Source organism: Candidatus Woesearchaeota archaeon (assembly GCA_016214075.1).
Taxonomy (GTDB): domain Archaea; phylum Nanobdellota; class Nanobdellia; order Woesearchaeales; family DSVV01; genus JACRPI01.
Window position 1 is genome coordinate 1 of the sequence record JACRPI010000043.1, and the last position, 115,343, is coordinate 115,343.

The window sequence follows — 115,343 nt, forward strand, 5'->3', positions numbered from 1 at the left end:
TCCGGTGAGGCGCATCACTTTACCACCAAAAAACAGAGAAATATTTCTCTAGAAAAACTTACCGCTATTCATCCCATACCTAAAGGACGTCCAGCTGCTACGCAGCTGAACTTATGGGATTTCTAGCGGATTTTCTTAAAAATTAAGACAAAAAGTAACAGGTCGCGTAGTTGATCCACACGATGAAAGTGCAGCGCTGTTGCCATTACTATTCACGTAACAAGTACTGGATGATTTATAATAATTGACACTTCCTGAAAGAGAAGGATTATGAATGGAAAAAGTAGGAGTGGAATCTCCAGCAGTTTCAAAGTAAACAGAGACTGGATATGTTGTTGCGTCATATGTTCCAGTGATCGTACAAACATTATACGAGGACGTTGTATAAGTTGATCCACTACTACTCCCCCCTGAGCATGCGCTTGTCAAATAAACAACTTTCCCTAATGCACCATTATAATTAATGATGACAGGATTAGTGAATGAAGTGCCATAAGAACCAACCTGAATTTCAGAGAGACTAGCAAGACCAGCAGGCCATGAAGAAACAGGTGAAGTCGTTGACGTAAGTGCGCCAGCATAATTTCCTGCGACATAAGCACCAATAGTAGCAGTAGGCGCATCAGTCGCAAGATTATCACAAATATCTTCTACAGTAATTGTTTCATCAGTGTTTGTCGTGGAATTACCCAAAGAATCTGCACCTGTAACAGAAACAGTATATGAACCAAGATCTGTGCCTAATGCATCAAATTCTCCAGAAACATAAGTAGAGCCTGAACTCAAACTCATAGATTCTGTAGTTCCATTAATAGTAACTTCTAATGAACTAGTATCAACAGAGCCACCGCAAGACCCTACAGTTATATCTGCGGAGATAGTATAAGTATTTGGGATGTTATTATTATAAATAGAAGATTCAGAAACAGTAACGCTAGAGACAGTAACCGCAGAACACGTCACTTCAAGAGAAGCGCTTGTATCTGTCGTGCTATTTCCTGCTGCGTCAGTTGCGGTTGCAGAAACGGTATATGTGCCTGCGCTCAACTCATCGCCACCTATTTCTCTGGAAACAAAACATTGAGTTGAAGAATCATAACTCAATGTTTCGACAAGAGTGTCAATAGTAGCTTCAACGCCGCCACCAAGTTCTGCGCCATCTGTTTCATCAGTGTTACAGACATAAACAAGGAAATCCTGTGTTCCATCATCAAGAATGGTGCTGGAACTTGAACCATCGACAAGCGTATAAACAGAGTCAATTGTTGGTGCAGTTCCGTCGGTGACAGTGAGAGTTACAGAATAACTATCTGTATTTCCAGAAGTATCAGTAACTATAACAGGGATTGTATAGGAATCTGCAGCAGTTGTAGAAGATGCAGTGAGCGTTGTAGAATAATCTGTACTGGAACTTGCGGTGAGAGAACCACTTCCAAATCCTGAATAAGAAACTGAAGAAATACCTGTTTCTTCGCTCACGACACAATCAAGTGTTGTTGATCCACTACTATTTGTAATGCTACTTGATCCAAGCGTACAAACAATCGCAGGATCAGAGGTATCAAGAAGAGTGAATGATGCGGTGCATGAACTACTAGTATTTCCTGCAGCGTCTGTTGCACTGAAATCAACAGAATATGTTCCTGCTGCAACGCCAGTTAAATCAACACTCTTCGTGTATGTAGATCCGCTGGATAAAGAGAGAGCATCTGAACCAAAGTCCGCAGTGTAAGAAACAGTGCTTACTCCTGTTTCATCTGTTGCAACTGCGGTGAATGTGCTATCAATAGAACCGCTATTGGAAGCAGTTGTTGCTGAGCAAGAAGAAACTGTTGGACCAACTCCATCAGTCACATCAACAGTTGTTGCTCCAGTTGTTTCATTTGTCCCATCTGAAATAACAAGATCAAGAGTATAAGAACTTGCTGGCCATGATGTTGGAGTGATTGCGGCAGTTTCATACGTACTATCGCCATCTGCGTCAGTCATGGTATATGCTGTTCCATCAAGAGTAACAGAAATAGCAGTAATTGCAGTCTCATCATAAACAGTTGTTGCAGAAACAACAAAGGAAGAACCATCATTGGAAACAGAAGAAGGACTTGCGGAAAGACTTGCGTATGTTGGCGCGGTCGCATCAGTAACTGTTGAAGAAACAGTTTGCGTTTGTGTATTGCCTGCTGCGTCTGTTGCAAGAATATCAATGGAATATGTTCCTGCTGCAACGCCACTGACAGGAATACTTGCTTCATATGTGCTTCCACTGGTATTCGTGAGCGCATCAGAACCAAGAGTGCTTGTGTAGGTAACAGGATTGGAAGATGCGAGTCCTGTCTCATCAGAGACAGTGCAGGAAATATCAATAGATGATGAACCATCATTCGCGGCGTTTGTTGCGCTGCAAGAAACTTCTGGAGCAAGTCCATCAGTAAGAGTCAATGCGGTGCTTCTATTTGCAGTGTATCCATCAGTATCTTCAGCAGTGCAAGAAACAGAGTAATCTTGCGCAACAAGAAAATCCGCAGTCTGAAATGTACCAGTAAATTGTGTTCCTGATTCATAAGAGAGAGGAACTTCAAGAGTGTCAATAGTGCAAGATGCAATCAAATCAGATTCAGCGTCCTGAAGATCTTCTGCGTCAAGGGTGATAGTGACATATTCAGTAGATGCGTTGGAAACAGTGGAAGGAGATAAAACAAGGTCATTAATGGTTAACCCAGTAATATTTTCAACAGAAACTGTTCCTGTTGCAGTGGATTCAAGTCCTGCGTAATCAAAAGCGTGAAGGATATATGTCGTGGAAGGCGCAGAAAGATTATCTCCTGTAAGATCAAGAGCATAAATGTCTGATCCTTGATACGCAAGAGGCAGCAAGACACCATTCTCATTTAATTCAACAAAAACAGATTCTACTCCTGTTCCAAGATCTGTTGCAGTTGCGTAAACACTCCAAGTTGTCAACGGACTGTTGTCTGTTTCTGTAGATGTTCCCGCGTCAGCGACTTCTGGTGCGATTGCGTCGGAAAGATAAAATAATGCAGAGTCTGACGTTGTAGTATTCTCATTTGTATCAGTTGCAGAAACAGTAAAAGAAAATTCTGTATATGTTTCTGTAGGAGTCAAAGAGAATGTTGATGGATCAATGGTTGTGGAGTAAACAGAATCTCCATCGCTATCAGAGAGTACATATTCTGTTCCTGCAATTGTTGCAAGGACACGTTCAATTCCTTTATTATCAGTAACAGTTGCTTCAAGAAGAATTGTAGAATCATTGCCTGTATATTGCGGTGTTGCAATGAGATCGGAAATCGATGGTGCTTCTATATCATTATCAATAATGGTAAATGGAACTTCGACTTCAGGTGAATAAAGGGTTATGCCATACTGTTCCTTGTTTTCTGGATCAATATAATAAAGTAATCCTTGAAAAACAGCGGTATGTTCGCCCTGATCAAAGTACCCTGCAGGATATTCTCTTGCAAAAGAAGCAGAATATTTATAGTTATCACTGGTTGTAAAATCTCCTTGAAGCTCAAGTTTCTCTGCACCTAAATCATCAACATTGACACGAAGTGCATATGCAAAACTATCATTATCAGAATCTTGGTTTTGCGCATTTGTAGCAAATGTAGCAGAAAAAGTAAGAAGATCGTCAAGAGTCATCTCTCCTGAAGAAGCAGTATCGACGGTGTCTAAAGAAACAACGGAGATAGTTGCGTCTTCAACAAGAATAACATCTGGGAATGGAGGGAGACATGCCTGTGAAAAAAAAGGAATAAGAGAGAGTGCACTAAATGTTAAAGGACTATAGCGTCGAACCATGTTATTCACCTGTATCTGCAGCAAGCAGTGTTATGGAGCTGTCAAGTGTATCTTTATTATCAAGAATTCCAAATCCCCCATAAACAGTAAGAGAATAGCGAAGATAGCCAGGAGTAAAAGAAGCAAGAGGTAATGCACCTGTTGCAAAAACTAAATCTTCACCATTTGATCGCTCAAGAACAATTCCTTCGATATGAAGACCATAAGGTTCTACTTGGTAGCCAGGAAGAGAAGAAACAATAGGAGGATCATAATCTGGAAATGTAAGAATAGGAACAGAGGGGCAGGTATTGTAAAGAGACACGGAAATAACAACAGAATCCGAAGTATACGCTTCTTCTGGAGAAGCATTGAGATTGTAAATAAAAGGATCATGACACTGATCTGAATCCACTTTCCATGTTGAACCACAACCTGAAGAACTAAGTGCTGCTGCAAGGACAAGTCCTGTTAATGAAGCGTTGGAAGACATCAAATAGGGGAAAGGAGAAGCATTTATAAAAGTTATCACAGGAAAGGGGTGCTTTCTGACACATGTAAAGAAAGGGAGAGAGCGTGATACACAACAACTAATTTGGGAGTATTGTAATGTAATCGCCTAATGTATCTTGCTTATCAAAAGTAAAAAAACCGCCATAAACAGTAACAGAGTAATCAATAAATAAGGGCACAGCAGAACTGCCGATAACAGCTTCGATAGGTAATGGTTGTGTTGCAAAAACTAAATTTTCATCATCTGTTCTTTCAAAAACAATGCCTTCAACATCCTGAATTTCTGACGGCTCGACTTCATAGCCAGGAAGAGAAGAAACACCATAATGTGGAAATGTGAGAACAGGAACAGAAGAACAGTTATTATAGACAGAAACAGACACAATAACAGAGTCGGTAATAGCGGCCTCAGCAGGAGAAGCAATAAGAGAGTAGATAAGGGGAGTAGTGCATGTACTTTCATCAAGTAAATTAGGGAAACACCCCGAAGTAGCAAGCGGAGTAGTAAGAAGAATTCCTGTAAGTGACATTGTGGAAACGCGAGTCATAAAAGAAGGGAAGAAGAAGGATTTTATAAAAATGATGATAGAAAACAGTTCAAACACACAAACCATAAATACGAGGAGAAGTCTAGACAACATATGAAACAATATGAGTATCTCGAGCATACAGCAGAAGCAAAGTTTGCGGCGTATGGAAAAACAATAGAAGAAGCATTCTCCAACGCGGCAATAGCAATGGAAAACATAATTGTCGAGACAGAAAAAGTCAAACCAAAAAATAAAAAAAAGATAACGATTGAAACAAAACATAAAAAAGCGTTATTATACGATTTTCTTCAAGAGTTATTAGTCTTATTCGATAGTGAGCGATTTGCGTTACATAAAGTAGAAGAACTAAAAATCCAGCAAAAAGGAAGTGATTATCATCTGCATGCAACTGTTTCCGGCGATGATGCAAAGCACTATGAAATGCATTCTGGAGTGAAGTCAGTCACCTACAATGAGATGGAAATTACAGAAGAGAAAGGGTTGTGGAAAGTAGTTGTTGTGCTTGACGTTTAATAATGAATTTCGAAACGTTTAAAAATTCTGAGTGGACTCTCTTATTTCTAATTCTTACGAGGAAAAAATAATGACATTAATAGATGTGCTGAACAACGCATGCCAAGCAGTAGGAGTTCCTGAAACAGAAATCAGAAAAGGATATGTAAGTCATAGAGAACAAGAAGGCATCACATATCCAAATGTGCTTCGAATGGGAAGAGCGTGGAAGAGCCCCCCAACAGAAAGAAAAATTTCTGAAGATAAAATAGGAACAAGCAATCTTGGTCTTCCTCCAGTAATTGCAACACTGATGCAAGAATTACGGGAAAGAAGTGTCGATCCAACAAATCCAGAACATGTACAAAAATTTCAGAGAGGAATTGCGCAAGTCACGCAACTCGTCACTCCATTACTTCTCACAGATATACTACAAAGAAAATATAGTCTTACAAATCCAGCAAAGGTGGACTGTGAGATAGAATATGCAGGCGGAACAATAACACTCCCCTATGAAGAAGCGCTTGCAAGAAGAATAAAAGGAATCAAAACAAGAAAAGATCAAGTGACCACAGTAAGCGGTTATCATTCTCGAGCAACTGTTGCAGATCTCAATGTAGAAAGCATAGTGATGACAGCAAAAGTTCCCATGGATTGGATTCCAAGAGAACAGAGACCATTACGCGTTGCGTTTTTAGCAATTCATAGAGGAGGAATTCTTCCCTCGCTTGTTGCTGCGGATCTCGCAGAAGAAATGGGATGTGAAGCATATATTATAGGTGTTGATGCAAAAAGAAGAAGTGAAGGAGGAGCGCATAGTGGAAGAGTCGTTGGCATTGATCTCAAAAAACCTGACGGGTATCATTCATCGTCCTATTCCCAATTGATTGCAAATGCGTATGTGTTTCCTGCAAATTATGAAAAACCTGATGTGCTTGTTGTTGTCGATCCCATGCTTGCGACAGGAGGAAGCAGCAAAGAAGCAATTAATGGTTGTTTAGAAACGCTCAATCTCAAACCGAGTGATGTTTACTGTTCAAGTTTCTTTGCAGGAGGATATCGCGGATTGCAAACATTGCATGACGCAGGATTCAACGTACATATTGTTAGCCATGATCAATTGCCTTTAACCAAAGAAGATTACATAAAACCAGGTCTTGGTGACGCAGGAGATAAAATGAGTGGCATTGTCAATGGACAAGATGTGAAAGATTGCTATATGTTGTTAAAGGGTATGGAACATCTTATCGAGAAAAGAGCGTTGTCAATGAATTGGCTTGAATCATATACGCAACAAATGACAGGAAGAAGGATTGCTGCGTAGAATGAGAATATTCTCGGCAAAGTATATAAACAATTCTTCATTTTTTGCATGAATGGACGAGCAACAAAAAGAAAAACCAAAAATCCAGCTAAAAAAAATATCAGACAATGAATGGGAAATTCCAAAGCAAGGAAAAATGAATGTTCCTGTCAGAATTTTCGCGTCAGAAAAACTGCTCAAACTTATTGAGAATGACAAATCACTTGAGCAAGGAATGCATGTTGCGTGCTTGCCAAACATTCAAAAATACAGTTACATGATGCCAGACGCGCATCAGGGATACGGTATGTCTGTTGGGGGTGTCGCTGCGTTTCCTGTTGAAGATGGAATTATTAGTCCAGGAATGACAGGTTTCGACATTAATTGCGGCGTCAGATTATTAGCGACACCATTAAACAAAGAACAAGTAGAACCAAAAATAAAAGAACTTCTTGATGCGCTCTTCAAAAATGTTCCAAGCGGTGTGGGCAGGGATTCACAAATTCATTTGAAAAGAGAAGAGCTTGATCGTGTCTTGAAAGAAGGAGCAAAATGGACAGTGGAAAATGATTACGCGTTTCCTGAAGATCTTGAAGTCACAGAAAGTAATGGTTGTCTTGAATTAGCGGATCCAAACACAGTATCAAACAACGCAAAAGAAAGAGGCAAAAATCAGCTCGGCACACTAGGCGCAGGAAATCATTTTCTTGAAGTACAATTTGTAGATCATATTCATAATAAAGAAGCGGCAAAAAAAATGGGGATCACCGAGAAAGGGCAAATCTGCGTGATGATTCATTGCGGCAGTCGAGGACTCGGACATCAAGTGTGTTCTGACTACTTAAGAAAATTTGAAGATGCGTTTCCAGAGATTGCAAACAGTTTACCAGATAGAGATTTAATTTACGCGCCAGCAGACACTCCGCTTGCAAAACAATATTTTGGCGCGATGTGCGCTGCTGCGAATTTCGCGTGGGCAAATAGACAAATAATTGTGCATGGAGTAAGAAAAGCGTTCAAGAGTGTCTTTGATGTTCCACCAAGAAGTATCACACAAGTGTATGATGTTGCGCACAACATTATCAAGCGTGAAAAATATGATATTGATGGCAAAGAAAAAGAGTTATACATTCATCGAAAAGGCGCGACGCGCGCGTTTGGTCCAAACAATGCAGAAATTTGCGCGAAGTATAGAGACATTGGCCAGCCAATTTTGATCCCGGGATCTATGGGAACGGCGTCGTTTGTTTTGATTGGCACAGAAACATCCGCAGAAAAAAGTTTTGCGTCAACTGCGCATGGCGCGGGAAGAGTCATGTCAAGGCATGAAGCGAATCGCAGATATACTGGAGAAGGAACAAAGAAAGAATTAGAAGCGCAGCATATTTTTGTCAAAGCAGCGTCGTGGAAAGGAATTTCTGAAGAAGCGCCAGGCGCGTATAAAGATGTTGATGAAGTCGTGCAAGTCAGCCATGACGCGGGGATTGGGAATATTGTTGTACGATTAAAGCCGCTTGGTGTTGTGAAAGGGTAAACCAAAACAATCACCTTTTTAAAACCCAAATGCCTCCTCTTTTTCAGGGATAACAATGAGTAGAATACTTGATTTTCTGGTTGGAGTAAACATCATCGGCGCAATATTGTGCCTCACGTACGGTTTGTTATTTTTAAGCGAAAATAATGCAGTATGGGGAACATTCTTGTTTGTTGTGGGAATATTCATCCTTGCGTTCTTGTGTTTTGTATTCTTGAGAAATAATGATGATGAGTAAGGAAAAAAATAATAGAGCACAATTATATATTTTTAATTTTTTGTTCTGTACAGCATAAGTCCACAGGTAGTTTTCAAGCCTATGCGCGACGGGCGTTGCCACTCCAGAAGCATTTCCTGTTGAAGACCAAGTTCTTCAAGAAGTTGAGGGTGATGGTATGGCTCTTCTGCAGTGTCATTGAGGAATATCGCAGAAGGTTTTGCGTACAAAGAAAAGAGCTCAAGTTGCGATGGAAGTTCTGGACCCCAGGTATAACTAAAGAAAACATCAACAGTGGATAAAGAAATACCCAATCTTTTGTAAGGGTCTGGTTTTGTCGAGACAGGATGAAAAACGCGATCTTTTTTAGCATCCTCATAAGAAAAAGGAAAAATTGTACCTCCTCCATCTCCTGGAAGAAGTTGCCAGAACATATCTTCATGAGCTAAAGCAACAGCTGATCTAGATGCTCGACGTTCAATATATTTTTGAGGATAATAGCTACCCTGAACAACAGAACAACGTGTTGTTTCAGGAAGTTCATCATGCAATTTTTTGAGGCTGATCATTCTCCACGCAGAATCAACAAAATCCTGATGAAATTCAATGCCATACGAATGAAATCCTTCGCGCGCTGCTCGAAAAACAATTTCCCCTTTTCCTGCGCCAAGATCAAGAAAAACTGGAGCGGAAGGAACTAAACCACGATTAATGCATTTTTGCAATCCACAAGAAAGGGTGTTTGAAGCGTAAGGATAATAACCGTTGTTTAACTCGTTGGAAATCATAAACAATCACAAATTCAAAATCGTTCCTTCTTTGCCTACATTAATGACTTTTGTAGGACCAACCATTTCTTCGATTCCTTCTGCTTCGTGCACGTGGCTACAGAGTAAAAAGTCTGGTTTCATTGCTTCAACAGCTTTCTTGACGCCAGAACTTCCCGGGATAAAAGTAGAGAATTTTTCCATCGCGGTTTCACTCGGATGGACGTGCGTGACCATGATTTTTTTCGGCAAATATTTAATTCTGTCAAATCCTTTTTGCAATAAATCTTGAATTTCTTTTTCTTGGAGCATAGTCACTGGACCAACGTTTGCGCCGCCGCAGCCAAAAATACCAACATCATCGTAGCGGACACTATAGCCATGGATATTTTTGATCCCATACATCGAAACAAGAAAATCCGCTGTCGCGAAGCTATCGTGATTCCCAGGAACAAACAATACTTTTTTCTTTTTCTTGACAAAAGGACCCATCATGCCATCTGAACCCTGATCAAAATGCGTGATATCTCCTGTAATGATGACTAAATCAACCTGTTCTTTTTCTGCCTTTTCTGCAAGACGCTGTGCCAATGTTCTGTCACCATGCAAGTCTCCTGCTGCTAAGATTCTCATGGAAAAGGTGAATGGAGGAGGGTTTATAAAGTTTACCCAAGTTACTATGAAAAAGGGGTAAAATTTAAAAGAATGGTGGATATCCAATATTACATGAAAGAATAATAAATACAGTTGCAAGGCACTATCAACAATGAGACAAACCTATACCAAACAATTTTTACAAAAGATCTTGTACCAATACCAAGACAAAGGAGAGATTGTAAAGTATTTTCTGTTTACTTCTGGGTTTGAGAACTCAAATTATTATGTCAAGACAGAGCAAGGAGAATACGTCATAAAAATATTCGATGGCATAGGCATGAAGAAAGAAAACATTCTTTTTGAAATAGAACTGATGATATTTTGCGCAAAAAGCGCGTGTAAAGTGCCGAGAGTATTCGAAACAGAAAACAAAAGTTGGCATGCGGAAGAGCAAAGAAAGATAGCGATCTTAATGGAATACATTCCCGCGGAAAACTGCTTCAAAAAAACAATTTCAGATAAAGTAATTGCGCAAGTGGGAGAAGAAGCAGGAAAGATGGACAATGTGCTGAGAAAATTTAATGGAAGCATTGCCCCAAGAAAAAACTATGAATGGGATATGCAGCATTTTCTTGCGTTAGAAAAAGCAATTTCTCTGTTGCCAAAATATGTTGATAAAGAAATAATGAGAACTATTTTTAAGAATTTTCAAAAAATAAAGCCACAATTTGACGCGCTGCCAAAAACAATTATTCACAACGACATTGCTGCGCATAACATTCTTGTGAAAGAGAATGAACTCAAAGCAATTATAGACTTTAGTGATGCAGCAGCAAGCTGCTGTATCCAGAACATCGCGGTATTTCTTTGTCAGTCGGTGTTGAGCTATAACTGGGCGCCAGAACAAGCAACCATTTTTTTGCGCGCATATGAGAGATATAATCCAATAACAAAAGAAGAGCGTTTGCTGCTTTATGATCTTGTTTGTGCAAGGTACGCGACAATAATTGTAGAGTTTAACAGATGGAATAAAATGTATGGTGAAGATCCACAGAGAACAGAGTATATCAAAGATAATTATGAATTTCTGCAAAAATTTTCTGAGATAGGAAAAGGAAAATTTAAGGAAATGATCTTATAAAAAGAGTAAAAACATTATAAATCAAAGTATATTTCTCAGCAAAAGGTGAACAAAAATGCCAGAAATATTCAAGTTTCCAATACCAGAAGCGTATGTTGAAAGAAATGCAAAGGGAGGAATTACTGTTTCTCTTGTCTATCCGAACGAAGATCAACGCGCATATTCTAACGAAAGAAAGTTAAGTAACGCTGATGCAGTTGCGTTTGGGATTGATTGCTTAACACGATTGAATAAAGGGGAACAAGCAGCGATTGGAACATACCTACATCCTTCACGTCCAACGTCAGGCGGAATTATAGATCTCTTCAGTGATGGAAGTTTCTTAACGCATCGAAGAGATACAGGAACAAAAGTGCATCCTTTATACAATGGCATTCCCTCAGGATTTCCAGCATGCAGAGAACATTTTGAAGATATTAATCTCCTCCAAAGAACTGAAGGAGCAGAAGAAAGTATTTTGTTTGAAAGAAATGGAAACGGCATTTATGTTCCAAAAGATGACGTCAGCGATGCAGTGACAAGAAAAAGATTAGAACTTCTAGGATTAGAAAAGAAAATAATCCCCGCAGAAGTAGAATATCTTGCAGGTCCAGACGTTTTAGAAATATATAACGATCAGGATGAACTCCTTTCCAAAACAGAAGGATGTATTTATCTTTCATGGGAAATAGAAACAAATGTCGCGATTGCGGCAGTGCGCTATTGGAAAGATGTTGATCCAAGAGAAGTTGCAGCTATTGACGCAGAAGGATTTATGAGAGAAGGAAGGTTTGTGCATTTAGGAAGAGAAAAATTCCACATGAAACCTGGGGAAGTTGCAGACGTTGCGTTTGGTCAGGAAATTCCTATGCCAAGAAAATACCAATTAAGAAGGGATGGCAATTTAGGATACGCGCAAGGAGTTCCTGCGCAAGAAGGAGAAGTGTATCGCTTCAAACCAGATGATGGACTACGAAGAATGCTCGATCACCTTGGAATTTCTGGATGGAAAGGAAATTGGATAGAACACGAAATTGCAGAGGCAGAAAAACAATATGCAATATTAACAGGGAAATAATAAAATGATCAAACTCATTATTTTCGACATTGGAGGAATCCTCATACAAGAACCTTCAAGTACAGTAATGTACAAAAACATCGCACAATTTCTTGGTATTTCTGAAGAAGAATATAATGAAGCAAGAAAACCATATTGGCGTCTTGCGACAACAGGAGAACTTTCTTTGAAACAACTCTATGAAAAAGTGTTGAAAAAATTAAACAAGAATATGAAAGCAGAAGATGTTGTCAAAAAACATTTGGAAGAATATGGAGTAATTGAAAAAGTAAGAAATCCTGAAATTATCAGAATCATTGAAGATCTGAAAATCAACTATGAAGTTGTTGCGCTCACAAATACAGAGCAGGAGATGGGCGAGTATAACCGAGAACATGGTTTATTTCAATTCTTTGAAAAAGCATTTCTCTCAACAGAACTGCACATGAAAAAACCAGATGCAGTTATTTTCCAGAAAGTGTTGGATGAATGCAATGTCACCGCAGACGAAGCGTTGTTTATTGACGACAAAGAAGAAAATACAGAAGGAGCGCGAGAGTTGGGCATTCCTTGCATTCTTTACGAAAATCCAAAGCAATTGAAGAAGATGTTGGAGATTATGTTATAATTCCCCTTACAAGTAAAAATATGAGATGTAAGGGGAAAGATTTAAATAGTACTCTTCCTTTCTAAAAAATATGGTTTACATTCATGTCAAGAAGGTAGGCAATAAGCAGTATTATACCCTTCGAGTGTCCTATAGAAATAACAATGGAAATGTCCTCACAAAAGATCTTGAAAATTTAGGAACAGACATTAGTAAGATTAGTATTGAGATGCTTGAGAAAAAATATAAAAAAGAAGTGCGTGAATCGTATAGGGGACTCCAACGCTTTTTGGAATCAGAGTATTACATCAATAAAGCGAGAAAAACAAAGTTTAAACAAAATAATTTTTTTACTAAAGAACAGCGAGAGGAAATAGAGGCAACCAATTTTCATTTTCACCGTAAATTCTCTTCATTAGATAAGCTTACAAAAAAAGAAATTTTTGAAATGTTTCTTATTAAATTTGCTGTCAGTAGCACATCTATTGAGGGGAATACAATCACCTTATCAGAAGCGCGCCGGTTATTTCAGGAGAATATCCTTCCAAAAAATAAAACACTACGTGAAGTCTATGATTTACAAAACACGAAAACAGTATTTTTTGATTTATTGGAAAGAAAACCTGATGTCACAGCAGAGGTGATAGCAAAGGTTCATGATGCACTTCTACAAAATATTGACCTGCGTCTTGGTTATAGAAATCATGATATCCGTATTCTTGGAGAACCATTTTCACCTACTCCAGCACGATATGTGAAAGATGATATAAAATTATTGATAGAATGGTACAGAAAGCAGCGAAAGAACATGCATCCTCTTGCACTAGCTATCTTTTTTCATCACAAATTTGAGAATATTCATCCATTTTCTGATGGAAATGGACGTACTGGAAGAATGATAATGAATTTAATTTTAATAAAAGAAAATTATGCCCCCTTTATCATTCTTGCAACACAAAGAAAAGAATATTTAGCGGCAATGAATGAGGCGGATCAGGCAATAAAAAAAGATTTGTTTTCAATAGATATGAAAGATTATTCTAAATTGTTTACTTTTTGTACAGAACAGTATACAAAAACGTATTGGAATACATTTCTTGTTTAATTACAAATTTAGTTATTTTCTGATTCCCCTTACACACAAAAATAATGTTGTAAGGGGAAAGCAATTGAAAAAGATGTTGGAAATTATTCTTTAAAGAAAAAAGCGCCGGAAGGGACTCGAACCCCCGAATAACCGCTCTGCAGGCGGTCGCCTTAGCCGCTTGGCTACCGGCGCAATAACTGAAATGTCAGTCAAGTGCAGAGACTTATAAATTTTCTGAAATCAAGAAACAGAGAAAACACGTATCAAATGCTTAAAGAGTCGCCAAGCATCAGAAAAGAATCTTCAAATTCTATTGAGAAAGGATAAAATTATTTGCTTACTAGAGGAATAGCAGTTATAATTTCACCTAACTTTGCTTTAGTCACTGCAGGAAGTTCCTGTCTTTGGGCAGCTTCAACAATATCAAAAGAACCAGACGCAGGGTAAAACTTAACAAGACCTGATTCAACAACAGGAGAAATAAGTTCGTAAATATAGCGCGCAGCAGTAAAATCAAAACCATTAGGATTTCCCAAATTAACATCCATTGCGTAAAGATCATACCCTCCTGGGCGAGTAGCGTGTCTTTCCATAAGTCCCGCTGCAGTATCGACACAATCAATAGTAGTGTATCCTCTTCTTGAAAGCAAGGAAGAATACCCTGACATAAGATCTTCATTTGCATGAAACGCTAAAAGTGCAGAGAGTCCTTCTTCAGTCATAAAGGTAGGATAAAAAACAACGCTTTAATAGTTTGTGACAGAAAAGCATGATATAACAATACTAACTAAAAAGAAAGACGCACCAATATCATTAAAGAGTCGCCAAGCATCAGAAAAAGTATTTCTAAATGCAAAGCATTTAGTAATCCTTTGTGCAAAGCCCAAAGTATCTTCAAATATTTTTATTTTATAAAAAACAGAAGAAAATATTTTATTGTGAAGAGGAAATATTAGAAAAGAATGAAAACGGGCCTGATGGGATTTGAACCCACGACCTCCTGCTTGCTTCACTGGTTTAGAAGGCAGATGCGCTATCCAGGCTGCGCTACAGGCCCATATTTTCTTTGAGCAGTTATGTTTTATTTAAAGGTAATGGAGAAAAATTATTTCGCAACGCGATCTAATAACATTTTTCCAGTATGCCTTCCTTTTGCAGTGCGCATTTTCAGAGCAGGAAGATCACCAGTACCATCGGTAAAATAAGAAGGAACATGAAGAAGGTCAGATTTTACACTATCCCATACTTCAAGGATCGCGCGAGAGGAATTATGACGAACCCCTGAACTAGGATCCAACAAGAATCGAATACCATGTCGTTTAAAGAACAAAGTGGTATCTGCACGATAATCGCCATCAATAACAAACGCTTGGACAACATTAATCTCTGCTGCTCTTCGTTCTAAAGCAGACCGTAAATAAGCAGCTTCTTTGTATCCAGGAACATCATGCGTAAATACTGTTTCAAGAACATGATAGATCAGTTCAGCTCGAGCATCATCATGAACGCCAGAAAGTTTTCCTTCTTCTGGAAATTCCCACCAGCGAAGATGTCTTTCTTGAGATGTATCAAACATTCTTGGTTCCTCACGCAAGCGTGCATGATACGCGTCAGCAAGAAGAAGTAAACCTAAAGAAGATTTTCCATAGGAATCCGGAACTGCGGGATAAACATCTTCCAATCTTCTTGCGCGAACAAAAACGCGAAGAGCAGGAGGATCAGAAAAACGCTGCCGTAACAAAGCAACTTTATCTTCCCGTTCTTGCGAACGAAAGGGAGAAAACTCTTCATCAAGTGCGCACAACGCAAGTTCTGCAAGATTATCTGCATGACGATAAATTCCCTGAGGAAGAGAAGCGCCAGCCAAAGAAGCGCGATATGCTTCTGCAACAAATTCTTGCGGCATGTGAAAGAGTGCTCTGTATGCACCAGGAGTGCAGATATGTTTCAAAAGAAAGTCTGGCGCGTCTTCGCGAATACGAACAGCATCCCAATTAGGAGGAAAAGTAACGCGATCTAAAGGAGCAGACGAAGCAGGTTCGTAACAGAAATAAAGTGCTTTGAGAACAGCAGATGCGAATCCTTTTGAGCCAACCTGAAAATGAGCAAGAGTTTCAGGATACGTATGCGCTGCTCTATACTCAAGAACGTGTTGAACATATCGAGGAGTTAAGTCAGGCATGAAAGCCTGTGTTTGCCGTCGCTTTATATAGATTACGACTTGAAACATTTTTAAAAACAAAGCAACTTCTTCATAATATGGCAAAATTCATTGGCGAAGAAAACGAAGGACGCATCACGGAGATCATGCACAGGTTATTTGGAGACACAGAAGCGGATAGATTTCTTTGGAATGAAATAAAAAGGTATGTTCCAGAACTAAGTAAAGCAGATGAAGAAGAAATTCGTGCGTTCGTAAAAACACAACGAGATTTTTATCTTGAAGGAGTTCTCCCAGAATTTGGAATACCACTCGCGTTTCTCAATCCGACATTTATTGATGATGTGAATGCTGTACGAATGCAAGAGACTGGACTCGAAGTCTACACCAGAGGCGCAGTAAAAGAAAATGGGTATAGAATGCAGCTCCGAATTAATCCAGATGGAAGAGTGTCTGCAAATACAAGACAATTTACTCCTTTTGATCTGCGCATGTTCCCAGAACTTGCAGACACTATCGAACAGCTTCCTGTAATGATAGGAGACGCAGAGCTCATTAGTAGATGGTATAAACATCATGATGGTTTTGGAAGAGTACAAGAAAGAATTCCCAATCAAAAATATTGGCCAAGCAGAAAAACAGGACGAGTGGAAGATGAATTTCTTGCAGCATATCTCGCAGACCAAACATTGTTTAGAGAGGGAGCAGTAAAAAAAGATCTTGAATTGACCCTCGCGTTCCACGGCATGCTTGCAATCGCAGATCCAACAACATGGGATGTACCACGAGAGCGACAGATCGCAGAACCTCTTTGCCAGCTTCCTGTAGATTATAGAAGGATAGATGAAATTCTTGATAGGCTTGGAGAATATATGGAGAGAAGAAATCTCAATGCACGAGTTGTCGAGAGAAAAGTATTGACAAAAAAAGAGCAGCTTCGTGCGTATGTTGAAGAACAGAGAAGACAAGAGTTAGAAGGGGCGGTCGTGGTCAGGACAGCGTGGAATCCAGAAGGAAGACGTTCATTTCATTTCGCAAAAACAATCAAGATAAAGAATTATGAGACAGTGGATTGCATTGTTCTTGGATTATACACAGAAGGGTGGGATAAAGAAACGCCGCTTAGAGAACAAGCAGTCACAGGAGCATTGCTGGGATTATACGACGAGCGAAGTGAGCAGTATGTTCCTGCGTTCAAAGTAAATCTTGATCCAGAAGGACCACAGATTAAAACAGCAGGACAAAAAGAGCGATTAGTCGCGCTGCGTCAAAATCTCGTTGAACTCGCAAAAGAACGGCAAGGGACAGAAGATGTGGTTACTGTAGTGGACATATATCGTGTTCAAGGAAGAATCCTCATCAACAGAGTCCTCAAAGGGAAAAATTTGGAAACAGAAGTAGAACAATTATTGGAGAATATGCCTGTTGGAAAAGATGTAATTGGATTATTTGATTTGTATAAAGCAGACCAGGACACGTATGAGCAGCACAAAAAAGGAACAAAAAAAGCAGATACCAAAACAGACAAATGTATTCAGCAATATAAAGGAGTATTCGCAGCCTTGAAAGAGTTAGAAGAACAAGATAAAAAAGGATACAAAGAGTTTGCGCAATATTTCAGTAAGGCAAAAGAAGTGAAAGCAACGTCGCAAAAACTGAAACGACCGCAAGTCCTTTTTGACACGAACCAGCCAGTGATTGTCGAAGCAAATGTGTTTCAAGTGCGCTATGGGGAAGTACCGTACGCGGCAGGATTCCATTCATGGTTTTGTAATAGCTTCTACGTCAATAATGCGTTTGCGGATCATATTCGATTTGATAAATCCACAACAACAGATTATGGGACAATAATAGAGATCGCGAGAAAACACACAGGAAAGAAGAAGAGAATACTGAGAAAAGACTAAATTTTGTAATCCTACAACACGCACCAGCACTTCTCTAAATCGAAAGACAACATAATACTCGCACAAGCACTGCAACACACGCGCCTGCAACGCACTGATTCGCCAAACAACTCTTAAGTATCTTCAATTATGTTTGATGTATAATTATTTCAAAATAGACTAAATAATGCATTGAGCGAGAGTATAGTAATTGAAAGCAACTAAAAGATGTCAAAACATTGAAAAATGGAGAATGAGTCCTAGACAATATGGATCTCCTTCAAAGAGTAAAAGTATATTTTGGAATTTCTCAAGTAGAAGTTTATTGTCAAGAGTGTGGAACAGATATTACAGGAAAAAACAGTGTAGTAGAAACAAGAGAATTTCGTAACAAAAGTACTGAAGTAAAAACATACTGCCCTGGAACGACGGGAAGAACGAGTTTTGCAGAAGTATTAGAAGAAGAGATTACTGTGGTGATGGAAGACACATACAATGGGAAACAAGTCCAGCGTGCAATCGCAACAGGAGAAATTACGCATTATAGTAAGTTAGAACAAAAAGCGCTTGAATAACACAGACGCACCGCTCGCAGGGCATCCCAATCGCAGCAAGCTGCGGGGTATTGCCCGCTCGCAATTCGGTGCGTCTGTGGAATTGTGAAATTGGGTCACAGCAAACTGTGGGGTATTATTTCGAGCTATGCTCGTAATACTACGAACCTTCGGTTCGAAGTAAACCCAAATTTCACAATAATTTAAAAGAACAACCTTTATAAACAACCTGTCATTCTCAAAGGATAAAGAGGACAAATCCGATGATTACCGTCGGGTGTATGTGAGGATCATGGTCACATACAATCAAACAACAAGCCTGAAAAGATGCTTTTTCAGTACAGATTGAATATGTTCAACTGTTTCTAAGAAAGGAATCAAGAATAGGTTTTTTCAATAAGAACCAAATCACACAGGCTAGGGTTTGCTATCAAAATATAAAAATTCAAAAAAGGAATAAAAAATGCCAAAAGCACACAATCCAAGACACGGAAGCATGCAGGTCTGGCCGCGAAAGCGCGCAAACAGACCGTATCCAAATATTGGATCCTGGAAAGTTACCGCGGATTTGAAAGAGACAAACCTCTTGGGTTTTGCAGGATACAAAGCAGGAATGACGCATGTCATGATTGTGGACAACAGAGCAAAATCACCTTCTAAAGGACAAGAAATTGCGGTGCCAGTCACTGTTATCGAATGCCCGCCAATAAAAATCGCGTCAGCGCGTTTCTACAAAGACACATTAAAAGGATTCCAAGTAGTTAAAGAACTTCGCTTCAAAGCAGAAAAAGAATTAAAAAGAAAATTACCTGTTATCAAAAACAGTAAAGAAGCAGAGTTAGAAAGTATCAAACCTGAAGAATACACAGACATCCGAATAAACGTTTACACGCAGCCAAAACTTGTTGGTTTCAAGAAAAAACCTGAACTCTTTGAAATGGCTTTGAGTGGTTCAGTTGCGGACAAGCTTGCGTATATTAAAAACAACGTCGGCAAAGAAATTAAAGCGTCACAAATTTTCAAAGCAGGACAAATAGTTGATACAATCGCAGTCACAAGAGGAAAAGGGTTCCAAGGTCCAGTAAAAAGATTTGGTGTTTCGATAAGACGACACAAGTCAGAAAAAACAAAAAGAGGACCTGGATCACTTGGTGGTTGGATTGCGCAAGCACACTTCATGTATAGAGTTGCGCATGCGGGGCAAATGGGCTACCACAATAGAACAGAATATAACAAATGGATTATCAAAATTTCCGACAAAGCAGAAGAAGTCAACCCAAAAGGAGGATTTCTCCACTATGGAAATGTCAAAAATGAATATCTCTTAGTGAAAGGATCTGTACAGGGACCAGCAAAGCGATTAATCCGCTTCAATTTCCCGAAGAGACCAAATCATTTTAATCCGAAGGATGCGCCAAGCGTAACCTACACAAGTTTAGAATCAAAACAATAAACAGAAACAATTGATGTGAAACCATGAAAATTTCAGTATACTCATTGCAAAAAACAGAAGTAAGCAAGAAAGATCTTCCTGCGTGCTTTCAGGCAGAAGTACGCCCAGATGTAGTGAAGAAAGCAGTACTTGCAATCAGAGCAAATAAGAGACAACCATACGGCGCGGATCCAACTGCGGGTATGAAACAGGTTTCAAAAGTTTCGAGAAGAAGACGAGATTATCAAACATCGTATGGTCACGGCATTTCACGATCACCACGAAAAGTCCTTGGAAGACGAGGAACACGATTTATTTGGGCAGGAGCAATCGCGGCAGGAACAGTCGGTGGAAAAGCAGCGCATCCTCCAAAAGTAGAAAAGAACTGGGATCAGAAAATAAACAAGAATGAAAACAGAATCGCGATCAAATCAGGATTAACAGCAGCAATGAAAAAAGACCTTGTGAGTGAACAAGGACATGTGCTTCCTGAACATTATCCATTCCTTGTAGAAACAAAGTTTGAAGATCTTGCAAAAACAAAAGATGTTGTTGCAGCGTTGGAAAAACTTGGACTCACAGAAGAACTCAGCCGAGCAAGCAGAAAAAAGATGAGAACAGGAAGAAGTAAAATGCGCGGAAGAAGTTACAAGAAAGCAAAAGGACCATTAATTGTTGTTTCAGGAGCATGCAAAGCGCAAAAAGCTGCTGGCGGAATTCCAGGAGTGGACGTTGTGAATGTCAAATACCTCAACGCGGAAATATTGGCACCAAGCATCAAACCAGGACGATTAACTATATTTACAGAAGCTGCAATTGAAAAAATTGCGAAAGATAATTTATACGCATAAAAAAATAAAGAAGAGAATAAAAAACAAAAAAAATAACGTGAAAACATGGAAACGCTGATAAGGTATCCACTTGCGACAGAAAAAGCGATTCGTATGATCGAATCCGAAAATACAATGACGTTTGAAGTAGAAAGAAAAGCAAGAAAGGAAGATATCAAGAAACAAGTCGAAACATTATACAAAGTTAAAGTCACAAAAGTAAACACAATGATCACGCCAAGGGGAACAAAGCGAGCGTATGTCAAGCTCGGAATGGACACTCCTGCGATTGATGTTGCGACACAACTAGGATTAATTTAATGAGGAACAAAAATGGGTAAGCGATTAACAGTACAACGACGCGGAAAGGGCTCACCAGTATTCCTAAGCCCCAGCCATAAATACGTCGGAAAAGCAAGCCATGTTTCCATGAAAACAGCAGGAAAAGGAAAGGTCACAAACCTTCTCCATTGTGCTGGTCATACAGCTCCTTTAATGACAGTCAAATGGGATAATGGAGAAGAACAGTTAACCATTGCTCCTGAAGGAGTTCGCGTCAATCAAACAATTGAATGCGGCACAGAAAATACAGAAACAGGCGCAACACTTGCACTCAAAAATATTCCAGAAGGAACATTAGTGTATAACATTGAAGGAATTCCAGGAGATGGCGGAAAATTCGCGCGCAGCGGCGGCGTTTTCGCGAAAGTCCTTGCGCGACAAGGAACAAGTATCAGTATCATGCTTCCATCAAAAAAAGAAAAAATGTTCAATGAAAACTGCAGAGCGTCAGTCGGCATTGTTGCTGGCGGCGGAAGAATGGAAAAACCATTGTTAAAAGCAGGAACACGATATTTCAAATCCAGAGCAAGCGCGGCGCTTTGGCCAGTTGTTTCGGGACAATCACAGAACGCAGTAGAACACCCACATGGTGGTGCTCGTTCCAGCAAGAAGAACAAGCCAGACATTGCGAGACGATTCGCTCCACCTGGCGCAAAGATTGGTAAGATCAGACCACGAAGAACAGGTCGTAAGAGCAGATAAATAGAGGAAGTGAAGATCACATGGCATTAAAAGAATTCAAGTACAGAGGAAAAACAATCGACGAGTTAAAGAAGATGAGTTTGAAAGAAGTAGCGCTCTTGCTTCCTTCCCGAGAACGAAGAAAAATAAATGCGGGATTCACAGAACAGGAAAAAATATTCCTTGAAAAACTACAATCAAAACAAAAGAAAGTAAAAACACACTGCAGAGATATGATTGTTCTTCCAGTAATGGTTGGAAGAACTGTTGGAATTCATGCAGGAAAAGAATTCAAAGATGTTGAAATTATAGCGGATATGATTGGACACAGACTTGGAGAATTTGCGTTAACGAGAAGCCGTGTTGCGCACAACGCGCCAGGTATCGGAGCAACCAAATCCAGTGCGTCATTATCTGTCAAATAAAAATAACTAATAATGAAAAAAGAAAAATAATCAAGGCGATACACAATGGGATTAAAATACGCGTTCAGCGCATACAACAAGGAGTTAATGGCACGAGCTGTTGGCAGAGATTTATCTATCTCTAAAAAACAGAGTGTCGAAATCTGCAAGTGGATTCGTTATAAATCAACAAGCAGAGCGAAAAGAATCCTTGAAGATGCGATCAAGATGGAACGAGCGATTCCATACACGCGCTTTAACTGGAACGTTGGTCACAGGCCAGGAATGGGTCCTGGGCGATATCCAATCAAAGCATCAACAGAAATTTTGGCGTTAATAAAATCAGCTGAAGCAAACGCGCAGCTCAAAGGATTAAACACAGGAAATTTACATATTGTGCATATTAACGCGCAAAAAGCGCCAACTCCGCATCATTATGGACGACAGAGGGGCACAAAAATGAAGCGCACGCACATTGAAGTAGTGTTGCAGGAAAGAGCAGAAAAGAAAACTGAAGAAAAAGCAAAATCAAAAACGCAGAAACAAGAAAAACAAAAAGAAGAGAAACAGACAAAAGAAGCGAAAGAAAGTAAAAAAGAATAATCAAAAAGGGAATGACGCATGGGCTACAAAAAAATAGTTGAACAAAAAATCAAAGAATTCCAAATTCAGGAATTCATCGGCACAAATTTGAAACAGGTTGGTCTCAGCAGTTCAAAGTTGCAGATGACTCCGCTTGGAGAAAAGATTGTCGTCAACGCAGCGCGGCCTGGATTAATCGTCGGAAAAAAAGGACAGAGCATCAAACGCTTAACAAATCAGCTCAAGAAAAAGTTCAACTTAGAAAATCCACAAATTGAAATCAATGAAATTGAAAATCCTAACCTCGATGCGCAAATCATTGCGGAAAGAATCTCCACATCAATGGAACGATTCGGCTCACAGCGATTTAAAGCAATCGGACACAAAGTATTGGAAGATGTCATGAATGCTGGTGCATTGGGAATTGAAGTGGTCGTGTCAGGAAAAGTTCCAAGCGCGCGAGCAAAACGATGGCGCTTTTATCAGGGCTACTTGAAAAAAAGCGGCGACATTGCAATAAGTGGAGTTAGAAAAGCGTACAGCACAGCGGAATTAAAATCAGGAACAGTAGGAATCCAAGTGCGCATTATGCCACCAATTGAATTACCAGATCGTATCAAAATTCGAACTCCTGAAGAAACTGAACAAAGAGAAGCAGGAAAACAGGAAGCAAAAGAAGAAAAGCACGAAGAGAAGAAAAAAACAAAAAAACGCGCGAAGAAAAAAGAAAGTGAAAAAACAGCAGAAACAAAAGAAGAAAAAACTGAAGTAAAAGAAGAAGCTGCTGAAGAAAAGCCTGAATGATAATTACAAAATAAAAACAACGTGAAAAAAATGAAAGCAACAGACCTGCAAAAACTGACAGTAAAAGAGTTGAAAGAAAAACTCAGTGAAATGCAGAACCAACTCATCAAAGAGCGAGCGCAAGCTGCTCGAGGAACACAATCAAAGAATCCAATGATAATTAAAAATACACGAAAAGTAATTGCGCGAATAATGCAATTGCTTGCAACAAAAAAAGACGTGGAGGTTGTTAAAAAAGCATGAGCAAAATCTGCAACACGTGTGGCCTACCTGAAGACCTTTGCGTTTGTGAAACAATCGCGAAAGAAAGTCAGAAAATCACCATTTACATTGAACGAAAAAAATTCGGAAAAAAGTATACAGTGGTTCAAGGTATAGACACAAAAGAGATTGACATCAAAGACATCGCGAAAGCGTTGAAGTCAAAACTTGCGTGTGGCGGAACAGCAAAAGGAGGCGTCATTGAACTCCAAGGAGAGCATATCCAACGAGTCATGAGTTACCTTGTAGAGCTGGGCTTTGCGCCAGAAACAATCAGAATCGGCGATGAACGCCGAAGATAAAAATGAATGCTGATTTGATCGGTGCAACAATTGAAGTGGTGCATGCGAACAACAAAACATTGATTGGGAAGAAAGGAAAAGTGTTGGATGAAACAAAAAACACGATTACCATAAACACAAAAGAAAAAAAACAAAAAATACTGAAAACACACATCACATTCAAAATTCACAAAGACAAAAAATTTGAGGAAAAAATAATCGAAGGAAAAACGATCACAAAAAGACCGTATGAACGAATAAGGGGATAATCATGACAGAAAATCAAAAAACAAGAAATATCGGCATTGATGTCAAAGCGCCTGCGACAGCATGTGTGAATGACAAGAACTGTCCGTTCCATGGAGAACGAGTAGTTCGGGGTCGAACACTTGTTGGAAAGATTAGCAGCGCAAAAGTAAAGCGAAACGCAACAATGGAAATTGAACGAAGAGTTCCTCTCCCAAAATACGAACGTTTCGAGAAAAGACGAACAAAAATCATGGTTCATAATCCTGAATGCATTAGTGCAAAAGAAGGAGATACAGTCAAAGTTATGGAAACACGAAAAATCAGTAAGATGAAATGCTTCGTGATAGTAGAGAAACAATAATACCTACGTGAAACAAAATGAAAGGACTTAAAGCAAAAATCACCCGTGCGCTTCCATTCTCCTCGAGATTGGATGTTGTGGATAACAGCGGAGCAAAGATTGTTCGTATTTACACAGTCTACAAGATCAAAACAAAGAAAGGAAGACGAGCATCAGCAGGAGTAAGCGATCTCATCAACACAAACGTCATCAAAGGAAAGCCTGAGATGAAAAAGAAGAGTGTACTTGCTGTTGTTATCAGACAGAAAAAAGAATTCAGAAGACGCGATGGAACGCGAGTACAATTTGAAGACAACGCGGCAGTTGTTGTGAAAGATAATAAAGGAAACCCACAGGGAACATTGATCAAAGGACCTGTCGCGAAAGAAGTTTGTGAACGATGGCCTGCGATCGCGAAGATCGCGACAATTATAGTCTAAAATAATGAAATAAAAGGAAAAACAAAAAGGACGAAAAAAATGAAACAAGAATGGTCAGCACAGTGGAAGGCAAGTGTACAGCCACGAAAACAAAGAAAGTACCGTGTTAACGCGCCGCTCCACATGAAAAGAACATTTATGCACGCGCATCTTGCGAAAGATTTGCGTAAAAAGTACGCAAGACGACAAATTTCCTTGCGAAAAGACGACAAAGTAAAAATCATGAATGGCGACTTCAAAGGAAAAGAAGGAAAAGTCAGCGAAATTGACATGAAATCAGGTCGTGTATTTGTCGAAGGAATTGACCGAGTGAAAAAAGACGGATCAAAAGCGCGAATCCCATTACAAGTATCAAATCTCATGATTACTGCTCTTGGAAAAGAAGACAAGAGAATCAAAAAACAAGAAGCAAAGAAAGCAGAAAAGAAAACTGAAGAAAAATCAAAAGCAAAAAAACAATAAGCTCACTGAGGGAATAGCATGAAACGACATTTAAAACGATTGGCAGCACCTGCAAAATGGAATATCGAACGAAGAAGTACAAAGTTCGTTGCGCGCCCAATGCCAAGCGGCCATAGTTTAGACATGTGCCTTCCATTAAACATTTTCATGAAAGAAATCGCAGGATACGCAAAGACAACAAAAGAAGTCAAAACAATCTTGCAGAATAAAAATGTCCTCATCAATGGACGAAGAAGAAAAGATCATAGAGCAGCAGCAGGTTTCCTTGATATTATAGAAATGGATAGCATGGAACACGTCCGTGTTATTTTAGACGCGCGAGGAAAAATAAGCTATGTCAAAGTTCCAGCAAAAGAAGCGAATCTCAAAGTAAGCAAAATTATTGGAAAGAGCGCGGTAAAAGGAAACAAATTACAGATCAACATGAACGACGGGTACAATTTCCTCCTTACAGGAAAAGAAAAATACCATGTTGGAGACTCACTTGTTATTGATGTAAAAACAGGAAAAATTGTTGAGCATCTTCCGTTTGACAAACACATGACAGTATTGCTTGTCGAAGGAAAACAGATCGGTCACACAGGAAAGATCACTGATGTTGACAAAGAAACAGTTACTATCAAATTGCAGAATGGTGCAGAATACAAAACAAAGAAAAGCTGTGCGTTTGTTGTAGGAAAAGAACATCCTGCAGTCACCGTGCAAAAACAGGAATAAAAAGAATAGGGTAAGACCATGAATATCATGAAAACAATCAAAATTGAAAAAATGACTTTGAATGTCGGTGCAGGAAAAGATCCAAAGAAATTAGAAAAAGGAGTCCTCTTGCTCAAGCATATCACAGGCATTGATCCAGTCAAAACAGTTACAGAGAAAAGAATCCCAACATGGGGATTGCGTCCTGGATTACCTATTGGATGTAAAATCACCATCCGAGACAAAGAACTTATTCAAAAATTATTACCTGGCTTTTTGAAAGCAAAGGGAAGTAATTTAATGGAATCACAGTTTGACGAAAACGGAAACGTTGCGTTTGGTATTCACGAATACATTGACATCCCTGGAATCCAGTACAGTCCTGAAGTAGGAATTATGGGTTTCCAAGTATGCATCACGCTAACACGTCCTGGCTTTAGAGTGAAAACACGAAAGATCCAGAAACGAAAAATCAAAAAGAGCCACAAAATTTCCAAACCGGAAGCAATGGAATTCATGAAAAAAGAATTCAACGTTGGCACAAAAACAGCGGAATAAAAAGGAATGAGGGACGCACATGACATATAGCAGTTTCAAAAAAGCATTCAAACAACTCAAAGCAAAACCAAACAGACTCTTGAAATTCATTAAACATAATGCTCCTAAAGAAAGAAAAACTGGACAAGAGCGATTGCGATGCAGACGCTGCTTGCGAACAGGAGCGCATATCAGCAAGTATGGCTTGAATCTGTGCAGACACTGCTTTAGAGACATTGCACCAAAAATAGGATTCAAAAAATTCCACTAAAAAAAAGAAGCAAAAAGCAAGACAGAGGAGAAAAAAATGACATTAAATGATCCATTGGCAAACGTGTTTTCCAACATCATGAATTGTGAAAAGATCGGAAAAGGCGAAGTAACAATCAAGCCAGCGTCAAAATTAATAAAACAAATGTTAACCTTGTTGCAGGACAAACGCTATGTTGGCGCGACAGAAGAAATCAAAGACGGAAAAGGAAACATGCTCAATATCAAATTGCTTGGTGCAATCAACAACTGTGGGGTTATTAAACCACGATACGCAGTTCAATTGGACAATTACACAAAATATGAAAAGCGATATTTGCCTGCGAAAGGATTTGGAATCCTTATTGTCTCCACGACAAAAGGAATCATGGATCATGAAAGCGCAAAAGAACAGAAGCTCGGGGGAAGATTAGTGGCATACTGCTACTAATTATCAATAACATGAAAGCACTCAATTATGTTGAAGAAATGGAAATTCCAGCAGGAACGAACGCAAAGTTCGAGGGAAGTATCCTTGTTATTTCAAAAGGAAAAGCAATGATCAAGCGCGAATTTCACGATCCTCGATTACAATTAAAAGTAGAAGGAAATAAAATAGTGCTTGAAGCGCCAAGAGTAACACGAAAAGAAAAAATGCAGATTGGAACATTTATTGCGCACATCAAAAATATGCTCAAGGGAGTTAATGAACCGTATGTGTACAAACTTCGCATCTGTTCAGGTCACTTCCCGATGAATATTGCAGTAACAGGAAAGGCAATTACAGTAAAAAATTTCGTTGGAGAAAAAATCCCACGAGTCTTGACATTCAAAGAAGGCGTTGAAGTAAAGATAGAAGGGCAGGATATTATTGTTTCAAGCCCTGACAAAGAGCTTGCGGGAATGACTGCTGGCGCGATTGAATTAATTTGCAGAAGACCTGGATTTGATCCGCGAATCTTCCAGCAAGGAATTTACATTATTGAAAAGTGCGGAAAAATAATGGGCGCGTAAAAAGCGCATAACGAGAAACAAAAATGGCAGACATCAAAAAATTATTGGCAATCAAGAAGATGAAGAAAGTGCAGAAGCCTGCATTTTTAAGAAGAAACTTCAAGAAAAACAAGCGAGCGCGAGTCACAGGAGAATGGCGTGCACCAAAAGGATTGCACAACAAACTTCGAAGAAGACGCCGTGGCATTGGACAATGGGTTATGCCTGGGTACAGAATGCCAGTCGCGGTTCGTGGCATGACAAGAGAAGGATTACTCCCTACAGTTGTTGAAAATCTTGAACAAATGAAAGCGCTTGACGCAGCAAAACAAATTGCGATTATCAAAGCAAGCGCTGGGAAGAAAAGCAGAATAGAAATGGTCAAAGAAGCAGTAAAGAAAAAAGCGCACATTCAAAATATCAAAGACGCTGCAGCATATCTGAAACAAATTGAAGAAGAAATGACGCAGAGAAAAAAAGCAAAGAAAGAACACAAGAAAGTCGAAACAAAACCTGCTGAGAAAAAAACAGAAAAGAAAGAAGAAAAAGCAGAGAAAAAAGAAGAAGCGGTAAAAGAACAAAAAGAGCAGGAAAAAAAGGAACAAGAAAAAGTCCTAACAAAAAGAGAATAAACCAATAAGATAATAAACAACCTATGAACGCGTGATACTATGGAACTCAAAGTACAAAAACGATTGGCAGCGAATGTGTTGGGATGCTCACCAAAACGAGTCTCATTCAATCCTGAACAGCTTGCGGAAATAAAAGAAGGAATTACAAAAGGAGATATCCGATCATTAGTCAAACAAGGCGTTATTAGTGCAGTCCAGAAAAAAGGAATTTCACGAGGACGCGCAAAAGAACGTCAGAAACAGAGAGAAAAAGGACGCCAGCGTGGCCATGGTTCCCGAAAAGGAAGCAAGAACGCTCGACTTTCCTTGAAAAGACAATGGATAAACAGAGTTCGCTTGCAGCGTGACTTCCTCAAATCATTGCGAGACAAACAAATTATTGGAACAACAATGTATCACACTCTATATATGAAAGCGAAAGGTGGATTTTTCAGAAGCCTTCGCCACTTGAAATTATATATGACAGAAAACAAATTGTTCGAGAAACAAGCAAAATAGAAAAGCAAAAATAAAGCGTGAAAAATATGTCAACAACAACAAGAACCATTCCTTACAGACGAAGAAGAGAAGATAAGACGAACTACAAGAAGCGCATTAAGCTCTTAATTGGAGAAAAACCTCGTCTTGTCATTCGAAAATCGTTGAAGAACATGGTTATTCAATTAGTTTCATTTGATGCGAAGGGAGACAAAGTAATTACCTCTGCAAACACAAAAGAACTCAAAAAATACAACTGGACATTCACAGGCGGAAATCTTCCAAGCGCGTATTTGATTGGATTGCTTGTAGGAAAGAAAGCAGTGCAACAGAAACACGAAGAAGCAATTGTTGATTTAGGATTACAAAGTCCAATTAAAGGATCACGATTATATGCTGCGTTGAAAGGCGCGGTTGACGCAGGAATGAGTATTCCGCATGACAAAGAAACATTCCCGAGCGATGGTCGAATTAAGGGAGAACACATCGCGAAGCATGAAAAAGAAGCGAAATTTAAAGAGATGACAAAGGCATTCGAAGAGTGCAAGCAAAAAATTATGAAAGGATGATTATGATGGCAAGAAAAGCAAAAAAAGAAGAGACACAAGCACCGGAAACAAAAGAAGAAGCTGCTTCAGTTCCAGAAGTTATTATCAAAGAAAAAACACCAAGTACTGGTGTTGAACAAGAAAACATTGTCACAGAAAAGGATATCAAAGAAGTAGAAAAAGAAAGAAAGCCACTGCAAAAATCAAATACAGAAGCGTGGGTTCCAAAAACAGAAATTGGAAAGAAAGTAAAAACAGGAGAAATAACAAATATTGATGAGATCCTTGATGCAGGGAAAAAAATACTTGAATTTCAAATGGTTGATGTGCTTTTCCCAGCATTAGAGAGTGATCTTTTAATGATTGGACAATCAAAAGGAAAGTTCGGTGGCGGGAAGCGACGAGCATTCCGACAAACACAGAAAAAGACAAAAGAAGGGAACAAACCAAAATTCACCACCTGCGCGGTCATTGGAAACAGAGACGGATATGTAGGTATGGGGTATGGAAAAGCAAAAGAAACAGTTCCTGCTCGTGAAAAAGCGTTTAAAAATGCAAAATTAAATTTATTCAAAATTAGACGAGGATGTGGATCATGGGAGTGCAACTGTAAAACCTCGCACTCTGTTCCATACAGAGTAACTGCAAAGTGCGGATCTGTTGAAGTAACGCTTATCCCTGCGCCAAAAGGTACTGGTCTTGCGATTGAAAAAGAATGCGCGAAAATATTGCAGCTTGCGGGAATCAAGGATGTCTGGTCTAAAATCCTTGGTCAGACAAATACAAAAATAAACACAATTAAAGCGTGTGAAATGGCATTAAAGAATTTGATGACGACAAGAATCGATTATGACACAAAACAAAAATTAAGTTTCACTGACGGAAAAACCGCGCGTGAAGCACCAAGTGAATAAACATGGCTGAAACAAAAAAAGCTCCAAAAGCAGAGAAAAAAGCTGCACCACAATCCAATGAAGGAAAGATTGTCGTCGTTCGTGTTCGCGGACGAATCCGATTACTCACAAAAATCAAAGATACATTAGATATGATAAGATTGTACAAGAAAAATTACTGTGTCCTTTTAGAAAATACTCCTGCTAACAAAGGAATGGTACAAAAAGCAAAAGATTTTGTCACTTGGGGTATTGCTGAGGACAAGCTTGTCGAAGAACTCTTTGAGAAAAGAGGAAGACTTTACAATGGTCCATTAACAGACAGCAAAAAGAAAATTGAGTATAAAGGACGATATGTTGAGTATAATGGAAAAAAATATAGCAAATTTTTCGCGTTAAATCCACCACGTGGAGGATTCGGAAGAAAAGGAATCAAACGAACCTTCGCAGCGTCTGGTGCAGTAGGAGACAGAGGAAAAGAAATTAATGACTTTGTCCGAAAAATGATATAGAAAAATAAAAAAATGAAATTCAAAGGTTGAAAATATGGTAAAACGAAAAAAGAACAGCAGACAACGCGGATCCAAAACCCATAGCTGGGGCGCAATGAAGAAGCACAGAGGCGCAGGAAATAGAGGAGGACGCGGAAATGCAGGAACAGGAAAGAGATCTGACTGTAAAAAACCGTCTGTCTGGGCTATCCCTAATTTTTATGGAAAGAATGGATTCACTCCTATTGCACGAAAAGAAGTCTGTGCATGCAACATAGAATCACTAGAACGAAATCACCACAAACTACTTAAAGAAGGAATAATCAAAGACGAGAAAGGAGTATATACTGTTGATTTGCAGCAGCTTGGAATAGACAAGCTTTTAAGTAAAGGACAACCAACAAAAAAATGGAGCATTACTGCAAAATATGCGTCAGCAAATGCAGTAGAGAAAATTAAAGAAAAAGGCGGAAATGTTGTCTGCACTGAAAGTGGTTCAGAAGCTGCGGAAGAGAGTCAATAAGTGTATTCTCAAAATGTGTGCATCTGCACAAAAAGAGGATAATCAATGGCGCTAAAAGATATTCTTTTGAATTTGCCTGAAGTAGCAGGTCCAACACAAAAAAAATTAGGGTTTCAGGAAAAACTCAAGTGGACATTATTAATTCTGGTTTTATTTTTCATTATGGGAATTATCCCTTTATTTGGTCTCGGCGATAACGCGCTTGCGCAGTTTGAATATTTATCAATTATCTTAGGTGCGGAATTTGGCTCAATTATTTCATTAGGGATTGGCCCACTGGTCACGGCATCCATCGTGTTGCAATTATTGAATGGAGCGGGAATATTTTCCTTTGACACAAAAACACCAGACGGAAAAAAGATGTTCCAGGGAACACAAAAAGTAGTAGCAATATTCTTTATTATCTTTGAAGCGTTTATTTATGTTGCAATGGGAGGATTATCTCCGGGAGTTTATTTTAACACAGTCACCCAACAGTTTACTGCGCAGGGAATTGCTGGAACAACAATCGCGCTTTCTTCCGCAATGATTCTCACATTAAAATTACTTTTAATTCTTCAGCTCAGTCTTGGAGGCTTAATGATTATGTTTATGGACGAAATCATCAGCAAATGGGGATTTGGTTCCGGAATCAGTTTGTTTATCGTTGCTGGAGTTTCAAAATCATTAATGGTTCGAGCATTTAGCTGGAGTACAGGAGTTGCTGCAGGAGAATCACAATATGCGTCTGGAAAAGTGTTACAATTTTTTCAAGCATTATATAGTGGCGATCCGCAAACCGCAATGAGTGCAGCAGGAATAATTGCAACAACAGTTATTGTTTTCGCAATGGCTGTTTATTTACAGGGAATGAAAATTGAAATCCCGCTTTCTTTTGGAAGAATCAGAGGCCATGGAATTCGTTGGCCATTAAGCTTTGCGTACGCAAGCAACATTCCAGTTATCTTAATCAGCGCACTGCTCGCAAATCTACAACTCTGGGCTCGATTATTGCAAAACTGGGGATATCCACTTCTTGGACAAATGAGTCCGTCTGGCGCGCCACTTTCGGGGATTGTCGCATGGGTTGCAATACCAGGAGGAGCAAATGGGCTTGTCGGATTAATTCTCAGCCAGAAAACACTTTTCATTGGATGGCAAGTATATCTTCAGGCTTTAGTTTACATGACAATCATTATTGTTGGCTGTATTGTATTTTCCTATTTCTGGGTACAAACAGCGGGAATGGACGCGAAGAGTCAAGCAAAAAACATGATCAGTTCTGGTTTACAGATTCCTGGATTTAGAAAAGACGAACGCATTTTAGAGCGATTATTGGAAAGATATATTACTCCCCTCACTATTATGGGTGGCGCGGCAATCGGACTTTTAGCGTCAGTTGCGGACGTTCTCGGTGCATTAACGCAAGGAACATCACTTTTGCTGAGCGTCATGATTGTCTATAAGTTGTATGAAGAAATCGCGAAAGAGCATATGATGGACATGCATCCAGCATTAAGAAAAATGATGGAGTAAGGACAGATGGTTTTTGAGACAATTCTTCAATTAAACTCAACGCTTCTTGTGGTTGGTGTCGGAATTATTTTTTCTGTGATTATGGTCTTGCTCACGAAATACACAACAGATCAAGATCTTCTCAAGCGTCTTCGCGATGAAATGAAAGAGTTACAAGCAGAAATAAAAATGCTCAAAGATAATCCAAGTAAAGCAGGAGAAGTCAACAAACGCATGATGGACGCGCAAATGAAGATGATGATGCAATCCATGAAACCAATGCTTTTTAGCATGATTCCCGCATTCTTAATTTTGGGCTGGTTTAACGCGCATATTGCGTATATGCCTTTAGTAATCGAAGAAGAATTCAGCGTTGAATTAAATTTTTATGATGGCATTAGCGGAACAATAGAACCAATGACCCCAGAAGGAATCACGCTCATGAATGGAGAAGCATATACCATCAAAGATAACAAAGTACGGCTGGTTTATAAAGGGAATACGCCTGGTGAATATATGCTTCAATATACACTCAAGAATGACGCGGGAGAAGACCTGAAAACATGGGAACAACAAGTAATTATTACTGCGTCAGAAAATGAAAAAGAATATACAGGTCCGGCAGTAAAGATAAAAGATGACGCGATGCTCGAAACAATTGCGATAAGCAACAGTAAATTTACTCCATTAGGAAGTGTGAGTATTTTTGGCTGGCATCCTGGATGGTTAGCATTATACATTATCACATCTTTAATCTGCAGTCTTGGATTGCGGAAATGGCTCAACGTCTATTAGAGTAACATTTATAAATCACCCGTTTATCCAATATAATAGTAAATAACAAATCATAGAGGGAAAAACAATGGTAGCACCAAAATACAGATCAAGATCAAAACGACGAGTTTTCGTCCGCACACCAAGCGGAAAAACAGTTATACACTATAAAGATCGCGCTCCAAAAACAGGAACATGTCCTGTCACAGGAGAAAAATTAAAAGGAATGCCACGAGTGTTGCCTGCAAAGCAACAGAATATGGCAAAGTCCAAAAAGCGACCACAGCGACCGTTTGGTGGCGTTTTATCCAGCAAAGCAATGCGCCGTGTCGTTATTAGTGAAGCGCGAGCATTGTCACAGCTTGAATAAAATATTTTTATTTTCATAATCATGGAAGAATTCTAAGCAATTCTTCTCTTTCTGCGTTCGGCGACGAGCAGACATGAAGAAACATGAACAAAGAGAAAGGTGGAAAAAATGGCAGTATTTGAAGTAGGAAGAGTCTGCATGAAGATTGCAGGAAGAGACGCACGAAAAAAGTGTGTTGTTGTGGATATTCTTGATAACACGTATGTTATGATTGATGGCGAAACACGCCGAAGAAAATGCAACATTATGCATTTAGAACCATTGAATCTTGCTGTTGCGATAAAAGCAAACGCGAGCAATGAAGAAATAGTGAAAGCGTTGAAAGAAGAAGGTATTGTTTGTGATGTGAAGAAAGAATCAAAGAAACAACCGCAAGCAAGACCAAAGAAGCAGAAAGCGAAGAAGAAAACCGCTGCTCCAGCAAAGAAAGTAAAAGCTGAAGCAAAGCCTGCTGAGAAAAAAGAAGCAAAACCAAAAGCTGGCAAGAAGAAAGAATAATTTCTTTTTTATTTTTCTCTATTTATTTTGATTTCATTTTTTAGTAAATTAATATTTTTTTAAGAAATTTTATATAACATACTAATTCTCAGAGAATAATGATAGAAATAGACCCAAAAGACTATGAATATCTTTGGACAGATCACGAAGTCAATTTTATCTTCGTCTCTTGCTACTTATTTAAGAATTTTAAAGAAACTGATTTTGTGCTAATATATAAACCAGAGAAAAATGGAGTCGCGTTCTTCCTAGCAAAAGAAGCAAAGAAAGCATGCGCAGAATATGGAATCCAATTTTATGAAAAAGAGTTTGAAGAGTGGAAGAAAAAAGTCGAAACGCAAGTGAATGAAGGAAGAAAAATTATAAGAGAAACAAGAGAAGAAAGAAGGAAGATTCCTTCCATGAGTGACGTAATAATTAAGCAGAAGTTTTTGGAAAGAGTAAAGCTTTTTCAGGAGCTAGGAAACCTCTATTTTTACACAGAATTCTTCTTTTTAGAGAAAGTAGAGCAACAACTCAAACAAAAGAAAAAGAATGAAATACTGCAAAGAAATGTACTGGAAATGGGAGGAATAAAGTTAGAAGCGCGAGAAGTGCTCAATGAATTCTACAATTATGCAAGAACATTTCAGCCCTATATAGAAGAAATAGGAAAGAGAAAGAAGAGAAGCGATTTATCATGGTTAAGCTTTGAAGAAATAAGTGCAGTTATTGAAGGCAAAGAAGTTCCAATAACCCAAAGAGAAAAAGAAACGTGGATTCTCACAAAGAGGAATCAGTGGAAACTGATTCTCGGTAAAGAGGCAGAGAAGATGAAGGACAATTTTAACGCGTACTTCTTTTCAAAGACTGTAGAAAGCGTGAGTGGAATGATTGCGAATAAAGGAAAGTATACAGGAAGAGTAAAAATTCTAAGAACAATATTCAGCGATCGCATTCATGAAGAAATAAAGAAGGTAAAGAAAGGAGATATTTTAGTAGCGAACACAACGGGTCCAGAAGTGATGAGCGCGTGTGAACGAGCAGGAGCAATTGTGACTGATGAAGGAGGCATTACCAGCCACGCCGCAATTGTGTCACGCGAATTGGGTATTCCGTGCGTTGTAGGAACAAAGAATGCATCGCATATTTTCAAAGACGGTGATCTTGTTGAAGTTGATGCAAATACAGGAATAGTGAGAAGGATAAAAGAATAACTTACAACCGCTTCCCCACAATCTTCCATAATTCCGTCAAATTCAATTCAACTGCGGCAGTCGGCATCTCTAATCCAAACGCAGTCAAAACAGAAGGATGCAATTCTCCAACATACGCCACTTTAATCTCCTCAGAGCCATCTTTCACAATAACACGACCAACTCTACCAGGAAGGAAACAACCTAAAGAATCTTCAACAACTGTATATTCTACTTCAAGCATCCGCATAATATAATCAAGCGCTTGTCGAGCTTCTGTAAAACTCGCTTTCTGATGCGATAAAACAATGCCTAAACGAACAAATTCCTCTGCAAGCGCAGACTTGGAAAGATCTTTTTTAAACACAATCCCCGCTTCAAAAAACTGCTGCGGATAATCATATTGTTTGTTCTGTCGCAAAGTCTGCAATAAGCAGGGAAGTATCCACGAACGAAGCGAGTTATAATCCATACTGACTGGATCTAAAATCTCCAGAACATCATGAGGAACACCCATCTGCGTGGTCTGGACAGTTTTGTCAATCAAATGAAAGTTAGAAACTTCATACATCCCGCGACCAACAAGCACCATGCCAATTTTTTGTTTGAACACTTCAAAAGGATCTTCCTGTGCGATCGTCGCGACAGAAGGAATCACTTCCTCAATGTTTTCATAGCCATACCCAATGGCAATATCTTCCACAAGATCGCGAGGATGCAAGACATCTGCGCGATACGCTGGAATCAAAACAGATTTTCCTTTCATCCCATAACCCATTGCTTCGAGATATTTTTTCACGTCTGCTGGCTTCAGATCAAGCCCAATAATTTTGTTTGCGTAGTCAATGTCAAGATCCATGCATCGCGGGGTTAGATCTGGAGTGACAAATTTCTTTGTGCCATACATAATGTCAAGAGTATAAATTTCGCCACCCATATCCGCAAGCATGGTCACTAAAATATTGAGCGCAACAGAAACATTGGTAAAATCAATACCACTGCATTCAATAAAAACCTCGCGAGTATGAAGGTCAACTTTTCCAGTATCTTGTGAGTTTGTGAAAGGAAGCATGCACATAACATTATCATTCGCGTCGATAAAGAATGGATATTTTTTCCAACCTTCAGTCAAATGTTTGTACTCTTTTGCTTTCAGATGAGTCAATAACACTTCTGACGCGGGAAGGAGTTCATCAGAGCCAAGTGGTTTAAATTTGACTTTTTCAGGATCTTTCGCGATATAACTAATAGGGAAAGTAATATGCTCCAAAGGATAAATTCCATATGCGGATTTCTTGCGGCCACGGCCATGCGTTGTCGCGAGTTTTTCCTGCACTTGCATGATCTCGCGTATTTTCTCGTCAGTAAACGTGAGATTTTTAACAATCGCGCAAACAGTATATGGACGCATCGTCACAGAAGGATCAACAACAACTTTGAAGCCACTTTTTTTGACAGCATATTCAGTAAGTCCAGTTTGTACTCCTAAAAACGAACGCAGTGCTCGAGCAAACCCTTGTTCACTCAGCATGTCTGGTCTGTTTGGAAAAATTTCTACAACAACTTCTTTGTCATCAATACTTTCCAAATCTGTTCCTATCATTGCAATGCGATCTTTCAAATCTTCTGTAGAAAGTTTCTTGCCAAGAAGTGTGTCAAGAACCTTTCTATTGAGCGTGACGGTGGGCATTTATTTCACCCAAATTTTCATCTGTTGGAGTTGCTTCATGTCATTTTTGTAAAGATCGCGGACATCTGTTAAATGATAATATTCAGAGATAATGCGCTCAAGTCCAAGACCCCATGCAAGCACAGGAATATCATGACCAAGCAATGGAACAGTCACTTCTGGACGGAAAATACCTGCGCCGCCAAGTTCAACCCATTGATTCTTTTTTGGATGCCAGACTTCAACCTCAAGAGATGGTTCTGTATAAGGAAAATACGCAGGACGCAAGCGAACTTTTGGATACCCCATTTTTCCAAAGAATTGACGCAAATACGCTTTCAGGTTTTTGAGATTCGCGTCAGGATCAATAACAATACCATCGACTTGATGGAATTCAAATAAATGTTTCCAATCCAACGCTTCATTGCGAAACACGCGTCCAACATTAAAAAATTTCAATGGCAATCGTTTGTGCAGTGTTTTTGGATCTTGACCAAGCTCTGCAAGTTTGAGCGCGCTAAGAACAGTGGTATGCGTTCGCAAGAGTACTTTTTGTGCTTCTTCTTCTTTCCAGGCGGTCTGCCAACCAGTGCTTCCTGTTTTGCCGCCAGATTCATGAATCTCTTTGATTTTCGCGAAATCTTTAGGAAGTTTGCCAAGCGCGATCTTTTTCCCTGATGCATCTTTGATAAAAAAAGTGTCTTGCATTTGCCTGGCAGGATGATCCTGGGGAACAAAAAGCGAATCAAGATCCCAATATGAAGTTTGAAGAAGTGGACCACTCATCTCGACAAATCCCATGTCGAGCCAAATTTGTTTGATGTAGGAAATCGCCTGCGTGACAATATGTTGTTTACCGCCAGAAATAGGAGGAACGTTGATCTGAACATCATAATGCCTAAATTCATGATTTTTCCAGCTTCCTGTTTGCAGCATTTCTGGAGTGAGTTGTTCAACAAACGCTTTAGTGAGATCAAACGTCAGCGCGGTTTTTCCATGATCCGTTAAGACCGCAGAGCGAAGTTTAATCACTGTTTTTTTAAGAATGTCTTTTCGTGAAGAAAGCTCTTTGAGAACAGCTTGTTCTTGTGGAGAAACATCACGAACATCGCGTGGATATTCTAAAGAAGCGAGGAATTTTTCTTTATCAGCGAAGATATTTTTATTAATAGCCATTTTTCCTTCAGTTGTTAAGGAGACACAAACTTCTTTTGGATTGTTGACCGCATCAAGAACAGGGGTGTCATCTTTTTGGTTAATAATCAACTTTCCTTTTCTCAGCAATCCCATGCAAATAGTCATTTCGTTTTGATCAAGGCCGCTATTCTGCTGAACATGAGCAAGGGGCAGTGCAACAGTTGCTCCTTCGAGTGCTTTCAAAAAACGTTTTTCAGGAAGTCCTTTTTCTTTGTACAATTGACCATTTTTGTCGAGAGAAATAACTTCTTGGATTTCCTCAGAGAGGGTGACGAGTTCTTTGTTTTGGAGCCATTGCAGTGCGCGCATGACTTCGACTTCTTGTAACCCCGTAACGCCAACTATTTCGTGAAAAGCAGAGCTTTTTTGGAGTGCGGGAAGCACTTTTCGTTCAAGCGGATGGAGTTTTGCGATAAGTTGTGCAATGTTGACAGTCATAGAAAGAAAGGAACTGTGAAGGTATATAAAAGTTGCGAGGAAGAGAGCTATCCACGCACAAACAACAGATGAATATAAAGAAAGAAAAATACACGCACAAGCAAAAGCTTTATGCCAGGGGGACCCATTGCAGCAGCAATGGGGTTTTTATTAAAGAGTTAGAAATTAAAGAAATAATCAACGAAAGAAAACCAGTTCATAACGAATAACCTTTTAATAAGACGAAAAGTATCTCTTGTGATGAGAGATTTACAAGCAAGAAGAAGAACAGAACTCACAGGAAATAGATCCCTTTCTGGTCAGCAAATATTGGAAGCGTTAATTGCAATTTCTGATGAAGCAGACAGACAATTTAAGCCAGAAATGCTGCAAGATTTTTGGCGTCCTTTTGATGGTGGAAACTATTCAAGATTTGTGAGAGATATAGCCGCAAATTTTGGTTTAAACGAAATGCCGCTATATGAGCCTGTTGAACCAATAAGTGGCTACAACAGACATCACCATATTCCAAAAAGAGATTTGAAAAGACTTATACCATATCTTAAGATTAGTGATCAAGCAGCGTTAGAAAGAATAAAAGAAGAAGAGGAATTATTGCTGGTATCATACCATGTTTGGTATATAACGCGTTCTTCAAGAAATTATTTTCACTCCGAGGATGTATCACGAATAAACAAATGGTATTTAAGAATGAGGGGAATGAGAGAAATAACAGAAGTGGAAGAAGAAGTAGTAAATATCCTAAAACCACATCAGATAAACCAAAGGACAATGCCATTAGAAATAGTAGCATCATTACCAAGAGATTTATTTGAATATAAAGGAAGAGTATTTAGTTTAGGAAGAAAGCAAGGAAGAACTGATAATGAGGGAAAATGGGTTGATGTGCTTTGGGCATTTGGCCTGTACACAAAATTGCCTGAGCCAATTGGCTATATTTTATTTAATGAAGAGGTAGAAAAAAGAGAAAGACTATTCTTGCCATAAAGCAAAAGAAGAAATAAATAAAATTATAAAAAAAGATAATAAAGAAAAAATAAATCCCTACTTCAAAACCTTTGCTGCTGGTTTCATATCTTCCCATGCGACGTTGAAAAGATCAATCATTGCTGTTGCAAAGAATGGCGTGTTAATCCAAATCCCAATATCGTAGGTAGGATGGACGTCTTGATCATCAAGAACCATGAAGATCATTTCTTTACCATCAACAATGCAGAATCGCGCTTTGCTATCTGTATGGCGAATTTCTGCAACATCAGAAAGATCCTTCACTGCGGCAGCTGTTTCTTTGGTCAAAGGAGCAGCGATGCGCACTTTAACACCACGTTTTTTGATTTTCTCAAATGTTGACTTTAATCCTTCGACTTTACGAATCAACCCTTGAGAAGTGGTCATCAAAACAACAGATTGCTCTGCGTTTCGAATCGTCAATTCAAGATGATTGTAAAGGTTGTGTCGTCCACGAAGACTGCCAGAAAGATCAGCTGGTTCAACAAGATCAACCCCTTGTGTGTGCAAGGTATCAAGTTCAGTGATCAGTTCTGTGTTTTTCATGTCATCAAGATGTTTAATGCGGTTTTCAATTTCTCCCTTCATGTTCTTTTTAACGCGTTCAATAACTTCAGATGGAGCAACTGCAAGATATTTGATTGGTTTCCCGAGTTTCATAACAACGAAACCTTTTTTCTCAAGGCTTTCAAGAACATCATAGCTTCTGCTGCGTGGAACGTTTGCGATGTCGCTGAGTTCTCCAGCTGTGGAGACTCCCCGAGATAACAATGCGGCCCAAATTTTGACTTCGTATAAGTTTAATTTAAAATACCGACGTAGTTTTCCTAACAGTTCTTCTTTTACTATCATAAAACACACCCTCCCTTTTTCCCACTTTTTTTAAAAACTCAAAATAAATGAATAACGTACTCAAACTCACCAGTGAAACGCAACATGCAATAACAACCAATGCATAATAAACTGCATTTTTGACTTGAGAGTCGAGACACTGTGAATTTTACAAGTGCTTCTACTATTAAAAGGTTACGCTTTTATAAAAATAGCAGAAAAACCTTAAAGAAGGACTAATCTTTTTATATGATAGTTCATTTATTGAAAAAAATGAAAGCCAAAGAAGCAAGCAGGTACAGCAGGCAAGAACTACTCAAAGAAATAGGATCAAAAGGTCAAAAGCTCCTCAAGACTGCAAAAGTAATTATCATTGGTCTTGGCGCGTTAGGAACAACAACAGCAAATCTTCTTGCACGAGCAGGAGTTGGAATGATAGGACTTGTGGATCGAGATGTTATTGAACTGCATAATCTCCAGCGGCAGACAATATTTACAGAAGAAGACTGCAATAAACCAAAAGCAGAAGTCGCTGCAGCGTGGCTCAAGAAAACAAACAGCACAATAAAAATTGAAGTCTATCCGCTTGAACTGAATCATGAAACAGCGGAGATACTCAAAAACTACGATCTTATACTTGATTGCACAGACAATATGGAAACACGATTTTTGATCAACGATTTCTGTGTGAAAAACAAAAAACAATGGATCTATTGCAGCGCGGTCGGAACAAAGGGCAGACTGTTCACGATTGTTCCAGACAAAACACCCTGCTTCCGCTGTCTGTTCGCAGTGCCAAAGCCAGGAAGTCTGGAAACCTGCGATACTGCTGGTGTTTTGAATACAATCACCACAACAATCGCAGCGTTGCAAGTGACAGAAGCGATAAAAGTACTCACCAAACAACAAACAGCAAAAGAATTGCTTGCGGTTGATGTGTGGAAACAAGAACTGCAGAAAATACAAGTAAAAAGCAATGCAAAATGCATCTGCTGCAAAAAGAAGAAGTATGAATTCTTAGAAGGAAAGAAAGAAACAGTTTCCATCAAATTATGTGGACAAGGAAGAATCCAGATCAAAGGAAGAACACCTAATATTCCTGCAATAAAGAAAAGGTTAGAGCAGAATGGAATCGTAAAAGCGACAGCATATGGAATTCATTTCACGAATAATGACGCAGATTTCTTTTTGTTCAATGATGGCAGATGTTTGATCAAAGCAGCAACAAAAGAAGAAGCGAAGAATGTGTATAGTAAATGGGTAGGGAATTAGAAAGTAAGAATAATATTTTAAATTAATTCATTCTCAAGAGTAATCTCACCATGCATATCTTCAACCATCTTTTGCTTGATGTCTTCATATTTTGTTTTTTGGGCTAATAACCAAGCCAATTTTACAGTCATGGACTCAATGCTCATGTCATACGCAGGAATAGCTAAATCGTGTTCTCGTAAATATTGCCCTGTTTCATTTACTTGGAAATTTGAAACACCACTTGGTGCTTGAGTAGTAACAACTATAGGGATTTTCTTTTTCTTTAAATATTCAAAAGCAGGGAATAAATGACTACTCGGATCACCTGCTCCAAAGGATCTAAAGACAAAAGCTTTGATACCATTATTTTCTACTAATGATTGAAAAAGATCTACAGACATACCTGGAACTTCAGTAAGCGAGGCGATGCTTTTTGTGTCGAAGTTCTTTTTAACGCTTAAGACTCTTGACTAAATTGCCAATGCTTTGTATTTAGATAAATAAGTAATATGTTTTTTCATAGCAGATTCATTAATTCTCATGAATCTTCCGATATTTCCTAATTCCCCTGTTTGAAAAGCCTTGAAAGGATCGTAATCAAAATCAGTTCCCTTCTTCACTCTCGCGCCAGTGATTATTTTGCTTCCAAAAACAGCCATTACTCCTTTAATTTCATGATAGCCCCAAACAGCCACTCGCAAAGAATTGACCAAATTTGTGACAGAGTCTGTTCCTAAATAGCCTAAAGGAACTTGAGCTCCTGTGAGAATAACCGGCTTGTTGATATTTTCTAATGCAAACGTTAATGCTGCTGCAGTATATCCCATAGTATTTGTACCATGAAGGATAATAAACGCATCATAATCATCATAAGTGCGTTGGATTTCTTCTATCATCATCGTCCAATTTTCAGGTTGCATGTTAGAACTATCAACATTAAACAATTCTGTGATAGAAGGAGAGATTTCTATATGCCAATTCTTTTTCACAATATCAACAGAATTATCCAAAATAACCTTAAAACTATTTGGATCTGATTTTACGTTTTGTGAAACAGCACTTTTAGCAACATTTCCAGCGACAGTTCCCCCTGTAAAAATAATCCCTATTCTTTTGTTGGTATATGTAGTCATAATGTAACGTTAAATGTGTAAATTTATAAATAATTCGTTTTCTTAGAAACTGAGGAAGCAAAATGTTAAACAAATATTAATAAAGAAACTAATTCATAGCGAATAGATTATTATAATCACATTATTGGTCATAAAAACAATTACTCTCTATCCTTCGCGACCATATTCTCGACAACGCGAGCGACAAACTCTGTTTTATCAACAGTATTCTCAAGAAGATCATACAAATCTTTCAAAATAATTAACTCACGAGCGTCGCGCTGTTTGACCGCAAAAAGATCCGCCATCGCGAGATGATACACATAATCCGCCTCACGTTCAATGCCATGAATCCGAATGATCGATTTGTTAATGTTACGAGAATCGTGCAATTGTTCAATCATCGCATGAACTTCTCTGCAGGAATTATTCACAAGAAGAGCAAATTGCTGAAGTTCAGCATTGGTTTTTATAAGTCGGAAAAGCACAATACGCCTGGAAACATCGCTGATGCTATCCATTATTGTGCTCAACAAAGAAGCAAGCGCGTGAATGGTTTCCATGTGCACTGTATTCGCGTTGGAACGATTGAGACGCATAATAATAATATGACTTAACTCATCGCAGCGATGTTCTAACTCTTTAATATCCGCTACCCGCTGTCCTTTTTCTTGATCAGAAAGCTTTTCGTAAGTATCAACAAAGTCTTTGAAAACAGTCGCGCCGCGGGAAATCTGAGAGCTAAGTTCCACAAGCATGCGGAAGAATTTTCGGTCATCGGTCGGAAAGAAAAGTTGTCGAAGTTGATTCATGATTCTTTTTCAGGAAACCAAAGTATAAAAAGGTTTTTATTCTCGGAAAAAGTGTTATTGCATGGTGTCGAAAAGAAGAAAGTGACATAAAGTATATATAGCAAGAAAAAAGAAAAGAGTATATGAGAAGTATAGGAGTAAAAATATTCCCGAATGGGAAGGCGTTTTATGAAATTATGGAACCCTACATTGACTTTGTAGAAATTATGGCAGTGGAAGGCGCGGAATACACATGGCTGCAAGAAAGAACAAAATCCGTGATCATTCATCATGAACATGATGGGTTTGGGATCAATCACGCAAATCCTGCGAAAAGAAAAAAGAATCAAGCAGCAACAAACTGGGCAATTCATTTAGCAGATAAGTTCAATGCGGAAAAAATTATCGTCCACGCAGGACATATCGAGAACAAAGAGTGTTCATTAAAAGAAGCTGCTGCACAGCTGCAAGCGACGTGGGATAAAAGAATAATTTTTGAGAATCTTATTGCAGTGGCAAATGGACAATATATGTTCTGTTATGACAAAAAAGATCTTCTGTTTCTGACAAAGACGTTTAAAACAGGAATCTGTTTGGATCTTTCGCACGCGATCATATCAGGGATGGAAATGCACAAAAATCCAGAATATTTTCTGAAAGAGCTAAAGACATTACCTATAGTGCATGGTCATGTTTGTGACGGTCATGTAGAAGTGCCTATTGATCAGCATATACATATAGGAGATGGGAATTTTTCAGTAAAAGAATATCTCAAATATATTCCAAAAGAAAGAGACATAACACTTGAGACTCCAAGAAATATAGAAAAAGCAAAAAAAGACATTGCGTTTTTGAGGAGATATGGATAAAAATGAAAACAAAACAAACAAAAAAGAAAATGCAAAAAAGAGTAGAGAAAAAAAACAAGGCAAAGAAGCAAAAGCGCCTCCCTGTCACAATTATAACTGGCTATCTCGGCTCTGGAAAAACAACATTAGTGAATCATATTCTCACCAAAAACAAAGGAATTAAGTTTGCGGTGATTGTCAATGAATTTGGAGAGATAGGCATTGACAACGAATTAATTGTGAAGACAAAAGAAGATATCATTGAATTAAGCAATGGCTGTATTTGTTGCCAAGTGCGGGGAGATCTCATCAATATGATCCTTAACATTCTCAAAAAGCACAAGAATATGCAGCATCTCATTATTGAAACATCAGGAGTTGCGAATCCAATCCCTGTCGCGCAGACATTTTTTCTCAAGGAACTCCAACAACTAACAGAACTGGATGCAATAATTACAGTAGTGGACGCGGATCACTTTGAACATAATCTCAAACAAAGCAATGGAGAAGATCAAATTAAAGCAGCGGACATTATTCTCCTCAACAAAAAAGAAACAGTGAGCGACAAAAAGCGCGAACATATCACGAGAGAAATCCAAACAAAAGCACCACACGCAAGAATTATTGAAACAAGCCACAGTATAATCCCACTCGAACTGATCCTCAATATTGGACAATTTGACGTTAAACGCTTTGTCAACAAAAAAGGAAATTGGAAAGAAGAAGATCATGCCCATGATGAGTTTGGAAATCACATAGAAAAAGATGGAATCATCTCATTTATGTTCAAAGCAGAGAAACCATTTGATATCCAAAAATTCCAATTGTTTGCACAAAATTTACCAGAGGCAATTTTTAGAAGTAAAGGAATTATTTTTTTCAAAGGACTAGAGAACAAGGCAATCTATCAACAAGTAGGACGAAGAATTGATGTCAAAACAGAAATGCCCTGGAAAAAAGAAAAGAAACAAACAATGCTCGTGTTTATTGGAAAAGGATTTGATACACAAAAAATAGAAGAAGCATTAAAAAGATGCTTTACATAAGAAGCGAAGAAAAGAACAAAGAGAAAAAACAAAATGGTACAATTCAGTCAAGCGCCAATTATTGAAGAAGGAATAGACAGTATTGTCTCAGAGCAGGAAAAAAAAGAACGAATACAAAGAGCGCTAGAGATTCACATGCTGGACAACAGAGAAAAACATATGGCACCACAGGAGCAAACATTGTTTTCTTTTACGCAAGGAGATCCAAACGCGGTGATTGGAAAAGCGCATGGCTTTGGACAAGCGATGGAAGAGGAAAAGAAAGCAAAATCCATTGAACAGCAGCGTCAAGAGCAGCAACAACAACAATGGCAAAGTTCTGGACATAAAACTGCGGCAGCGCCTGTGCGAACCTGTCCATGCTGTGTCCAGTTTTTGCAAGACACCTTTCACATGAGCGATAAGCAGGCAAATGAGTTTGTAGGTGGCGCAACAGGTGGGCCTGTAGGATATGGAAGCAACACAGCGAGTGAAAGTTATGGAAGCGGCAGTGCAAGCGGGGAATACAACAGTAATTCTAGTTCAGGAGATTATAGTAGTTCTTCTGGTGCTAATTACAAACCAAATGATGAAGAGAGTAATTACTTTGGGAATAAAAGTGGTTATCAGCCGTAAAAAGCAGGAATATTTTTAATGCAGAAAGCACTTCTCGACTATAATGCAACACATCAAAATAGCCCCCTCAATACTAGCAATAAAAGACCTCAAGAGTTTAGAATCAGAACTCAAGAAACTTGAAACAGCAGACCTCATTCACATTGATGTTATGGATGGAATATTTGTAGAAAACAAAACACCATTCCTTGATCCAAAAATAGCATCACAACTCAGAAAAGCAACAACGCTTCCACTCGATGTGCACCTCATGGTGCAAGAACCTGAGAAATACATCGACACGTTCATAGAAGCAGGAGCGGACATGATTTCCATCCATTGCGAAAGTCAAGGAAATCACAAAGAAGCAATAAAAAAAATACAAGCAAGAGGAAAAAAAGCAGGAATTGCGATAAATCCAGAAACCTCAATAGAAAATGTGCTTCCAATCTGCGAATCCGCAGATTTCATATTAGTAATGACTGTTGTCCCCGGAAAAGGTGGGCAAGCATACATCCAGGAAACGAACAAAAAGATTCAAGAACTCAGAAAGCTGTTTCCAGACAAAAACATTGAAGTGGATGGCGGCATAAAAGTAGAAAATGTACACACCCCAATCAACGCAGGAGCAAATATAATTGTCAGCGGTACAGGAATATTCAACACAGAAAATTACAAAGAGACAATGCAAAAAATGAAACACGCAATTATTATTGGCGCGGATCACGCAGGATTCCAAAGAAAAGAGGAAGTAAAGCAATGGTTGCACGAAAACAAATATGCAATCATAGACGCAGGAACAGATTCTGAAGAAAGTTGTGATTATCCTGATATTGCGAAGAAAGTTGCGCAAGAAGTCAGCAGAGATGCGACAAAGAAAGGAATTCTTGTTTGTGGAACAGGCATTGGCATGAGTATTGCAGCGAATAAAATAAAAGGTATCAGAGGAGCGCATGTCGCGAGCGAGTATGAAGCGCAGATGGCAAAGCAGCATAATGATGCGAATATTCTTTGTCTTGGATCGAGAACTGCAGACAAAGAAACAACAATAAAATGTATCCAAGCATGGCTCTCTTCTGCATTCGAAGGCGGAAAGCATGAGAGACGGATTGGAAAGATAGAGGAGTAATCACAGGAAGAAGGAACATATATTGCTCACGCAGTACAACTCACTGATTCGCCAAGCATCGCTAAGGTATCTTCAGATATTTATTAAAAGTCTAAAATAACGAAGAATATTGGACAGCATATTAGTGTTGCTTAGCGATTATCAAGCGAACTTATGATCAGATTTTTTTGTTTGTGAGACAAAAACATAAGCAGTAAATTTATAAATAAATGGTTTCTTCTCAGAGGTGGACAATCGTGCATCGGTAGTCCAACGGCTAGGAGTTCTGTATGTGCAAACATCAGAGCTAGCAAATAGAAGCCTTCCATGATATCAAGCCAAACCTTGATACACGAAGGGAGCTTTTGATCCGGGTTCGAATCCCGGCCGATGCACTCTTTTTAATTCTAAACAAATTCTTCAACATTCGTACGGCTGAACGAAGTGAATGCCGTACTTAATCTAGGGTTGGTAAGGGCAGTTTGCCCTTACACTGACAAAGGAATCCCGGCCGATGCACTCTTCTTTCCATCAAAACATTAATAAGGAATCTCTCCTTAATATCAAGAATGCCAGAATCCATCCTTGTCTTTAGCGCGCATAACGATGACCAGATTATAGGTGCAGGGGGCACACTCGCAAAATACGCTAAAGGAGGGAAAGAGATTACAGTCTTCATATTCTCGTTTGGGGAATCATCGCATCCGCATTTTCATAAAGAAGAAATCATCAAAACAAGAGTACGAGAACTCATTGTTGCAGATGAAATTCTCGATATCAAGCGATCTTATCACCTTGGATTAAAAGAAGGAGATTTCTTTAATGAGTTTACAAAAAAGAAGAGAAAAGAAAGTATTATGAGAATAATTAAAGAAAAAAATCCACAAAAAATATTCACGCATTCCATGAATGATCCGCATCCCGATCATAAAGCAGTAAACAACATCATTCTTTCTATACTAAAAGAAAGCAACTACAAAGGAGAAATATATACATTTGATGTCTGGAATCCGTTTAATCTACGGAACAGAAACCTTCCAAAATTAGTAGTCGACATCACAGACACATTTCAGGCAAAAGTGAAAGCGTTGCGCTGCCATGACAGCCAGTTTCTTGCGCTTATTACCATGGTTCCTAGTATTTATATCCGCGGAATCATGAATGGACTCCAATACGGAAAAAGATATTGCGAACAATTCACAAAAATACAATAAATAACAACTAACATTATATGGAAACAAAAGAAGGCAAGCAAGAAAAGAAGCGATTAGTCATTGCAACAGACTGCTTTCTCCCAAGATGGGATGGCGTCACAAGATTTCTTTTAGAAATATTACCAAGAATAAGAGAAGAGTTTCAGATCACCGTGTTAGCGCCGGATTTTAAAGGAGAAAAAATCAAGATACGAGATATAGAAGTGATCCGCTACCCTCTGAGAGACATGCAGTTTGGAGATATTTACTTCTCAAAGTTCATGTACAAAGAAATAAAGCAGGAGATAGAGAAAGCAGACATCGTCTTCAGCCAAACCATTGGACCAATAGGACTCTGTGGAATTCTCGCAGCAAAAAAATTGAACAAACCAATTGTTTCTTTTATTCACAGCATAGAATGGGAGCTCACCACAAAGAGCGTGAAGTATCTCAAAGGCTTCACAAACATAACAACAAGACTACTTACAAGATATCTGTACAACAAGTGCACGATGCTTATTGTTCCAACGCAGGAAGTCGAAGAAAAGCTCACCGTCATTGGAATAAAGACACCAAAAGAAGTGATTAATCTCGGAACAGATACAAAACGATTTACTCCTGTAGAAAATAAAGAAGCAGCGAAAAAAGCAGTGGGTATTGATCCAAAAGACAAAGTGATTGGTTTTTGTGGCAGAATTGGAAGAGAAAAAGACATCGGCACACTCTACAGAGCATTCAGAAGAATAGAAAAGAAGCATCAGAATGTAAAACTCCTCATTGTCGGAGAAGGACTTGAAGAAGAGCTCTTCACAGAAACAAGAAATATTCTTCATGTTGGAAAACAAAACAATGTTGTTCCGTATCTCCAAGCGATGGATATCTATGTCCTTCCCTCGCTCACAGAAACAACATCATTGAGCACGCTCGAAGCAATGGCGTGCGGGATTGCGGTGATTGCGACGCCAGTAGGCTATGTCAAAGAGTACATCAAAGAGCGATATAATGGGATGTTGTTTCCGTTCAAGAATTCACTAGTATTATCGCTGAAAATAAATCTTCTTCTGGAGAATGAAAAATTGCGAGAAAAGATTGCGAAGAATGGAAGAAAAACAGTGGAAGAGAAATTCCAATGGATAAAGACAGCAGAGAAGATAAAGAAAGTATTGATGGAACAAAAAGAGAATTAAATCCCAATCAGAGTAGGAGCAACGTAGGTTCCATCAGAGATACCAAGATATCTTCCAAAGTCACCATCATCAACTCCATCTTTTCGATGCCCTTCAAAATTTTTAGATGGACTTGCAACAATAAAGCGATTACCAAAAATTTGTGACAATACCAAAGTTCCCTCATCATTTCGAATTGCTGAACAACAAAAACATCCCCCTCCTAAATAAAGAGCAGTATCAAATTTTTCTTGAAATTTTCGAAAAATATAATCTCTCACAGAAGCACGAGTAGTCGCACCAAAAAGAACATTTTCAAGAGGCGTTGGATCATTTGACTCCCAAACAGAATTAGTTGGGTGAGTATATTTTAAGATTTCGGTAGATTTAAAAAAACCAGTAAGATCGGAGCGAACAACAGAAACACCAGAAGAAGAAAGCTTTTCTTCGAGTTGTTCATAGAGCGTACGATACGCGATAACACGATCATAGTCCAGCCCTGCAACGCCAGCTGAAAGATTGAGATAACGAAGCAAATATTCAACTCGAACTTTTTCACGAGCTTCTTTAGAGAAAAAAGCTTCAGAAGAAGGATTGTCCATATACCAACCAGGAGCCTCAAGATATTGATGAATAATATGGCCCTTAGGAAGATCGCTTACAGATCCAAATGAAGATCCAAACTTTTTACAAATATAATTTCTCCAAGCATCCACAACATTAAATTTAAGATCAGATTCTTCTCGAACCACGAAAAGCACACGTTTTGGTGGTGATCTCCACTGCGTTAATACTTCATCAATTGTTTTTACTGGTATTGTTTGACTCATTTTTCTTTCCCCCATACGATAAATTCAGACAAGCAACTTTACTTTCGTCTTGATACAATAGTAACATGGCGAGCATATAAACCTTTATTCTCCAATTTTGGAGGATAAACTATATAAAGAAAAAGAGACAATAAGACAAGAGAACAAAGATGAACACACAAATCTTAGAAGACATTGGTTTGACAAACGCAGAAATCAAAGTATATCTTGCGCTGCTAGAACTTGGAACAGCGACAGCAGGACCAATCTTAGAAAAAAGCCATCTCCAGAATTCAGTCGTCCACATGACGTTAAATAAGCTGATTGAAAAAGGATTTGTCACATTCGTCAAAGAAGGGAAGAGAAATCAATACCAAGCAACAAACCCGAATAACATTACAAATTATATCAGTGAGAAAAAAGAACGATTTGAAGAACTGCTTCCTGAGCTTCTCTTAAAACAAAAGATGGCAAAAGAGAAGCCAGAAATAATTACCTTTCGAGGGATAAAAGGAATTAAGGAACTTCTTGTTGAACTTCTTGAAGCTGGAGGTAAAGAGCATCACACCTTTGGCTCTACAGTCAAATCATTAATGCTTGGAGATGCATGGTGGGTAAATTATCATAAAAAAAGAGCAGCAAAAGGAATCCACGCAAAACTCCTCTTCAACAAGTCGCTTGCATCATGGAAAGCAGAAGCAAAATATCCAAAAGCAGAAGTACGCTATACAAAAGCGGGCTTTGAGCCATTAACAGAAACAATCATTAGAAATGACAAAATTGGAATAATTATCTGGACAGAGAAGCCACTCGGAACACTGATCCATCAAAAAGAAGCAGCACAATCATATGATCAATTCTTTGAAATGATGTGGAATACAGGAAAAGAGTAAAAACATTACCTCTTCTTCCCAAAAAACAACGCTTCCAATCTCTTAAGAATCAAAGCAGGTTTTTTATCAGAAACCATAACATAAGCATCAGAAGTCTCATCATTTTCAAGAATAATCAGAAATTTTTTCTCTTTATTAAACAAACAAGAAGGAGGAAGAAAATGATGATGCCAAGAAATTCCTTTCTTATTATAAAACCCCGCAAGTGCAAGAAGTTTCTGAGAAGAGATTGTTTTCATTTCAAACCTTCAAACTCACAACCTTACTCATGTTATCCTGCGTCATGCTCACACCATACAATGTATCTGCCTCTGAGATAATACCATCGTTGTGGGAGATAATGATATACTGCGCGCGATCGCTGTAACTTCTAATCAACTTCGCGAGTTTATCGGAGTTCATTTTATCAAGCGCTGCGTCCACTTCATCAAAGATGTAGAAGGACGCGGGATCATGTTCCTGAATCGCGAAAATAAACGCGAGCGCGGTCATGGTCTTCTCACCGCCGCTTAAACTGCGAATGTCCATGAATTTTTTACCTGTAATGCGAACTTTGATAGAAACGCCAGCATTGAAGATATTGCCTTCATCTTCAATTTCTAGGAATGCTTGACCTTTGGTAGAAATTGCCATAAACATGTTTTGGAAGTGCTGATTGACCACAACAAAGGTATTCAAGAACATTTCTTTTTTCTTTGTCTCAATTTCATTCATCATGACAAAGATTTCATCCTTTTCTTTGGCAAGAGAATTCTTTTTATCAACAAGAGAGTTATACTCCTCTTCGACTTTTGCGTAAATTTCAAGCGCTTTCAAGTTGACATTACCAAGACGTTCCACCATGCGCTCAAATTCCCAAATTTCTTTTTTAAGCGCTTCTTCAGTCTTATCAGTATACAGTTCAATAGTCGCGTATTGCTTGAATTCTTCTTCCATACCAGTGACTTCTGCGCCAACACGAGCATGCTCAATGCTGATCGCGTTCTTTTTCTGTTCAACAGAACGAACCTGTTCTTCAGCAACAATAATAGTATTCTCTATCTTCTGAAGTTCTTCATTTAAGACATCGCGATGTTTGAAAAGGTCCTTGAAAGCGCCATAAAATTCCTTCTGAATACGCTCTTTCTCTTTTAGGTCACTATCTTGCTTCTTGATTGTTTCCTGAAGATCTGCAATTTCTTTGCTAAAGTCTACTTGCTCTTTCTCATGTTGTTTGAGAATTTTCTGGATGTTTTCTTTCTCAGGAGCAAGAATATTAGTAATCTGCATTGCAGTGTTGCGAACAGAGCCTTCAAGTTCCATTATTTTTTGCTTGAACTCTGTTTTCTTTTGTTCAAACGTATTCAATTCAGCGATAAGCAGGGGATTGCGAAGCTGCGTAATTGCGTCACGAAGCTGTTGCTTCTTGATTTTCGCGTTTGCGAAGTCCTTGTTACATGCGCTAATCTGCCGCTGGAGTTCCTCAAGCTGAGTCTCAAACGCTTTTGCCTGGCTAGCAAGTTCTTGTTTCACTTTCTTTGAAACATCAAGATCTTCAGAATCAAGGTGCAAGGATTTTTCTTTAGTAATAATATCTCCTTCAAGATTTGCTTTAAATTCACGAAGACGAGTAATGTTTTTTTCAATCTCATTTCGTTTTTCTTGGAGGACAGAAACAAGACGTTGGGTGTCTGCAAATGCCGCTTCAGTCTGCTTGATATTCTCCACGACTTCTTTTTCTTGGAATCCTAAACCCCCCTTATTTCGTTCACGATAGCCACCCTGCATTGCGCCACTCGTTTCAACAAGATCACCTTCAAGAGAAGTCATACGAACAGTACCAATGCCCACGCGTCGTGCGACCGCAATGTTGTCCACAACAAGCGTGTTGCCAAAAACATAGGAAAAGACATTTTTGAACTTTGGTTCATACGTAACCAGATCACTTGCAAAACCATGAACACCTTGCGCGCTTGCAGCTGCTTTTGCAGAAGGATCAAGAGAAGCAGGTTTTATTTTGTTTAAGGGCAAGAATGTTGCGATGCCTAACTTTTTTTCTTTGAGAAAACTAATGCAGTTTTCAGCGGTTTTATCATCCCCAACAACAATGCTGCGAAGTTTTGGACCTGCGGCTATTTCAAGCGCAAGCGCGTATTTGCTCGAAACGTGACCTAAATCAGAGAGCAAACCATGAACAGCGCCAAGCGATGATTTTTCTTCAAGAACACGCTGGATTGCGATGTTTCCAGAAGAGCTTTCACGAATACGGGTTTGTCGTGCTTCGAGTTTTGCAAGTTCATCTTGCGCATGCTGCATTTTTTCGCGTGCGTGCGCAAACTGCGCGGCAAGCTGTCCATCTTCCTGAAGTGCTTTATTGAGATCGAGGGTTGCTTTTTTGAATTCCTCTTTCATTTGTTTCAGCGTTGCAATTTCATCTTTGTTTTCTTTTTCAAGCTCAAGCACTTTTGCGATACGCTCATCTGCGCTATGAATCTGATAATCTATTTTGTCTTTTTCACGAAGAATATGCTGCTGCTGTTCACGTAAACCCTGAATTTCTTTTTGTTTTTCTTCAATAAGCTTGTCTAACTCTTCAATTTCTTTGTCGATGTTTTCAGCGCCATCAAGTTTATTTTTTTTGCGGAAAGAATCAATCTTATCCTGAATCTGCGCAAGTTCTTTCGTCATGCGCTCTTTTTCTTTGTCCTGAGCAGCGGATTGCTTTTCAAGCTCGGTAATCTTTTCATCAAGTTCAACAAGAGAATTTTGAAGCTGATCTTTTCTTGTGTTTAAGCGAGTAATTTCATTGTTGCAAAGGCCGATGCGGTCTTTGTTCGCGACAATATCCACTTTTAATTTTTCAACAGCGTGAAGCACCTGTACTTGCTCTTTTTCTCCTTTTTCTTCAACTTCCTTTGTAATTTTCTGAATCTGCGCTTTCTTATCAACAACCTGTGCTTTTAATGTAGCGATGTCAGTATCTTTTTTAGTAATTTTTTCCAAATACCCATCAATTTGTTTTTGCAATTCTCCGCGCTGTTCAAGTTTTCTGCGAAGCTGCATATCAAGATAGGTTGCTTTATTTTTCGTGATTTTATCTGCAAGATCTTTATATTTCTCCGCTTGATCGCGCTCTTGTTTTAACTCTTTGAGATATGATTTTCGTTCATTAAGCACAATGTCTGCTTCAGTAAGTTTTTGATCCACTTTTTCAAGCTCGCTGAGGGTTTTCTGTTTTTTCTCCTCGTAAACACCAATACCTGCAATGTCCTCAATAATGACGCGACGCTCAACAGAAGACATCTCCACGAGCCGCACAATGTCCCCCTGAAGAACAATGTTATATCCTTCAGGATCAATGTCGCCAGCAGAAAGAAGTTCAAGCATTTCCTGCCTTGTTTTTCGCTCCTCATTAATTTTGTAAATACTCTGTCCATTTTCGCGAATAATACGAGAAACTTTTATCTCAGGAGTACCAAGAGGAAAATGATTGCCGGAATTATCAAAATAAATGCTGACTTCGCCTTCTTTTGCGGGCTTTTTGCTTTTGCCACCGTTATAGATGAGATTTGCTGATTTTTCAGCGCGAAGCCCTTTTGCAGAGCCTTTGCCAAGAACAAAACAGAGCGCGTCGCCAACGTTCGATTTCCCACTACCATTAGGGCCTAAGATACAGTTATATTTGGGATCAAAAACAAGTTCTGTCTTTTCACCGAAAGATTTAAACCCGCGCATCACGAGTCGATTAATGCGTGTCATAATCACCACTTTTTTTGCATGCACAATGAAAAAATATAGAAAAAATGAATTGTTTGCCGTATATAAAACTTTTGAAAGCACCATGGAGGAAAAACAAGAACCAAAAGCAAGAGAAAAAGAGGAGAATTCTGCCAACGAAACATTTATATAGATGGGGAAACTAAAAAATCAAAGTGTGAGCATTGGCACATAGTAAAAAAAATATGAGTTTTGTTATGTGGCAGAGACAAAAACAGAGAATGATCACGAGGTGAAAAATTCATCCTTGAAAAAGAGGGGAATTTGAACAATGGCAGAAGAAGAGAAACGATTTTCACGGCAATTACTTGGAAAGACAGTGGTCAGCAAAACAGGAAAGCGCTTCGGTGAAGTTGGCGACATGATTTTTGAAACACGAAGCGGTGAGCTTATTCATTTGATTCTTGCAAATCCAACAACCTATACAGAAAAATTAGAGTTGGAAAAAGACAAGGAAGGAAATATCCTTATTCCGTTCAGCGCAGTGATTGCGATTGGAGACTTCCTCGTCATAGCAGAAGAAGATATTATTTAATTTCTTTATTTTTATAGTTTTAAATTAACATTAGCCTTTCTCACATGTATACATTCGCCTTACTGTTGCTTTTGAATCCCAAAATATTTTTTTAAAATATGTTATGAACAAAAGAAGAAAAAGCAAGATAATAACTGATCTAGAAAACAATCTTCTCTAAAAAAACAACCTTTATAAAACAGCCAAGATGCCAACTCTCTATGGAAGAAGAGCAGCAAGAAGCATTAAAACATTCTATGTGGACGGAAAAATACAGGCCAAAATCGTTTGCTGAAGTAAAAGGACAAATAGATATTATCGCGAAGATTAAAGCGTTTATTGCTGCAAGAAACATGCCCCACATGATGTTCGCGGGTCCTGCAGGAATCGGAAAATCAACAACTGCGTTAGTTATCGCGAGAGAAATGTTTGGCGCTAATTGGCGAGAAAATTTCCTTGAACTCAACGCGTCAGATGAGAGAGGAATTGATGTCGTCAGAACAAAAGTAAAGGATTTCGCGAGAACGCGAGCGATTGGAGATGTTCCATTTAAAATTATTTTCTTGGATGAATGCGACGCCTTGACAAAAGAAGCGCAGCAGGCATTGAGAAGAACAATGGAAAATTATACGCAAACAACACGATTTATTCTCAGCTGCAACTATTCCAGCAAGATTATTGATCCTATTCAAAGTAGATGCACAGTCTTTCGCTTCCGCCCACTCGAAAAAGACCAGATGTTTGCGATCTTTGACAAAATTGCGAAAACAGAAGGAATTGAACTTGACGTAAGTGGAAAAGAAGCGTTGCATGTGTGTAGTGAAGGAGATTGTCGAAAAGCAGAGAATATTCTTCAGAGTTGTGCTGCAGTAGCGAAAAAAATAACAGAAGATGAAGTATTCTCATTAGCGAGTGTCGCGAAACCAAAAGAGATTAACGAATTCTTGAAGCTTGCGTTAGAAAATAAGTTCATCGCAAGCAGAGATAAGATGCTCGAGACAATGCTCCGCTATGGATTAAGCGGTCTTGATTTGATCAAACAAATTCAGCGAGAAGTCTGGAATCTCCCAGTGACTGATGCACAGAAAGTTGCCTTAGTCGATAAATGCGGCGAGATTGAGTTTAGAATGACAGAAGGTTCTGATGAATTTATCCAATTAGAAGCACTTCTCGCACAGTTTACGTTGTGTAAGAAATAGAAATAAATTTTTCATTAGAAAACAACCTAATGCCCTTTTTCTCCCTTGTCAAAACTCTTATGCTTGTGCGACAAATAATTCGCGACAGCGATCAGCACAATACCAATAGAAAGGTATAATAAACTTAATGGCGTGTCAAAATGCAACACAACAGCGCTCTTAAAGAAATACACCATTAATATGATGATAATGACTTTGGTCAAGACCGCTTTCAAGTCATCAAGAGAATGAAATGTTAACCAATTAGGATACGGAATCTCTTCTCCTTTAAGCGTATCAATTTTGCTAATAAACAATTCATAAACTCCAAGCGCAATAATGATAAGAATAATGCCGAGCAAAAACTCATCAAGAGAGGAAATCAAATAGACAACGATAAGATTAGAAGGAACTGTTTCTCCATGGCTAAACGCAGCAGACAATTCGTGATACGCCTCATACGTGCTGTAAATTCCAAGAACAAACGCGATAAGAGAAGAAATTAATAATGCAAGGACAACAATAATAATGACATACCTAAATTTCCAAAGCCCATTCTCAAAGATTTTTTCAACAGTTGACGCGCCACTTTTCATAGTTTCACCAAAATATAAGATAACAAAATAAAAAGAAAGATTAATCCAATTCAGGATTTTCCTTGATTCTAACTCGCGTTGAAGCCAAGTCTTGATAATAATATGTTAAGGTAATATCGACTTGCGCAGTGTATAACGCGTCTTCTTCAAGACTATCACTGATGCAGATAATCGTTGTTTCTGCTGCGCCACTGCTTCCTGTAGCAGTTGCGCGTGCCATGCGAGCGACAGAAGGATCTCCTCGTGATGTACATTCCATACCTGCTGTTTCTACTTCAAAACTAATAGTGTCGTAGATTGCGGAGAAATCGTCACCAAGATATGCTTTGCTGCGTCCTTGTCCTGCGTTATAAATAGGGATTTCTAAGTAAATTCTACCGCTGCCATATGGTTTTTCCACAACAGAGCCAATCTGAATTGGACCACCTGATGCATAAGCTGTTTGTGAAGAACTAACATCACAAACACGTTCATCACGAAGATCTTCTTTAAAGCAGACTTTTGGAATAGACACATACGTTTGGTAAGGATAGGTATATTCAAGATAAATGTTTGCGTCATAAAATGTTCCAGTTAATCCTTCATAAACAGCGTCACCAAAACTAACACGTTCATAGCCGCCATCAGGAAGATACTCAGAAACTTTAGTGAGTTCCTCAGCATTCGTTTTTTCAAAATCAACACCAGAAAAATCATTTTCTGAAATACCGCGAATTTTTAATTCAACTTCATTCGGTTGAATAGTGAATTCTCCACTGTTTTGGAGAAGTGCGACAATAGGGAATGCTTCATCTTCATAAACTTCATTACCGACGCCAAAATCTTCGAAAGAAAGAACTAAACCATAAGAACCACCAAGCCAAACACTTTGGACAGATTCAGATCCTGCTTGTTGTCCGCATCCTGCAAGAAGCAGTGCGAGAATAACGCCAAACACTAAGAGCAATCGATGAATGTTCATGAAAATCCCTCCTGAAACGACAAACTATACAATATAAGCTACTTTCCCACAAAACGAATATATAAACATTATGGTTTTGCGACGGAAGTAACACAAACGCACCACTCGCTGCCATCCAAATCGCAGCAAGATGCAGAGTATTGCCGTAGTTTGGTGCGACTGTGGAATTATAAAATTAGGTCGATGCAAAAAACAACAACATGGCCAGACGAAGCAAAATTTGCATTGCAAATTTTGCGAAGTAGGACAAGCTTTTTGGCTAAACCAATGAGAAGAAAGCCAAAAAGTTGACCGTCTGTGCCAATGTTGTTGTTGTTTTTTGCTTACGAACCAGAAAGAGTAATATAAAATCAAAAAACCATCACCTAAGTAGAAACAATATTGCACCGCTCAGAAACAGTTCTTCCGTCACTGACTGTTCCATAAATAGAGAGTTTTTTAGGGACGGTAGATCCAGAAAATGGACAAGACGACGTTGGACTACTTGAATCACCACACTTTGTGACAGTAGAAGAGCCATGCACTTGATATTCGACCAACTCATCCGCTGCTGCAGAAACCTTGATTTCAGTTTCTCCCTCACTGCAGTAATACATTTTTCCACTGATATACAAACAAACGCAGCCTCCCCATTTGTTCATGTTCGCTTCACTGCAATAGCAACCTGAACTTCCAGAACTCGAAGAACTTCCTGAAGAAGAACCTGAACCAGAATCTGTTGAAGAACGGGAAACACCCTGCTCATATGCTTCTCGATCAGCAGTACTGCTGCTTTCATAAATGCCCATATCCTGGTCAATCACAGAAAGATACGAATAGTCGAGAGTAATTTTAAGCGGCGTTGTGTACGTGCGTTGTTCGCGAAGCGTGAACGTGCAGATAATAACACCTTGCCCAGCGTCGTTAAGCGCGATATAACCATTACTTGGAATACAGCTTGGAACATCCAACCCATTAATTTCCAGACTAACGCCGACATGATCTAAATCAGCTTCAGTTAAACCAAAAGGACAAGCGTCAAACGCGTCAACGTCATACGCGTTGACCACAGTGCCATCGCCAACATGCTGCACAAAGACAGTAAAGCGAACTTTATCCTGTTCATAATCTTGGCGAACTTCAGTGACTGCGACAGGTCCACCTTGAGAAGAAAGTCCAATAGTATCCTGATCGCAAATATACGTGTCCTCAGGACTATAAAGTAAACAAACTGTTGGAGTTGCAATAGATTGGTAGCTGTAACAAAGGCTTGCTTGCAATGTTGTTTCATACGATTCTCCAAGAGTGAGAGAAACAGGCGCTTCTTCTGCGACAGAAACAAAATATTGGTATCCTCCTGGGGCATAGATATTTTTACCGTAAAATTCTGCAGGAAGCTCAATTGGTTCTGTATCTAGTTTGACAATGGTAGGATCATATCCACTAAGAACCACTTTTCCTTGCGGTTCATCGTATGCGCCTTTATTTTCTAAAACAAGTTGAAGATTCAAATATTGTTGATCATAAAAAACATAATCATCGTCGAGGAAAGAGAGAACAACTCCTTCTGTTCCAGTTCTGTATGCGTCTGCTTCTTGACTGCTGTAGAATGTTCCGCAAGAAGAGAGAAGAAGAGAAAAACAAAGTAATAAGACAAAAAATAACAACATGGCCAGACGAAGCGAACGAGGTTGCCCTACGAAGTGGGGTGTTCTCGTTCGCGGAGTAGGGCGTGCGTCAGCACGACCGTCTGTGCCATCGTTGTTGTTATTTTTTGCTTTTATCATAACATTTCCTCAAATAATAAATAATGCAAACTAATACGTCACAATCTTCTCAATCGTCACAGGTACTGATTGCGATAAGGTGTAGCCATAATCAAATTGTATCGAAAGCTGCGTCATGTATGGCGCTTGCTCAATGGAAAACATATCCAAATCTTCAACAGCATCTTCATTGACAATACAAGTAATTTTATCATCATCGCCTTTTAAGGTGAGAGGATTTGGTGTGCAAGTAATTAAATCCCCATCATCGCCAGGGTTCAATTCTCGTCCTGTTGCAGGATCATACCCATTAAAGTCATACATCAAGTCTTCGCTGGAAAGCATGAAAGACTTCAAAAATACCATATTATAATCCTTCGATGCGAGTCCTGTTGCTGTGCATGCATGTTCTATCTTCTCTTTGTTAATGACTTTTCCGTTGCCGCTGTTCTGCACATGAATGATAAACATAGGGCGGATATATCCTGTTCCAGTAGGAATCATTTTGCTTTCAATCGATGTAATCGCAAGTGGTGCGCCCTGCCCGCTTAAACTCACATCAGTTGCTTCACATGCGCCAGGAAAAATATTCATTTTGTTGACATCCGTATCAATGCAAATATCTTGGTTCCATGTTGTTGTATATTCGTAACATGCAGTTGCGACAATTTCAATGTCATGAGTCTCACTTAATGGACCAACAGTTTTTGCTTTTGCAGGATAAGAGAGCGTCGTCGTGCCGCCTTCATAATTAAAGATAGACTTACCTTCAAGAGAAAACCATTTTGTTTTGTACGGATTCGCGACAGCAGTGGTATCGCGCAAGCGTTCAATGTTCGTGCGTGCGTCTTGAATTTTTTGTTTAAGATCAACAGCAGTTTCAGCGTCCGCAGTTTTAAGCGCGAGCGTATACTCGTCAATTGCTGCGTTGTAATCTTCAATGTCATCTCGAACAGATAAACTGAGTTCATCTACAGCGTCAAAAGTAGAGCATTCGTTATCATCATCAACAAGACACATATAATCATCTTCGATAGAGAGCGTAATGAAACCAGTAAGCGTATGCGCGCCAGTGTTTTCTAGTTCAAGAGCAACAGTGAAAGGGGTGTCTTCATAAACAGTTTGTGAAGGATTTTCATCAAGGAAAGAAAAATCTAAGCCACTAGTTCCTTCCCAAAATGCTTCGTTGGAAGTATAAACTTTGGAAGTAGTCGTGCCGCAACTAGAAAGAAGAAGCAACGCAGAAAGAACAACAAGAATGCAAAGTGAAGAAAACTGTTTTGAAGAAAAGTGTTTCGCAGGAATCATGATGTTGCTGCCTCCACTTGTTTTTCATTATTCCATTCTATTTGAATATTTGCATGCCCTTCACCAAGAGTAGATTCTTGTGTTTTCACATTACGAACAGTAAGACCAGGTATATCATCAGATGCGCAAGAACCAAACGCAATGTCTTCATACCATGAGATAGAACAAACCTCATCAAGATCTGTAAGATCTTCTGGATTTGTCGCAACACTAAAGACAATATTGGAACCATCATATTCTACATAGAAGACATCAGGAACAAGCGCAGTAGGTTTATCTTCCAAAAGATAATCTGTGTTGAGAACAAAGTCCTCAAAGTATCTGTATTTGAAAAGAGAATTATCGCTGTCATAATATGCCTGAACAAAAGGGTATCCTTCAAACAACAACCATTGCGCATAGACAGGTGGTTTGACTGAATCGATCAGCTCCGTCATACCAGAAGCAGGGGTCGCATAGAAATAGACAGGCAATGCGCGATCACCGCTACCCATAGAAAGCCAGAGTGTCCAGCTTCCAAAAGTGCCGAGCGTTGCATTGCTCGGAGTAAATCGTAAATAGTCTGGTTCATAAGTCACAGAGTCTTCTCTAAAGAAATCATCGGCATTACTTGTGGACTTCATCACGCTGTCAGTAAGTACAAGAGATTCGCAAAGATCAACATAATCCTGCACGCGTGTTGCGTAAAGCACAGCGTCTTCATTTGAAGAAGTGTCATCTGCTTGCGGAAGACGATAAATACCATAATAATATGCGCTATATGCATCGTCAGTATACCCAACAGTTTCTGCGATATTCTTGAGATATGCCGCGCCAACATTGATATTCGTTTCAGCGTCATACAGATCATAAGTTTCATCAAGAGACGCCTGTGAGCTAAGTTGTTCTGCAAGCTGTTCAGTCACGCCCATTAATCCTGTTCGTTTATCAAGATAGTAATTATGGTCTCCTGAAGAAGTCTGCGCGATAATACCTGCAAGAGAACAGACAGGAGTGCCATACGTTGTTTGTGCGGCAAAGAGTTCATCGCCATAATTGTAAAATAAATATTGCAGCAATTCATCTTTTTCAGCGCTGGAAAAGGTAGGGGTGCTTCCTGTGGATTGACGAGCATCGCCAGAAGCACCAGATGGAGCGCTTTCTTCACGTTCAACAACAGTCACGCTCGTGTCATCGCTCAACTGATAATCATATCGAGTTTTAACGTAGAAATAATGCGTCGAGATAGGCGTTGCGCCAAGTAAGCCAGAAACATCATCAATATTCAATCGACAGCTAATCGTGATATAATCCTTGATGTCTTTGTATTCTGGTTTATCAACATCAAGAGTATATGCGTTATAACCTTCAAGTTGTGCAGTGCAAATTTCTTCAAGACAGCTCTCATCCCCGCCGCATTCCTGGCCGACTTTGCTGTTATATCCTTCTTCGCTTGCGATGCAATCATCAACAGTATACGTTGTCCAGTCATCATCTGTGCATTGCGCAATGTCCAAACTTGTTTCTTCAGGAATAATCAAAACAACTTCATCGAGCGCAGCAATGACACCGCCCCATCCTTGCGAACCATCGAGCGTGAGCGCAAGGCGCGGCTTGACTGCGTAGGATTCGCTGATGCCAAGTAATGGTTCTTCAGGTCCCATTCCTATTGCGACAGGACCATTGGTGTAATGCGCGACAGGAGCCTGGTCTTGGATTTGGTATTCGTCGAGAAGATCGATACCTTGCCGTGTCGCTGCAGTAAGCGCGTCACGATCAGTGAAATAGCGTTTCAAATACCCAATAGTCTGGAAATTGAATTCCGCGGTATAAGTAATTTTATTTGTTCCTTCAGGAAGTTTTTCAAAGCTGCAATCCAATTCTTCTTGTTGCAAATTATAAATTTCAAACGAATCATCAGGGTAGACACTTCCGTTCATTCTGTTTTTCTCGCTTCCTGCGTAGCATGCGACACCAACAGTCACTGCGTCATCAAGCGTGCGCGCGAGGAGTGTTGCGTAGACAGTGACTGGTTCATTTTCTTCATATTCTGTTTTTGAAGCAGTAAGATCTTCTAAATAAACGCCGAGTTTTTCATTTTCGTTTTCTTCAACAACGCCGTAATAATATTCGCCTGTTGCTTGTTTCATGCGCATGCTAAAAATATCGCGCATGTTTCCAAAGCCACCAACAACGCCGTTCCAAAGCATACCCCAACCTTCCCATGCTTTGTCCCACATAAGCCCCGCTGCATACATTCGATCAGCGCCTGCAGTATCGAGTTCAATGTCGCTAAGTTCAACCATGCTTGTACCTATAGCATAAAAGATGATACCAAGAAGGAATAAAGCAAGGAACCAACGAAACCAACGAGTTGGACCAGTAGCAATACTTTGACCACGAATAAGAACAGCATAATATATCCATGTTAATGTGATAAAACCATTCGCGACATACAACCTAATGAAATCAATCTGCTGAAGAATCGCAAAATCATTAGTGACATAAGGAATGAGTATTTCAAAAAGAAACACAAAGATGAAAAGCGTTCTGTATACATCGCCATTGCGTTCGCTTGGATCAAAGATGAAGAAGATCACAAACAAGATCATTAAAAAATTAATCCAAAGAAGATAATAGAGTGTCGGCGTGATCAAAAATAATTTTGCGAAGTGATATCCTATCGCAAGAGCAAGAAGCATCGTGTTGCTTCCTGGAGTAATGTGTGCAGGTCCAATAGCGCCACCTGCTCCACGAATCGCATGCCATGCAATAGACAAAGGTTTTCGAACAGCAGCAGTAGCAAGCTGTGCCCAAGGGTGTTGATGCTGAGAAGAAATCCATCCAGGCATTTGCGATTGGAGTTGCCCAATCTGTGCGGAACGTTGTTCTGGTGTCATGCCTGGAAATCGAGAAAAATCTTTCAAGTCATTGACTCGTGCTTGTGCGGCTTGTCGTTCAGCGAGAAGTCGTGTTCGTTCTGCGGTTTGATCAGTATGCCATTGTCGTGCTTCACCGACTTTGCGATCGACTTGCAAACGAATGTCGCGCATAGATTGGAGTGATGAGGCCCATGCCTGCCAAGGCAAACCGCGTAACGTATCCAACCAAGCCATAATCAAACCTCTTTTTAGGAGAATAGAGTAAGAACTATTCCCATGAGATGATTATGAGAAAAAGCAGTATATATATGTTGCTAAAATAGAGTAAACGAGATGGAATAAGGGGAGTCTCTTACTTTTTCTAATCTTATCTAATCTTATAATAATCATAAAAAGAAAGAGAGGCTCGACAAATGCTCGCGTCTCAACGCACAATGTCTCACAGGAATGTTCGACCTTGTGCGTTTTTCTCCAACAAAAAATAACAACATGGCCAGACGGAGCGAACCACGTTCCTATGCCTAAACGAAGTGAAGGCTAGGGTTGTGGTTTGCGCAGTAGGACAAGCTTTTTGGCATAGGGAAAGCCAGAAAGCCAAAAAGTTGTCCGTCTGTGCCATCGTTGTTGTTATTTTTTTGCTAAGATAAATCATAACAAGAAAATAATGAATAAAGAAAAAGTATTATGAAAAAATCCTACTCACTCTCCCTAACCTCAACATCCATCTTTCTGATTTCAAGAGATCGTGTTGGTTCTATTTTAATAGAATTCGTACCAGGTTCAATATAATCAGTAATCTGGCGCTCGTACTCAATGTCATACGTGTCTAAGTAAAATTTGTGTCCATTGACATAAATGTTCGATGTTTTTCGTTCTTCATCATCAACAAAAGTAAACACAATCCACGCGTCATACCCTGGGAAAAATTCATACACTTCTGTCACATCAGAACTTCCTTCTGTTGGACAGAAATCACTGACAATCTGTCCTTGGCTCGAGTACCCAGTAGAGCAAACATCGCATTCATCTTCGCTTAAGCTTGCTTCACAAACACTATCCAAGCCAGTGGAAGGCACAACATCACACCAGAAATTATCTTCGTCTTGGTCAAAGCAGCAGTCTTTATCATAAGACGCGCTGCATCCAGAAGGACAAGTACCATCGTGATCATCACCGCATTGCTCTTCGCATTCATCCGGAGCATAGCCATCTTCATCTTCATATCCTGTGGAACAAACAGAGCATTTCGAGGTATCTACTTCGCTGATTTCTGCGCAGCGTGCGTCAGCGTCGCTTGGCTGGACATCGCACCAATATTTGTTGCGTCCTTCAAAGCAGCAGTCTGGATCATCATCTTCTTGGCAGCCGGATGGACAATAGCCATCACTTTCTCCACAATCATAATCTGCAATAAAGCGGTCTCTGCTATATTCTTCGCTGTAAAGGAACGCGTCATCATCAATATCAAAATAATAAACAGGATATTCCTGTTCAGAGAGTTCTGTGTTGACAGAAATACTATAAATCAAATATTCTCCTTTCTCTGCTTTAAAGAGAAGATAGTTGTCTCCCGCGGAAAGCGCGGTTGGGGAAAATTCAACCATGTTAATCTGCTGGCAGTCAGGAATAGAAGAGTACACTAATTCTGTGTTAACGCTGATTTTCAAAGGACCGACTTCGCGAGGATTGCAGTCAGGATAAAAGTATAATCGTGCAAGTTCAACATTGAATTTCTCCACATCAGAGACAGTGAAGGTTGTCTTGCTCGTTTGCTGGCTGATGTCAGTCACATCACCAGTAATTTGAAGCGTCGCAAGCTGATATTCGTTGGTCGTCCAAAATTTGTAGCCAACTTCGCTCACGCTAAACTCAAGAATGTTTACATCAGAGAGAGAATATGCGCTGAGGTCAAGAGGAGTGATTGCGCCAGAAGTAATTTCTCCTTCATAGATAAGATTGCCATTGAGTTTGACAATAATGCGTCCTTGTCCTTCGTCAACATTGAAGGAAAGCAGCACGTTATCTGTATAATCAGGATCATCCACGTAAAAAGTAAGGTTGCGAGAAAGTTCATCAAACATCCCATTTTTAACATACAAAGAATCTTGAGAAAAGAGAACTGTTGCTTCTGTGAACGTATACAAATTCACCGCAGAAATGCTATGTTCAAAAGAAGATTCTTGAAGATAATAAATTCTACCTGGACTTTCTGAAAGAACAGTTTCAGCGACTAATGCCGCTGCCGCGGATGCTGGACTTGTTGCGCCAGTGGTTGTGGAAGAACTTCCTTCAGGATACACATAACTCCCATCACCGAGAAGCGCTTCACGTTCTTCTGCAGGGAGAAAAAGAATATACAAGAGAATGAATCCTGCAATAAGAATGACAAGTGTTGCTGCGGAACTTGCGCTTTGCGCTTTTCTATGTATAATCTTCAACTCACGTCACCTTTTTTCCCGAGCAATGTCCGCAGTGCCAAAAGCAGAGCAAAAGCATTCCTCTTCGTCATTTTCTGCATATAGGGATATAAAAGGTTTTCTATGAGCACAGTTATTTTGGAGTATGAATTTGCAAAAAACAACAACAAGGGCAGCAAACACGGCCATTTGCTACGCAAATGTCCTATTCGCAAAGGAAATTTCCACACTTTGTATGGAAATTCCCTCTGCACTCAGTTTGCACCTTGTTGTTTTTTGCGTACCCGCCGCTGGCGCACGACGCGACGGGGGACGCCCCCAGCCTTTAACAAAGCCTGAGGAAAGGTGATGTGGCTTTGCAGCCACATATCGCAACCACGCAGAAAGAGTAGAGAGGTTGCGACGTGGAGCTTCATGCTCCTCTTTGCGTGTCAACCGAGCGTAACCAGTTGCGGGGTGTCGCGTAGGACGTGGAACGAAGTGACACGTCCGTCGTGCCGCCTGCTGCGGCGGGTACTAAAGGATTTTATTACATGAGAAGTCGGCGAAAGCCCCGCACTTTAGTGCGGGGATGAAGCCGTTATCTTCTCATGTTTAATAATCCCGACGGCAAAGCCCACGTCTTTAGACGTGGGATACGCCGTCTGGGATTATTTTTACTTAGGAAAAACATATTAACTGCATAAGAAAGCAGAAACGAATGAAAATCCTCCATCGTGACCTCAAGCAAGGGAAAATCAAAGTACAGATCGACAACCTCGATGATCTCTGGTATCTCAGTGCCATTATTGAAGAGAAAGACAGAGTCGAAGGACTCACCGAGCGAAAAATAAAGTTAGAAGGGGCAGGAAGCGATAGAGATCAAAAAGTAATACGAAAGACAGTGCATCTTGAAATTGACGTGGAAAAAGTAGAATTTCATAAATACGCAAACATCTTAAGAATCTCAGGCAAAATCATAAATGGTCCTGAAGATGTGCCAAGAGGAACCTATCACACGTTTAATGGAGAACCGGGAACAACGCTCACGATCAGAAAAGAGCAGTGGCTAAAATATCAACTGGAAAAGCTCAAAGAAGCTGCAGAAACAAAACAGGCAAAAGTGCTTCTCTGCCTTGTCGACAGAGACGAAGCATTCTTCGCGACAATGAAACGATATGGCTACGAATTCCTGTTAGAAATGAAAGGCGAAGTACAAAAAAAAGCAAGTCCTGAAAAAGTAAAAGCAACATTCTATCAAGATGTCGTGAAGCAAATAGAAGAATACGAAAAAAGATATGAGCTTGATAAAATAATTGTCGCAAGTCCTGGTTTTTGGAAAGAATATTTACAAGAAGAAATCAAGAGCAAAGCAATCGCGAAAAAAGTGTTGCTTGCAACCTGTAGTGATGTCAGCAAAGCTGGATTTGAAGAAGTCCTCAAGCGCCCTGAAACAATGACTGCGCTTAAAGATGACAATATTGTGCGAGAGATAAATTTAGTAGATGATGTGATGAAAGAAATTGTCAAGGATGGAAACGCAGTGTATGGAATGAAAGAAACAAGAAAAGCGGCAGAAGCAGGCGCAATAAGCGAACTCCTCGTCACCGATGCGTTAATCCAAAAAATGCGGCAGGAGAATGTATTCGCGCAATTAGACAGGCTCATGCGAACAGTGAATCAGGCAAATGGAAATGTGCATATAGTCAGCGCAGAGCATGAAGGCGGAAAGAAATTAGATGGTCTTGGCGGCATTGCTGCGATTCTCAGGTATAAGATGAGTTGGTAAAAAAATAGAAAAAATAACTTCTGTTCAATCATTACTCACCTTACACAAGCACCATTCTGACATCCATTTGAACTACAAACAGGGTCATTAGACTTTACTAATCCCATCTCACAATAATACTCCAGTACTCCTTCCGCGGTATTAGTAAAATGGATGCAAGTATCAGTAAATGTGGATACTGCCCCTCCTCTAGATTCCGCTCCGATAGTTTCTCCTTTTGTGTACTTATCATCACCACCATCGCTATCCTTACAACTTATTTTCATTGTTGGATTTACAACTTTTGCGATGGAGACAGCCCACCCTGAAACAGTTGTGCTGTTTAAAATCAAACCACTATTCAATATCATTACAACAATCCCAATAACAGCAACAATCCCCACTATTATAGGAAGATATTTTGACGTTTCATTTGATTTCATGGATCACACCTCTTTTTTCTTTTCGATGAAACTGATAGTATAAATTACTTTCTAATCACAGAGGGGGCAAAAGAGTAACGAACAAGAGTAAATCCAAAAAATTTATTTGATAAAACATTTCAAAATGAGAGAGGAAAGAAAAACAATAGTTCAAAAAATGTCAATTCAAAGCATACACCACAACTTCATCATTCATAAACAAAACAGAAAATTCTGAAGCAAGCGCATTCGCGAAAGTATTCAACTCTTCCTCAGTCAAGTATCCCTTTTTCACACAAGTATATTCCAAAGAAAGTGCATCATAGCCTGCGCTTTTTTCTACAAGCTCCTCAACTGTTTTCGTTGCAATAGTTTTTCTAAACGCATTCATCTCATCATTCGGAAAATGCGTCTCAACATCAAACCCAATCAAGAACCGCTCTTCTTTGCACAAACTCAAAACACGAGAACCCGCAAGATTATCATGCATCCACATATATCCTTCCAATTCTTGCACAGAACTCCACGCAACACCAGGAGGCCATGATGAAGTCTCCACAACATACTTAGGATACCAGGAAGTATACGCATTAAATGCGTCAAAAGAAGGAATGCCAAAAACACCGACAAAAAGAAGAGAACCAACGACAATAGCAACAGTGCGATTCTGTATTTTTTCAAAAAGGAGAACAACAAAAATACCGACAAGCAAAGCCATTGGAATAGAAACATACGCCCAAAACCGATGCGTCAATATGCTAAACGGCAAATGTCCACCAAGCAATCCTACAAATGTAAGAACAAACCATACAAGAACAACAAGATGGTATTTTTCAGCAGAAAAATAATTCTTCCAGTTCCAAAGAAGATAAAGAACAGAAAAAAGCACAAAAACAAATACAAGAACCCCAAATCCTGTTGGCTGATCTATTTTCGTCACAAGAGGCGCAACAAGAAAATCTGATAAAGTATATGCGGGATTAATGTACAAATCCGCAGCTGTTTCTAAGCCAGAAGATGCAACACCACTAAAACCACCAGTATGACTGTAAAGAATATTTTCAAGGCCATGCCGAAGCAACTGCTGCCCCCAATAAAGAAAGCTCAAAGCAACACCAAAAAAGCCAATCAAAAAACTACTAGTAAAGGCGTTCATAGTCGTGAATGTTTTTTTCTGTAAAGAAGCAAATGTAAAACCAACGTGCCAGAGAACAAGGATAATGTAAAACGCACCAAAGAGAATCGCGACAAAAGGATGAGTGACCATTTCCGCTGCAATAAGAATAACGGCAGGAAGTATGTAACGCTGGTCAGTAAAACCACGAAGAGCAAGCATCAATGCAGGAAAGAAGAGAACAAGCGCAAGAGTGTGACTCCAAATAAAATGACTCATCCAGCTTGGGAGTACAACAAGAACCAGAGCAGCAACAGTGGCAACCTCAAGACCAAATAATTCGCGGGCAAAAAGAAAAAAGAAAAGAATGCCAAGCGCAATCAAGAGCACGTTAAACACTTTGAGCGTCAAGAAAATACTTCCATTGATTTGATAGACAAGAGCAAGAAGTGCATCATAAGTAGGAGGATACGGTTCAAGATAATGAGAGATTGCTTCGCCACTTGGCTGATAATACGTCTTTTCATCTGCAATATATTTGACAGCAACAGCGTGTTCCCACGGATCATCATCCTCTAAATATGGATAAGCAAACGCGCCAACAAGAAAAGTGTAGAAAAGAACAAGAGCAGCAACAAAAATAGCACCAAAACAAAGAACTTCTTTCTTTGAATACGAAGAAAAGGAAAAAAGACCTTGAAGAGAAGAAATAAAATTATTCCAGTGAAAGAGAACAAAATGCAAGGGACAGAGCAGAGAAATTGCAAAGAAGATTCTATAATCTAAAGGAATACCCCCTACATCAAAGAGAATGATAAGAAAGACAAGAGTGCCTAAACCAGAACCAAGATACAAAAGCAAGCGAATGAAAAAATTATCTGTTGTAGAAAAAGAGACAGGAGAAAAATAAAAAAGAGAGAAACCTAAGAAAAAGAGAAGAAGGAAAAAAAAGACAATACTAATGAGCAAGAGTGCGTCGATCATTTTGAATACACAGTAAGAATTTCATCACCAATATATGTTTTTGTATTTTTCCCAAAAGAATCAAGAAACGTAAGCAGTTCTTTTTCAGAATGAATAATAATGCCATCTGGATGATTTCTGCCATCATACTCCCCAACCCAGCGCTCTAAAAAAGTTTTACGACGAAAATCACGCAACATGCGATATATTTTTCGTGTTTCCTGTTGTGGATTTGCAAATGGCTCCACAATAATAAGTCCTTTTTGTGCAGCAGCGAAACATTTTCCGACAAGATGCTTTTCATGCGGATGAATGTGATGCAATACACCACTCAAAACAATGTAATCATACTGTGGAGGGATAGGTTCTTCTAATGCATTAACAGCACGAATGTTGATTCCATTCTTTTTACTGAAGCGAACAAAATGAGGGTTAGTGTCCCATGCCTCGTATCTACAAGATTTCTTCAGATAGCGAGAAAGTGTGCATGGACCAGCGCCAACATCAAGAACAGAACTGTTTTCTGGAATCTGTGCAGCGATTGCTTTGTAAATGTTAAGATAAAAAGTTCCGTTAATCAAAAGCATGCCAAGATCATAGAGTCGTGGATGAAGATACCACAAGGAAAAGCCAACAGGGTCTTGGTTGTTTGCGTTTTGTATTTCAGTCATAAAAAGAAAGAAGAGAAAAATAGTTTATATGTTTTCCTAGTCAAAAAACCTATACCGTAAAATAGCCCAAAAAACTAGAATTCCATCCCTCAAAAAGCGTATTTTCTTTCCTTCAGCAGTCGACCGAGAATGATAAGAAACTGGAACCTCAACAGGCGAGTAGCCTTTCCTCACCAGTTTCGAAACAAGCTCCCAATCCAAGTCAAAATAATTGCTTTTGAAAGTCAATCCAGAAATACATTCCTTTTTGAAGACCTTGAACATGGTGGCAGGATCAGTAAGCCAGATAAAATAAAGAGCGTTAAAAAGCATTGTATAAAAAAAACCGCCAAGATTGAGAAGGCGTGCATAAAAGAAATAGCCTGGATACTTACGAATAGTCCAACTTTCTTTCGCGAGAGGTCTACTGCCAAGAACAAAGGAAGTTTGACCAGAAAGAATTGGTTCAAGCAATTTCCCATACTCTTCAGGTTGATATTCTAAATCAGCGTCCTGAATAAGAATAATAATCCCAGTTGCGTGTTGAAATCCCAGTTTCAGCGCATTGCCTTTTCCAAGCGGTTTTTCTTGATAAAAAACTTTGACTTCTTTGTTCTTCTCATATTTTTTGACAATCTCGCGTGTCCCATCAGTGGAATTGCTTTCGATAATGATCACTTCTTTAGAGAGAGAAGGAAGTTTGACCGCAAGCACACGATCAAGAAGCTGCGCAACGTATGCTTCTTCGTTATAAACTGGAATAATAATGGAAAGTTTTTGATCTTGAACCATAATTGAATGAAACAAACCATGCTTTAAATAAGTTTAGAGAAAAATAGACAAATCACTTTGATTCCAAACCGCATCAGTACTAAGAATCGCTCAGCAAGAATCCATTATGACAACGCAAGTCTTTATTTATTATTTTTTACAAAATGATTTTCTTAAGAATAAGCAATTGAGATATCCAAACGAGCTACTTCCTCTCAAAAACTGCAACCATTTGTCCAATAGGCAAAGAGAGAGGAATGTTCAAAATAAATTCAGGTAAAAGTCTTTCCAAGAATTCAAAGAAGGAACTCACCACAGGAATTCTAAAAACAGAAAGATAAGAAATAAAATAATACAAGGTCACGGTCTTCCAGGTCGAACGACAAAGCAATAAGTGGTATCCTTTCTGCTCTAACTGTTGCGCAAAGGATTTTTTTGTATAAAAAAGAACGTGATCTTCTTTGTATTCAAGCCAATTTTTGCCAAAGAGCTGTGCAACCCACGAAGAGGCATCAGGCATGATGACAAGAACAATACCATCATCCTTCAAAAGAGCATCAAGATCGCGAAACAAAGTATCCTGATCAGCAATATGCTCCAATGAATCGAAGAAAATAATACTGTCAAAAAGAATATTTCTCTTCTTCAGAAAATCAAAAGAAGAAAAGATCGTTCCTTTTCCAACCCGTTCTTCAGAAACACGTTGCGCAAAAGAAGAAACTTCAATGCCATAGACATCGTAACAAAAAGAATCCTGCTGAAGAAGTGCAAGCAAGTATCCAAGTCCGCAACCAACTTCAAGAACAGTTCCTCCTTTCTTATAACGATGAAGAAGCTTGATGCACTTTTTAGAAACATACCATTTTGACCGAGCAACAAGAGCATCTGTTTCCTTGCTATATCCCCAAATCTTTTTGTAATACGCTTCTGAATATATTTCCGCGTCTGTTTTTTTAGGAACAGATTTCTGCTGCCACATACTCCCACAATTCATGCAGAGGTACATAGGAATGGGTTTTGTCTGTTTCAAAAGACCTTTGCCACTGCAAACAAAGCACATATCATCCATGAAAAGAAAGAGAAGAGAAATGAGTTAAAAAGATTATGTAAACTACTCCCCAAAATGTTTATACTGACCAAAGGTAAAGTATCCATTCATTTGATCGAGCGCGCAAAGCTTAGGCAGGACGTCTTTCTCAAAAAATCGCGCAGAAGAATCAAAGTAGTGGAAAAGCATGATGTTAAAGACATAAACACCGGCATCAACAATGAAAGAGTTTGATTTTTTTTTATTTCGGAATGCGACAATTCGATCTCCTTCAAGTTCCACAGAACTGTACAGGCTCGGATTATTGTGACTCATGAGCCCAACTGTCGCGATTTTATTTTTGGTGAGATGAAAAAGAATCATTTTAGTAAGATCGAATTGATTATAAGTGTCACCAAGCAAAACAACAAAGTTTGTGCTCACGTTGTCCTGCAAAAGTCGAAGCGCGCCAACAGTGCCAGAAGGAGCAGTTTCTATGATATGGGTAAAGTGTATTTTACGTTTCCCGAGAAGAGAAGGAAAAGTTTTGGTCAGAGAAGTTTCAGGAGTAATAAGATAACACTGTTTAATGTTTGCTTTTTCCAAAAGTTCAAGATGGCGGACGAGCAATGGTTTGCCGTCAATCTTTTGAAGAAGAAGTTGCTGATGTTCTTTCTTAATAAGAATCAGCGCGTCGCGAATATATTCCTGGCTGAGACCTTTACGAACTAACGATTCAATTGCCTGCGATCGACTGCGCACAGTGGAACCATCCACAAGCGCGTCAACAAGCGTGAGCAGAGGTTTATCAAGAGAAATCGCAATTTTTTCTTTCGTGATGCTCATCAAGAATACTAAGTCATACTTTTTAATAAAGGTTTGGATTAAAGAAAATGGTCAAGAAAAAATGCATACCTGTAAATTATGTTCTCTGCCGTAAATAATCACGAACTGCTTCGATAATTTGTTCAGAAGGAACAGCAGTCATACAAGGAGCAGTATCTTTGTAATGATGATTTTGGAAAACACAACCTCCTTTATCTCGCGGAGAAGGATGAAAGTCTGTTCCAAAGCGAGTTCCATACTCTTCAGAAGCAACATACCCATGCGCGCCGCAGGGCGCAACATCGCAAACGCGAACAGGCGCTTGAAGAACAGTATTTCCTTCATATGCGACGACTTCTGGAGCAGAACTTCCTGTGACAACAAACACTTTGCCTTTATTTCTCTGTGACTTTAAGTTATGACCATACCACGCTGTTCCTTGAATAACCCCGTTGACCATGTGCAATGGCCCACTATCAACGCCGACATATGCGTCAGCTGCAAGCAGCAATCCTGCAACGTTGCGAAGATCTCTATCCCCAACACGAATTGCGCCGTTAATTGCACCACCTTCTGGTATTGGAGTAAGTTGGCAAGGAATCACTGAATCCTGTAAGCCATACACAACTTCATCAAGTCGTTGTTTTCCAATATTTCTATTGACTGTTGTAGAATATGGAGAAAGAATAACCAGTGGTTTATTGCCATGCTCTTTTTGCAAGGCAGCAACCCAATCCATTCCTGCTTGAATTTCTTCTTCTGTCATAAATAGATGGACATCATCGCGAGAAACAGAAGTTATACTTGAAGCTTTATCTGCAACCGAAAGTGAACCAACTCGCAAGATATCCTCAAGAACATTTTGTTCATGAACAGCTTCAACAGCCATCCATTCACAAAGATGTCCTTTGCGTTGTGTGCCTGGTAAGAGTTCAGTATGCGGAAAATGACGAAGATAACGACGAATGTCAACAACTACTGCACCTGAAGGAAGTTCAGGAACCGACATATCAGAGCCATACGCATACGTTGTGGCAAAACCAAAATGTTTCCATAATGGAAGAGTAAAACCTGAAGAAACAATACCGTGAGGAATATCTCGTTGATAAAACTGCGCAGCAAGCGCAGACGCGATAACCATGTCCCCAATTGCGCCAGTGGAAAGAAGGATTACAGATGGATGTTCTACTTCATCGGTCATAAAAGAGAGAAATGCAAAACGCCTTTTAAGTTTTGTCCACACTGACGAGAAACAAGAACCCACTTCCATAACCTTTATAAAGAAAACAGCGTTCTAATTACTTAAAGAAAAGTATGAACTCTTCATACTTTCTGGAAAAATCTATTTTAGAAAACTGGGATGACATGGATGGATGTTTTAATAATTAAACTTGGTGCGTTAGGCGATGTTCTTAGAACCACTTTTGTAGCAAGAGGAATAAAAGAAAAGTATCCTGAAAGCAGAATAACATGGCTCACGAAAGAAAACGCAGAAGAAATCCTCACAAATAATCCTTTTATAGCCTCCATAATTGTTTGGGGACAAAGAGATATACTTTATGGCAAACACTTTGATTGGATACTTTCGCTTGATGATGAAGAAGAAGTTTGTGCGTTTGCTTTTGCTATGGACACTGAACGATTACAAGGTGCATACCTACAAAATAGCAAGAGAGTATACACTGCAGATGTCGAAGCATGGTTTGGTATGGGTTTGCTCAGATCAGAAGAACGCGGCGGAAAAGCAGAAGCAGACCGCTTGAAAGCAGCAAACAGAAGAACATTCCAAGATATCTACGCGGAAATGTTTGAGATCAAACAATGCGCGCAACGAAAACCAATCTTAGAACTCACGCAGGAAGAACTCAGATATGGTCAAGGAATCGCAGAAAAAGCAGGAATAGAAAAGCAAAACACCGTGATTGGCATTAATCCAGGAGCAGGAATTCGATGGATACTCAAAATGCTCCGTGTTGAGAAAACAGCAGCAGTGTGCAATGCGCTTGCAGAGAATCCAAATAACAAAATTCTTCTTTTGGGTGGCTTAGATGAGGCAGAGCGAAACAAGAAAATAAAAGCGCTTTGTCCAAATCCAAATATCATCTATGTCGAACCAGTCGCGAGCATCAGAACATTTGCAAGCGTCATTAATGTCTGCGACATCGTGATCACAGCAGACAGCCTTGCGCTCCACATTGCGCACGCATTAGAAAAACAAGTGATTGCGTTTTTTGGACCAACATCACCGTGGGAAATTGAAATGTTCAATAAAGGAACAAAGATATTCAAAGAAAGCGATTGTCTCTGCTGCTACAAAAAAATAACAGACAAAAAACCAAGCTGTATTGAGCGCATAGAAATACAAGACCTTCTTACACCAACACAAAAAATGATAGAGAATATTGAACAAGAAAGAGGAGTCTAAAATGACCACAGAAAAAGGAAATTACGATAACTACGAATCCATGTTTGGCGCGGTAAAAAATATTCCCGAAGAAATCCGAGTCGAAACAAAGCAGGAAAGCCACATCCAAATCGTGCCAAAATATTTGCCAATGAGCATCAATGAAAGTCTTATTAAAGAAACAATGGAAAAAGCGCAGAAAGAAAAGAAATGGGTGCTTGTCTTTGTCATTGGCACAAAACCATGCTTTTACAAATTCTATGGATCTATTGTTGAAGCGCAAAAGCAAGATGTTCCGTACATTATCATTAATTCCAACCAACATTATGACGCGAACTTGACGTACGGAGAAAAAGAATTTGATTACGCGAATAAGATTGCAGTAAATCTCTCCATACGAGGAAATCTTGCGCAAAAATCAGCAGAACTTTTCACCAAATTCAGTTGGTTCGCGAATTACCTGAAAAAAGAGTGGCCTGAGATTACCGTCATGCCTGTCGTGCTTGGAGACACGATTATGTGCAGCATTGTTCCAGCGGCATGGATGTTTAACAGAGAAGAAAAAGCAATTCACAATGAAGCAGGTCTACGTTCAATGACAGCGACGTGCCTGCCGCAAGCAACAACACTCACTCCAGAAGAGTTTGTCAAAGAGCAATGGTATGGAGAATGGAAAATTTTAACCAATGAGCCATTCCCAGAACAATGGGACACCTTTGTTGCGTCAAAAGGAAGCGAGTTTATGTTTGCGCCGTTGGAATTAAACAAGCAACATCTCATCAGAGAAGGACATCCTGAAAATAAGATCTGGGTGACTGGTGGTGTCGTTGTCGAAGCGTTAGAAAGGAAAATGCAGGAAAAACCAACAAAAAGTATTTTTGAAATCTATCCACAACTTACAGAAGGAGAATGGCTTCGTGTTGATATTCACAGAAAAGAAAATCAGGTGGAAAAACGATTTAGAGCAATCATTGAATGCATGAAAATTCTGTTGGAAAAAGGAAACAAAATTTGTTTTATTGAAATGAACACAACGCGAGATTCATTGAACAAATATAATCTTCGTCCAATGATTGAAGAAATGAAAAAAAGTAAAAACTTCTTGCATACAGAAGTCTGGCCAGAATATGCGAACGTGATTGAGTTTTACAATTCGAAGCACTGCCTTGCTGCATTAACAGATTCAGGAGGAGTGCAGGAAGAAATGAATTTACTCGGCAAACCCTGCTTTACGTCACGATTTAACACAGACCGCCCAGAAACTGTGATGGACAGCCATTCCAATCTATTAGTCCCTCCAATTTCAGGAGCGTTTATGGCAGCGACAGTGGATTATGCGGTCAAGAATGAAGCGATCATGAACACGATGCGAACAGCAAAGAAACTCTACGGCAAAGAAGTTGCGAAGAAGTTTATCAGTATTGTCAAGCAATTAATGGAAGAGAACAGAAAGCCCTTTGGTTGGGCGCATGATGATTTGGGATATAGTTGAGGACACATTTTTTCGAACATTATTAATGTCCTCAACTATTCAGCCAAAGACTTTTATGTTCGCTTATTTAGTCTTTGGCTATATTGAAAGGAAAACGAGAAGAGCAAATGAATAACGCAATAACAACACTGACCACAAAACATTTCCTAAACAAAAAAGTACTCGTCATAGGAGATGTAATGCTCGATACAGAGATTGCTGGAGCAGTATCAAGAATTTCTCCAGAAGCGCCAGTTCCCATTATTCATGCGCAGAGCGAAAAACGATCACTTGGAGGAGCAGCGCTTGTTTCGCATAATCTCAAAAACCTTGGCGCAGAACCATTTCCAGTAGGTGTTCTAGGAAAGGACAACGCAGCAAGTCAAGTATGTGCTCTTTTTACAGCGCTGGGCATTTCTGTTACGTCGCTTGTTTCTGATGAAAGCAGGCAAACAACAGAAAAGATCCGCTACTTTGGCAATGAACAACAAATGATTCGGCTGGATTATGAATCAGCGTCGCCAATTTCTTCTGAGATTGAAACGCAAATTATAGAAAAGAGTAAAACACTTCTTCCTTCAATGGATGTTGTCGTTATCTCAGACTATGGAAAAGGATTATGCACTTCTTCTTTAGTGCAAGCACTGGTGAGTATGGCAAAGCAACTGCAGAAACCAGTAATCGTCGATGGAAAACCACAGCATGTAGAATTCTATAAAGATGTGTCTATCATTACGTTTAATCATAATGAAACAAATTGTGCGCTAGGATATACATTGCCTAATGAAGATAGGGAAACTGCGCTCCTTGCGGCAGAACTCACCAAACGCTACAATGGTGCAAGTGTGATAACTCGCGGAAAAAAAGGAATAACGATTTGCGATCAAAATGGAAAAATAGATCACATCCAAGGAAGAGCGCTTGAAGTTGCAGATATTACAGGTGCTGGAGACGCAATCACGAGTATTCTTGCGCTGGGAATTGCTGCAAAGTATGATCTCTTTACAGCTGCAAAACTTGCAAATTATGGAGCAGGAGTAGTCGTCACAAAAAAAGGAAGCGCGACAATCAACCAGGAAGAAATGCAGAAATTCTTGAGATTAGATATTTATGAATATTTACGAGAAAGCATTCGCGTCAAACAGGCAGTCATAGAAAATCAAATGGATGAAATTGAAGAACTTGCCGCAATGATTATTGACGCATACAAAAAAGGAAACAAACTGTTAGTGTTTGGAAATGGAGGAAGCGCTGCAGATGCGCAGCATCTTGCTGCGGAATTTGTCGGGCGCTATAAGATGGAACGCCCTGGATTACCTGCGATTGCGCTCACCACAGATTCATCGATTATCACCGCAGTCGGAAATGATTATGGGTACGATCTTATTTTTGCAAGGCAGGTAGAAGCGCATTGCAAACCTGGAGACATTGTTCTTGGAATCACCACAAGCGGAAATTCCCCGAACGTCATGAAAGCGTTTGAAGTTGCGAAGAAATTAGGTGCAAAAACAGCAGTGTGGACTGGAAGAGATGGAGGTCAAGCAGCAAAAATAGCAGATGTTGCTATCATTGTTCCATCAAACAACACACCGAGAATTCAGGAAGCGCATGTTGCGCTGATTCATATTATATGTGAACTTTTTGAAGAGCACATGCATAAACAAGGATACTTTTAGGGGGTAATGAAAATGAACACGAGAAGAATACAGGAAAAAATAACAACAAGAGAAACACTTGGTCCACTTGTCGAACAGTGGAGAAAAGAAGGAAAGAAAGTTGGATTCACCAGTGGCAGCTTTGATATTGTTCATGGAGGTCATATTAGTTATCTCGAAAAAGCAAAAGAAAAATGTGATATTCTTATTGTCGCGGTAAACAGCGACCTTTCTGTGCAGAGTTACAAAGGACCTGATCGACCGCTTGTTCCAGAGAAGTATAGAATTATGCTTCTTGCAGGCTTAGAATGTGTTGATTATGTGTTTATGTTTGATGAACGAAGAAATAGAACAAATCTTGAAGTGATCAAGCCAAGCTATTACATTAAAGCAGGAGATTACAAACCAGAAGAACTCACCAGCAGCGACGCAGTGGAAAAGTATGGTGGAGAAATTATGCTTCTCCCATTAGAAGAAGGGTTATCCACAACAGCATTAATTGAAAAAATTCTCCGCGTGTATGGACAAAAAGTGGAAGGAACACCAACAAAGAAAGAAGTGCGACAGCAACAGAAAGCAATCCTCATTGATCGAGATGGAACAATCAACGAAGACATTGAGTATCTGCACGAGCCTGAACGCTTCAAACTCTTGCCGCATGTTGGAGAAGGACTCAAAAAAATGCAGGATCTTGGCTACAAAATTATTGTTGTGACAACACAGGCAGGAATAGGTATTGGGTATTTCAGCAAGGAAGATTTCTATAAAGTAAACAGAGAAATGTTCATGCAGCTCAAACCATATGGAGTTATTGTTGATAAAATCTACTTTGCGACACACGCAAAAACAGCAGATGGAAAGAATCCAAAAAGAGCATTAGTGGAACGCGCGCGTGAAGAAGCGGATTTAGATTTAAAAGAGTGCATAGCGATTGGAGATAAGACAGGAGATCTTCATGCAGGAAAAGAGTTTGGTTGTAAAACTATTGCAATGAAAACAGGTCATGGCTGCGCTGATAAGCAATATACAGTTGAAGCAGACTTTATTGCAGATGATCTTTTGCAAGCAGCAGAATGGATTGAAAAACAAAATGCAAAGTGATGAGATGAAACAGGAACTTATTACCCTTGTCAACAATATGCAGCAGAAGCGGGTTTTGGTAGTTGGAGATCTTTTATTAGACAAATATATCTGGGGAAATGTCGACCGAGTATCTCCAGAAGCACCTGTTGCGATTGTGGGTGTAGAAAAAGAAACCTATGTTCCAGGAGGTGCAGCGAACGTTGCAAACAATATTGTTGCAGTGGGTGGAAAAGCGCAGCTCATGGGAATTATGGGGAATGATAAAGCAAAAGAGACATTCATCAAAGAGTTGGAAAAGAGAGGGATTGGAACAACACACATTCTAATTGATGAAAAAAGACCAACCATTCAGAAGGTTCGAATCATGGCGCAGCAGCAGCAATTGCTTCGTGTCGATCATGAAAATACGTCATATGTAGAAAATAAAAAAGAAGAAGAATTTCTTCAGCATCTTGAAGCTGCAAAAGGTTCTTTTGATGCAATTATTGTTTCAGATTATGCGAAAGGCGTTGTGACAGAAGGGTTGATGAAAGGGATTCTTGCATTTTGCAAAATCAATAACATTGGTCTTATTGTTGATCCAAAACCAAAGCACAAGAATTTTTACGCGGGCGCGAGTGTTATAACTCCTAATCACAAAGAAGCGTGTGAGCTCGCAGGAGTTTCTCCAACAAATGAAGATAATCAAATTCTTGGAGTTGGAAAGAAAATCCAACAGGATTTACAAACAAATGTTATCCTGACGAGAGGAGAAAAAGGAATTACTATTTTTGAGAGTGGACAAGAACCAATCACTATCCAGACAAACGCAAAAGAAGTGTATGATGTCACCGGCGCAGGAGATACTGTTGTTGCGATTGCTAGCCTTGCATTGTGCGCAGGCGCAACATTGACGCAAGCTGCAACAGTCGCGAATAGTGCAGCAGGAATAGTAGTGGGAAAATTAGGAACTGCAACTGTAAGTGCGCAAGAAGTTGTGGAAGCGATACAAAGAATATAAAGCACCATTATCGTGCAATAATATTTATAAAAGATAATGCGTGTCTTACTAATAATAATATTGATCTAAATTTAATGGGAGGGAAAGACAATGGGAGAAATACAAAAATATACAATTGAAGACCTTGAGAGGATTTCGTTAGGAAATCTTGCTGAAATTGGTAAACAATTACAAGATGCGAGATTTAATACGCTTGGAACGCGAGGAGAATTCCCACATACGCTTCCATTAAAGATTATCGCTAATGCCCATGGACTTGGAACAAAAAAAGCATATGTAGCTCCTGATACAAATGCTGGCTTAGAGTTTCTTGTAGCACGATGGCAATCACTTGCTGCGCAGTTTCCGCAAGGAGTTTCTATTGGCTTCTTTGACAGAGAAGGAACAACCCATGAAAAAGAGATTTGCGTTCCGCAACCGGATGGAAGTGTTGTTCGAGCGGATATGGGATATCCTATTGCTGCTGCAGATCACCTGATGATTCCTGGTGCAGTGGAAGCACTACAAACACACCAAAGACAAGGCCTCACTGTGCTTATGACTGGTCAATCAGGCGTTGGAAGAGGCTATTTTAGTGAAACAGAAATGGCAACGCAACTCAGTGATGTTCTAAGAAATACAGCACGACAAGGGATTATTATTGATGCAGTTTTGTACTGCCCACACCATCCAAAAGAAGGAGAAGGCGAATACAAAGTAGACTGCGGTGCACGAAAAGGAAGTGGGTATGGTATGCTCACAGAGGCACTCGCAGTATTTAAAACAATAGGTGTTCCTGTGGATGTCACAAGATCATTTGTTGTAGGAGATAAAAAAGATGATACATGGACAGCAGAACTTTTCAATCAGGCATGGGCTGCAAAATATGGAACAATCCCACTCCGTTCATTCCTTGTGGACACAGGGTATGCTGGAGGCACAAATGATGAATTAGTTCGCCAAATTGATGCAACATATGTTCAAAGACCAGTAGGAATTAATAGCATTAAAGATTTACCAACAGCACTTCGACAAGTTGGAATATAGAGATGAGAATGCAGATTCTAAGACAATTGGTGCAAGAAATTGCACCTTCTTTTCTTTCTCAAGTAAAAAAAGAATTACAAGAGCATGAACAAAAGATATGGGAGCAAGTTATTCCATATTACGCTGAAGGTGGACGATTTTATGATATGTGGCATATTCCTTTATCAACAAGGTTTATGATTGCACTCTGTCAAAAAGAAAAATTAGAACGAGCTGTTTTTGTTTCCGCAATTATGTTGCATGATTCTGGATACGCAAAAATAACACAAGGAAACAATGCACTAAAGAAAGGAAATATTAGTGCTGATGAACGTATAAGTCACATGTATTATGGCCAAGTCCTTGCGGAAGACCTCTTTAAAAAAAATAAAGGATTTGGATTGACAAAGAAATTTCAAGAGAGAATAAAAGCACTCATTGCAACGCATGACAATCCTTACATTGGAAAACCATTAACAACGCGCGAGGAAAAAATCCATAGAGACGCAGATCGCTATTATGTTCTCAGTTTCACTAGTTTTATCAAAGATTTTTTGCGATACCTTGAGCAAGATCCAACGCTTTCTCCTAATGAGTTTATGAAAGGCAGGATTTGCATGTTTTTTTTGGAATCGGAAATACAGGCATATGGTTTTCAAGAAAAATTCACTCCGTTAGCTTCTGATTTTGAAAAATATCAGAAAAAATACGAACCTATGTTCACCGCATTAGGAAGAGAGAAAGCGCTTTTGCAACTGCGAGAACGAATGCAGGACATCGAAGCAGGACTCTTTGAAATGGATGAAAAGGCGTTTGCGGAATATTGCCGAAAAAGAATGGAGGAAGAGATGCAATGAAATCCTTTGGACCTTTTGAAGCATTTTTATTTGATCAGGATGGAACAATCATTGATTCAGAGCACGCACACTGGGAAGCGTGGAGAAATCTTGCAAAGAGGTACAATTTTACGATTCCAGAAGAGATAGTTAAAAAAACGCAGGGAACCACAGATGCAATAGTTGCAGAAGAATTATTGCAACACATAAAAACAAAAAAATCAATCGAGGAAATAGTAATGGAAAAGAAGAAAGAGTTTGAGAAATTAGTTCTTGAAATTTCTTTAATGCAGGGAGCAGAGAAAATATTGAGGCAGGCAAAAAGTCAGGGAAAAACTGCGCTGGTGACTGCATCACCAATAAAACAAACAGAAGAAATACTAGAAAATCTAAGAATAAAGAGATATTTTGATGTTATTATCACAAGAGATCATGTAAAAAGAAACAAACCTGATCCTGATATTTATTATAAAGCTGCAGAAGCACTAAAGACTGCTCCTGACGCATGTTGTGTTTTTGAGGATTCGGATACAGGGCTCCTTGCAGCAAAAAATGCACAGATGTTTTGTGTGAGTATTCCAAATGAAATAATCAAACACAGAGATTATAGTAAGGCAGATGTAAAAGTAAACAGTCTCAACAACATAAATATTAAAGAGAGCAAAATATGGATAGAAGAGTAATAAAGCGGTTTTTCTACTTCTTCCCAACACCTAACCATTCCATGTAATCCTTAATCCCCGCTTCCATGGTCCATTGCGGTTCATAGCTAAGCAATTGCTTCGCAAGACTCAAATCAGCTTGGGTGTGTGCCTGAAAGAAATCGTAGGGACAATCGAAATATTCTGGAGGGAAAGCAGTGCCTAACACGTTATTCAGAATTTCAATAATGCTGTTAAAAGAAGTTGCGTTCCCTGTCGCTGCGTTCAAAATGCAACTATACGGCGCTTGCATCGCAAGTTGATTCATGTAAACAATATCCTTCACATAGACATGATCTCTGCATTGATCGCCAGGAGTAAACACGCGCGGTCGTTTGCCTGCAAGCATTTGCTGTGACAACTGATAAATCATACTGGAAAATTTGTCTTTGTGCGCTTCACGAGGACCAAAAACATTGAAGTATCGCAACCCTACAATTCGAATCACACCATTATATTTCTTCATATACTCCTGCGCGACATGATCCATCATGACTTTGGAAAATCCATAAACGTTCAATGGTTCCAAGCGTCCATTCTCAAGATATGGAGAAGGAGTGTTCCCATACACAGCAGCAGAGCTTGCGTAAATCATATGCGCTTTTGTGCGAACAGCGTAGTCAAGAAGTCGACGAAATGCGTCAACGTTTGTCTTCATCATTAATTCTTGGTCTAAAACACGCGTGTCAGAAATCGCAGCCTGATGAAAAATGTAATCAAATGTTCCAAGACTATCCCAATCAAAATCAATAATGCTTCCTGTATAAAATTGTCCACAAAATCCAATCAAGTTAGAAAATCGCGCATTCTGAAAATTATCAAGAGCAACAACATCGTGTTCTTTATCGAATGCAAGCGCAATGTTGCTTCCAATAAATCCAGCAGCGCCAGTGACTAAGATTCTCATGAGAAGAAAGAAAGGAATGCATTTTTTAAATCTTGTGAAATCAGAAGAGAGGATTTGGCAAAGGGAGTGCAAAAAAATAACAACATGGCGCCGACGCGACGGGGGATGCCCCCCCAGCCTTTAACAAAGCCTGAGGAAAGGTGATGTGGCTTTGCAGCCACATATCGCAACCACGCAGAAAGAGTAGAGAGGTTGCGACGTGGAGCTTCATGCTCCTCCTTGCGTGTCAACCGAGCGTAACCAGTTGCGGGGTGTCGCGTAGGACATGGAACGAAGTGACATGTCCGTAGGCAGCCATCGTTGTTGTTATTTTTTTGTAAATGGGAATATCCATTGATAGCAGTCCGTAATACAGTGATTTTCACAAGTTTTATAACACAAACAACGATTTCTAGAGAGAAAATGACCCCCTATCAACAGATGAGATTTTGTGCAAAAAAAGGAATAGATGCTGCATGTTTTGTCCTTCTTCTTCCATCGTATCTTCAACCAAAAAAAGAAATACAAAAAGAAAAGATAGAAAAAATCCTTCTCATCAACCTGCAGGGAATTGGTGATATCATAGAAACAACCCCTCTCGTAACAGAACTAAGAAACACCTTCCCAAAAGCGAAGATTGACTATCTTTGCTATAAAGAAAATGGCATATTGTTAGAAAACGATCCAAGAATAAACAACCTCATCAAAAGGCAAAAACAAGGAATCCTGAACACGGACTTTTTCCAAACAATACATACTATCAGAAAAAACAAATACAAGCTTGTCATCAATCTCTTTCCAGCACAACATAGCGCTCTTTTCACAATCCTCAGCAACGCGCAATACAAACTTGGAAATCTCTATAGCACTGCAAGCACAGCAAATAACCTCAACGTAAAGAAAGCAGCAAAAACATGGGACATCCGAGAAAACTGCAAAAACATTGCAGAACAACTACAAATCCAAATCAAGGATCCATATCAACCAAATATATCAATTTCAACAGCAAGAGAAAAAGCAGGACACAAAGAAACAAAAAAAAGATACATCCTTCTCAATCCGCATGCGCAATGGGTTGCAAAACAATGGCCAAATGAAAACTGGCAGGAAATCATCAAATTCCTTCTGAAAGAAAAAAAGCAGTACAAGATAGCGATCATCGGAACAAAAGAAGACAACAAAAAAACAGATCTTCTCATCAACCAATTTCAAAAAGAAAAGCAAGTAGAAAATTGGTGCGGAAAATACAACCTAAAAGAACTCGCGGTAAAAATAAAAGATGCGAAACTTATGATCACCACAGATACAGGACCGATGCATATCGCGCTTGCGACAAAAACAAAAACAATTGGTCTGTTCGGCTGCACAAATCCAAATATTCTCGTAAAAGGAAACAAACACATCGAAATCGTGAGCAGCTATGACTGCTGTCCAGAAAAACTGCGATTTAATCATAATAATGAACCAGACGACAAACAACAAACGCAGATGAGAAAGATAAGCACAAAAGAAGTAATGGAAAGAATCAATAAAATAATCAAAGAGTAGATAACCATGAAAGAACAAGTTGCGTTCATTTACAAAAATACCTGTCATCCTGTGACACAAACCTATGCAAACGCAATAAACGCAATGCCCTACAAAATAACAGGACCAATGAACGCAATCTGGCAAGGAATTACAACACAAACACACAAATGGTATTTTGTCGAATCAGTAATGTCCATGCTTCTTCCGATCACCAAAAGACTGCTTGGTAACAAGATCACAATAATTTTCAGGGGAAATGATGGATTGTTTGGAGAAACAGAAACAACAGCGTATCTTGCGACAAAGAATCCAATAAAAAAGCACATCCTCCTCTTTCTCATAAAACACATGAATGGAGTGAGTGTCGAAGCAGAACCACAAAAAGCAGAAGTTACCAGATGGACAAAAGCGCCAGTAGAAGTTTGCGAATCCTACGTGGAAAACAAGCGCATGCTTGAAAAAATAAAACCAAATCTCAAAACAAACACCTTTTTGTTTATTGGTGCGTACAGACCACCGTATGATCACAAAGGAATAAGGCGACTCATAACTCTTTTTAATAACAAAGAAATGCAAGAATACAATCTGATTATCATTGGTAAAGAGACAGAAAAACTAAAAGCAAAAGCAAGCCAAAATATCCAAATTCTTGATTTTGTAGAAGATAAAGATGAATACTACAAAAAAGCAACATATTACATCCATCTTCCTAAATATGAAGCTGGACCAATTACACTTTTAGAAGCAATGACTGCAGGACTTATAATTATAACGAATACAAATGCGGGACATCACAGTATTATAGAAAAAGTGAATAAAAAACTGGTTCTAGGAAAGGATGCATCACAAGAGGAGAGGATAGAGCGAATAAAAGAAATAGTGAGCATACCTATAAAAGAGAAGCAAAAAATAGCTGAAACATTTAAAAAGTGCGGAGCATCCCATTATAACAAAGCAGAGATGACAGAGAAATTTCAGAAAACATGGAAGCTGTTAATTAAAAGAATTGATGAGAAAGAACAAAAATGACAACAGAAAAACAACGAATTAGTGTTATAGGCATTGGAAGAGTAGGACTCCCGCTCGCACTTGCATTTGCAGAAAAAGACTTTTTTGTTCATGGCGTTGATGTGGATAAAAACAAAGTCTTGTTTGTCAACAGCGGAAAAATGCCGTTTATTGAAGAAGGGGCAGACGCGCTTCTCACAAAACACATTGGCGTTAATTTTATCGCGACAACAGATTTCCAATTCGCGACAGAGAATTCTGACATTATTGTATTAACATTAGGAACACCTGTAGACGAACACCTCAACCCAATATTCACGCAGATTGAAGCAGTCATCCGAAATATTGTCCATAGCTTGCATGAAGGGCAGATGATTGTGTTGCGAAGCACTGTTTCTCCAGGAACAACAGAATATATTAAACGATATATTGAAGCAAACACAAACCTCAAAGTAGGAGTAAATATTTTCTTAGGATTTTGTCCAGAAAGAATCGCGGAAGGGAAATCACTCGAAGAGATTCCGTTAATTCCACAAATTATTGGAACACTGGATAAAGAAAGCGCAGAGCGCGCAGAAATATTGTTCAAAAAACTTACTCCACAAGTCATGCACACCGATGCACGATCTGCAGAACTTGCAAAGTTATACTGCAATATGTATCGTTACATCAATTTCGCGATTGCGAATGAGTTTATGATGATCGCGGAGCAGCATGGTCGAGATGTCTATGAGATTATTAATCTAGTCAACAAAGATTACAAGCGAGGAGGACTCAAAAGCCCTGGATTTACTGCGGGACCATGCCTCTACAAAGACGGATTTTTCTTAGTCAGTAAAACGCCGTTTGCAGAACTCATCACCACAGCGTGGAAAATCAACGAAAGTGTTCCATCATATTTGATCGAAGAAATCAAGAAACAAACAAATCTCATCAACAAGAAAGTAGCGATTCTTGGACTTGCGTTCAAGAAAAACATTGATGACAACAGAAATTCATTATCGTACAAAGCAAAGAAGATTTTCCTCGCGGAAGGGGCAAAAGTCGCGATGCACGATCCGTTTATTGAACCAGGAGATTTGAATAAAGTCTTGAAAGACGCGGATATTGTGATGATCGCGATGGATCATGACGCGTATAAGAAATTGACCTTAGAAAAGATTGGCGAACAGACGAATAAAGAGACAATGGTCTGCGATATCTGGAACATCTTTGGCACAGGAAAAGTCTTCAATAAGTTGAAGAAACCAAGCGCAGAAGAGTTGTTGGAAAAGAGTGAAGGGATTCAGGAATAAATACGTTCATTTTCAATTTTTTCGTTTCTTTCTAAAAGCAACTAAGAGCATCACAAGAGCCCAATAAGAAAAGAGAAGCAGGGAAAAGACTCCTTTTTTGTAGATTAAAGAAATGATAAGTAGAGCAGCAACAAAATAAGAAGAAAGGAAAAGAAGAAATAAAGTTTTGTTTGTCTTGTATAATTCTTCTAACGTCCATAATCCAAATGCAATCATTTTTTAACACCACTAAACATATCTGTACTTAGAATCTTTTGAAAGTAAATGCTCTTTGTTTATTGATTTCAGGGCACGCATAAAACCTTTAGGTTGAGCAAGGAAACATTCGTATTTTCTGCCGCCTTTTGTTTTGATTACTAAAAAAGGTTTTAGCACAGAATAATGTGATATTATTACAGCGCGGTTAATAATAGTTATTTGTTTAATTTTCTCCCATTCTAAAAAAATCGTATTTTTCTTCAAAAAGAAGAATTCATAAAGATGAGATGACATATTGCCCATCCTTATCCCTTTTCTCGTTATATAAGTAAATTTTGCTCTTATTATTGTATTAACTAACCAAAATAGGAATAAACATATAAGAAGAACGCCCAAATAAAAATCAAATAAATTATTATAACTTGTAATGATTATGAAGTAGACAAAGAGCATAATAAGTAATATGTTTACTAGACTAAAAACTATACGCCCTAAATGATAATCTTTCCAAAAAGGTTTCATAGTAATATTTATGAGATAATGTAAAGGAGTTTATTTTACTTTCTAATTTTAAGATAAAAACTCACAACCTAAATTTAAGTTTCAACACATACGGCAGCATCTTCAATTCTCGTCGAAAATTAAAACTGCTCTGTTTGCCAAAGTTCCATGCAACAGAAAACTCATCTATGGTATAACCTAATTTCTGTGCGCGAACAAGCAATTCCACATCCCAAAACCAACCACGAACAAACGTGTCATCATAGCCCATCGCGTCAAGAAGAACAAGCAACTTCTGCTTGCGAAATGCCTTGAAACCACATTGATGATCCGCAAGAACAGAACCAAAATACGCGCGCATAAACCAGTTATAGACAACGCTGATGATCTTGCGTCCAAATTCCCGTTTTGCGCGAACTCCTTTATACCTACTGCCAATCGCAATGTCATTTCCTTGTTCAACGCTTGAAATAAGGCGAGGCAACGCGGCAAGATCAGCAGAGAGATCAAGATCCATGAACGCAATAATATCGCCTTTTGCGCTATAAAATGCCTTGCCCAAATTCTCTCGTCTGCTTGGTCCATTAGAAAAGTACAAATGCTTTATTTCTTTATGCTGAACAGCAAGCGTTTTCGCAATCGGTGCAGTTGCGTCTGTGCTTCCATCATCTACAATAACCAGTTCAAATGGTTTTTTCAACAGAAGAAGCGCATGATAAATGAGCAGAATATTTTTCTCAAGGCGCTGTTCTTCGTTGTAGCAGGGAATAAAAACAGAGAGCATTATGGCGTCCCTCCATCAAGTGCGTAAAATTCAACAATACCTGCGCTGTTCGTATACGTCGTTGCAAGATAGGGAGTTTTATTGACTAAAAATGAGTCAGGATCAAATGTGCCTCCTTTTTCTAAGACAAAATAATAAGGAGCAAGCTCGTTTCCTTGAGGGATAAGACCAATCTGCTGAATGGAATATGTTTGTTGAATATACTCCCAAACCTCAAGCTTTGATTGAATTGTTCCCATACCCTGTGCGTATAAGACTACCCAACGGAATTGAAGTTCATCTTCAAGTTCTTGAAAGCGAGTAAGATTAGAAGGAATTTCTTCAATGCCATAACGATGCGCATGCCACAAAATACCAACAGACTGAGAAAAGACACCATCAATAAAGACACGGTCTTCTGGGTCGCTGTGTTGAGAAATAAAATCACCTGCAATATCTTCCCCATAATAGATGGTATCAAAAACGCGACTGGTCGCGGCAGTAAGATCTGAAAAAGAGAGGAAGAAGAGAAGAACCAAAAAAACAAAAATGAGTTTTCCTTGAAATTTTGTATAAAAATGAATGGATGCGAGAGGTTTCTCAAGAATGGTCGCAATAACAAAGAGGGCATACGCGGCGCCAAAACAGACAAGCGGCAAAAAGACCATTTGATAATATGCGTGACCGCGGAATTTGTCTGCAAAAAAAATAATGTAAAGGAGTAATGAAAAAAAGCTACTCGCAATGAACAACCCCATCTTCGTACGGATTTTTAAGAGAGCAAAAATAACCCCAAGCAAAGTCAACCAGAAAAACCAGCCCGTGAAATTATCGAGGACAAAAGAACGAATCCCTAAATAATGATCACTCCAATACGAAGAAGACAATGCAAGAGAAATATTCGTGCGAACTTCTGCAAAACTTTCGTCAAATCCACTAGTTCCAACAGTCGCTGCGCCAGGCATCGCCAGTTGAGAGAGTTTAACCCAAACAGGAAACAACATCATAATAAAAAGAAAAACTGCCGCAAGTATGCAAAGATATTTTTTTTGAGAAAAGAGTTCTTTGTAAGGAACAAAAAAAAGCAAGGGCACAAGCCCGATGCCATTAGGAACTTTAAGTAAGATTGCAAGGAGAAAACAGAGAGAGAAATAAAGGAATTTTTTGTAGTGATACACAGAAGCAAGAACATCTTCACGCCAGCGCAAAAACCAATAGGTGCCAAGAAGAATCAGAAAAACAGCAGGTGCTTCTGGTTGCACATTTCTCCCAAAGAAAATACTAATGGGCATAATGGTAAAAAAGAGACACGCGACTAAAACAAGAGAGACATTATCGGTGAGTTTCTTGCCAACAAGATAGAGTATCGGAATACTTGCAAGAGAGAAAAGAATAATAACGAGCCGCGCAGCCCAGAGTTTAACGCCAACAATCCACCATAAAAGCAGAATCATCCAAGGAATAAAAGGAAATTCATACTGCGTAAAGTAGCCATGCTGCTGCGCTCCAATCCAATAGGTTTCAGTGCGAAAATAATCAAGAAACTCATCTGCGTTGTACATAAATTCTGTGTACGGAATGTACTGATTTTCTTTCATATTGTGATAACCAATAACAGGGAAGTCCATGTGATACGAACGAAGATAAAAACCAAAGAGCATGAATGCAAGGAGGAGTACAACATGGGGTTTCGCTTTGCAAAAAGAAAGAATTTTAGAGAGATCAAAGGTGATTTCTTGAGTAGCTGCTTTCTCCTGCCCATCCTGCTCCATAAAAGAAAAGAGCAGGAAGTGTGTTTTTATATCTTATGGATGAAAAAGCTTTATAAACCAGACGAGAATTACTGATAAAGAGGATAAAAATGCGAATACTCGTCACAGGGGGATGCGGTTTTATTGGCAGTGAAGTAGTCAAACAACTCCTCCAAAAAGGACATCAGGTCATTGTTTTAGACAATCTGAGCAAGCCAGAAAGTTCTATCAAAGAAGGATATGAGTTCCGAAAAGTGGATCTCAACGATAAGCTTGCGACAGAAAAAGCGTTTACGGGAGCAGATATCTGCATTCATCTCGCTGCAAAGATTGGCGGTATTGGTTACTTTCATAAATATCCTGCAACAATCTTGAGTGAAAATAATAAGATGTATTCTTCTGTGTTTGAAGCAGCAGTAAAGAATAAACTCAAGCGCATGGTGTATGTCTCCTCATCAATGGTCTTTGAATCCGCGACAGAATTTCCGAGCAAAGAAAAAGACACAAAACTCATCCCGCCACCAGTTTCAGCGTATGGTTTTTCTAAGCTCATTGGCGAATGGTATTGCTACTCGTTTTGGGATGAATACAAACTTCCATATTCCATCTGCAGACCATTTAACGCGTACGGCATTAATGAATTCCCTGGTCAAGAAATCGGCTACGCGCATGTCATTCCAGATATAGTAAAAAAAGTGCTGAATGGCCAATACCCATTAGAAATTCTCGGTGATGGCGAGCAAACGCGATGCTTTACGCATGTGAGCGATATCGCGAATGGAATTATTACAGTCGCGCTTTCTCCGAAAGCAGAAAATCAAGATTTTAACGTCGCAAGTCCTGAAGAAACAAAAATGATAGAGCTTGCGGAAAAAATATGGAAGATCTGCGGAAGAAAAGAAGCATTCCAAGTCAAACATGTGGAGGGATTCAAATACGACATTAAGCGTAGAGTTCCTGATACCACAAAAATCGCGACAATGCTCGGATGGAAGCCCAAAATGGAATTCGAAGATGGATTGCGCGAAGTAGTAACATGGTTAAAAAAAGAACTCGAGAAAAAGAAGTAAGATAAAAGTAAAAACAAGGAAAAACACATGAAAGAAGAAAACAAGCAAAAAGCAGAACAAGAAACAAAAATGCTTCCAGAAATCAGTGTCATCATCGCGTCATTCAATGAAGAAAGAAACATCAGAGAAACAATTCAGCGTGTATACAAGACAATGCCAAACTGTGAACTGATTCTTGTTGAAGGTGGCACTGACAAAACAATAGAAATTGCAGAAGAAGAAAAGAAAAAGCATCCAAGCATGATTATAATTCACAATAAAGAAGACAAGGGAAAAGGGCAGGCAATTAAAGTGGGAATAGCTGCTGCGACAAAACCAATCATGGCGCAAGTAGATGCAGACTCGCAGTTTCCTCCTGAAGAACTCCCTGAACTCATAAAACCTATTCTCGAGGAAAAAGCAGACATTGTCTTCGCGTCACGATTCGTCAACGGATCCACAATTGAAGATGGCTCTCTCACAAGAATGCGAAGACTTGCAAACTATGTTGTTTCAGGATTCACTTCCTTTCTCTGCGGAACACGATTGACAGATGTCAATGCGGGATTTAAGGCGTGGAAAAGCGATGTTATTAGAGATATTGACATGCAGTGCAATCATTTTGGCTATGAACCAGAAATCGCGATCATGGCTGCAAAAAAAGGCTACACCATTATCGAAACACCAGTGAATTACAAAGGAAGACAGCGAGGAATCTCCAACGTCAAATTATTGAGAGATGGAATCATTATTCCTATTTTCCTCCTCAAGACAAAATTCTTCAGGTAATGTTTAGAGAACATGGAAAAGAAAACACAGAACAAAGAAGCGGAGAAAGAATTCTTTGACAATGCGCTCAGCGAATCGCCATGGACAACGTTTAATGCAAATGGTCAAAAACAGATATTCCAATTATTTAAGGAAAAAGTAAAGCCAAAAAGTGGAGAGATTGCAATCGACATGGGTTGTGGCACAGGAGAATTCTCTGAACGATTAGAAGAATATGGCTTACAAGTCACAGGAATGGATATTTCAAAAAAAGCAGTAGAACTGTGCAAAGAAAAGTACAAAGAAAAAAAGAATATACGTTTTGAAGTGCAGGATATAGAGAAAACAACATGGAAAGATGAATCTGCGGACATTATCTTTTTCGGCGGAGTCCTCCATCACTTCCCACACAGAGAAAAAGTCTTCAAAGAAGCGTTTCGTGTCCTGAAAAAAGGAGGAAGAATATTTGCGTTTGATCCGCATTATTACAATCTTATCATCTGGACATATCGGGAATTACTAGGAGTAAAAAAACAAAAGACAGAGAATGAAGTGCTGATAAAACCTGAAGAAGTCAAAAAAGAACTCGCAGATGCAGGATTTACACAAATTGACGCGAAAGGGAGTGCGAATATGACGTTTGATATGCGCTACTTCAAGAAGCTTGTTCCATTCCCCTTATATTACGGAGCGTACATCTACAATAGCATTGAACGAGCAATACACAGTATCAAACCACTTCGGGAAAAGCACGGCTCATTTGCGATAACGTATGCGAAGAAAGAATGAAAATATAAAAGAAGAGAAACAGAAAAATGGAGCAGGAAAAAACAGAAACAACTGCATTCTATAAAAACAAGAAGATACAAGTACTCTTTCTACTACTCATTATGGGGTTTCTTCTCTACAAAACAATTGATTATTTTGGCGCGATAGGATATAGAGAAACATGGACAATCTGCTCAGATTATTTTCATGAAGGCACATTATGGACAGGACAACCACGTTGTGAAGGGGCAATACTGCCGTTTTACATTCTTGCATTTTTAGATACGCTTGTCGGAAGAGAATATGTGCAGATTGCTGCAATTGTCTTTTCAACAATCATCTCCGCAATATTTCTCTGGGTTTTCCTAAAAGCAGTACGAAAAGAGATCGATGAGAAAGAATTTTTCTTGCCCGCAGTATTGTTTGGATTATTCTTCTATATCAACACGATCATCAATATAGAAACAGTCCTAAATAGTTTTTTCTTTTTTCTCGGCTATTACACCTTGTTTCACACAGAGTGGAAATGGAAATACTCCATAACAGGTATTTTTCTATTTGCGGCAATGATTTCAAAAATAAATGTCATTGTGCAAATTGCGTTTTTGCTCTTCTGGTATACGTATGAAAAGAAAGTATGGTCCATTGAAAACAAGAAGTTGAAAGTGCAAAGCAATGAACTCATGCAAATAACAAAGAACTACATCGCAATCCTGCTTCCTATTATTCTTGGCTTCGTTATCCTAACAAAAGTCTACAAATATTTCTGGATCTATTCATGGTCTGTCTTCACCAATCAGAATATTGCGTTATCCATTCCGCAAACACTCAAGGAACTCATTTTATTTGATATCACGAAGGCGGACATTAATTATATTCCTGTATTGCTTATCGCGATCCTAGGAACATACCTTTTTTTGAAAGAGAGAAAAATATACGCACTGCTCAGCGGTCCTGCGTTCCTTATTGCAATTTTCTTGATTGCAAGAGCATTCGGGATTCTGTTCGTGACTGGTCTGCGCTATTGGTCTGTTATTTTTCCATTTGCGATTATTATGCTTCTCAGAGTAAGACAAATATGGACAACACCTCCAAAAAAACAAATAATGCAAGGACTTATGCTCATTCTACTCCTCTATCCTGGATTATATTATGGTCCGTTGCTCTTCAAAGATGATTTGAGTTATCTTGATTCGTTGAACTTTATTGATAGAGCAACAGAAGGATGGCAAGAAAAAGATGCAATCATTAAACAGATTAATTATGGGTATAGTGTTGTTCCAGAACAAGAAGGAAGAATTCTCCTTGAAGATGATCCTGCGGGGTTTAGAAGAACAATAATTTCTTTTGGATCAAATATTCCATATGAGAAAATAGATTTTCTCACCAAGAAATATATGGAATCGCATCCAGATGTCTGGGGTTTTCCAAGATACCAAGAATTACTTGGAGAGAACATGATTTATAATCCAACATCAAGCGAGCTCAATGAAAAAGAAAAAGAAGTAATTGAAAAGATAGAAGGAGGAACATACAGTCTCATCATCTTTGGTCCACCAGAATGGGCAATAACAGAAAGAATATTGAGTAATGTCAATAATGGAACTATACAGAAATACTGTCAAATTGTGGTGCCTAATAATGTGTGGTTGACTGATGATGGTTGGCATTTCAGTTATTTTATGTTCCAAAATTATCAAGACTGCCAAGAAATGCTGGAAAAAATGTATATCTATTTCTCACAAAATTACCAAGAAATCTGTACAAAAGATAAAGAAACTGCAAATATGATCACCACAGTGCTTCGTCAAAATGGACTTGCGTTTGACAAGATGTGTGTAGAAGGCGGTGATTCATTAGAATTTTTCAAAAAAGGTTATGCAACAAAGAAAGTCGAACTCATGGCGATGGTAGTATTACTATTCCTTCCTTTGCTTTGGTATGGAAGAAAGATAAAAGAAGATAAAGAGATGAGTGAAGAAGAAAAAAGACACTATTACATACTGATTATAATTGGAGTTATAGCGTTCATTGGATTTTGGCTAGGAATGGACGCAACACTGCCGTATAAGAGTGGCATAGTACAGGCAATCACTGGTTAGCTTGGTAGAAAGAAAAACAACGAGAACAGAAAAATGGGAGAAACAAAACAAAAAATTTCCGTGTTTATAATCACAAAAGATGAAGAAGAAAAGATAGAGCGCTGTCTAAAAAGTGTTGCATGGGCAGACGAGATAATTGTGCTCGACAGTTACAGTACAGATAAAACAGAAAGCATTGCAAAAAAGTTCACAAAGAAATTCTACAAGAAAGAGTTTGCAGGATACGGTCCACAAAAGCAAGCTGCAATAGACAAGTGCACGAATACTTGGATTTTAGAAATAGATGCTGATGAATTGATCACGAAAGAGCTTGAAGAAGAAATACAAGCACTTCTGAAAAACAAACAAAAACTAGAGCAAAACAGTGCATACCAAATAACACGAACAGAATATTTTATGGGGAAATATCTTATGAGTGCAACAATTATCAGGCTCTACAGAAAAGACAAAGTAAGATATGCGGGAATAATTCATGAAACAGTTGCTGTTTCAGGAATTATTGGCAGACTTAAAGGAAAAATAGAACATGAAGCAGACAAATATGACTCCATTGAAGAGCGAATCGAAAAAAACAATAGATATACCATGCTCGAAGCAAAAAAATTATATGAGGAGAAAGGAAGAAGAAGTATTTTATATCTTTGCTGCATGATGGTGTTGCAACCAGGAGTATATTTTACGTGGCTTTATCTGCGAAAAGGACTTATCTGGAAAGGCTATAGGGGATTGATTTGGTGCTTGATAACAGCACAGTACCATTTTTTAATCTACGCAAAATTATATGAGCATATTTATAAAGCAAAATACCCTTCTGCTTCTCAGATATACTATGAAAAAACTCAAAATCGAATATCATAAAGGAAAGTGTATTGGCGCGTTTAATTGCACGAATATAGCGCCTGCTTTTTTCAAAGAGCAAGGTACAAAAGCAGATCTTCTTGGTGCAGTAACAGAGAAAGGCTATCAGACATTGGATGTTGAATGTGATGACGAAACTGCTGCGCAGATTATAGAAGCTGCGGAAAAATGCCCTGCAAATGTGATTAATGTGATTGACAAAACAGCAAATAAAAAGATAGTAGACTCCACAATAAAAATAAAAGAAGACATAAGAGAAATCAAAGCAGAATATGACGACAGAAAAGAATTTGTGCTCGATGAAAAAGGATATTTCTTGATTCGCATTGTTCCTGAAAAGAAGATGATTGAAGTGGGATTCTGCGGAAAAAGAAATACAGTAGAAGTAAAAGTATATGGAAAAACACCAATCGAAGTATATCAAACAATTCTGAGAGAAAAAATAATCGAACGACCAGATCATGCAGCATATCTCGGAAGAGAATTGCAAAAGGCGTATATCGCGTTGCAGCTCGGTATTTCGTATGTGCAGGATGATGAACTCAACATTCCTCACGGAAAAAAAGAGTAGAAAAAATGAAGAAAGTAAGCATTATCATTCCTGCGTATAACGAGAAAAGAACGATTGCGGAGATAATTGAGAGAGTAAAAGCAGTAGATCTAGAAAAAGCAGATGTCAAAAAAGAAATAATCGTCGTGGATGATGGTTCTAAAGACGGCACAGGTGATGTTCTAAAAGAGATAAAAGGAATCACCCTCATCACGCATGAAAAAAACAAAGGGAAAGGAAGCGCAATTCGAACAGGATTAGAAAAAAGCACAGGAGATATTTTTATTATTCAAGATGCAGATTTGGAGTTGAACCCAGCAGAATACCCGCAGCTTCTCGAACCAATTTTGAAAGGAGAAACAGAAGTAGTATATGGATCAAGGTATCTCAAAAATCCGCATGTCAATCTGCTAAGCATGCTTGCAAACACCGCAGTCACACAAACAGCAAACTTCTTGTATGGTCTGAAGATAACAGATGAAGCAACAGGATATAAAGTGTTTACGAAAAAAATTCTCACCTCCATCACGTTAACCTGCACACGATTTGAGTTTTGTCCTGAGTTTACCGCTAAGATTGCAAAAAAAGGATTTAAGATTGTCGAAATTCCTGTTTCTTATAATTATAGAAGACCCGATGAAGGGAAAAAAGTCGGCTGGAAAGATGGCTTTGAAGCGTTATGGACGCTTCTCAAATACAAATTTATTGACTAGAAGACTGTTGTTTAATAAGATTCTTAAAGGGGAAGAAAATCCAAGAGAGTAAGAGAACTATGGCACAAAAAGACCAACAAGAAAAAGAGCAAAAAATAGAAGAAGAGCACATTCCCTGCAATCTTTGCGGGCAGAACAACTACAACATAATCTATGAAAAGATTGATACGCCGCTAGAAATACCTTTAACTGATAAGTTCTCTGCGGCAAAAGGAATTCTCTCCACAGATCAGATTGTCAAGTGCAGAAACTGCGGGCTTGTCTATACGAATCCGCGAATAAAAAGCACTATCATCATTGATTCCTGTTCACAGGGAGATGATGAAGTATACGTTTCGCAGGAGGAAGGAAGAAAAAAGACATTTCAGGAAGGTATTGACTGGATAAAAAAAGTAACGCAAAAAAAGGAAAGTGACAAAGAAACAAGCAATGAAAAGAAAAAAATACTTGATGTCGGCTGCGCAGCAGGATTTTTCCTCGCAGTAGCAAAAGAAAGTGATTTTGATCCTTACGGCAGCGAATTAAACGCGTGGCTTGCAGAGTATGGAAGAAAAAAGTTCAACTTGGAAAATGTAAAAGCAGGAACACTAGAAGATGCAAAATGGAAAGATAATTTCTTTGATCACGTCACCATGTGGGACGTCTTAGAGCATGTTCCTGATCCCATGAAAACATTGAAAGAAATAAACAGAATCACAAAAAATAATGGCTATATCATTATCAGCTATCCGGATTACAGCAGCATTTTCGCAAAGCTCTTTGGAAGACGCTGGTGGTTCTTGTTATCGCACCACATCTATTATTTTACTCCAAAGACAATGGACATGATGCTGGAGAAAGCAGGATTCGAAATCGTCACAGACAAAATGCACTGGCAAGAACTGAAAATTGTCTACATGCTCGATATGTTTGTCAAACTCAATAAGAATCCAATCATAAAAGCGCCGTTTCAGGCAACTTCTACGATACTCAAAGCAGTAGGATTAAAAGATATGAAGGTCCGGTATTACGCAAGCCAGAGGGATATTATCGCGCAAAAAAAGAGAGCATCGCAATAGAGAAGAAACGAAGAAGGTAAAACAATGAGCGAAAAAGAAAAGCAAGCAACAAAAAAGCAAAAACCATATGTTGTCCTTGGTGGCGGCGTTGCAGGGCTTGCAACAGCGTGGAAACTCGCAGAAGCGGATATTCCAGTCCTTGTTCTTGAATCAAACAGTATGATTGGCGGTATGGCTGCGACATTCAAGTACAAAGAGTATCTTCTCGATTATGGACCACACAAAATCTATAGTCAACTTCCTATTTTTGAAGAAGTCAAAGCATTCCTAAAAGATGATATCATTGAAGTAAAGAAAACAAGCAAGATTCGACTCTGCAACAAGTATCTCAACTATCCATTTGGCATGAAAGATCTTGCAGTAACCCTCTCACCACTAGTTGCACTCAAATGTGGCATGAGTTATGGAACAACAACACTTCTCAATATGCTTCGAAAAAAAGAAGATACAAGTTATGAAGATTATCTTGTCAATCGATTTGGAAGAGCAACATACAATCTTGTGTTTGGCCCATACGCTGAGAAAGCGTGGGGAATTCCAACAAAACTCGATAAAAGTCTTGCTGCAAGCAGAGTCGCAATTCCAAGTCTTATTGAAATGGTCAAGCGCATGCTTTTTGGAGATCAAGGCAAGAAAGAACTCAGCGCAGCAATATTTTTCTATCCTGCAAGAGGAGCAGTGGAAATGTCGCAAAAAATGCTTGAAGAAGTAGAAAAGAAAGGAAACAATGTGCTTCTGAATACAGTTCCTGTCAAAATAGAAACAAAAGAAAACAGAATAGAGACAATCACTGTAAAAGAAGGAGGTAAAGAGAAAAGAATAGAAGTTGCTGGAGTCATTTCCACAATTCCAATGGCCGCATTCCTTGAACTTTTCTCAAACGTTCCTGAAGAAGTAAAAACAACAGTCAACGGATTAAAGTTCAGAAAATTAATCCTGTTATATATTGAAGCAAATAAAGCACGATTAATTCCAGAAAACTGGATTTTCTTTCCAGAAAAAAAATACATATTTAACAGACTTTCAGAACAAAAAGGATTTTCTGAGCACATGATTCCCGAAGATAAAACCGTGCTTTGTGTTGAGATGACGTTTGATCAGGATGATCCACGAGCAAAAATGACAGATCAAGAACTTTATGCAATTGCGATCAAACAGCTCGAAGACTGTGGTATCATGAAAGAAGAAAATACAATCAGCTACTTTACCAAACACTTGAAAGATGGCTATCCAATTTACCACTGCAATTACCTCGAAAACGTTGAAAAATTTCTGAAATTTATCGAGCAGTATGAAAACGCGTTCAGCATTGGACGACAAGGAATGTTTAATTATGTCGGCACGATTGATTGTATAGATATGGGCGCAACAACAGCGGCGTTTATTGCAAGTGGAAAAGAGAAAACAGCGTGGAAAGCAGAAAGAAAGAAATTTGAAAATTATGTAACAATTGATTAGCATAAAGAGAACAAATATGAGAGAGTACAATAAAGAGAGCAGAATAAAAGAGGAGAGAGAAGAAGACAGGAAAAAAGCAAAGAGAATATGAAAGCAATTCTGATCAGCCCAAACATTGTAACCCAGAAAGGAGATTTTTTTGGTTCTGGAATACCGTATATGCCGTTTACTGTCGCGTATGTTGCTGCGTTTCTTAGAGAGAAAAAACATGACGTAGTAGTCATTGACGCGTTTGGAGAAGATCCAACAAAAGTCACAGAAGAGCACGGACATTTTATTCAAGGAATAACTGCAAAAGAAATTAAAGAAAGGATTGCACTCGAAAACAAAAAGAGTCAAACAGATCTCATTGTTATTTCAGCAGAACGAGTTATCGAGCATAATGCAATTCTCAATATCATTGAAGAAATAAGAAAAGAAGAGAAGAATATCCCTATCGCGATTATTGAAAATACGCAAGCAGTTTCTGCGTATGCACTCAAACATGTCTTTGAAGAATTCTTTGAAAAAGGAGCAAACATTATTGTAACTGGAGAACCAGAACATCGAGTAGAAAAAATACTCCTGACAATAAATAGAGAGAACAAAAAGGAGCAAGAAAAAGCACTTGCAGAGGTAGATGGAATAATAATTAAAAATAATACTGATGGAGAAATAACAAAAAAAGAAAAGAAAGAATATCTCCAAACACCAACGTTAGATGCGCTGCCATTCCCTGCGTGGGATCTCTTTCCATTAGAAAAGTATTGGGAGCTTGGCTATGCGCATGCGCCGCTCACAAAAAACAAATATCTACCATTACTCACATCAAGAGGCTGTCCATATCCCTGCGGATTTTGCGTTGTTCCGACAACAAATGAAAGAAAATGGCGATCACGCACCGCAAAGAATGTTGTAGATGAGATGGAATATCTCATAAAGCAATTTGGCATTGAAGAATTTCATTTAGAAGATCTAAACCCCACAATAAACAAAACAAGAATGAAAGAAATTTCTGAAGAAATACTAAGGAGAAATGTTAATGTGCAATGGAAGATTGGTTCTGGAACAAAAATAGAAACAGTAGACAAAGAAACGCTTACTATAATGGCAAAAGCGGGCTGTACGTTTGTATCGTTTTCTCCTGAATCTGGCTCTCCTGAGATGTTAAAGAAGATGAACAAACCATTTGATCATAAGCTTGCGCTTGAATTAGTGCAGCATATGAATCAATTGCAGGTCATCACGCAGGCATGTTTTGTTCTCGGCTATCCAGAAGAAACAGAAAAAGACAGAGAAATGACATACGACTATATTCAAGCGCTCGCAAAAGCTGGCTGTGATGAAGTTGCGTTGTTTATTATGGCGCCAGTTCCTGGCGCGAGCACGTATGAACGGTACAAAGAAGAAATTACAAGAGAAAACAAGAAAGTAGAACTGCAAGAGATGAGTTTCTCTCCACGATGGAGAAAAGATTATGAGCTCTACAAAAAAATGCGAACAAAAGCATATCTGTTGTTTGGAATAACAAAATTACTCTATCATCCAATCAAAACGCTGAAGCAACCACTTCATGTCATAACAGGACATTTTGAAACGAAAATGGAGATGACGTTATTTAGGGTTGCAAAAACATATATGTACAGTTTCAAGAGAAAAATAACTCCACACAAAGAACTTCTCGTGATGGCATGGATTGTTGGAATTTTTATTTTATATTATGTGATACGCGCAATAGACATGATAAGATATATGCAAACACAATAGAGAAAAGATAAAGGAAGAGATGAAGAAAGAATGAAAGAAAACATCGCGTGGATTGCAGCATCTGCTGGTGGAGGAATCCTCTTCTACATTTATTGTCTACTTCTAGGAACAAAAATCTTCAAGTTCTGGACAAAAAAGACAAAGACAGAAAGTACAGAGACAGGTGAACAGTTTTTCATCAGCGTAAGTCTTGGAATAGGAGTCGTTGCACTCTTGTTATTATTACTGGGGATTGCAAAAAGTTATACACCTTTTCTCATGAGCATCTTCTTTATACTCACAACAGGGATCGCAGTAACAGAATACAAAACACTCTTTACATATTTCAAAGAAGCGGCAGCGTGGTTGAGAGAAAAGAAAAAAGAAAGTGTAATATACACAATTGCAAAGTACTGCATGCTTCTCCTATTGATTTTCTATTTTGTCGTTGCGCTTAGTCCAGAAACAGAGTGGGACGCAATTTCATTTCATCTCGTAACTGCAAAAGTGTATGTCCGAGAACAAGCAATGGTGCCTATTTATTATACATATCATGCAGCATTACCGCATCTTTTTGATATGCTGTATGTAGTCGGAGAATTAGTGAAAAGTGACGTCCTCTCAAGAGTTTTTGTACTTTGTGTGGATCTCACCATTGTGTTTGGGATATGGATGTTTGGAAAGAAGATGTTTTCTGAAGAAGCAGGAATACTTGCAGCGTTAATTTTCATGACAACACCAGTGTTAATGGTCTATTTTCCTGCAACGTATGTGGATATTCCCATAAGTATTTTTGCGCTGAGTGCGATAGGGTGTTTTTGGCAATGGAAGCAAACAAACAAAAAAGCATGGCTTTTTCTCTCAGTACTAAACGCGGGGTTCGCAGCAACAGCAAAAATAAGTACAGCACCATTAATAGGAGCACTATTCGTCCTATACATATGGCACGCAAGAAAACAAGAAGAGAAAGGAATGCAGATGCTGAAAACAATATTGATTTGTGGATGTATTTTAGGATTGCTCTTTCTTCCGTGGTTTACGTTCAACGCAGTGCACTTCAACAATCCTGTTTATCCGTTTGCAGAAGGGATTTTTGAAGGAAAATATTGGAATGAAGAATTAGCAGTGTGGTGGAAAAATCAGCGAGATCACTACAATACAGGAGAAGGAGTGCTTCAATATGGTTTTATTCCATTCACGCTAACTTTTATGCCAAATCTCACAGGTCCAATTTATGGATTTAGTCCATTCTATCTTATGTTTATTCCGATCTTATGGATTTTGAAAAAAATAAAAGAAGAAAGAGAGAAAACAGTCTTCTTATCCGTACTTGCAGTAATCTGCATGACAGGATGGTTTATTCTCGCACCAGACATGCGATACATGTTCTATATTCTTCCACTATTTGCAATTCTTGCAGGAGCAGGAATAACAAAAGTGTATAAGGTTTATGAGAATAAAAGAAGGAAAAAGAGAATTGTAACAATATGTATACTGTTTATTCTTCTCAGCAACATTTTTTTCTTTTTCGTCATTTTCCGAAATGACGTGAAGATGTGGGCAGGAATAATAAGCAGAGATGAGTATAAAGCAATAGATACCCTTAATTATTATGCAGCGCAATGGGCAAATGAAAATCTTCCAGAAGACGCGATTATTTTTTTGGCGAATGACGATAAAGGATATTATTTTGAAAGAGAGTTTATCACAGGATATGGCGTCTTTTCTGCGTATGTAGATTATCCACAACTTAAAGATGGAGAAGCGTTGTATCAACGCTTGAAAGAACTTGGCGTCACACATGTACTGTTTCGCGTGTATGAAGATGGCAGCATGCTGGGCTACGAAGAATATTATAATGATCACACCACAGCGCTCTTCAAAGAACTGACGCAAGAATATGCAACAACACTGTATACAGAAAATAATTGCACAATATATGTACTCAACTAAAAAATTGGTTCAATCTTCAAGCTTTTGAACAACAATGGTATCTTTCACAGGGCAGACATCTTCGCTCATTTTAAATGCTTCATATTCTGCTTCATCAAAAATAAGCTCCCATTTTTGTGTGGTTTGGTTAAAAGTCCCACCGACAAGATCAACTTTTGCGTCCTGCGCAAGCTGAAATCGTTTCGGATTCACCCCAAAACAAGAAAGTGCGCCAATGCAAAGATTTCGATCAAAAATGACTTTGTATTTTACCATAAAAGGAAGAACAGAGGAATGGTTTTTATGTGTTTCGAATAACGCATGCAGAATCAAGGAGCTGCAGAAGCAGCTTTTTGTTCATCAGAAGAATGTAAGCGAGTAAGGGTCACGCGACGCATCCACTCTCCAATCTGGAGGCAGAGTCCATACGCTCCAACACCCAATTCTTTAAACTCATTGAGAGTAGAGACAGAACGCATGACGTTGTAAACGCCGCGAGGGTTAAAATAAAATCTGCGGAATGCGTCCGCAGCAGCTTTCTGAAGTTCATCCTGCGTCAAATTCGAATGTTTAAGCTGCGGATTCACCCCAATAGAGACAAAATCCTCCCAGTTCTGAATTTTATCCTGTTCTTCTTTAGTAAAACTGTAATCAAAAAGTTCTGTACCAGGATAAGGAGAAAGAACGTTGAAGAATGCCATCGTTGGTCTTGTCGTGAGTGCAAACTGAATAGTTCGCTCAATACTCTCTTTTGTTTCTCCAGGTGTTCCAAAGACAAAGAATGCAATACTTCGTAATCCTACTTTATGACACAATTCAATCGCGCGTCTATTGAGCTCCACAGTAGTGCCTTTCTTCATGTTTTGGAGCATCAAATCATCGCCAGATTCACAGCCCATGGAAACTGCGTAACAGCCTGCTTGTTTCATAAGGCTGAAAAGTTCTTCATCAATGCCAACAACGCGAGAGAAGCATGCCCATTTTACTTTTTTGTTTAATCCTTTTTCAATCATGAGATTGCAAAATTTTTTGCAGCGGACAAGATCAAGGGTAAAGACATCATCTTCAAAGCTGACGTGATCGACTTTGTGTTCGTTGACAAGATATTCAACAAGTCGAATAACATACTCCGCAGAGTGCGCACGGAATCCTCGCCCAAGTGTTTTATGCGATGCGCAGAAAACACAAAATGCTGGACAGCCACGGGAAGTCACCACAGACGCAGTCTTAGTCCCTTTTGCTTTATACACATTTGGTTTATATAAGTTAAGGTCAACAAGATGATATGCAGGAAATGGTAAAGAATCCATATCTTCGATAAACGGACGAATGCCATTGTTGATCACTTTTCCATCAGGAGTTCGGAATGCAATACCTTTAATGCTGGAAAGATCAGAAACGTTTCCCAAGAGATACTGGCAAAGTTCTTCCATTTGTTCTTCCCCTTCACGAAGAATCACTGCGTCAACAACGCTTCCTGCTGCGCGAAGTGCAGGTTCTGGATACGAACTGACGTGAACGCCACCAATAGTGATCATTGCGCCACACACTTCCTTTGCCATTGCAGCGATTTTAAGCGCGTTGTTAAAGTTCGGCGTTGCGCAGGTCATCCCAATGATATCTGGCTGATATTCTTCAACAATTCTTTTCATATCACTGTACTGATAGCCCTGTGGCTCTGGATCGATGAGTTTCACTTCATGTCCCTTTTGTAAGCAATACGCGGCAACAGAACCAAGCGCGAGAGGAAAATAAACCCCTGCTGCTATTTTGATAGGCCCATACATGTCACGGAATGGAGTATTGATCAAAAGCACACGAACAGATCTATTTTGGACTCTGGCAAAATGACTGTTCGTTGATCCTGTTCTTATTTGAATAAGTGCATCTCCCATAGCAATATATAATCAAGGTTTGTTTAAATAGTTTGTGAAGAAACTTTATAAAAGAAAGAGAACTCTCTTTTCTTAAGAAAAATGAAAGAAACAAGCAACATAGAAGAAGAGAATAAAGAGAAGAAAAGAAATTTCTTAAAAATTTCAATATCAAAAAACCAACTCATTCTGATAAGTATTCTTATTCTGGCAATTGTGCTGCGATTATTATACGCTGCTGAAGGAGTGCGAATGATCGCAACAGAGTTTGCGAGAGAAGCGTTCAATATACAGCAAGGATTATATGATCCAAACCTGATCTATTTTCACATAGGAATACGATACACAGAAGTTGTGCTCTATGCAATAGTCACTTCTTTGTTTGGCATTTCAGAAGAAGTACTGTTTTCGGTGACATTTGTCATTTCATTGCTTGCGATAGCGCTTGCGTATTTTATAGGGAAAAGAATGTTTTCAGAGAAAGTAGGATTACTTGCTGCGTTTTTGATGGCAATTTTGCCGATGGAAATATTTAATGCGACGGTGGTAGAATCAGATCCATTGATGGCATTATTCACAGGAACTGCGCTATTTTTGTATTATATTGCAAAAAAAAAGCAGAATAAAAAGCTATTTTTTCTTGCAGGGATATTGGTTGCATTAGGATTTTTCACTAAAATCTTCGCAGTGTTGGTTATTCCCATTCTTATAGTGTATGAAGTGTTGAATGCAATCACAAAAAGAGAAAACGATCTAAAAAAGATAGTTCTTCAGTTTATGTATATGGGAATGGGATTTTTATTGATCACGCTTCCAGTATTTGTGTACCAGTACAGTGAAACAGGAGATTTCTTCTACAACATTAAAGTGGAAAAAGGAATTATGCATGCGATCACACAGTTTGAAACATGGCCTGAAGTAAAATGGGACTTTCCAAGTGAACAAAATCTTCTTGCATATCCAAGATATATGATTAAGTTTATTCCAGAGAATCCTTGGAGTAAAACATTTGACGAAGATAGTCCTATGCTTCACATTTATTTCATACTTTTTTTCATTATACTCTTTTTTTATGTGACAAAGAGAGAAAAAGAAACAGATTATTTGCTCTGCTGGATTTTAATCCCTTTTTTATTTTTGGAAGGATATTCATTTATAGGAAAGCTCCAGAGATATCTCACCATCATATTTGTTCCCCTAACTATTCTGCTCAGTTATCTGTTACTGGAACAATATGAACGAAGAAGAGAAAATAAGGCAACGAAAGTTTGGGTAATCTTATTTTTTATAGGAATGATATTCATTACAACACTACAACTAGGATTACCTCAATTTTTTAGTGCTGATGTATTCGAAGGAGAACACTATCATAGTAGCGAGGAGTTGAGTTATCTTGTTTTGAAAGATTTGCCTGAGAAGGATGTATATGTAACGCACTATGATCAAATTCCAATCCTCAGTTTTTATTTTGAATATACAAAAAATTTTAGTGGACCATACGGCTATCACGGTCCAACAAAGACCTCTTTTTATGATCTCAACCTGATCAAGAACTTAAATGAAATTGAAGATGCGTATGTAATAGTGGATCCATTTTATATGGCCCAAGATCATGAAAATAGAGATGTATATCAATATTATAAGATGATGAATGGAAGTTTAGAATATCTAAAAACTGAAACAACATCAAATACTTGGATAGTGGTCACATATGTAGAAGGGGGCTGGATACTGTTTTATGTTCCAGTAAAGCAATAAACGGAGAGTGCAAAGAATGAAAGTATCACTAATCATCCCTACATTAAATGAGATAGACGGAATGAGAGAAATAATGCCTAAAATACAAAGAAAATGGGTAGATGAAATCATCATAATTGATGGGGGGTCAACAGATGGAACATATGAATATGCGATAAAACACCCTGAATATATCACAATAAAGCAAAAGAAAAAAGGATTGGTGAATGCATACAAACAAGCACTTGAAGTAGCGAAAGGAGAATATATTGTCTTTTTCAGCCCTGATGGAAACTCCTTGCCAGAACTAATACCCACATTAATAAAAAAAATAAAAGAAGGATATGACATGGTAATTGTTTCCAGATATCTTGAAGGAGCAAAAAGTGATGATGATGATATGCTGACAGGTTTCGGAAATTGGATGTTCACTAAGATGATAAACATTTTTTTTCATACAAAGTATACAGATAGCTTAGTCATTTTTCGTGCATTTAGAAAAGATGTAATACCGCTTTGCGTTCTTGATCCCTATCGTGCAGGTTTAGAACCACAACTGAGTATTGTTTGCGCAAAACATAAGAAAAAGGTCACAGAAATTCCCGGAGATGAACCAAAGCGCCTGGGCGGCAAAAGGAAGATGGATCCACTGAAAAATGGGTTAGGATTATTTTATCTTATTTTCAGAGAATTTTTGTATAGAAGAAACTAAGAGGAGAGGAGCTAGGAATGATGCGTAAGAAACCATTGATATGTTTTCTGAACACCTTCTTGTAAAGGTGTTTTTGGTTTCCAGCCAAGCGCAGTAATTTTTTTTGTATCAAGGAGTTTTCTTTTGATACCATCAGGTTTTGTAGAATCCCAAAGAATTTCACCTGCAAACCCAACCACACTTTTGACAATGTGCGCGATTTCTCTGACAGGTATATCATGACCGGATCCAACATTAATAAGAAGAGGAATCTCTTTTTTGTGTAATAAAAAAATGCAAGCATCTACAAGATCTTCAACATAAAGAAAATCGCGAAGCGGTTCTCCAGAACCCCACAAAGTAACGTGTTTTTCATTATTTTTTTTAGCATCATGAAATTTTTGAAGTAATGCTGGAACAAGATGAGAGTGAAGAGGATCAAATGTATCATGTGGTCCATAGAGATTTGTAGGAACAATGCAAACAGTGTCTAAGCCATATTGTTTTTTGTACGCTGTACACAATCCAAAACCTGCAATTTTTGCAAGGGCGTATGCTTCATTTGTTTCCTCAACAGGACCTGTAAGCAGTGCTTCTTCAGAAATGGGATTCAAAGCATTTTTTGGAAACATACAAGAGCCGCCAAAAAATAAAAGCCGTTGGACCCCTGCTTTAGACGCAAAGTGAATAACATTCGCTTCTATTTGGAGATTTGTGTAAATAAAATCTGCAGGATACGTCATATTTGCATGAATTCCGCCAACTTTTGCAGCTGCAAGGATGACGATCTCTGGTTTTTCTTTGAGAAGAAATGTTTCTGTTGCATGTTGATCGAGAAGATTAAGCTCCTGTGAAGTCAGAACAATGATATTTGTGTATCCTTCGCGCTGCAGTCGTGCAAGAAGTGAAGAACCAACCATGCCACTATGACCTGCGAGATAAATCTTTGTGTTCTTTTCTATCATAATCACGACGACTCATACTGTGCAAAATATGCGTGCAGCAAATCAGAAACATAGTCCAGATCCTCTGTGGTTAAGCATTGGTGGATTCCAAAGTGAATTCCATGATCGCCAACATATTCTGCTTCGGGAAATGAACCAAGAGTATGATTAAGATACGCAAATGCCTGTTGCTGTGTTGGAATAGATCCGAAGTTTCTTTTGCACTTCACAGAATTCGCTTCCAAGTACGCAGAAAGTTTTTGACAATTATATTTTGGATCTTTGAGCGTTATGCTAAATGCATGAGGACAAACAACATCATGTTCCTCTTCCAAATTAAAATACGCAAATTTCTCAAGGTCTTTTACTTTTTTGAGGAGATAGTAAAGATTTTCTTTTCGTTTGTTGAATGTTTGCCAAAAAGAGCCGATCTGATCTAAACCAATGGATGCTTCCATATCATTCATTTTAGAATTAAAACCTATGCGAATGTGATCAAAGTATAAAGCGCCGTCTCTTCGTCCATGGGACCTTGTAGACTGGAGTACCTTTGCAAACGCTTCATTGTTTGTAGAAACCATGCCTCCTTCTCCACAGCAAACAAGATGAGCAGCATAATAACTAAATGCTACAGCATCACCCCAATGACCAATAAATTTATTCTTATATTGTGCACCATGAGCTTCGCAAGCGTCTTCAATAACAAAGAGCTTGTGCTTCTTTGCAATTTCCATAATTTTATCCATTGCACAAGGTTTTCCCATAGTATGGACAAGAAGAATTGCGCGCGTTCGTGGTGTTATTTTTTCTTCTATTTTAGCAGGATTGATGTTTAAAGTATGTCGTTCAATATCAACAAAAACAGGAGTAAATCCTGCAACTCGAATCGCATTTGCCGGTGCAATAAACGCAAGTGCAGGCATAATAATTTCATCGCCTTGTTTTGCACCAAAATCATAGAGGGCAGCACACGCATTAATGTCTGCATCTGTCCCAGAGCTCATCGCAACATTATACTTATAATGAAACAATGCACCCCATTCCGTTTCAAATTGTTCAACTTTAGGACCACCAGACACCCAATTTTTATCAAGACAATCGAGAATATTATCACGAGCACGTTGTCCAAGTCGTAAGTCCCCAAATTCAATTCTCATCATCATCACCTTTATTTCCATAAGTAGATGCGTACCATTTTAATGTTTTTTGGATTCCCTCATCTAAAGAAACAAAAGGAACCCACCCAAGCTCTTCTTTTGCTTTTGTACAATTCAAACAAAGGCTTGTTTTAATGGTTGGCTTGGTGAGATCATGACAAACTTCCACGTGTTTTCCTGTATGAAATATAATTTTTTTAATAAGGTCTTTAATTGAGACAGCGTAGCCTGCACCAACATTGTAGAGAGAAAAGGATGAACGCTGTTTTTCTAGTGCTTTTTTTACAAAATCCACAAGATCACTGATGTAAAGAAGATCTCGCGCTTCTTCACCACCACCCCAAACAGTGATTTTATTGTCTTTCGCGGTGAGGACTTTAGTAACTGTTGCACCAAAGACATGAGATTTTTCTAAATCAAATTTATCATGAGGACCATAAATGTTTGAATGTCGAATAACAGTGTACTTTGTGGTCCCTAATCGAGCATAAAACTCACACATCTTCTCGATATATACTTTTGTCCAACCAACACCAAAATATTTATCGTATATTTCATCGTTCGCGTTGAAATCTGTCTCCTGAAGAGGTTCAGGGCGTGACTGATACATAACTGTGCAACTGAAGAAAATAATGTGAGAAACTCTTTTTTCATGAGCAGCACAAAATAAGAGAGAATTCATAAGGGCATTATCAGTGACATGATAGTACGGTTTTGTAACGATGTCTTTTGCTCCAGAGGTTGTCGCGGCTGCTTGGATAATAATGTCCATGCCTGCAACAATGCGTCCGACATCCTCTTTTTTCGTGAGATCAGCAAAGTGCATCACCACTTTGGGATTTGTCCATGGCTTTTTTGCGAAATAGGTTCCATGCACTTCATAGTGCTCATATACTGCAAGCGCCTCTGCAATGTTCCTCCCTATAAAACCAGTTGCGCCACAAACCAAGATTTTTTTTTTAGGAGCAGTCATACAAATCCCCCACAATAAGTAGCAAGTGCTTCTTTTGATGTTTTTTGAAACGCTGGAGAAAGCAACTGTACTTTCGACGTATCAACTGAACCAGCACTGTAGGTGTAGGAACCATATGTTGGTTTTTTCCCAAATAAAGAAGCAATTTCTTTGACAGAAATGTTCGTTGCTGCTGCAACGTTATAGATACCACATTCATTTCCTGCAAGTATCTGCTGTACAAGCGCATACACATCTTCGTAAAGAACTAAATTATATTGACTATCAGGGGTAACAGTAAGCGAAGGATGCTGATCTTCTTTGATTTTCAAGACAGTATTTTTTCGACTATAAGGACCAAGCAAGCTTACACAACGCAAAATAATAGGACGTTGTGCACGCTCGAGAATACGTGCTTCAGCCATCGCTTTGACAAGGCCGTAAAGTATCTTAATTCTATCAAGAGAAATGGATTCTGTTTCCTGATGAAGAGCATTACTTTCTTTTGAATACACATCAACACTGGAGAGAAAAACAAAACAAGAAGGATTCAAGTCAAGCATTTTTTCTGTCAAAAAAAGTGTATCGTCAAGATATGAAGCAATATCTTCCTGAGTAATATCTTTTGCGCTATTCCAAGCACAGTGATAGAGAATATCAATTCCTTTTTTTGCTTGCTCAAAAAATTCTTTATGATTATGGCGCGTTAAACCAAACCCATTAGTTTTTTCACAAACATATCGTCCAAAACCACTTGTAGCACCTGTAATAAAAATATTCACAATGCTCACTTCTCATTTCTGGTAAAGACATCATACCTTTTGTTAACAATATCTTTATTCGCCCTATACCAGTCCATGACATCTTTAATGCCTTCTTCAATGCTAATAATATTGCGAAATCCATAGCGTGTTGCTCTTTCCATATTCATGAGCCTCTTCTTGTCTCCAGATGGTTTTGTCGTGTCCCAGATAACCTGGGGCTTTTTCTCTAAATAACTAACAATGATGTCCACAATCTTCTTAATCTCAATACCAACGCCACTACCAAGATTAAGAGGTTCTGTAATACCATTTTCCACTGCAAACAACATTCCTCGTGCAACATCTTTTGCGTGAACAAAATCACGAATCTGTGTTCCATCACCCCATATCGTAAAAGGATCTTCACCATCAAGTGCTCTTTTGATGAGTGAAGGAATCACCATTGCGCTTTTAGGATCAAAATTATCATAATGGCCATAAACATTTGCTGGTCGAACAATGGATATATTCTGTATGCCATATTCTATTGCATATGCTTCTGCTTGGAGTTCTCCCATTCGTTTTGCCCAGCCAGCAAATTTATCATTTTCTGAGGGAAATGTTTTCCAAACAGCATCTTCGTAAAAGATCTCAGCAGGAGCATACACACCAACAGAACTTGTGTAGAGATACCATTGCACGTTTGCAAGACGCGCTGCTTCCATCATGTTTGTGTTAGAAAGAATAATAGGAACAAAAAAACTCGCAGGTTTTGTTTTTGTCATTGCTGGAGAACCTTTGACACCAACTAAATGAAAAACATAATCAATACCTTTGCACGCGAGCATACAATTTTCAAGATGTAATAAATTCAAGCGCATGAATTCTGCTTTTGGATGTGCTCTGCTTGGATCATCTAACGAAGCAATACGAACATGAGCTCCTTGTTCTAGTAATAAGTCTACAAGATATCTTCCAATCATTCCTGTGCCACCTGTCACAAGAACTTTTTTTCCTGAAAAACTATTTTTCTGTATAATAATCACCATATTCAATGAGGAGTGTTGACTTGCCATCAGTTCGTTCAAGTGCATGTTGATATGCAGGGAATATCTGTTCTGGTTCATCAAGGCGAACAACATCAACATTTTTGAGAAGGGGTAGGAATGCAGCGGTAAAATCACCTTTATGTTGAACCCCGGGGTCAAGAGGACGTTCGCTGCCAATAAGCACTTTGATAATCACGCGGGGCTTCATTTGTCCATGAGACATATGCTCGATTTTGTCAAGATGATTGACAAGTTGGTTTAGTGCAAGAAGGAGAAAATTAAAGCGAGGATAAATAGTAACCGGAATAAAACATTCAAGTGCAAGGCCAATGGACATCCCCATTTGTACTTCTTCAAAAACAGGGAGTTCTATTTTTTTTGCTGCAGGAACATCAGCAAGTGTTTTGAATACAGCATTTCCTGCATATTCAACCTGTTGACCGAGAAAAATAGTTTTCTCATGAGCACCGAGATAGTTCATTGCACGAATAATTTCTTCTTTGTATTTCATCAGAAAGACACCCATTTTCCTACGCCGTGATGCGGATAGCTTCTTTTGTAAGAGTACCGTGTACATTTACTTTTCTGTGGAAAAGACCCCCAAACTTTTT

At 38.9% G+C, this 115,343-nt stretch carries 119 protein-coding genes and 3 tRNA genes (1 of these 122 running past the window's edge); 77 read left to right on the plus strand and 45 right to left on the minus strand.

What is annotated here, in order from left to right:
- Positions 1–135 precede the first annotated feature (135 nt).
- The 3 genes from HZC31_07740 to HZC31_07750 all read right to left on the minus strand — a co-directional run bounded on the left by HZC31_07740 (position 136) and on the right by HZC31_07750 (position 4,862).
- Positions 136–3,822, minus strand: a complete 3,687-nt coding sequence (locus tag HZC31_07740; protein ID MBI5003250.1) for a hypothetical protein — start codon at positions 3,820–3,822, stop codon at positions 136–138.
- Position 3,823: 1 nt separating this feature from the next.
- On the minus strand, positions 3,824–4,294 hold the full coding sequence (locus tag HZC31_07745; protein ID MBI5003251.1) for a hypothetical protein: 471 nt from the start codon (positions 4,292–4,294) through the stop codon (positions 3,824–3,826).
- Positions 4,295–4,391: 97 nt separating this feature from the next.
- Positions 4,392–4,862: a hypothetical protein gene (locus HZC31_07750; GenBank protein ID MBI5003252.1), complete on the minus strand. Its 471-nt coding sequence runs from the start codon at positions 4,860–4,862 to the stop codon at positions 4,392–4,394.
- A gap of 93 nt (positions 4,863–4,955) precedes the next feature.
- Between HZC31_07750 and HZC31_07755 the strand changes: the two genes are divergently transcribed.
- From HZC31_07755 to HZC31_07770, 4 genes are all read left to right on the plus strand, one after another.
- A complete protein-coding gene (locus HZC31_07755) occupies positions 4,956–5,378 on the plus strand; it encodes an archease (protein ID MBI5003253.1) in 423 nt (140 codons plus the stop codon).
- 70 nt (positions 5,379–5,448) lie between these two features.
- The gene (locus HZC31_07760) at positions 5,449–6,681 is read left to right on the plus strand and encodes a hypothetical protein (GenBank protein MBI5003254.1); all 1,233 of its coding nucleotides are present in this window, start codon (positions 5,449–5,451) and stop codon (positions 6,679–6,681) included.
- A 52-nt stretch (positions 6,682–6,733) separates the two neighbouring features.
- Entirely contained in the window at positions 6,734–8,194 is a 1,461-nt protein-coding gene (locus tag HZC31_07765) for an RtcB family protein (protein ID MBI5003255.1), read from the plus strand.
- Between the two features lie 55 nt (positions 8,195–8,249).
- Positions 8,250–8,432, plus strand: coding sequence for a hypothetical protein (locus HZC31_07770; protein MBI5003256.1), 183 nt, complete (start codon positions 8,250–8,252; stop codon positions 8,430–8,432).
- Positions 8,433–8,464: 32 nt separating this feature from the next.
- Here the strand turns inward: HZC31_07770 and HZC31_07775 are convergent, their stop codons facing one another.
- Together HZC31_07775 and HZC31_07780 are read right to left on the minus strand one after the other, a co-directional pair.
- Entirely contained in the window at positions 8,465–9,199 is a 735-nt protein-coding gene (locus tag HZC31_07775; protein MBI5003257.1) for a hypothetical protein, read from the minus strand.
- 6 nt (positions 9,200–9,205) lie between these two features.
- Complete coding sequence (locus HZC31_07780) at positions 9,206–9,811, minus strand: metallophosphoesterase (protein ID MBI5003258.1); 606 nt, start codon at positions 9,809–9,811, stop codon at positions 9,206–9,208.
- Between the two features lie 133 nt (positions 9,812–9,944).
- On the opposite strand from HZC31_07780, the gene HZC31_07785 reads away from it, so the two are divergent.
- The 4 genes from HZC31_07785 (at position 9,945) to HZC31_07800 (ending at position 13,664) form a co-directional block, all read left to right on the plus strand.
- Positions 9,945–10,916 (plus strand): phosphotransferase, encoded by a 972-nt coding sequence (locus tag HZC31_07785; GenBank protein ID MBI5003259.1) that lies wholly within the window; start codon positions 9,945–9,947, stop codon positions 10,914–10,916.
- A 55-nt stretch (positions 10,917–10,971) separates the two neighbouring features.
- A complete protein-coding gene (locus HZC31_07790) occupies positions 10,972–11,973 on the plus strand; it encodes a hypothetical protein (GenBank protein ID MBI5003260.1) in 1,002 nt (333 codons plus the stop codon).
- 4 nt (positions 11,974–11,977) lie between these two features.
- Positions 11,978–12,580 carry an HAD family phosphatase gene (locus HZC31_07795; GenBank protein ID MBI5003261.1) on the plus strand — a complete coding sequence of 201 codons (603 nt, stop codon included), beginning with the start codon at positions 11,978–11,980 and terminating at the stop codon, positions 12,578–12,580.
- Between the two features lie 70 nt (positions 12,581–12,650).
- A complete protein-coding gene (locus tag HZC31_07800; protein MBI5003262.1) occupies positions 12,651–13,664 on the plus strand; it encodes a Fic family protein in 1,014 nt (337 codons plus the stop codon).
- A 101-nt stretch (positions 13,665–13,765) separates the two neighbouring features.
- Here the strand turns inward: HZC31_07800 and HZC31_07805 are convergent.
- The 4 genes from HZC31_07805 to HZC31_07820 all read right to left on the minus strand — a co-directional run bounded on the left by HZC31_07805 (position 13,766) and on the right by HZC31_07820 (position 15,828).
- Positions 13,766–13,838: transfer RNA gene (locus HZC31_07805), tRNA-Cys, on the minus strand.
- A 137-nt stretch (positions 13,839–13,975) separates the two neighbouring features.
- The gene (locus tag HZC31_07810; protein ID MBI5003263.1) at positions 13,976–14,368 is read right to left on the minus strand and encodes a hypothetical protein; all 393 of its coding nucleotides are present in this window, start codon (positions 14,366–14,368) and stop codon (positions 13,976–13,978) included.
- Between the two features lie 247 nt (positions 14,369–14,615).
- Positions 14,616–14,703, minus strand: a tRNA-Arg gene (locus tag HZC31_07815).
- A 48-nt stretch (positions 14,704–14,751) separates the two neighbouring features.
- Complete coding sequence (locus HZC31_07820) at positions 14,752–15,828, minus strand: hypothetical protein (protein MBI5003264.1); 1,077 nt, start codon at positions 15,826–15,828, stop codon at positions 14,752–14,754.
- A gap of 77 nt (positions 15,829–15,905) precedes the next feature.
- On the opposite strand from HZC31_07820, the gene HZC31_07825 reads away from it, so the two are divergent.
- The 31 genes from HZC31_07825 (at position 15,906) to HZC31_07975 (ending at position 35,726) form a co-directional block, all read left to right on the plus strand.
- Positions 15,906–17,714, plus strand: a complete 1,809-nt coding sequence (locus tag HZC31_07825) for a hypothetical protein (protein MBI5003265.1) — start codon at positions 15,906–15,908, stop codon at positions 17,712–17,714.
- 248 nt (positions 17,715–17,962) lie between these two features.
- Complete coding sequence (locus tag HZC31_07830) at positions 17,963–18,268, plus strand: hypothetical protein (protein ID MBI5003266.1); 306 nt, start codon at positions 17,963–17,965, stop codon at positions 18,266–18,268.
- Between the two features lie 442 nt (positions 18,269–18,710).
- Entirely contained in the window at positions 18,711–19,700 is a 990-nt protein-coding gene (locus HZC31_07835) for a 50S ribosomal protein L3 (protein MBI5003267.1), read from the plus strand.
- A 23-nt stretch (positions 19,701–19,723) separates the two neighbouring features.
- Positions 19,724–20,530: a 50S ribosomal protein L4 gene (locus HZC31_07840; GenBank protein ID MBI5003268.1), complete on the plus strand. Its 807-nt coding sequence runs from the start codon at positions 19,724–19,726 to the stop codon at positions 20,528–20,530.
- Positions 20,531–20,575: 45 nt separating this feature from the next.
- Positions 20,576–20,830, plus strand: coding sequence for a 50S ribosomal protein L23 (locus HZC31_07845; protein ID MBI5003269.1), 255 nt, complete (start codon positions 20,576–20,578; stop codon positions 20,828–20,830).
- Positions 20,831–20,842: 12 nt separating this feature from the next.
- Entirely contained in the window at positions 20,843–21,553 is a 711-nt protein-coding gene (locus tag HZC31_07850; protein MBI5003270.1) for a 50S ribosomal protein L2, read from the plus strand.
- Between the two features lie 20 nt (positions 21,554–21,573).
- Positions 21,574–21,957 carry a 30S ribosomal protein S19 gene (locus tag HZC31_07855; protein ID MBI5003271.1) on the plus strand — a complete coding sequence of 128 codons (384 nt, stop codon included), beginning with the start codon at positions 21,574–21,576 and terminating at the stop codon, positions 21,955–21,957.
- Positions 21,958–22,002: 45 nt separating this feature from the next.
- A complete protein-coding gene (gene rplV / locus HZC31_07860) occupies positions 22,003–22,539 on the plus strand; it encodes a 50S ribosomal protein L22 (protein ID MBI5003272.1) in 537 nt (178 codons plus the stop codon).
- Positions 22,540–22,557: 18 nt separating this feature from the next.
- Positions 22,558–23,322 carry a 30S ribosomal protein S3 gene (locus HZC31_07865; protein MBI5003273.1) on the plus strand — a complete coding sequence of 255 codons (765 nt, stop codon included), beginning with the start codon at positions 22,558–22,560 and terminating at the stop codon, positions 23,320–23,322.
- 30 nt (positions 23,323–23,352) lie between these two features.
- Complete coding sequence (gene rpmC, locus HZC31_07870) at positions 23,353–23,565, plus strand: 50S ribosomal protein L29 (protein ID MBI5003274.1); 213 nt, start codon at positions 23,353–23,355, stop codon at positions 23,563–23,565.
- Positions 23,562–23,885: a translation initiation factor gene (locus tag HZC31_07875; GenBank protein ID MBI5003275.1), complete on the plus strand. Its 324-nt coding sequence runs from the start codon at positions 23,562–23,564 to the stop codon at positions 23,883–23,885. Before rpmC ends, HZC31_07875 begins: the two co-directional genes overlap by 4 nt.
- 2 nt (positions 23,886–23,887) lie before the next feature.
- Entirely contained in the window at positions 23,888–24,133 is a 246-nt protein-coding gene (locus tag HZC31_07880; GenBank protein ID MBI5003276.1) for a ribonuclease P protein subunit, read from the plus strand.
- 2 nt (positions 24,134–24,135) lie between these two features.
- The gene (locus HZC31_07885; protein MBI5003277.1) at positions 24,136–24,474 is read left to right on the plus strand and encodes a 30S ribosomal protein S17; all 339 of its coding nucleotides are present in this window, start codon (positions 24,136–24,138) and stop codon (positions 24,472–24,474) included.
- 17 nt (positions 24,475–24,491) lie between these two features.
- The gene (locus HZC31_07890) at positions 24,492–24,893 is read left to right on the plus strand and encodes an uL14 family ribosomal protein (protein MBI5003278.1); all 402 of its coding nucleotides are present in this window, start codon (positions 24,492–24,494) and stop codon (positions 24,891–24,893) included.
- Between the two features lie 39 nt (positions 24,894–24,932).
- Positions 24,933–25,355: a 50S ribosomal protein L24 gene (locus HZC31_07895; GenBank protein MBI5003279.1), complete on the plus strand. Its 423-nt coding sequence runs from the start codon at positions 24,933–24,935 to the stop codon at positions 25,353–25,355.
- Positions 25,356–25,373: 18 nt separating this feature from the next.
- A complete protein-coding gene (locus HZC31_07900) occupies positions 25,374–26,072 on the plus strand; it encodes a 30S ribosomal protein S4e (protein ID MBI5003280.1) in 699 nt (232 codons plus the stop codon).
- A gap of 18 nt (positions 26,073–26,090) precedes the next feature.
- Positions 26,091–26,609: a 50S ribosomal protein L5 gene (locus HZC31_07905; GenBank protein MBI5003281.1), complete on the plus strand. Its 519-nt coding sequence runs from the start codon at positions 26,091–26,093 to the stop codon at positions 26,607–26,609.
- A gap of 19 nt (positions 26,610–26,628) precedes the next feature.
- Positions 26,629–26,859: a 30S ribosomal protein S14 gene (locus tag HZC31_07910; protein MBI5003282.1), complete on the plus strand. Its 231-nt coding sequence runs from the start codon at positions 26,629–26,631 to the stop codon at positions 26,857–26,859.
- 36 nt (positions 26,860–26,895) lie between these two features.
- On the plus strand, positions 26,896–27,288 hold the full coding sequence (locus HZC31_07915) for a 30S ribosomal protein S8 (GenBank protein ID MBI5003283.1): 393 nt from the start codon (positions 26,896–26,898) through the stop codon (positions 27,286–27,288).
- An 11-nt stretch (positions 27,289–27,299) separates the two neighbouring features.
- Positions 27,300–27,851 carry a 50S ribosomal protein L6 gene (rplF, locus tag HZC31_07920; GenBank protein MBI5003284.1) on the plus strand — a complete coding sequence of 184 codons (552 nt, stop codon included), beginning with the start codon at positions 27,300–27,302 and terminating at the stop codon, positions 27,849–27,851.
- A 23-nt stretch (positions 27,852–27,874) separates the two neighbouring features.
- Positions 27,875–28,462: a hypothetical protein gene (locus HZC31_07925; GenBank protein MBI5003285.1), complete on the plus strand. Its 588-nt coding sequence runs from the start codon at positions 27,875–27,877 to the stop codon at positions 28,460–28,462.
- A 39-nt stretch (positions 28,463–28,501) separates the two neighbouring features.
- On the plus strand, positions 28,502–28,960 hold the full coding sequence (locus HZC31_07930; GenBank protein MBI5003286.1) for a 50S ribosomal protein L19e: 459 nt from the start codon (positions 28,502–28,504) through the stop codon (positions 28,958–28,960).
- A gap of 26 nt (positions 28,961–28,986) precedes the next feature.
- Positions 28,987–29,508, plus strand: a complete 522-nt coding sequence (locus HZC31_07935) for a 50S ribosomal protein L18 (protein MBI5003287.1) — start codon at positions 28,987–28,989, stop codon at positions 29,506–29,508.
- A 5-nt stretch (positions 29,509–29,513) separates the two neighbouring features.
- Positions 29,514–30,401, plus strand: a complete 888-nt coding sequence (locus HZC31_07940; protein ID MBI5003288.1) for a 30S ribosomal protein S5 — start codon at positions 29,514–29,516, stop codon at positions 30,399–30,401.
- A gap of 2 nt (positions 30,402–30,403) precedes the next feature.
- Positions 30,404–30,892 carry an uL30 family ribosomal protein gene (locus tag HZC31_07945; protein MBI5003289.1) on the plus strand — a complete coding sequence of 163 codons (489 nt, stop codon included), beginning with the start codon at positions 30,404–30,406 and terminating at the stop codon, positions 30,890–30,892.
- Between the two features lie 34 nt (positions 30,893–30,926).
- Positions 30,927–31,394: an uL15 family ribosomal protein gene (locus HZC31_07950; protein MBI5003290.1), complete on the plus strand. Its 468-nt coding sequence runs from the start codon at positions 30,927–30,929 to the stop codon at positions 31,392–31,394.
- A 45-nt stretch (positions 31,395–31,439) separates the two neighbouring features.
- Positions 31,440–32,909 carry a preprotein translocase subunit SecY gene (gene secY / locus HZC31_07955; protein ID MBI5003291.1) on the plus strand — a complete coding sequence of 490 codons (1,470 nt, stop codon included), beginning with the start codon at positions 31,440–31,442 and terminating at the stop codon, positions 32,907–32,909.
- A 6-nt stretch (positions 32,910–32,915) separates the two neighbouring features.
- Complete coding sequence (locus HZC31_07960) at positions 32,916–33,683, plus strand: DUF106 domain-containing protein (protein MBI5003292.1); 768 nt, start codon at positions 32,916–32,918, stop codon at positions 33,681–33,683.
- A gap of 67 nt (positions 33,684–33,750) precedes the next feature.
- A complete protein-coding gene (locus HZC31_07965) occupies positions 33,751–34,032 on the plus strand; it encodes a 50S ribosomal protein L34e (protein MBI5003293.1) in 282 nt (93 codons plus the stop codon).
- Positions 34,033–34,140: 108 nt separating this feature from the next.
- The gene (locus HZC31_07970) at positions 34,141–34,530 is read left to right on the plus strand and encodes a 50S ribosomal protein L14e (GenBank protein MBI5003294.1); all 390 of its coding nucleotides are present in this window, start codon (positions 34,141–34,143) and stop codon (positions 34,528–34,530) included.
- Between the two features lie 98 nt (positions 34,531–34,628).
- A complete protein-coding gene (locus HZC31_07975; GenBank protein MBI5003295.1) occupies positions 34,629–35,726 on the plus strand; it encodes a hypothetical protein in 1,098 nt (365 codons plus the stop codon).
- Position 35,727: 1 nt separating this feature from the next.
- Here HZC31_07975 and HZC31_07980 read toward each other — a convergent pair whose 3' ends face one another.
- Together HZC31_07980 and HZC31_07985 are read right to left on the minus strand one after the other, a co-directional pair.
- Positions 35,728–37,395, minus strand: a complete 1,668-nt coding sequence (locus HZC31_07980) for a phenylalanine--tRNA ligase subunit beta (GenBank protein ID MBI5003296.1) — start codon at positions 37,393–37,395, stop codon at positions 35,728–35,730.
- Positions 37,396–39,009, minus strand: coding sequence for a phenylalanine--tRNA ligase subunit alpha (locus tag HZC31_07985; GenBank protein MBI5003297.1), 1,614 nt, complete (start codon positions 39,007–39,009; stop codon positions 37,396–37,398).
- Between the two features lie 240 nt (positions 39,010–39,249).
- Between HZC31_07985 and HZC31_07990 the strand changes: the two genes are divergently transcribed.
- Positions 39,250–39,996 carry a hypothetical protein gene (locus HZC31_07990; protein ID MBI5003298.1) on the plus strand — a complete coding sequence of 249 codons (747 nt, stop codon included), beginning with the start codon at positions 39,250–39,252 and terminating at the stop codon, positions 39,994–39,996.
- A 57-nt stretch (positions 39,997–40,053) separates the two neighbouring features.
- Here HZC31_07990 and HZC31_07995 read toward each other — a convergent pair whose 3' ends face one another.
- Positions 40,054–40,869, minus strand: coding sequence for a TrmB family transcriptional regulator (locus tag HZC31_07995; GenBank protein ID MBI5003299.1), 816 nt, complete (start codon positions 40,867–40,869; stop codon positions 40,054–40,056).
- Positions 40,870–41,121: 252 nt separating this feature from the next.
- Here HZC31_07995 and HZC31_08000 point away from each other — a divergent pair, with 252 nt between their 5' ends.
- Positions 41,122–42,120, plus strand: coding sequence for a HesA/MoeB/ThiF family protein (locus tag HZC31_08000; GenBank protein ID MBI5003300.1), 999 nt, complete (start codon positions 41,122–41,124; stop codon positions 42,118–42,120).
- 17 nt (positions 42,121–42,137) lie between these two features.
- On the opposite strand, the gene HZC31_08005 is transcribed toward HZC31_08000, so the two are convergent.
- From HZC31_08005 to HZC31_08015, 3 genes are all read right to left on the minus strand, one after another.
- The gene (locus HZC31_08005) at positions 42,138–42,503 is read right to left on the minus strand and encodes a hypothetical protein (protein MBI5003301.1); all 366 of its coding nucleotides are present in this window, start codon (positions 42,501–42,503) and stop codon (positions 42,138–42,140) included.
- Positions 42,504–42,572: 69 nt separating this feature from the next.
- Positions 42,573–43,235, minus strand: a complete 663-nt coding sequence (locus HZC31_08010) for an asparaginase (protein MBI5003302.1) — start codon at positions 43,233–43,235, stop codon at positions 42,573–42,575.
- Between the two features lie 140 nt (positions 43,236–43,375).
- Positions 43,376–44,026: a DUF47 family protein gene (locus HZC31_08015; protein MBI5003303.1), complete on the minus strand. Its 651-nt coding sequence runs from the start codon at positions 44,024–44,026 to the stop codon at positions 43,376–43,378.
- A 122-nt stretch (positions 44,027–44,148) separates the two neighbouring features.
- Here HZC31_08015 and HZC31_08020 point away from each other — a divergent pair, with 122 nt between their 5' ends.
- From HZC31_08020 to HZC31_08050, 7 genes are all read left to right on the plus strand, one after another.
- On the plus strand, positions 44,149–44,874 hold the full coding sequence (locus tag HZC31_08020) for a sugar phosphate isomerase/epimerase (GenBank protein MBI5003304.1): 726 nt from the start codon (positions 44,149–44,151) through the stop codon (positions 44,872–44,874).
- A 2-nt stretch (positions 44,875–44,876) separates the two neighbouring features.
- Positions 44,877–45,899 (plus strand): GTP-binding protein, encoded by a 1,023-nt coding sequence (locus HZC31_08025; protein MBI5003305.1) that lies wholly within the window; start codon positions 44,877–44,879, stop codon positions 45,897–45,899.
- Positions 45,900–45,932: 33 nt separating this feature from the next.
- Positions 45,933–46,514 carry a hypothetical protein gene (locus HZC31_08030; protein MBI5003306.1) on the plus strand — a complete coding sequence of 194 codons (582 nt, stop codon included), beginning with the start codon at positions 45,933–45,935 and terminating at the stop codon, positions 46,512–46,514.
- A gap of 43 nt (positions 46,515–46,557) precedes the next feature.
- Positions 46,558–47,622: a ribulose-phosphate 3-epimerase gene (gene rpe / locus HZC31_08035; GenBank protein MBI5003307.1), complete on the plus strand. Its 1,065-nt coding sequence runs from the start codon at positions 46,558–46,560 to the stop codon at positions 47,620–47,622.
- 238 nt (positions 47,623–47,860) lie between these two features.
- A tRNA-Gly gene (locus tag HZC31_08040) sits at positions 47,861–47,996 on the plus strand.
- 174 nt (positions 47,997–48,170) lie between these two features.
- Entirely contained in the window at positions 48,171–48,815 is a 645-nt protein-coding gene (locus tag HZC31_08045) for a PIG-L family deacetylase (GenBank protein MBI5003308.1), read from the plus strand.
- A 17-nt stretch (positions 48,816–48,832) separates the two neighbouring features.
- Positions 48,833–49,981, plus strand: coding sequence for a glycosyltransferase family 4 protein (locus HZC31_08050; protein ID MBI5003309.1), 1,149 nt, complete (start codon positions 48,833–48,835; stop codon positions 49,979–49,981).
- Here the strand turns inward: HZC31_08050 and HZC31_08055 are convergent.
- Positions 49,978–50,805 carry a hypothetical protein gene (locus HZC31_08055; protein MBI5003310.1) on the minus strand — a complete coding sequence of 276 codons (828 nt, stop codon included), beginning with the start codon at positions 50,803–50,805 and terminating at the stop codon, positions 49,978–49,980. The genes HZC31_08050 and HZC31_08055 overlap by 4 nt on opposite strands.
- Before the next feature lie 134 nt (positions 50,806–50,939).
- Here HZC31_08055 and HZC31_08060 point away from each other — a divergent pair, with 134 nt between their 5' ends.
- Positions 50,940–51,662: a BlaI/MecI/CopY family transcriptional regulator gene (locus HZC31_08060; GenBank protein ID MBI5003311.1), complete on the plus strand. Its 723-nt coding sequence runs from the start codon at positions 50,940–50,942 to the stop codon at positions 51,660–51,662.
- 5 nt (positions 51,663–51,667) lie between these two features.
- Here the strand turns inward: HZC31_08060 and HZC31_08065 are convergent, their stop codons facing one another.
- Together HZC31_08065 and smc are read right to left on the minus strand one after the other, a co-directional pair.
- Positions 51,668–51,901 carry a hypothetical protein gene (locus tag HZC31_08065; protein ID MBI5003312.1) on the minus strand — a complete coding sequence of 78 codons (234 nt, stop codon included), beginning with the start codon at positions 51,899–51,901 and terminating at the stop codon, positions 51,668–51,670.
- 1 nt (position 51,902) lies between these two features.
- On the minus strand, positions 51,903–55,400 hold the full coding sequence (gene smc, locus HZC31_08070; GenBank protein MBI5003313.1) for a chromosome segregation protein SMC: 3,498 nt from the start codon (positions 55,398–55,400) through the stop codon (positions 51,903–51,905).
- Here smc and HZC31_08075 point away from each other — a divergent pair.
- The 3 genes from HZC31_08075 to HZC31_08085 all read left to right on the plus strand — a co-directional run bounded on the left by HZC31_08075 (position 55,390) and on the right by HZC31_08085 (position 57,131).
- A complete protein-coding gene (locus HZC31_08075; GenBank protein MBI5003314.1) occupies positions 55,390–55,551 on the plus strand; it encodes a hypothetical protein in 162 nt (53 codons plus the stop codon). The genes smc and HZC31_08075 overlap by 11 nt on opposite strands.
- Positions 55,552–55,689: 138 nt before the next feature.
- Complete coding sequence (locus HZC31_08080; protein MBI5003315.1) at positions 55,690–55,953, plus strand: PRC-barrel domain-containing protein; 264 nt, start codon at positions 55,690–55,692, stop codon at positions 55,951–55,953.
- Positions 55,954–56,153: 200 nt separating this feature from the next.
- Positions 56,154–57,131 carry a replication factor C small subunit gene (locus tag HZC31_08085; protein MBI5003316.1) on the plus strand — a complete coding sequence of 326 codons (978 nt, stop codon included), beginning with the start codon at positions 56,154–56,156 and terminating at the stop codon, positions 57,129–57,131.
- A gap of 26 nt (positions 57,132–57,157) precedes the next feature.
- Here the strand turns inward: HZC31_08085 and HZC31_08090 are convergent, their stop codons facing one another.
- From HZC31_08090 to HZC31_08115, 6 genes are all read right to left on the minus strand, one after another.
- Complete coding sequence (locus HZC31_08090) at positions 57,158–57,706, minus strand: YqhA family protein (GenBank protein MBI5003317.1); 549 nt, start codon at positions 57,704–57,706, stop codon at positions 57,158–57,160.
- Positions 57,707–57,746: 40 nt separating this feature from the next.
- Positions 57,747–58,667, minus strand: a complete 921-nt coding sequence (locus HZC31_08095) for a hypothetical protein (GenBank protein ID MBI5003318.1) — start codon at positions 58,665–58,667, stop codon at positions 57,747–57,749.
- A gap of 365 nt (positions 58,668–59,032) precedes the next feature.
- Positions 59,033–60,433, minus strand: coding sequence for a hypothetical protein (locus HZC31_08100; protein ID MBI5003319.1), 1,401 nt, complete (start codon positions 60,431–60,433; stop codon positions 59,033–59,035).
- A gap of 30 nt (positions 60,434–60,463) precedes the next feature.
- Positions 60,464–61,720, minus strand: coding sequence for a hypothetical protein (locus HZC31_08105; protein ID MBI5003320.1), 1,257 nt, complete (start codon positions 61,718–61,720; stop codon positions 60,464–60,466).
- Complete coding sequence (locus tag HZC31_08110) at positions 61,717–64,815, minus strand: transglycosylase SLT domain-containing protein (protein ID MBI5003321.1); 3,099 nt, start codon at positions 64,813–64,815, stop codon at positions 61,717–61,719. Before HZC31_08110 ends, HZC31_08105 begins: the two co-directional genes overlap by 4 nt.
- 461 nt (positions 64,816–65,276) lie before the next feature.
- Positions 65,277–67,019 (minus strand): hypothetical protein, encoded by a 1,743-nt coding sequence (locus HZC31_08115; protein ID MBI5003322.1) that lies wholly within the window; start codon positions 67,017–67,019, stop codon positions 65,277–65,279.
- A 679-nt stretch (positions 67,020–67,698) separates the two neighbouring features.
- Here HZC31_08115 and HZC31_08120 point away from each other — a divergent pair.
- Positions 67,699–68,766, plus strand: a complete 1,068-nt coding sequence (locus HZC31_08120) for an mRNA surveillance protein pelota (protein MBI5003323.1) — start codon at positions 67,699–67,701, stop codon at positions 68,764–68,766.
- 35 nt (positions 68,767–68,801) lie between these two features.
- On the opposite strand, the gene HZC31_08125 is transcribed toward HZC31_08120, so the two are convergent.
- From HZC31_08125 to HZC31_08155, 7 genes are all read right to left on the minus strand, one after another.
- Positions 68,802–69,188: a hypothetical protein gene (locus tag HZC31_08125; protein MBI5003324.1), complete on the minus strand. Its 387-nt coding sequence runs from the start codon at positions 69,186–69,188 to the stop codon at positions 68,802–68,804.
- 160 nt (positions 69,189–69,348) lie between these two features.
- The gene (locus tag HZC31_08130) at positions 69,349–71,265 is read right to left on the minus strand and encodes a glycosyltransferase family 39 protein (GenBank protein ID MBI5003325.1); all 1,917 of its coding nucleotides are present in this window, start codon (positions 71,263–71,265) and stop codon (positions 69,349–69,351) included.
- On the minus strand, positions 71,262–71,915 hold the full coding sequence (locus HZC31_08135; GenBank protein MBI5003326.1) for a class I SAM-dependent methyltransferase: 654 nt from the start codon (positions 71,913–71,915) through the stop codon (positions 71,262–71,264). Before HZC31_08135 ends, HZC31_08130 begins: the two co-directional genes overlap by 4 nt.
- A gap of 36 nt (positions 71,916–71,951) precedes the next feature.
- Positions 71,952–72,686, minus strand: coding sequence for a glycosyltransferase family 2 protein (locus HZC31_08140; GenBank protein ID MBI5003327.1), 735 nt, complete (start codon positions 72,684–72,686; stop codon positions 71,952–71,954).
- A gap of 184 nt (positions 72,687–72,870) precedes the next feature.
- A complete protein-coding gene (locus HZC31_08145; protein ID MBI5003328.1) occupies positions 72,871–73,734 on the minus strand; it encodes a class I SAM-dependent methyltransferase in 864 nt (287 codons plus the stop codon).
- A 42-nt stretch (positions 73,735–73,776) separates the two neighbouring features.
- Positions 73,777–74,538, minus strand: coding sequence for a hypothetical protein (locus tag HZC31_08150; GenBank protein ID MBI5003329.1), 762 nt, complete (start codon positions 74,536–74,538; stop codon positions 73,777–73,779).
- Between the two features lie 76 nt (positions 74,539–74,614).
- Positions 74,615–75,718 carry a hypothetical protein gene (locus tag HZC31_08155; GenBank protein ID MBI5003330.1) on the minus strand — a complete coding sequence of 368 codons (1,104 nt, stop codon included), beginning with the start codon at positions 75,716–75,718 and terminating at the stop codon, positions 74,615–74,617.
- A gap of 168 nt (positions 75,719–75,886) precedes the next feature.
- On the opposite strand from HZC31_08155, the gene HZC31_08160 reads away from it, so the two are divergent.
- The 8 genes from HZC31_08160 to HZC31_08195 all read left to right on the plus strand — a co-directional run bounded on the left by HZC31_08160 (position 75,887) and on the right by HZC31_08195 (position 84,654).
- Positions 75,887–76,942, plus strand: a complete 1,056-nt coding sequence (locus HZC31_08160) for a glycosyltransferase family 9 protein (protein ID MBI5003331.1) — start codon at positions 75,887–75,889, stop codon at positions 76,940–76,942.
- A gap of 1 nt (position 76,943) precedes the next feature.
- A complete protein-coding gene (locus HZC31_08165; protein ID MBI5003332.1) occupies positions 76,944–78,413 on the plus strand; it encodes a UDP-N-acetylglucosamine 2-epimerase in 1,470 nt (489 codons plus the stop codon).
- An 83-nt stretch (positions 78,414–78,496) separates the two neighbouring features.
- A complete protein-coding gene (gene gmhA / locus HZC31_08170) occupies positions 78,497–80,068 on the plus strand; it encodes a D-sedoheptulose 7-phosphate isomerase (GenBank protein ID MBI5003333.1) in 1,572 nt (523 codons plus the stop codon).
- Between the two features lie 12 nt (positions 80,069–80,080).
- Entirely contained in the window at positions 80,081–81,148 is a 1,068-nt protein-coding gene (locus HZC31_08175; GenBank protein MBI5003334.1) for an HAD-IIIA family hydrolase, read from the plus strand.
- Positions 81,099–82,130, plus strand: coding sequence for a D-glycero-beta-D-manno-heptose-7-phosphate kinase (gene rfaE1, locus HZC31_08180; GenBank protein MBI5003335.1), 1,032 nt, complete (start codon positions 81,099–81,101; stop codon positions 82,128–82,130). Before HZC31_08175 ends, rfaE1 begins: the two co-directional genes overlap by 50 nt.
- Before the next feature lie 90 nt (positions 82,131–82,220).
- A complete protein-coding gene (locus HZC31_08185; protein ID MBI5003336.1) occupies positions 82,221–83,156 on the plus strand; it encodes a hypothetical protein in 936 nt (311 codons plus the stop codon).
- A 2-nt stretch (positions 83,157–83,158) separates the two neighbouring features.
- A complete protein-coding gene (locus HZC31_08190) occupies positions 83,159–83,992 on the plus strand; it encodes a hypothetical protein (protein MBI5003337.1) in 834 nt (277 codons plus the stop codon).
- Positions 83,989–84,654, plus strand: coding sequence for an HAD family phosphatase (locus HZC31_08195; GenBank protein ID MBI5003338.1), 666 nt, complete (start codon positions 83,989–83,991; stop codon positions 84,652–84,654). The genes HZC31_08190 and HZC31_08195 overlap by 4 nt, the downstream gene beginning before the upstream one ends.
- 13 nt (positions 84,655–84,667) lie before the next feature.
- On the opposite strand, the gene rfaD is transcribed toward HZC31_08195, so the two are convergent.
- Positions 84,668–85,579: an ADP-glyceromanno-heptose 6-epimerase gene (rfaD, locus tag HZC31_08200; GenBank protein MBI5003339.1), complete on the minus strand. Its 912-nt coding sequence runs from the start codon at positions 85,577–85,579 to the stop codon at positions 84,668–84,670.
- A gap of 402 nt (positions 85,580–85,981) precedes the next feature.
- Between rfaD and HZC31_08205 the strand changes: the two genes are divergently transcribed.
- Genes HZC31_08205 through HZC31_08215 form a run of 3 tightly spaced genes read left to right on the plus strand, consistent with a single transcriptional unit; the run spans position 85,982 to position 89,391 of the window.
- Positions 85,982–87,106, plus strand: a complete 1,125-nt coding sequence (locus tag HZC31_08205) for a glycosyltransferase family 9 protein (GenBank protein MBI5003340.1) — start codon at positions 85,982–85,984, stop codon at positions 87,104–87,106.
- Positions 87,107–87,112: 6 nt separating this feature from the next.
- On the plus strand, positions 87,113–88,117 hold the full coding sequence (locus HZC31_08210; GenBank protein ID MBI5003341.1) for a glycosyltransferase: 1,005 nt from the start codon (positions 87,113–87,115) through the stop codon (positions 88,115–88,117).
- Entirely contained in the window at positions 88,114–89,391 is a 1,278-nt protein-coding gene (locus tag HZC31_08215; GenBank protein ID MBI5003342.1) for a nucleotide sugar dehydrogenase, read from the plus strand. The genes HZC31_08210 and HZC31_08215 overlap by 4 nt, the downstream gene beginning before the upstream one ends.
- 12 nt (positions 89,392–89,403) lie before the next feature.
- Here the strand turns inward: HZC31_08215 and HZC31_08220 are convergent, their stop codons facing one another.
- The 4 genes from HZC31_08220 to HZC31_08235 form a co-directional block, all read right to left on the minus strand.
- Positions 89,404–89,607, minus strand: coding sequence for a hypothetical protein (locus tag HZC31_08220; GenBank protein ID MBI5003343.1), 204 nt, complete (start codon positions 89,605–89,607; stop codon positions 89,404–89,406).
- 12 nt (positions 89,608–89,619) lie between these two features.
- Complete coding sequence (locus HZC31_08225; protein MBI5003344.1) at positions 89,620–89,892, minus strand: hypothetical protein; 273 nt, start codon at positions 89,890–89,892, stop codon at positions 89,620–89,622.
- 280 nt (positions 89,893–90,172) lie between these two features.
- Positions 90,173–90,874: a glycosyltransferase gene (locus HZC31_08230; GenBank protein MBI5003345.1), complete on the minus strand. Its 702-nt coding sequence runs from the start codon at positions 90,872–90,874 to the stop codon at positions 90,173–90,175.
- Complete coding sequence (locus tag HZC31_08235) at positions 90,874–92,625, minus strand: glycosyltransferase family 39 protein (protein MBI5003346.1); 1,752 nt, start codon at positions 92,623–92,625, stop codon at positions 90,874–90,876. The genes HZC31_08230 and HZC31_08235 overlap by 1 nt, the downstream gene beginning before the upstream one ends.
- An 89-nt stretch (positions 92,626–92,714) precedes the next feature.
- Between HZC31_08235 and HZC31_08240 the strand changes: the two genes are divergently transcribed.
- From HZC31_08240 to HZC31_08290, 11 genes are all read left to right on the plus strand, one after another.
- Positions 92,715–93,674 carry an NAD-dependent epimerase/dehydratase family protein gene (locus tag HZC31_08240; protein MBI5003347.1) on the plus strand — a complete coding sequence of 320 codons (960 nt, stop codon included), beginning with the start codon at positions 92,715–92,717 and terminating at the stop codon, positions 93,672–93,674.
- Between the two features lie 27 nt (positions 93,675–93,701).
- A complete protein-coding gene (locus tag HZC31_08245; GenBank protein MBI5003348.1) occupies positions 93,702–94,442 on the plus strand; it encodes a glycosyltransferase family 2 protein in 741 nt (246 codons plus the stop codon).
- A gap of 12 nt (positions 94,443–94,454) precedes the next feature.
- The gene (locus HZC31_08250) at positions 94,455–95,210 is read left to right on the plus strand and encodes a class I SAM-dependent methyltransferase (protein MBI5003349.1); all 756 of its coding nucleotides are present in this window, start codon (positions 94,455–94,457) and stop codon (positions 95,208–95,210) included.
- 26 nt (positions 95,211–95,236) lie between these two features.
- Positions 95,237–97,291, plus strand: coding sequence for a hypothetical protein (locus HZC31_08255; protein MBI5003350.1), 2,055 nt, complete (start codon positions 95,237–95,239; stop codon positions 97,289–97,291).
- Between the two features lie 33 nt (positions 97,292–97,324).
- A complete protein-coding gene (locus HZC31_08260; protein MBI5003351.1) occupies positions 97,325–98,149 on the plus strand; it encodes a glycosyltransferase family 2 protein in 825 nt (274 codons plus the stop codon).
- Positions 98,121–98,720, plus strand: a complete 600-nt coding sequence (locus HZC31_08265) for a DUF4346 domain-containing protein (GenBank protein ID MBI5003352.1) — start codon at positions 98,121–98,123, stop codon at positions 98,718–98,720. Before HZC31_08260 ends, HZC31_08265 begins: the two co-directional genes overlap by 29 nt.
- A gap of 5 nt (positions 98,721–98,725) precedes the next feature.
- The gene (locus HZC31_08270) at positions 98,726–99,412 is read left to right on the plus strand and encodes a glycosyltransferase family 2 protein (GenBank protein MBI5003353.1); all 687 of its coding nucleotides are present in this window, start codon (positions 98,726–98,728) and stop codon (positions 99,410–99,412) included.
- A 59-nt stretch (positions 99,413–99,471) separates the two neighbouring features.
- Complete coding sequence (locus HZC31_08275; GenBank protein MBI5003354.1) at positions 99,472–100,470, plus strand: class I SAM-dependent methyltransferase; 999 nt, start codon at positions 99,472–99,474, stop codon at positions 100,468–100,470.
- Positions 100,471–100,494: 24 nt separating this feature from the next.
- Positions 100,495–101,928: an FAD-dependent oxidoreductase gene (locus tag HZC31_08280; GenBank protein MBI5003355.1), complete on the plus strand. Its 1,434-nt coding sequence runs from the start codon at positions 100,495–100,497 to the stop codon at positions 101,926–101,928.
- Between the two features lie 87 nt (positions 101,929–102,015).
- Positions 102,016–103,674 (plus strand): B12-binding domain-containing radical SAM protein, encoded by a 1,659-nt coding sequence (locus tag HZC31_08285; protein MBI5003356.1) that lies wholly within the window; start codon positions 102,016–102,018, stop codon positions 103,672–103,674.
- Positions 103,675–103,704: 30 nt separating this feature from the next.
- Positions 103,705–105,606: a glycosyltransferase family 39 protein gene (locus HZC31_08290; GenBank protein ID MBI5003357.1), complete on the plus strand. Its 1,902-nt coding sequence runs from the start codon at positions 103,705–103,707 to the stop codon at positions 105,604–105,606.
- 9 nt (positions 105,607–105,615) lie between these two features.
- Here the strand turns inward: HZC31_08290 and HZC31_08295 are convergent, their stop codons facing one another.
- Positions 105,616–105,861 (minus strand): ferredoxin, encoded by a 246-nt coding sequence (locus HZC31_08295; protein MBI5003358.1) that lies wholly within the window; start codon positions 105,859–105,861, stop codon positions 105,616–105,618.
- A 53-nt stretch (positions 105,862–105,914) separates the two neighbouring features.
- Positions 105,915–107,480 (minus strand): radical SAM protein, encoded by a 1,566-nt coding sequence (locus HZC31_08300; protein ID MBI5003359.1) that lies wholly within the window; start codon positions 107,478–107,480, stop codon positions 105,915–105,917.
- An 81-nt stretch (positions 107,481–107,561) separates the two neighbouring features.
- Here HZC31_08300 and HZC31_08305 point away from each other — a divergent pair, with 81 nt between their 5' ends.
- Entirely contained in the window at positions 107,562–109,217 is a 1,656-nt protein-coding gene (locus HZC31_08305) for a glycosyltransferase family 39 protein (protein ID MBI5003360.1), read from the plus strand.
- A 16-nt stretch (positions 109,218–109,233) separates the two neighbouring features.
- Positions 109,234–109,908, plus strand: coding sequence for a glycosyltransferase family 2 protein (locus HZC31_08310; GenBank protein MBI5003361.1), 675 nt, complete (start codon positions 109,234–109,236; stop codon positions 109,906–109,908).
- Positions 109,909–109,919: 11 nt separating this feature from the next.
- Here the strand turns inward: HZC31_08310 and HZC31_08315 are convergent, their stop codons facing one another.
- The 7 genes in view from HZC31_08315 to HZC31_08345 are tightly spaced (at most 5 nt apart) and all read right to left on the minus strand, a layout consistent with a single transcriptional unit that may run on beyond the window.
- Positions 109,920–110,849 (minus strand): GDP-L-fucose synthase, encoded by a 930-nt coding sequence (locus HZC31_08315; protein ID MBI5003362.1) that lies wholly within the window; start codon positions 110,847–110,849, stop codon positions 109,920–109,922.
- 5 nt (positions 110,850–110,854) lie between these two features.
- The gene (locus HZC31_08320; protein MBI5003363.1) at positions 110,855–112,009 is read right to left on the minus strand and encodes a DegT/DnrJ/EryC1/StrS family aminotransferase; all 1,155 of its coding nucleotides are present in this window, start codon (positions 112,007–112,009) and stop codon (positions 110,855–110,857) included.
- Positions 111,978–112,961 (minus strand): NAD(P)-dependent oxidoreductase, encoded by a 984-nt coding sequence (locus HZC31_08325; protein ID MBI5003364.1) that lies wholly within the window; start codon positions 112,959–112,961, stop codon positions 111,978–111,980. The genes HZC31_08320 and HZC31_08325 overlap by 32 nt, the downstream gene beginning before the upstream one ends.
- Positions 112,958–113,722 carry an NAD(P)-dependent oxidoreductase gene (locus HZC31_08330; GenBank protein MBI5003365.1) on the minus strand — a complete coding sequence of 255 codons (765 nt, stop codon included), beginning with the start codon at positions 113,720–113,722 and terminating at the stop codon, positions 112,958–112,960. Before HZC31_08330 ends, HZC31_08325 begins: the two co-directional genes overlap by 4 nt.
- 5 nt (positions 113,723–113,727) lie before the next feature.
- Positions 113,728–114,759 (minus strand): NAD-dependent epimerase/dehydratase family protein, encoded by a 1,032-nt coding sequence (locus tag HZC31_08335; GenBank protein MBI5003366.1) that lies wholly within the window; start codon positions 114,757–114,759, stop codon positions 113,728–113,730.
- Complete coding sequence (locus HZC31_08340) at positions 114,707–115,243, minus strand: hypothetical protein (GenBank protein ID MBI5003367.1); 537 nt, start codon at positions 115,241–115,243, stop codon at positions 114,707–114,709. Before HZC31_08340 ends, HZC31_08335 begins: the two co-directional genes overlap by 53 nt.
- Positions 115,243–115,343 carry the 3' end of a hypothetical protein gene (locus HZC31_08345; GenBank protein ID MBI5003368.1) on the minus strand. 484 nt of this gene lie beyond the right edge of the window, so only the last 101 of its 585 coding nucleotides appear in the window; its start codon lies beyond the right edge, outside the window — the gene reads right to left on this strand; the stop codon is at positions 115,243–115,245. Before HZC31_08345 ends, HZC31_08340 begins: the two co-directional genes overlap by 1 nt.

Excerpts from the sequence above, each read along its gene's own strand:
- HZC31_07900 (MBI5003280.1), top strand. The coding sequence starts at position 25,374 with ATGAAACGACATTTAAAACGATTGGCAGCACCTGCAAAATGGAATATC.
- HZC31_08055 (MBI5003310.1), bottom strand. The coding sequence starts at position 50,805 with ATGGGGGAAAGAAAAATGAGTCAAACAATACCAGTAAAAACAATTGAT.
- HZC31_08310 (MBI5003361.1), top strand. The coding sequence starts at position 109,234 with ATGAAAGTATCACTAATCATCCCTACATTAAATGAGATAGACGGAATG.
- HZC31_08195 (MBI5003338.1), top strand. The coding sequence starts at position 83,989 with ATGAAATCCTTTGGACCTTTTGAAGCATTTTTATTTGATCAGGATGGA.
- HZC31_07975 (MBI5003295.1), top strand. The coding sequence starts at position 34,629 with ATGATAGAAATAGACCCAAAAGACTATGAATATCTTTGGACAGATCAC.
- HZC31_08120 (MBI5003323.1), top strand. The coding sequence starts at position 67,699 with ATGAAAATCCTCCATCGTGACCTCAAGCAAGGGAAAATCAAAGTACAG.
- smc (MBI5003313.1), bottom strand. The coding sequence starts at position 55,400 with ATGACACGCATTAATCGACTCGTGATGCGCGGGTTTAAATCTTTCGGT.
- HZC31_08285 (MBI5003356.1), top strand. The coding sequence starts at position 102,016 with ATGAAAGCAATTCTGATCAGCCCAAACATTGTAACCCAGAAAGGAGAT.
- HZC31_08160 (MBI5003331.1), top strand. The coding sequence starts at position 75,887 with ATGGATGTTTTAATAATTAAACTTGGTGCGTTAGGCGATGTTCTTAGA.
- HZC31_07980 (MBI5003296.1), bottom strand. The coding sequence starts at position 37,395 with ATGCCCACCGTCACGCTCAATAGAAAGGTTCTTGACACACTTCTTGGC.
- HZC31_08010 (MBI5003302.1), bottom strand. The coding sequence starts at position 43,235 with ATGACTACATATACCAACAAAAGAATAGGGATTATTTTTACAGGGGGA.
- HZC31_08290 (MBI5003357.1), top strand. The coding sequence starts at position 103,705 with ATGAAAGAAAACATCGCGTGGATTGCAGCATCTGCTGGTGGAGGAATC.
- HZC31_08230 (MBI5003345.1), bottom strand. The coding sequence starts at position 90,874 with ATGCTCTCTGTTTTTATTCCCTGCTACAACGAAGAACAGCGCCTTGAG.
- HZC31_07865 (MBI5003273.1), top strand. The coding sequence starts at position 22,558 with ATGGGCTACAAAAAAATAGTTGAACAAAAAATCAAAGAATTCCAAATT.
- HZC31_08175 (MBI5003334.1), top strand. The coding sequence starts at position 80,081 with ATGAACACGAGAAGAATACAGGAAAAAATAACAACAAGAGAAACACTT.
- HZC31_07930 (MBI5003286.1), top strand. The coding sequence starts at position 28,502 with ATGGAACTCAAAGTACAAAAACGATTGGCAGCGAATGTGTTGGGATGC.
- HZC31_08225 (MBI5003344.1), bottom strand. The coding sequence starts at position 89,892 with ATGGGCAATATGTCATCTCATCTTTATGAATTCTTCTTTTTGAAGAAA.
- HZC31_08305 (MBI5003360.1), top strand. The coding sequence starts at position 107,562 with ATGAAAGAAACAAGCAACATAGAAGAAGAGAATAAAGAGAAGAAAAGA.
- HZC31_08210 (MBI5003341.1), top strand. The coding sequence starts at position 87,113 with ATGAAAGAACAAGTTGCGTTCATTTACAAAAATACCTGTCATCCTGTG.
- HZC31_07875 (MBI5003275.1), top strand. The coding sequence starts at position 23,562 with ATGAGCAAAATCTGCAACACGTGTGGCCTACCTGAAGACCTTTGCGTT.
- HZC31_08135 (MBI5003326.1), bottom strand. The coding sequence starts at position 71,915 with ATGACTGAAATACAAAACGCAAACAACCAAGACCCTGTTGGCTTTTCC.
- HZC31_08105 (MBI5003320.1), bottom strand. The coding sequence starts at position 61,720 with ATGATTCCTGCGAAACACTTTTCTTCAAAACAGTTTTCTTCACTTTGC.
- rfaE1 (MBI5003335.1), top strand. The coding sequence starts at position 81,099 with ATGATCTTTTGCAAGCAGCAGAATGGATTGAAAAACAAAATGCAAAGT.
- HZC31_08025 (MBI5003305.1), top strand. The coding sequence starts at position 44,877 with ATGAAAACAAAACAAACAAAAAAGAAAATGCAAAAAAGAGTAGAGAAA.
- HZC31_08205 (MBI5003340.1), top strand. The coding sequence starts at position 85,982 with ATGACCCCCTATCAACAGATGAGATTTTGTGCAAAAAAAGGAATAGAT.
- HZC31_07995 (MBI5003299.1), bottom strand. The coding sequence starts at position 40,869 with ATGATAGTAAAAGAAGAACTGTTAGGAAAACTACGTCGGTATTTTAAA.
- HZC31_08300 (MBI5003359.1), bottom strand. The coding sequence starts at position 107,480 with ATGGGAGATGCACTTATTCAAATAAGAACAGGATCAACGAACAGTCAT.
- HZC31_08080 (MBI5003315.1), top strand. The coding sequence starts at position 55,690 with ATGGCAGAAGAAGAGAAACGATTTTCACGGCAATTACTTGGAAAGACA.
- HZC31_08060 (MBI5003311.1), top strand. The coding sequence starts at position 50,940 with ATGAACACACAAATCTTAGAAGACATTGGTTTGACAAACGCAGAAATC.
- HZC31_07915 (MBI5003283.1), top strand. The coding sequence starts at position 26,896 with ATGACATTAAATGATCCATTGGCAAACGTGTTTTCCAACATCATGAAT.
- HZC31_07740 (MBI5003250.1), bottom strand. The coding sequence starts at position 3,822 with ATGGTTCGACGCTATAGTCCTTTAACATTTAGTGCACTCTCTCTTATT.
- HZC31_08000 (MBI5003300.1), top strand. The coding sequence starts at position 41,122 with ATGAAAGCCAAAGAAGCAAGCAGGTACAGCAGGCAAGAACTACTCAAA.
- HZC31_07895 (MBI5003279.1), top strand. The coding sequence starts at position 24,933 with ATGAAACAAGAATGGTCAGCACAGTGGAAGGCAAGTGTACAGCCACGA.
- HZC31_07790 (MBI5003260.1), top strand. The coding sequence starts at position 10,972 with ATGCCAGAAATATTCAAGTTTCCAATACCAGAAGCGTATGTTGAAAGA.
- HZC31_08100 (MBI5003319.1), bottom strand. The coding sequence starts at position 60,433 with ATGATAAAAGCAAAAAATAACAACAACGATGGCACAGACGGTCGTGCT.
- HZC31_07885 (MBI5003277.1), top strand. The coding sequence starts at position 24,136 with ATGACAGAAAATCAAAAAACAAGAAATATCGGCATTGATGTCAAAGCG.
- HZC31_08110 (MBI5003321.1), bottom strand. The coding sequence starts at position 64,815 with ATGGCTTGGTTGGATACGTTACGCGGTTTGCCTTGGCAGGCATGGGCC.
- HZC31_08340 (MBI5003367.1), bottom strand. The coding sequence starts at position 115,243 with ATGAAATACAAAGAAGAAATTATTCGTGCAATGAACTATCTCGGTGCT.
- HZC31_08140 (MBI5003327.1), bottom strand. The coding sequence starts at position 72,686 with ATGGTTCAAGATCAAAAACTTTCCATTATTATTCCAGTTTATAACGAA.
- HZC31_08075 (MBI5003314.1), top strand. The coding sequence starts at position 55,390 with ATGCGTGTCATAATCACCACTTTTTTTGCATGCACAATGAAAAAATAT.
- HZC31_07835 (MBI5003267.1), top strand. The coding sequence starts at position 18,711 with ATGCCAAAAGCACACAATCCAAGACACGGAAGCATGCAGGTCTGGCCG.
- HZC31_07780 (MBI5003258.1), bottom strand. The coding sequence starts at position 9,811 with ATGAGAATCTTAGCAGCAGGAGACTTGCATGGTGACAGAACATTGGCA.
- HZC31_08020 (MBI5003304.1), top strand. The coding sequence starts at position 44,149 with ATGAGAAGTATAGGAGTAAAAATATTCCCGAATGGGAAGGCGTTTTAT.
- HZC31_08085 (MBI5003316.1), top strand. The coding sequence starts at position 56,154 with ATGGAAGAAGAGCAGCAAGAAGCATTAAAACATTCTATGTGGACGGAA.
- HZC31_08245 (MBI5003348.1), top strand. The coding sequence starts at position 93,702 with ATGAAAGAAGAAAACAAGCAAAAAGCAGAACAAGAAACAAAAATGCTT.
- HZC31_07820 (MBI5003264.1), bottom strand. The coding sequence starts at position 15,828 with ATGCCTGACTTAACTCCTCGATATGTTCAACACGTTCTTGAGTATAGA.
- HZC31_08005 (MBI5003301.1), bottom strand. The coding sequence starts at position 42,503 with ATGTCTGTAGATCTTTTTCAATCATTAGTAGAAAATAATGGTATCAAA.
- HZC31_08190 (MBI5003337.1), top strand. The coding sequence starts at position 83,159 with ATGAGAATGCAGATTCTAAGACAATTGGTGCAAGAAATTGCACCTTCT.
- rplF (MBI5003284.1), top strand. The coding sequence starts at position 27,300 with ATGAAAGCACTCAATTATGTTGAAGAAATGGAAATTCCAGCAGGAACG.
- HZC31_08095 (MBI5003318.1), bottom strand. The coding sequence starts at position 58,667 with ATGAACATTCATCGATTGCTCTTAGTGTTTGGCGTTATTCTCGCACTG.
- HZC31_08250 (MBI5003349.1), top strand. The coding sequence starts at position 94,455 with ATGGAAAAGAAAACACAGAACAAAGAAGCGGAGAAAGAATTCTTTGAC.
- HZC31_07755 (MBI5003253.1), top strand. The coding sequence starts at position 4,956 with ATGAAACAATATGAGTATCTCGAGCATACAGCAGAAGCAAAGTTTGCG.
- HZC31_08320 (MBI5003363.1), bottom strand. The coding sequence starts at position 112,009 with ATGGAAATAAAGGTGATGATGATGAGAATTGAATTTGGGGACTTACGA.
- HZC31_08130 (MBI5003325.1), bottom strand. The coding sequence starts at position 71,265 with ATGATCGACGCACTCTTGCTCATTAGTATTGTCTTTTTTTTCCTTCTT.
- HZC31_07910 (MBI5003282.1), top strand. The coding sequence starts at position 26,629 with ATGACATATAGCAGTTTCAAAAAAGCATTCAAACAACTCAAAGCAAAA.
- rpmC (MBI5003274.1), top strand. The coding sequence starts at position 23,353 with ATGAAAGCAACAGACCTGCAAAAACTGACAGTAAAAGAGTTGAAAGAA.
- HZC31_08125 (MBI5003324.1), bottom strand. The coding sequence starts at position 69,188 with ATGAAATCAAATGAAACGTCAAAATATCTTCCTATAATAGTGGGGATT.
- HZC31_07890 (MBI5003278.1), top strand. The coding sequence starts at position 24,492 with ATGAAAGGACTTAAAGCAAAAATCACCCGTGCGCTTCCATTCTCCTCG.
- HZC31_07840 (MBI5003268.1), top strand. The coding sequence starts at position 19,724 with ATGAAAATTTCAGTATACTCATTGCAAAAAACAGAAGTAAGCAAGAAA.
- HZC31_08015 (MBI5003303.1), bottom strand. The coding sequence starts at position 44,026 with ATGAATCAACTTCGACAACTTTTCTTTCCGACCGATGACCGAAAATTC.
- HZC31_07770 (MBI5003256.1), top strand. The coding sequence starts at position 8,250 with ATGAGTAGAATACTTGATTTTCTGGTTGGAGTAAACATCATCGGCGCA.
- HZC31_08260 (MBI5003351.1), top strand. The coding sequence starts at position 97,325 with ATGGGAGAAACAAAACAAAAAATTTCCGTGTTTATAATCACAAAAGAT.
- HZC31_07855 (MBI5003271.1), top strand. The coding sequence starts at position 21,574 with ATGGCATTAAAAGAATTCAAGTACAGAGGAAAAACAATCGACGAGTTA.
- HZC31_07990 (MBI5003298.1), top strand. The coding sequence starts at position 39,250 with ATGAGAGATTTACAAGCAAGAAGAAGAACAGAACTCACAGGAAATAGA.
- HZC31_08275 (MBI5003354.1), top strand. The coding sequence starts at position 99,472 with ATGGCACAAAAAGACCAACAAGAAAAAGAGCAAAAAATAGAAGAAGAG.
- HZC31_07845 (MBI5003269.1), top strand. The coding sequence starts at position 20,576 with ATGGAAACGCTGATAAGGTATCCACTTGCGACAGAAAAAGCGATTCGT.
- HZC31_07760 (MBI5003254.1), top strand. The coding sequence starts at position 5,449 with ATGACATTAATAGATGTGCTGAACAACGCATGCCAAGCAGTAGGAGTT.
- rplV (MBI5003272.1), top strand. The coding sequence starts at position 22,003 with ATGGGATTAAAATACGCGTTCAGCGCATACAACAAGGAGTTAATGGCA.
- HZC31_07905 (MBI5003281.1), top strand. The coding sequence starts at position 26,091 with ATGAATATCATGAAAACAATCAAAATTGAAAAAATGACTTTGAATGTC.
- HZC31_07985 (MBI5003297.1), bottom strand. The coding sequence starts at position 39,009 with ATGACTGTCAACATTGCACAACTTATCGCAAAACTCCATCCGCTTGAA.
- HZC31_08155 (MBI5003330.1), bottom strand. The coding sequence starts at position 75,718 with ATGACCGATGAAGTAGAACATCCATCTGTAATCCTTCTTTCCACTGGC.
- HZC31_08235 (MBI5003346.1), bottom strand. The coding sequence starts at position 92,625 with ATGGAGCAGGATGGGCAGGAGAAAGCAGCTACTCAAGAAATCACCTTT.
- HZC31_08255 (MBI5003350.1), top strand. The coding sequence starts at position 95,237 with ATGGAGCAGGAAAAAACAGAAACAACTGCATTCTATAAAAACAAGAAG.
- rpe (MBI5003307.1), top strand. The coding sequence starts at position 46,558 with ATGCAACACATCAAAATAGCCCCCTCAATACTAGCAATAAAAGACCTC.
- HZC31_08045 (MBI5003308.1), top strand. The coding sequence starts at position 48,171 with ATGCCAGAATCCATCCTTGTCTTTAGCGCGCATAACGATGACCAGATT.
- HZC31_07745 (MBI5003251.1), bottom strand. The coding sequence starts at position 4,294 with ATGTCTTCCAACGCTTCATTAACAGGACTTGTCCTTGCAGCAGCACTT.
- HZC31_07940 (MBI5003288.1), top strand. The coding sequence starts at position 29,514 with ATGGCAAGAAAAGCAAAAAAAGAAGAGACACAAGCACCGGAAACAAAA.
- secY (MBI5003291.1), top strand. The coding sequence starts at position 31,440 with ATGGCGCTAAAAGATATTCTTTTGAATTTGCCTGAAGTAGCAGGTCCA.
- HZC31_08030 (MBI5003306.1), top strand. The coding sequence starts at position 45,933 with ATGGTACAATTCAGTCAAGCGCCAATTATTGAAGAAGGAATAGACAGT.
- HZC31_08215 (MBI5003342.1), top strand. The coding sequence starts at position 88,114 with ATGACAACAGAAAAACAACGAATTAGTGTTATAGGCATTGGAAGAGTA.
- HZC31_07965 (MBI5003293.1), top strand. The coding sequence starts at position 33,751 with ATGGTAGCACCAAAATACAGATCAAGATCAAAACGACGAGTTTTCGTC.
- HZC31_07960 (MBI5003292.1), top strand. The coding sequence starts at position 32,916 with ATGGTTTTTGAGACAATTCTTCAATTAAACTCAACGCTTCTTGTGGTT.
- HZC31_07825 (MBI5003265.1), top strand. The coding sequence starts at position 15,906 with ATGGCAAAATTCATTGGCGAAGAAAACGAAGGACGCATCACGGAGATC.
- HZC31_08280 (MBI5003355.1), top strand. The coding sequence starts at position 100,495 with ATGAGCGAAAAAGAAAAGCAAGCAACAAAAAAGCAAAAACCATATGTT.
- HZC31_07800 (MBI5003262.1), top strand. The coding sequence starts at position 12,651 with ATGGTTTACATTCATGTCAAGAAGGTAGGCAATAAGCAGTATTATACC.
- HZC31_08065 (MBI5003312.1), bottom strand. The coding sequence starts at position 51,901 with ATGAAAACAATCTCTTCTCAGAAACTTCTTGCACTTGCGGGGTTTTAT.
- HZC31_08240 (MBI5003347.1), top strand. The coding sequence starts at position 92,715 with ATGCGAATACTCGTCACAGGGGGATGCGGTTTTATTGGCAGTGAAGTA.
- HZC31_07950 (MBI5003290.1), top strand. The coding sequence starts at position 30,927 with ATGGTAAAACGAAAAAAGAACAGCAGACAACGCGGATCCAAAACCCAT.
- HZC31_07935 (MBI5003287.1), top strand. The coding sequence starts at position 28,987 with ATGTCAACAACAACAAGAACCATTCCTTACAGACGAAGAAGAGAAGAT.
- HZC31_07850 (MBI5003270.1), top strand. The coding sequence starts at position 20,843 with ATGGGTAAGCGATTAACAGTACAACGACGCGGAAAGGGCTCACCAGTA.
- HZC31_08335 (MBI5003366.1), bottom strand. The coding sequence starts at position 114,759 with ATGGCAAGTCAACACTCCTCATTGAATATGGTGATTATTATACAGAAA.
- HZC31_07795 (MBI5003261.1), top strand. The coding sequence starts at position 11,978 with ATGATCAAACTCATTATTTTCGACATTGGAGGAATCCTCATACAAGAA.
- rfaD (MBI5003339.1), bottom strand. The coding sequence starts at position 85,579 with ATGAGAATCTTAGTCACTGGCGCTGCTGGATTTATTGGAAGCAACATT.
- HZC31_08325 (MBI5003364.1), bottom strand. The coding sequence starts at position 112,961 with ATGACTGCTCCTAAAAAAAAAATCTTGGTTTGTGGCGCAACTGGTTTT.
- HZC31_08185 (MBI5003336.1), top strand. The coding sequence starts at position 82,221 with ATGGGAGAAATACAAAAATATACAATTGAAGACCTTGAGAGGATTTCG.
- HZC31_08050 (MBI5003309.1), top strand. The coding sequence starts at position 48,833 with ATGGAAACAAAAGAAGGCAAGCAAGAAAAGAAGCGATTAGTCATTGCA.
- HZC31_07830 (MBI5003266.1), top strand. The coding sequence starts at position 17,963 with ATGGATCTCCTTCAAAGAGTAAAAGTATATTTTGGAATTTCTCAAGTA.
- HZC31_07785 (MBI5003259.1), top strand. The coding sequence starts at position 9,945 with ATGAGACAAACCTATACCAAACAATTTTTACAAAAGATCTTGTACCAA.
- HZC31_08270 (MBI5003353.1), top strand. The coding sequence starts at position 98,726 with ATGAAGAAAGTAAGCATTATCATTCCTGCGTATAACGAGAAAAGAACG.
- HZC31_08090 (MBI5003317.1), bottom strand. The coding sequence starts at position 57,706 with ATGAAAAGTGGCGCGTCAACTGTTGAAAAAATCTTTGAGAATGGGCTT.
- HZC31_07880 (MBI5003276.1), top strand. The coding sequence starts at position 23,888 with ATGAATGCTGATTTGATCGGTGCAACAATTGAAGTGGTGCATGCGAAC.
- HZC31_07970 (MBI5003294.1), top strand. The coding sequence starts at position 34,141 with ATGGCAGTATTTGAAGTAGGAAGAGTCTGCATGAAGATTGCAGGAAGA.
- HZC31_08150 (MBI5003329.1), bottom strand. The coding sequence starts at position 74,538 with ATGAGCATCACGAAAGAAAAAATTGCGATTTCTCTTGATAAACCTCTG.
- HZC31_08265 (MBI5003352.1), top strand. The coding sequence starts at position 98,121 with ATGAAAAAACTCAAAATCGAATATCATAAAGGAAAGTGTATTGGCGCG.
- HZC31_08220 (MBI5003343.1), bottom strand. The coding sequence starts at position 89,607 with ATGATTGCATTTGGATTATGGACGTTAGAAGAATTATACAAGACAAAC.
- HZC31_08145 (MBI5003328.1), bottom strand. The coding sequence starts at position 73,734 with ATGGATGATATGTGCTTTGTTTGCAGTGGCAAAGGTCTTTTGAAACAG.
- HZC31_08165 (MBI5003332.1), top strand. The coding sequence starts at position 76,944 with ATGACCACAGAAAAAGGAAATTACGATAACTACGAATCCATGTTTGGC.
- HZC31_07775 (MBI5003257.1), bottom strand. The coding sequence starts at position 9,199 with ATGATTTCCAACGAGTTAAACAACGGTTATTATCCTTACGCTTCAAAC.
- HZC31_07945 (MBI5003289.1), top strand. The coding sequence starts at position 30,404 with ATGGCTGAAACAAAAAAAGCTCCAAAAGCAGAGAAAAAAGCTGCACCA.
- HZC31_07750 (MBI5003252.1), bottom strand. The coding sequence starts at position 4,862 with ATGACTCGCGTTTCCACAATGTCACTTACAGGAATTCTTCTTACTACT.
- HZC31_07925 (MBI5003285.1), top strand. The coding sequence starts at position 27,875 with ATGGCAGACATCAAAAAATTATTGGCAATCAAGAAGATGAAGAAAGTG.
- HZC31_08295 (MBI5003358.1), bottom strand. The coding sequence starts at position 105,861 with ATGGTAAAATACAAAGTCATTTTTGATCGAAATCTTTGCATTGGCGCA.
- HZC31_07765 (MBI5003255.1), top strand. The coding sequence starts at position 6,734 with ATGGACGAGCAACAAAAAGAAAAACCAAAAATCCAGCTAAAAAAAATA.
- HZC31_07810 (MBI5003263.1), bottom strand. The coding sequence starts at position 14,368 with ATGACTGAAGAAGGACTCTCTGCACTTTTAGCGTTTCATGCAAATGAA.